This window comes from Bacillus sp. FSL R5-0560, from assembly GCF_037966305.1.
In the GTDB taxonomy this organism is placed as follows: Bacteria; Bacillota; Bacilli; order Bacillales; family Bacillaceae; genus Bacillus; species Bacillus mojavensis.
Genome location: NZ_CP150195.1, coordinates 2526981 through 2640408, shown reverse-complemented (window position 1 = coordinate 2640408; position 113428 = coordinate 2526981). Strand labels below are relative to the sequence as shown.

130 protein-coding genes, 1 tRNA gene, 1 pseudogene and 1 riboswitch (2 of these 133 only partly in view) are annotated in these 113428 nt (G+C 43.4%); of the genes and pseudogenes, 108 read left to right on the top strand and 24 right to left on the bottom strand.

The features are described from left to right. The 17 genes from pgpH to NST56_RS13945 all read left to right on the top strand — a co-directional run. Nucleotides 1-306 carry the 3' portion of a cyclic-di-AMP phosphodiesterase PgpH gene (gene pgpH, locus NST56_RS14025; RefSeq protein ID WP_081720840.1) on the top strand. 1830 nt of this gene lie to the left of the window's left edge, so 306 of the gene's 2136 nt are visible here — the last part of the coding sequence; its start codon lies off the left edge, out of view; it ends in the stop codon at nt 304-306. Then, entirely contained in the window at nt 307-780 is a 474-nt protein-coding gene (gene ybeY, locus NST56_RS14020; protein ID WP_268445844.1) for an rRNA maturation RNase YbeY, read from the top strand. After that, nucleotides 761-1132 carry a diacylglycerol kinase family protein gene (locus NST56_RS14015; RefSeq protein ID WP_229146823.1) on the top strand — a complete coding sequence of 124 codons (372 nt, stop codon included), beginning with the start codon at nt 761-763 and terminating at the stop codon, nt 1130-1132. The genes ybeY and NST56_RS14015 overlap by 20 nt, the downstream gene beginning before the upstream one ends. A 120-nt stretch (nt 1133-1252) precedes the next feature. Further along, nucleotides 1253-1663 (top strand): cytidine deaminase, encoded by a 411-nt coding sequence (locus NST56_RS14010; RefSeq protein ID WP_010334980.1) that lies wholly within the window; start codon nt 1253-1255, stop codon nt 1661-1663. Continuing rightward, complete coding sequence (gene era / locus NST56_RS14005; RefSeq protein WP_010334979.1) at nt 1644-2549, top strand: GTPase Era; 906 nt, start codon at nt 1644-1646, stop codon at nt 2547-2549. The genes NST56_RS14010 and era overlap by 20 nt, the downstream gene beginning before the upstream one ends. A 143-nt stretch (nt 2550-2692) precedes the next feature. Further along, the gene (locus NST56_RS14000; RefSeq protein WP_024122087.1) at nt 2693-2836 is read left to right on the top strand and encodes a YqzL family protein; all 144 of its coding nucleotides are present in this window, start codon (nt 2693-2695) and stop codon (nt 2834-2836) included. Between the two features lie 36 nt (nt 2837-2872). After that, nucleotides 2873-3640: a DNA repair protein RecO gene (gene recO, locus NST56_RS13995; protein ID WP_010334977.1), complete on the top strand. Its 768-nt coding sequence runs from the start codon at nt 2873-2875 to the stop codon at nt 3638-3640. Between the two features lie 296 nt (nt 3641-3936). Beyond that, nucleotides 3937-4824 (top strand): glycine--tRNA ligase subunit alpha, encoded by an 888-nt coding sequence (gene glyQ / locus NST56_RS13990; RefSeq protein ID WP_010334976.1) that lies wholly within the window; start codon nt 3937-3939, stop codon nt 4822-4824. Beyond that, nucleotides 4817-6856: a glycine--tRNA ligase subunit beta gene (gene glyS, locus NST56_RS13985; RefSeq protein WP_268445848.1), complete on the top strand. Its 2040-nt coding sequence runs from the start codon at nt 4817-4819 to the stop codon at nt 6854-6856. Before glyQ ends, glyS begins: the two co-directional genes overlap by 8 nt. 134 nt (nt 6857-6990) lie before the next feature. After that, a complete protein-coding gene (gene ccpN / locus NST56_RS13980; RefSeq protein ID WP_024122084.1) occupies nt 6991-7629 on the top strand; it encodes a transcriptional regulator CcpN in 639 nt (212 codons plus the stop codon). A 25-nt stretch (nt 7630-7654) separates the two neighbouring features. Continuing rightward, complete coding sequence (locus NST56_RS13975) at nt 7655-8467, top strand: pyruvate, water dikinase regulatory protein (RefSeq protein ID WP_003237056.1); 813 nt, start codon at nt 7655-7657, stop codon at nt 8465-8467. Nucleotides 8468-8720: 253 nt separating this feature from the next. Further along, nucleotides 8721-9215 (top strand): YaiI/YqxD family protein, encoded by a 495-nt coding sequence (locus NST56_RS13970; RefSeq protein WP_029441368.1) that lies wholly within the window; start codon nt 8721-8723, stop codon nt 9213-9215. Between the two features lie 33 nt (nt 9216-9248). Beyond that, nucleotides 9249-11060 (top strand): DNA primase, encoded by a 1812-nt coding sequence (dnaG, locus tag NST56_RS13965; protein WP_339177222.1) that lies wholly within the window; start codon nt 9249-9251, stop codon nt 11058-11060. A 199-nt stretch (nt 11061-11259) separates the two neighbouring features. After that, a complete protein-coding gene (gene rpoD / locus NST56_RS13960; RefSeq protein ID WP_003226225.1) occupies nt 11260-12375 on the top strand; it encodes an RNA polymerase sigma factor RpoD in 1116 nt (371 codons plus the stop codon). 327 nt (nt 12376-12702) lie between these two features. Beyond that, nucleotides 12703-13065, top strand: a complete 363-nt coding sequence (cccA, locus tag NST56_RS13955; protein ID WP_010334972.1) for a cytochrome c550 — start codon at nt 12703-12705, stop codon at nt 13063-13065. Between the two features lie 241 nt (nt 13066-13306). Next, nucleotides 13307-13975 carry a tRNA (adenine(22)-N(1))-methyltransferase TrmK gene (trmK, locus tag NST56_RS13950; protein ID WP_244956503.1) on the top strand — a complete coding sequence of 223 codons (669 nt, stop codon included), beginning with the start codon at nt 13307-13309 and terminating at the stop codon, nt 13973-13975. After that, a complete protein-coding gene (locus NST56_RS13945; RefSeq protein ID WP_268504975.1) occupies nt 13968-15089 on the top strand; it encodes a Nif3-like dinuclear metal center hexameric protein in 1122 nt (373 codons plus the stop codon). Before trmK ends, NST56_RS13945 begins: the two co-directional genes overlap by 8 nt. A 22-nt stretch (nt 15090-15111) precedes the next feature. Here NST56_RS13945 and NST56_RS13940 read toward each other — a convergent pair whose 3' ends face one another. Both NST56_RS13940 and vrrA read right to left on the bottom strand, forming a co-directional pair. Continuing rightward, nucleotides 15112-16056 carry a 4-hydroxy-3-methylbut-2-enyl diphosphate reductase gene (locus tag NST56_RS13940; RefSeq protein WP_010334969.1) on the bottom strand — a complete coding sequence of 315 codons (945 nt, stop codon included), beginning with the start codon at nt 16054-16056 and terminating at the stop codon, nt 15112-15114. Between the two features lie 123 nt (nt 16057-16179). Beyond that, on the bottom strand, nt 16180-16887 hold the full coding sequence (gene vrrA / locus NST56_RS13935; protein ID WP_168748257.1) for a VrrA/YqfQ family protein: 708 nt from the start codon (nt 16885-16887) through the stop codon (nt 16180-16182). A gap of 168 nt (nt 16888-17055) precedes the next feature. Here vrrA and cshB point away from each other — a divergent pair, with 168 nt between their 5' ends. Next, entirely contained in the window at nt 17056-18372 is a 1317-nt protein-coding gene (cshB, locus tag NST56_RS13930; protein WP_010334967.1) for a DEAD-box ATP-dependent RNA helicase CshB, read from the top strand. 9 nt (nt 18373-18381) lie between these two features. Next, nucleotides 18382-19275 (top strand): deoxyribonuclease IV, encoded by an 894-nt coding sequence (locus tag NST56_RS13925; RefSeq protein ID WP_024122077.1) that lies wholly within the window; start codon nt 18382-18384, stop codon nt 19273-19275. A gap of 31 nt (nt 19276-19306) precedes the next feature. Here the strand turns inward: NST56_RS13925 and NST56_RS13920 are convergent, their stop codons facing one another. Then, a complete protein-coding gene (locus tag NST56_RS13920) occupies nt 19307-19561 on the bottom strand; it encodes a DUF2624 domain-containing protein (protein WP_168748255.1) in 255 nt (84 codons plus the stop codon). Between the two features lie 116 nt (nt 19562-19677). Between NST56_RS13920 and NST56_RS13915 the strand changes: the two genes are divergently transcribed. Both NST56_RS13915 and NST56_RS13910 read left to right on the top strand, forming a co-directional pair. Further along, entirely contained in the window at nt 19678-20559 is an 882-nt protein-coding gene (locus NST56_RS13915) for a YitT family protein (protein WP_010334965.1), read from the top strand. 141 nt (nt 20560-20700) lie between these two features. Then, on the top strand, nt 20701-21138 hold the full coding sequence (locus NST56_RS13910) for a Fur family transcriptional regulator (RefSeq protein WP_010334964.1): 438 nt from the start codon (nt 20701-20703) through the stop codon (nt 21136-21138). Nucleotides 21139-21181: 43 nt separating this feature from the next. Here NST56_RS13910 and NST56_RS13905 read toward each other — a convergent pair whose 3' ends face one another. After that, nucleotides 21182-21763, bottom strand: a complete 582-nt coding sequence (locus NST56_RS13905) for a nucleotidase (RefSeq protein WP_010334963.1) — start codon at nt 21761-21763, stop codon at nt 21182-21184. A gap of 131 nt (nt 21764-21894) precedes the next feature. On the opposite strand from NST56_RS13905, the gene NST56_RS13900 reads away from it, so the two are divergent. Beyond that, a complete protein-coding gene (locus NST56_RS13900) occupies nt 21895-22284 on the top strand; it encodes a DUF308 domain-containing protein (RefSeq protein WP_081720839.1) in 390 nt (129 codons plus the stop codon). A 25-nt stretch (nt 22285-22309) separates the two neighbouring features. On the opposite strand, the gene ispG is transcribed toward NST56_RS13900, so the two are convergent. The 3 genes from ispG to NST56_RS13885 form a co-directional block, all read right to left on the bottom strand. Next, nucleotides 22310-23428: a flavodoxin-dependent (E)-4-hydroxy-3-methylbut-2-enyl-diphosphate synthase gene (ispG, locus tag NST56_RS13895; protein WP_229147570.1), complete on the bottom strand. Its 1119-nt coding sequence runs from the start codon at nt 23426-23428 to the stop codon at nt 22310-22312. Between the two features lie 133 nt (nt 23429-23561). Further along, complete coding sequence (locus NST56_RS13890) at nt 23562-23861, bottom strand: LysM domain-containing protein (protein WP_168748252.1); 300 nt, start codon at nt 23859-23861, stop codon at nt 23562-23564. 97 nt (nt 23862-23958) lie between these two features. Next, nucleotides 23959-24720: a DUF1189 domain-containing protein gene (locus NST56_RS13885; protein WP_168748251.1), complete on the bottom strand. Its 762-nt coding sequence runs from the start codon at nt 24718-24720 to the stop codon at nt 23959-23961. Between the two features lie 129 nt (nt 24721-24849). On the opposite strand from NST56_RS13885, the gene NST56_RS13880 reads away from it, so the two are divergent. The 9 genes from NST56_RS13880 (at nt 24850) to pstB (NST56_RS13840) (ending at nt 34342) form a co-directional block, all read left to right on the top strand. Further along, nucleotides 24850-25332: a DUF456 domain-containing protein gene (locus tag NST56_RS13880; protein ID WP_010334953.1), complete on the top strand. Its 483-nt coding sequence runs from the start codon at nt 24850-24852 to the stop codon at nt 25330-25332. A 177-nt stretch (nt 25333-25509) separates the two neighbouring features. Further along, nucleotides 25510-26118, top strand: coding sequence for a superoxide dismutase SodA (sodA, locus tag NST56_RS13875; RefSeq protein ID WP_010334952.1), 609 nt, complete (start codon nt 25510-25512; stop codon nt 26116-26118). A 107-nt stretch (nt 26119-26225) separates the two neighbouring features. Continuing rightward, complete coding sequence (locus NST56_RS13870) at nt 26226-27518, top strand: MFS transporter (protein WP_010334951.1); 1293 nt, start codon at nt 26226-26228, stop codon at nt 27516-27518. A 112-nt stretch (nt 27519-27630) separates the two neighbouring features. Next, nucleotides 27631-29781, top strand: coding sequence for a penicillin-binding protein 2A (gene pbpA / locus NST56_RS13865; RefSeq protein ID WP_168748250.1), 2151 nt, complete (start codon nt 27631-27633; stop codon nt 29779-29781). 153 nt (nt 29782-29934) lie between these two features. Beyond that, nucleotides 29935-30837 carry a phosphate ABC transporter substrate-binding protein gene (locus NST56_RS13860; protein WP_010334949.1) on the top strand — a complete coding sequence of 301 codons (903 nt, stop codon included), beginning with the start codon at nt 29935-29937 and terminating at the stop codon, nt 30835-30837. Nucleotides 30838-30905: 68 nt separating this feature from the next. Next, nucleotides 30906-31835, top strand: a complete 930-nt coding sequence (pstC, locus tag NST56_RS13855; protein WP_010334948.1) for a phosphate ABC transporter permease subunit PstC — start codon at nt 30906-30908, stop codon at nt 31833-31835. After that, on the top strand, nt 31835-32719 hold the full coding sequence (gene pstA / locus NST56_RS13850) for a phosphate ABC transporter permease PstA (protein WP_339177197.1): 885 nt from the start codon (nt 31835-31837) through the stop codon (nt 32717-32719). Before pstC ends, pstA begins: the two co-directional genes overlap by 1 nt. 20 nt (nt 32720-32739) lie before the next feature. Continuing rightward, a complete protein-coding gene (gene pstB, locus NST56_RS13845) occupies nt 32740-33549 on the top strand; it encodes a phosphate ABC transporter ATP-binding protein PstB (protein ID WP_026014743.1) in 810 nt (269 codons plus the stop codon). 10 nt (nt 33550-33559) lie between these two features. Next, entirely contained in the window at nt 33560-34342 is a 783-nt protein-coding gene (gene pstB, locus NST56_RS13840) for a phosphate ABC transporter ATP-binding protein PstB (RefSeq protein WP_229146846.1), read from the top strand. Between the two features lie 31 nt (nt 34343-34373). Here pstB (NST56_RS13840) and NST56_RS13835 read toward each other — a convergent pair whose 3' ends face one another. Further along, nucleotides 34374-34838, bottom strand: a complete 465-nt coding sequence (locus NST56_RS13835) for an endolytic transglycosylase MltG (protein WP_010334944.1) — start codon at nt 34836-34838, stop codon at nt 34374-34376. After that, nucleotides 34835-35188, bottom strand: a complete 354-nt coding sequence (locus NST56_RS13830; protein ID WP_010334943.1) for a hypothetical protein — start codon at nt 35186-35188, stop codon at nt 34835-34837. Before NST56_RS13830 ends, NST56_RS13835 begins: the two co-directional genes overlap by 4 nt. Before the next feature lie 179 nt (nt 35189-35367). Between NST56_RS13830 and NST56_RS13825 the strand changes: the two genes are divergently transcribed. The 12 genes from NST56_RS13825 to NST56_RS13770 all read left to right on the top strand — a co-directional run bounded on the left by NST56_RS13825 (nt 35368) and on the right by NST56_RS13770 (nt 45657). Continuing rightward, the gene (locus NST56_RS13825; protein WP_244956460.1) at nt 35368-35838 is read left to right on the top strand and encodes a hypothetical protein; all 471 of its coding nucleotides are present in this window, start codon (nt 35368-35370) and stop codon (nt 35836-35838) included. Beyond that, nucleotides 35835-36911 (top strand): glycosyltransferase family 4 protein, encoded by a 1077-nt coding sequence (locus NST56_RS13820; protein WP_168748246.1) that lies wholly within the window; start codon nt 35835-35837, stop codon nt 36909-36911. The genes NST56_RS13825 and NST56_RS13820 overlap by 4 nt, the downstream gene beginning before the upstream one ends. A 93-nt stretch (nt 36912-37004) precedes the next feature. Further along, nucleotides 37005-37154, top strand: coding sequence for a 50S ribosomal protein L33 (rpmG, locus tag NST56_RS13815; protein ID WP_003153056.1), 150 nt, complete (start codon nt 37005-37007; stop codon nt 37152-37154). 82 nt (nt 37155-37236) lie between these two features. Beyond that, nucleotides 37237-37800 (top strand): 5-formyltetrahydrofolate cyclo-ligase, encoded by a 564-nt coding sequence (locus tag NST56_RS13810; protein WP_168748245.1) that lies wholly within the window; start codon nt 37237-37239, stop codon nt 37798-37800. Between the two features lie 62 nt (nt 37801-37862). Beyond that, nucleotides 37863-38036 (top strand): hypothetical protein, encoded by a 174-nt coding sequence (locus NST56_RS13805; RefSeq protein ID WP_032731265.1) that lies wholly within the window; start codon nt 37863-37865, stop codon nt 38034-38036. Nucleotides 38037-38124: 88 nt separating this feature from the next. Next, nucleotides 38125-39645 carry a rhomboid protease YqgP gene (yqgP, locus tag NST56_RS13800; RefSeq protein ID WP_339177180.1) on the top strand — a complete coding sequence of 507 codons (1521 nt, stop codon included), beginning with the start codon at nt 38125-38127 and terminating at the stop codon, nt 39643-39645. 130 nt (nt 39646-39775) lie between these two features. Continuing rightward, nucleotides 39776-39985: a YqgQ family protein gene (locus tag NST56_RS13795; RefSeq protein WP_024122057.1), complete on the top strand. Its 210-nt coding sequence runs from the start codon at nt 39776-39778 to the stop codon at nt 39983-39985. 17 nt (nt 39986-40002) lie between these two features. Beyond that, complete coding sequence (glcK, locus tag NST56_RS13790) at nt 40003-40968, top strand: glucose kinase GlcK (protein WP_268451127.1); 966 nt, start codon at nt 40003-40005, stop codon at nt 40966-40968. Nucleotides 40969-41084: 116 nt separating this feature from the next. Next, the gene (locus NST56_RS13785) at nt 41085-43001 is read left to right on the top strand and encodes an LTA synthase family protein (RefSeq protein ID WP_010334938.1); all 1917 of its coding nucleotides are present in this window, start codon (nt 41085-41087) and stop codon (nt 42999-43001) included. 81 nt (nt 43002-43082) lie between these two features. Next, nucleotides 43083-44213, top strand: coding sequence for a M14 family metallocarboxypeptidase (locus NST56_RS13780; protein WP_339182231.1), 1131 nt, complete (start codon nt 43083-43085; stop codon nt 44211-44213). A 67-nt stretch (nt 44214-44280) separates the two neighbouring features. Then, the gene (locus tag NST56_RS13775) at nt 44281-45339 is read left to right on the top strand and encodes a hypothetical protein (RefSeq protein WP_339177176.1); all 1059 of its coding nucleotides are present in this window, start codon (nt 44281-44283) and stop codon (nt 45337-45339) included. Nucleotides 45340-45342: 3 nt separating this feature from the next. After that, the gene (locus tag NST56_RS13770) at nt 45343-45657 is read left to right on the top strand and encodes an MTH1187 family thiamine-binding protein (protein ID WP_010334936.1); all 315 of its coding nucleotides are present in this window, start codon (nt 45343-45345) and stop codon (nt 45655-45657) included. A gap of 32 nt (nt 45658-45689) precedes the next feature. On the opposite strand, the gene NST56_RS13765 is transcribed toward NST56_RS13770, so the two are convergent. Next, the gene (locus NST56_RS13765; RefSeq protein ID WP_010334935.1) at nt 45690-45863 is read right to left on the bottom strand and encodes a DUF2759 domain-containing protein; all 174 of its coding nucleotides are present in this window, start codon (nt 45861-45863) and stop codon (nt 45690-45692) included. Between the two features lie 156 nt (nt 45864-46019). Here NST56_RS13765 and NST56_RS13760 point away from each other — a divergent pair, with 156 nt between their 5' ends. Continuing rightward, nucleotides 46020-46655 carry an MBL fold metallo-hydrolase gene (locus tag NST56_RS13760; protein ID WP_229146855.1) on the top strand — a complete coding sequence of 212 codons (636 nt, stop codon included), beginning with the start codon at nt 46020-46022 and terminating at the stop codon, nt 46653-46655. Nucleotides 46656-46694: 39 nt separating this feature from the next. Here NST56_RS13760 and NST56_RS13755 read toward each other — a convergent pair whose 3' ends face one another. Continuing rightward, nucleotides 46695-46940 carry a DUF2626 domain-containing protein gene (locus tag NST56_RS13755; protein ID WP_339177170.1) on the bottom strand — a complete coding sequence of 82 codons (246 nt, stop codon included), beginning with the start codon at nt 46938-46940 and terminating at the stop codon, nt 46695-46697. Nucleotides 46941-47172: 232 nt separating this feature from the next. On the opposite strand from NST56_RS13755, the gene mgsR reads away from it, so the two are divergent. Continuing rightward, on the top strand, nt 47173-47553 hold the full coding sequence (mgsR, locus tag NST56_RS13750) for a transcriptional regulator MgsR (RefSeq protein WP_026014741.1): 381 nt from the start codon (nt 47173-47175) through the stop codon (nt 47551-47553). A gap of 65 nt (nt 47554-47618) precedes the next feature. On the opposite strand, the gene NST56_RS13745 is transcribed toward mgsR, so the two are convergent. Continuing rightward, nucleotides 47619-47689 (bottom strand) — tRNA-Gln (locus NST56_RS13745). A gap of 96 nt (nt 47690-47785) precedes the next feature. On the opposite strand from NST56_RS13745, the gene NST56_RS13740 reads away from it, so the two are divergent. Next, nucleotides 47786-48625: an STAS domain-containing protein gene (locus NST56_RS13740; RefSeq protein ID WP_268451132.1), complete on the top strand. Its 840-nt coding sequence runs from the start codon at nt 47786-47788 to the stop codon at nt 48623-48625. Nucleotides 48626-48704: 79 nt separating this feature from the next. Here the strand turns inward: NST56_RS13740 and NST56_RS13735 are convergent. After that, a pseudogene (locus NST56_RS13735) lies at nt 48705-50034 on the bottom strand (hemolysin family protein). A 143-nt stretch (nt 50035-50177) separates the two neighbouring features. On the opposite strand from NST56_RS13735, the gene NST56_RS13730 reads away from it, so the two are divergent. The 10 genes from NST56_RS13730 (at nt 50178) to NST56_RS13685 (ending at nt 56066) form a co-directional block, all read left to right on the top strand. Then, nucleotides 50178-51128, top strand: coding sequence for a magnesium transporter CorA family protein (locus NST56_RS13730; protein WP_010334929.1), 951 nt, complete (start codon nt 50178-50180; stop codon nt 51126-51128). A gap of 223 nt (nt 51129-51351) precedes the next feature. Then, a complete protein-coding gene (locus tag NST56_RS13725; RefSeq protein WP_339177165.1) occupies nt 51352-51522 on the top strand; it encodes a hypothetical protein in 171 nt (56 codons plus the stop codon). Between the two features lie 352 nt (nt 51523-51874). Beyond that, complete coding sequence (gene comGA / locus NST56_RS13720) at nt 51875-52945, top strand: competence protein ComGA (protein ID WP_168748237.1); 1071 nt, start codon at nt 51875-51877, stop codon at nt 52943-52945. After that, complete coding sequence (comGB, locus tag NST56_RS13715) at nt 52932-53969, top strand: competence type IV pilus assembly protein ComGB (RefSeq protein WP_326191101.1); 1038 nt, start codon at nt 52932-52934, stop codon at nt 53967-53969. The genes comGA and comGB overlap by 14 nt, the downstream gene beginning before the upstream one ends. Nucleotides 53970-53982: 13 nt before the next feature. After that, complete coding sequence (gene comGC / locus NST56_RS13710) at nt 53983-54279, top strand: competence type IV pilus major pilin ComGC (RefSeq protein WP_168748235.1); 297 nt, start codon at nt 53983-53985, stop codon at nt 54277-54279. Then, nucleotides 54269-54700, top strand: coding sequence for a competence type IV pilus minor pilin ComGD (gene comGD, locus NST56_RS13705; RefSeq protein WP_168748234.1), 432 nt, complete (start codon nt 54269-54271; stop codon nt 54698-54700). Before comGC ends, comGD begins: the two co-directional genes overlap by 11 nt. Beyond that, nucleotides 54684-55031: a competence type IV pilus minor pilin ComGE gene (gene comGE, locus NST56_RS13700; RefSeq protein ID WP_168748233.1), complete on the top strand. Its 348-nt coding sequence runs from the start codon at nt 54684-54686 to the stop codon at nt 55029-55031. The genes comGD and comGE overlap by 17 nt, the downstream gene beginning before the upstream one ends. 25 nt (nt 55032-55056) lie before the next feature. After that, on the top strand, nt 55057-55440 hold the full coding sequence (comGF, locus tag NST56_RS13695) for a competence type IV pilus minor pilin ComGF (protein WP_339177156.1): 384 nt from the start codon (nt 55057-55059) through the stop codon (nt 55438-55440). Continuing rightward, complete coding sequence (gene comGG, locus NST56_RS13690) at nt 55441-55815, top strand: competence type IV pilus minor pilin ComGG (protein WP_339177153.1); 375 nt, start codon at nt 55441-55443, stop codon at nt 55813-55815. A 71-nt stretch (nt 55816-55886) separates the two neighbouring features. Continuing rightward, on the top strand, nt 55887-56066 hold the full coding sequence (locus NST56_RS13685; protein ID WP_003236949.1) for a YqzE family protein: 180 nt from the start codon (nt 55887-55889) through the stop codon (nt 56064-56066). Nucleotides 56067-56108: 42 nt separating this feature from the next. Here NST56_RS13685 and NST56_RS13680 read toward each other — a convergent pair whose 3' ends face one another. Then, nucleotides 56109-56432, bottom strand: coding sequence for a YqzG/YhdC family protein (locus NST56_RS13680; RefSeq protein ID WP_168748230.1), 324 nt, complete (start codon nt 56430-56432; stop codon nt 56109-56111). 276 nt (nt 56433-56708) lie between these two features. Here NST56_RS13680 and tapA point away from each other — a divergent pair, with 276 nt between their 5' ends. The 3 genes from tapA (at nt 56709) to tasA (ending at nt 58876) form a co-directional block, all read left to right on the top strand. Beyond that, nucleotides 56709-57470 (top strand): amyloid fiber anchoring/assembly protein TapA, encoded by a 762-nt coding sequence (gene tapA / locus NST56_RS13675; protein WP_339177150.1) that lies wholly within the window; start codon nt 56709-56711, stop codon nt 57468-57470. Further along, nucleotides 57442-58026 carry a signal peptidase I gene (locus tag NST56_RS13670; RefSeq protein ID WP_339177148.1) on the top strand — a complete coding sequence of 195 codons (585 nt, stop codon included), beginning with the start codon at nt 57442-57444 and terminating at the stop codon, nt 58024-58026. Before tapA ends, NST56_RS13670 begins: the two co-directional genes overlap by 29 nt. Nucleotides 58027-58090: 64 nt before the next feature. Beyond that, a complete protein-coding gene (gene tasA / locus NST56_RS13665) occupies nt 58091-58876 on the top strand; it encodes a biofilm matrix protein TasA (RefSeq protein WP_168748227.1) in 786 nt (261 codons plus the stop codon). 87 nt (nt 58877-58963) lie between these two features. On the opposite strand, the gene sinR is transcribed toward tasA, so the two are convergent. From sinR to NST56_RS13645, 4 genes are all read right to left on the bottom strand, one after another. Beyond that, a complete protein-coding gene (gene sinR / locus NST56_RS13660) occupies nt 58964-59299 on the bottom strand; it encodes a transcriptional regulator SinR (protein WP_003226345.1) in 336 nt (111 codons plus the stop codon). Between the two features lie 33 nt (nt 59300-59332). Further along, entirely contained in the window at nt 59333-59506 is a 174-nt protein-coding gene (locus NST56_RS13655) for an anti-repressor SinI family protein (protein WP_010334916.1), read from the bottom strand. 179 nt (nt 59507-59685) lie between these two features. Beyond that, nucleotides 59686-60480 (bottom strand): YqhG family protein, encoded by a 795-nt coding sequence (locus tag NST56_RS13650; protein WP_339177142.1) that lies wholly within the window; start codon nt 60478-60480, stop codon nt 59686-59688. 20 nt (nt 60481-60500) lie between these two features. Beyond that, a complete protein-coding gene (locus NST56_RS13645) occupies nt 60501-62174 on the bottom strand; it encodes an SNF2-related protein (RefSeq protein WP_168748225.1) in 1674 nt (557 codons plus the stop codon). 168 nt (nt 62175-62342) lie between these two features. After that, a riboswitch (glycine riboswitch) is annotated at nt 62343-62444 on the top strand. 173 nt (nt 62445-62617) lie between these two features. Between NST56_RS13645 and gcvT the strand changes: the two genes are divergently transcribed. From gcvT to gcvPB, 3 genes are read left to right on the top strand one after another with little or no spacing between them, the layout of a single operon-like run. Then, on the top strand, nt 62618-63706 hold the full coding sequence (gcvT, locus tag NST56_RS13640; RefSeq protein WP_339177138.1) for a glycine cleavage system aminomethyltransferase GcvT: 1089 nt from the start codon (nt 62618-62620) through the stop codon (nt 63704-63706). Between the two features lie 27 nt (nt 63707-63733). Then, entirely contained in the window at nt 63734-65080 is a 1347-nt protein-coding gene (gene gcvPA, locus NST56_RS13635; protein ID WP_268504995.1) for an aminomethyl-transferring glycine dehydrogenase subunit GcvPA, read from the top strand. Then, nucleotides 65073-66554, top strand: a complete 1482-nt coding sequence (gene gcvPB / locus NST56_RS13630; RefSeq protein ID WP_339177135.1) for an aminomethyl-transferring glycine dehydrogenase subunit GcvPB — start codon at nt 65073-65075, stop codon at nt 66552-66554. The genes gcvPA and gcvPB overlap by 8 nt, the downstream gene beginning before the upstream one ends. 32 nt (nt 66555-66586) lie before the next feature. Here gcvPB and NST56_RS13625 read toward each other — a convergent pair whose 3' ends face one another. Further along, nucleotides 66587-66967, bottom strand: a complete 381-nt coding sequence (locus tag NST56_RS13625; RefSeq protein ID WP_010334910.1) for a rhodanese-like domain-containing protein — start codon at nt 66965-66967, stop codon at nt 66587-66589. Between the two features lie 188 nt (nt 66968-67155). On the opposite strand from NST56_RS13625, the gene lipM reads away from it, so the two are divergent. The 3 genes from lipM (at nt 67156) to NST56_RS13610 (ending at nt 69523) form a co-directional block, all read left to right on the top strand. Then, nucleotides 67156-67992, top strand: a complete 837-nt coding sequence (gene lipM / locus NST56_RS13620) for an octanoyltransferase LipM (RefSeq protein ID WP_168748221.1) — start codon at nt 67156-67158, stop codon at nt 67990-67992. A 100-nt stretch (nt 67993-68092) separates the two neighbouring features. Continuing rightward, nucleotides 68093-68521, top strand: coding sequence for a transcriptional regulator MntR (mntR, locus tag NST56_RS13615; protein WP_010334908.1), 429 nt, complete (start codon nt 68093-68095; stop codon nt 68519-68521). Between the two features lie 126 nt (nt 68522-68647). After that, on the top strand, nt 68648-69523 hold the full coding sequence (locus NST56_RS13610; RefSeq protein WP_326191110.1) for a patatin-like phospholipase family protein: 876 nt from the start codon (nt 68648-68650) through the stop codon (nt 69521-69523). Here NST56_RS13610 and NST56_RS13605 read toward each other — a convergent pair. Together NST56_RS13605 and NST56_RS13600 are read right to left on the bottom strand one after the other, a co-directional pair. Beyond that, on the bottom strand, nt 69520-69915 hold the full coding sequence (locus NST56_RS13605; protein ID WP_010334906.1) for an SA1362 family protein: 396 nt from the start codon (nt 69913-69915) through the stop codon (nt 69520-69522). The two genes, NST56_RS13610 and NST56_RS13605, sit on opposite strands and share 4 nt — an antisense overlap. A gap of 39 nt (nt 69916-69954) precedes the next feature. Continuing rightward, a complete protein-coding gene (locus NST56_RS13600; RefSeq protein ID WP_339177126.1) occupies nt 69955-70908 on the bottom strand; it encodes a DUF1385 domain-containing protein in 954 nt (317 codons plus the stop codon). Between the two features lie 230 nt (nt 70909-71138). Here NST56_RS13600 and NST56_RS13595 point away from each other — a divergent pair, with 230 nt between their 5' ends. The 27 genes from NST56_RS13595 to spo0A all read left to right on the top strand — a co-directional run bounded on the left by NST56_RS13595 (nt 71139) and on the right by spo0A (nt 94102). Continuing rightward, the gene (locus NST56_RS13595; protein WP_339177124.1) at nt 71139-71672 is read left to right on the top strand and encodes a YqhR family membrane protein; all 534 of its coding nucleotides are present in this window, start codon (nt 71139-71141) and stop codon (nt 71670-71672) included. Between the two features lie 87 nt (nt 71673-71759). Continuing rightward, nucleotides 71760-72200 carry a type II 3-dehydroquinate dehydratase gene (gene aroQ / locus NST56_RS13590; protein WP_010334903.1) on the top strand — a complete coding sequence of 147 codons (441 nt, stop codon included), beginning with the start codon at nt 71760-71762 and terminating at the stop codon, nt 72198-72200. Between the two features lie 2 nt (nt 72201-72202). Beyond that, nucleotides 72203-73264: an aminopeptidase PapA gene (gene papA, locus NST56_RS13585; RefSeq protein ID WP_339177121.1), complete on the top strand. Its 1062-nt coding sequence runs from the start codon at nt 72203-72205 to the stop codon at nt 73262-73264. Nucleotides 73265-73288: 24 nt separating this feature from the next. Continuing rightward, on the top strand, nt 73289-73846 hold the full coding sequence (efp, locus tag NST56_RS13580; RefSeq protein ID WP_024122022.1) for an elongation factor P: 558 nt from the start codon (nt 73289-73291) through the stop codon (nt 73844-73846). 143 nt (nt 73847-73989) lie between these two features. Continuing rightward, complete coding sequence (locus NST56_RS13575; RefSeq protein ID WP_010334901.1) at nt 73990-74271, top strand: YqhV family protein; 282 nt, start codon at nt 73990-73992, stop codon at nt 74269-74271. A 75-nt stretch (nt 74272-74346) separates the two neighbouring features. Beyond that, nucleotides 74347-75270, top strand: coding sequence for a stage III sporulation protein AA (spoIIIAA, locus tag NST56_RS13570; RefSeq protein WP_010334900.1), 924 nt, complete (start codon nt 74347-74349; stop codon nt 75268-75270). After that, a complete protein-coding gene (spoIIIAB, locus tag NST56_RS13565) occupies nt 75264-75779 on the top strand; it encodes a stage III sporulation protein SpoIIIAB (protein ID WP_010334899.1) in 516 nt (171 codons plus the stop codon). The genes spoIIIAA and spoIIIAB overlap by 7 nt, the downstream gene beginning before the upstream one ends. 22 nt (nt 75780-75801) lie before the next feature. After that, a complete protein-coding gene (spoIIIAC, locus tag NST56_RS13560) occupies nt 75802-76008 on the top strand; it encodes a stage III sporulation protein AC (protein WP_003153142.1) in 207 nt (68 codons plus the stop codon). 6 nt (nt 76009-76014) lie between these two features. Continuing rightward, the gene (gene spoIIIAD / locus NST56_RS13555) at nt 76015-76416 is read left to right on the top strand and encodes a stage III sporulation protein AD (RefSeq protein WP_010334898.1); all 402 of its coding nucleotides are present in this window, start codon (nt 76015-76017) and stop codon (nt 76414-76416) included. Between the two features lie 18 nt (nt 76417-76434). Next, the gene (gene spoIIIAE / locus NST56_RS13550; protein WP_010334897.1) at nt 76435-77634 is read left to right on the top strand and encodes a stage III sporulation protein AE; all 1200 of its coding nucleotides are present in this window, start codon (nt 76435-76437) and stop codon (nt 77632-77634) included. Between the two features lie 13 nt (nt 77635-77647). Continuing rightward, complete coding sequence (spoIIIAF, locus tag NST56_RS13545; RefSeq protein WP_010334896.1) at nt 77648-78268, top strand: stage III sporulation protein AF; 621 nt, start codon at nt 77648-77650, stop codon at nt 78266-78268. Next, nucleotides 78261-78950 (top strand): stage III sporulation protein AG, encoded by a 690-nt coding sequence (gene spoIIIAG, locus NST56_RS13540; RefSeq protein ID WP_010334895.1) that lies wholly within the window; start codon nt 78261-78263, stop codon nt 78948-78950. The genes spoIIIAF and spoIIIAG overlap by 8 nt, the downstream gene beginning before the upstream one ends. Further along, nucleotides 78951-79601 (top strand): stage III sporulation ratchet engulfment protein SpoIIIAH, encoded by a 651-nt coding sequence (spoIIIAH, locus tag NST56_RS13535; protein ID WP_268449561.1) that lies wholly within the window; start codon nt 78951-78953, stop codon nt 79599-79601. It abuts the gene before it with no gap. A gap of 151 nt (nt 79602-79752) precedes the next feature. Further along, nucleotides 79753-80220, top strand: a complete 468-nt coding sequence (accB, locus tag NST56_RS13530) for an acetyl-CoA carboxylase biotin carboxyl carrier protein (RefSeq protein WP_339177116.1) — start codon at nt 79753-79755, stop codon at nt 80218-80220. Nucleotides 80221-80231: 11 nt separating this feature from the next. Further along, nucleotides 80232-81584 carry an acetyl-CoA carboxylase biotin carboxylase subunit gene (gene accC / locus NST56_RS13525; RefSeq protein ID WP_010334892.1) on the top strand — a complete coding sequence of 451 codons (1353 nt, stop codon included), beginning with the start codon at nt 80232-80234 and terminating at the stop codon, nt 81582-81584. 20 nt (nt 81585-81604) lie between these two features. After that, nucleotides 81605-82012, top strand: a complete 408-nt coding sequence (yqhY, locus tag NST56_RS13520; protein WP_010334891.1) for a fatty acid biosynthesis protein YqhY — start codon at nt 81605-81607, stop codon at nt 82010-82012. Nucleotides 82013-82277: 265 nt separating this feature from the next. Further along, complete coding sequence (gene nusB, locus NST56_RS13515; RefSeq protein WP_010334890.1) at nt 82278-82673, top strand: transcription antitermination factor NusB; 396 nt, start codon at nt 82278-82280, stop codon at nt 82671-82673. 11 nt (nt 82674-82684) lie between these two features. Beyond that, the gene (folD, locus tag NST56_RS13510; RefSeq protein WP_010334889.1) at nt 82685-83536 is read left to right on the top strand and encodes a bifunctional methylenetetrahydrofolate dehydrogenase/methenyltetrahydrofolate cyclohydrolase FolD; all 852 of its coding nucleotides are present in this window, start codon (nt 82685-82687) and stop codon (nt 83534-83536) included. 138 nt (nt 83537-83674) lie between these two features. Beyond that, on the top strand, nt 83675-85018 hold the full coding sequence (gene xseA, locus NST56_RS13505; RefSeq protein ID WP_286058327.1) for an exodeoxyribonuclease VII large subunit: 1344 nt from the start codon (nt 83675-83677) through the stop codon (nt 85016-85018). After that, nucleotides 85018-85272, top strand: a complete 255-nt coding sequence (locus NST56_RS13500) for an exodeoxyribonuclease VII small subunit (RefSeq protein WP_010334887.1) — start codon at nt 85018-85020, stop codon at nt 85270-85272. The genes xseA and NST56_RS13500 overlap by 1 nt, the downstream gene beginning before the upstream one ends. After that, nucleotides 85262-86152 (top strand): polyprenyl synthetase family protein, encoded by an 891-nt coding sequence (locus NST56_RS13495; protein WP_010334886.1) that lies wholly within the window; start codon nt 85262-85264, stop codon nt 86150-86152. Before NST56_RS13500 ends, NST56_RS13495 begins: the two co-directional genes overlap by 11 nt. A 178-nt stretch (nt 86153-86330) precedes the next feature. Next, nucleotides 86331-88232: a 1-deoxy-D-xylulose-5-phosphate synthase gene (dxs, locus tag NST56_RS13490; protein WP_010334885.1), complete on the top strand. Its 1902-nt coding sequence runs from the start codon at nt 86331-86333 to the stop codon at nt 88230-88232. After that, nucleotides 88229-89074 (top strand): TlyA family RNA methyltransferase, encoded by an 846-nt coding sequence (locus NST56_RS13485; RefSeq protein ID WP_339177108.1) that lies wholly within the window; start codon nt 88229-88231, stop codon nt 89072-89074. Before dxs ends, NST56_RS13485 begins: the two co-directional genes overlap by 4 nt. A gap of 96 nt (nt 89075-89170) precedes the next feature. Beyond that, nucleotides 89171-89620, top strand: a complete 450-nt coding sequence (gene argR / locus NST56_RS13480) for an arginine repressor ArgR (RefSeq protein ID WP_010334883.1) — start codon at nt 89171-89173, stop codon at nt 89618-89620. A gap of 35 nt (nt 89621-89655) precedes the next feature. Next, nucleotides 89656-91386 (top strand): DNA repair protein RecN, encoded by a 1731-nt coding sequence (gene recN, locus NST56_RS13475; RefSeq protein ID WP_339177104.1) that lies wholly within the window; start codon nt 89656-89658, stop codon nt 91384-91386. A 359-nt stretch (nt 91387-91745) separates the two neighbouring features. Further along, nucleotides 91746-93023, top strand: coding sequence for a SpoIVB peptidase (gene spoIVB, locus NST56_RS13470; protein ID WP_268505001.1), 1278 nt, complete (start codon nt 91746-91748; stop codon nt 93021-93023). A 275-nt stretch (nt 93024-93298) separates the two neighbouring features. Next, entirely contained in the window at nt 93299-94102 is an 804-nt protein-coding gene (gene spo0A, locus NST56_RS13465) for a sporulation transcription factor Spo0A (RefSeq protein WP_168748210.1), read from the top strand. Between the two features lie 566 nt (nt 94103-94668). Here the strand turns inward: spo0A and NST56_RS13460 are convergent. Both NST56_RS13460 and NST56_RS13455 read right to left on the bottom strand, forming a co-directional pair. After that, entirely contained in the window at nt 94669-95787 is a 1119-nt protein-coding gene (locus tag NST56_RS13460; RefSeq protein WP_339177100.1) for an NADH-dependent flavin oxidoreductase, read from the bottom strand. Between the two features lie 72 nt (nt 95788-95859). Continuing rightward, on the bottom strand, nt 95860-95994 hold the full coding sequence (locus NST56_RS13455) for a hypothetical protein (protein ID WP_168748207.1): 135 nt from the start codon (nt 95992-95994) through the stop codon (nt 95860-95862). 327 nt (nt 95995-96321) lie between these two features. On the opposite strand from NST56_RS13455, the gene NST56_RS13450 reads away from it, so the two are divergent. The 9 genes from NST56_RS13450 (at nt 96322) to prpB (ending at nt 104965) form a co-directional block, all read left to right on the top strand. Continuing rightward, nucleotides 96322-96615, top strand: a complete 294-nt coding sequence (locus NST56_RS13450; protein WP_339177096.1) for a hypothetical protein — start codon at nt 96322-96324, stop codon at nt 96613-96615. A 22-nt stretch (nt 96616-96637) separates the two neighbouring features. Then, nucleotides 96638-97258, top strand: a complete 621-nt coding sequence (locus tag NST56_RS13445; RefSeq protein WP_268449550.1) for an N-acetylmuramoyl-L-alanine amidase — start codon at nt 96638-96640, stop codon at nt 97256-97258. A gap of 89 nt (nt 97259-97347) precedes the next feature. Beyond that, a complete protein-coding gene (locus NST56_RS13440) occupies nt 97348-98091 on the top strand; it encodes a glycerophosphodiester phosphodiesterase (protein ID WP_168748205.1) in 744 nt (247 codons plus the stop codon). Nucleotides 98092-98213: 122 nt separating this feature from the next. Continuing rightward, a complete protein-coding gene (locus NST56_RS13435) occupies nt 98214-99395 on the top strand; it encodes an acetyl-CoA C-acetyltransferase (protein ID WP_268505004.1) in 1182 nt (393 codons plus the stop codon). Between the two features lie 24 nt (nt 99396-99419). Next, nucleotides 99420-100286, top strand: coding sequence for a 3-hydroxybutyryl-CoA dehydrogenase (locus NST56_RS13430; protein ID WP_339177086.1), 867 nt, complete (start codon nt 99420-99422; stop codon nt 100284-100286). Between the two features lie 28 nt (nt 100287-100314). After that, the gene (locus NST56_RS13425; protein WP_010334872.1) at nt 100315-101454 is read left to right on the top strand and encodes an acyl-CoA dehydrogenase; all 1140 of its coding nucleotides are present in this window, start codon (nt 100315-100317) and stop codon (nt 101452-101454) included. Between the two features lie 31 nt (nt 101455-101485). Next, on the top strand, nt 101486-102610 hold the full coding sequence (gene mmgD, locus NST56_RS13420; protein WP_339177083.1) for a citrate synthase: 1125 nt from the start codon (nt 101486-101488) through the stop codon (nt 102608-102610). Nucleotides 102611-102624: 14 nt separating this feature from the next. Next, nucleotides 102625-104043, top strand: a complete 1419-nt coding sequence (locus NST56_RS13415; protein WP_026014738.1) for a bifunctional 2-methylcitrate dehydratase/aconitate hydratase — start codon at nt 102625-102627, stop codon at nt 104041-104043. 16 nt (nt 104044-104059) lie between these two features. Continuing rightward, nucleotides 104060-104965 (top strand): methylisocitrate lyase, encoded by a 906-nt coding sequence (gene prpB, locus NST56_RS13410; protein WP_339177080.1) that lies wholly within the window; start codon nt 104060-104062, stop codon nt 104963-104965. Between the two features lie 35 nt (nt 104966-105000). Here prpB and NST56_RS13405 read toward each other — a convergent pair whose 3' ends face one another. Then, the gene (locus NST56_RS13405) at nt 105001-105243 is read right to left on the bottom strand and encodes a DUF2627 domain-containing protein (RefSeq protein ID WP_010334868.1); all 243 of its coding nucleotides are present in this window, start codon (nt 105241-105243) and stop codon (nt 105001-105003) included. A gap of 151 nt (nt 105244-105394) precedes the next feature. Here NST56_RS13405 and NST56_RS13400 point away from each other — a divergent pair, with 151 nt between their 5' ends. The 7 genes from NST56_RS13400 to bfmBAB all read left to right on the top strand — a co-directional run. Beyond that, nucleotides 105395-107473, top strand: a complete 2079-nt coding sequence (locus NST56_RS13400) for a sigma-54-dependent Fis family transcriptional regulator (protein ID WP_229146919.1) — start codon at nt 105395-105397, stop codon at nt 107471-107473. 124 nt (nt 107474-107597) lie between these two features. Further along, complete coding sequence (gene yqiS, locus NST56_RS13395) at nt 107598-108497, top strand: phosphate butyryltransferase (RefSeq protein WP_010334866.1); 900 nt, start codon at nt 107598-107600, stop codon at nt 108495-108497. An 11-nt stretch (nt 108498-108508) separates the two neighbouring features. Continuing rightward, a complete protein-coding gene (bcd, locus tag NST56_RS13390) occupies nt 108509-109603 on the top strand; it encodes a branched-chain amino acid dehydrogenase (protein ID WP_024121987.1) in 1095 nt (364 codons plus the stop codon). Between the two features lie 23 nt (nt 109604-109626). Then, entirely contained in the window at nt 109627-110712 is a 1086-nt protein-coding gene (buk, locus tag NST56_RS13385; RefSeq protein WP_010334864.1) for a butyrate kinase, read from the top strand. Between the two features lie 15 nt (nt 110713-110727). Next, on the top strand, nt 110728-112152 hold the full coding sequence (lpdA, locus tag NST56_RS13380) for a dihydrolipoyl dehydrogenase (protein WP_168748195.1): 1425 nt from the start codon (nt 110728-110730) through the stop codon (nt 112150-112152). Between the two features lie 21 nt (nt 112153-112173). Then, the gene (bfmBAA, locus tag NST56_RS13375; RefSeq protein WP_339177075.1) at nt 112174-113166 is read left to right on the top strand and encodes a 3-methyl-2-oxobutanoate dehydrogenase subunit alpha; all 993 of its coding nucleotides are present in this window, start codon (nt 112174-112176) and stop codon (nt 113164-113166) included. A gap of 13 nt (nt 113167-113179) precedes the next feature. Beyond that, nucleotides 113180-113428 carry the start of a 3-methyl-2-oxobutanoate dehydrogenase subunit beta gene (gene bfmBAB, locus NST56_RS13370; protein WP_286058341.1) on the top strand. The gene runs 735 nt beyond the window's last position, so only the first 249 of its 984 coding nucleotides appear in the window; its start codon is at nt 113180-113182; the stop codon falls past the right edge of the window.

The following is a 113428-nucleotide window of genomic DNA, read 5'->3' as shown; positions in this document are numbered from 1 at the left end:
GGCGATCAGATTACAGAGGAAGAATTCCGTTACCCGGGGCCGAAGCCGCAGTCAAAAGAAGCCGCGATTATATCAGTGGCAGACAGTGTCGAAGCCGCTGTCAGATCGATGCATAATCCAAATCCTGAACGAATTGAAAAGCTTGTCCGGGGCATTATATCCGATAAGCTTCAGGACGGACAGTTTAGTGAATGCGATTTGACATTTAAAGAGCTTGATACAATCGCAAAAACGCTTTGTGCAACATTAAAAGGAATTTTCCACTCCCGGATTGAATATCCGGAGGCTACTAAGAAGGTGAAATAGATGAGTTTACTGATTGATATCGTAGATGAAACCGGAAGTGTCTCTGACGAGATGCTTAAAGAAGTAGAAAATCTGCTTCAATTTGCCGCTGAGCGCGAAGGAGTTCAGGATCAGGCTGAGGTTTCTGTCACGATCGTTACCAATGAAGACATTCAGCAGATCAATAAAGAGTATCGGGGAAAGGATACGCCGACAGACGTCATTTCATTTGCTCTTGAAGAAGAGGGAGAAGATGAAGTTGAAATTGTCGGTGCTGAGATGCCGCCGGTTTTAGGTGACATTATCATCAGTGCAGATCGTACAAGAGAGCAGGCCGAAGAATATAACCATTCTTTCAAGAGAGAGCTTGGCTTTCTAGCGGTACATGGATTCCTGCATCTTTTAGGATATGACCATATGACGAAAGAGGAAGAAGAGGAGATGTTTACTAAGCAAAAGGATTTGCTGGACGCCTATGGACTCAAGAGATCATAGAAATGAGCTGAAGCGATTCCTAATGAGCTTCGTGCACGCAGGGCGGGGCATATGGAAAACGGCGCGGACGGAGCGGAATTTTCAATTTCATGCCGCGGCTGCCTGCGCCGTTATCATTTGCGGTTTCCTCGTTAATCTCAGCTTGACAGAGTGGGCTATTATTTTTCTTTTGATCGGCGGAATGCTTTCGCTAGAGCTTTTAAATACAGCTATTGAACACACGGTTGATTTAGTAACAGATAAACATCACCCGCTTGCGAAGGCGGCTAAGGACGCTGCTGCCGGGGCTGTTTGCGTTTTTGCCGTGATTTCGTGTATTATTGGTTTACTTATTTTTTTGCCAAAGCTGTAATGGCTGAAAATTCTTACATTTATTTTACATTTTTAGAAATGGGCGTGAAAAAAGGAGCGCTATTATGTAAAATATAAAGTGATAGCGGTACCATTATAGGTAAGAGAGGAACATGTACACATGAACAGACAGGAATTGATAACAGAAGCTTTAAAAGCGCGTGACATGGCATATGCACCGTATTCCAAGTTTAAAGTAGGAGCCGCTCTTCTTACCAAAGATGGAAAAGTGTACAGAGGCTGCAATATAGAGAATGCGGCATACAGCATGTGCAACTGCGCTGAGCGTACCGCTTTGTTTAAAGCTGTTTCTGAAGGCGATACTGAGTTTCAGATGCTGGCAGTAGCTGCTGACACCCCGGGACCAGTATCACCGTGCGGAGCCTGCAGACAGGTGATTTCTGAGCTCTGCACAAAGGACGTTGTTGTCGTGCTGACCAATTTACAAGGACAAATAAAAGAAATGACTGCAGAAGAATTATTGCCAGGCGCATTTTCATCGGAGGATTTACATGACGAACGAAAGCTTTAAATCAGGATTTGTATCCATTATCGGAAGACCAAATGTAGGTAAGTCTACTTTTTTGAACAGAGTGATCGGCCAAAAAATCGCCATCATGAGTGATAAACCCCAAACAACGAGAAATAAGGTGCAAGGGGTTTTAACGACAGGCACATCGCAAACAATTTTTATTGACACACCAGGAATTCATAAGCCTAAGCATAAGCTTGGGGACTTTATGATGAAAGTGGCGCAAAATACATTGAAAGAAGTCGATTTGATCTTATTTATGATCAATGCTGAGGAAGGTTACGGCAAGGGCGACGAGTTCATTATTGAGAAATTGCAGAATACCTCGACACCTGTTTTCTTAATCGTAAACAAAATTGACAAAATCCATCCTGATCAATTGCTTCTGCTAATTGACGAATACCGCGGGCGATATCCTTTTAAGGAAATTGTTCCGATCTCTGCATTAGAGGGAAATAATATTGAAACCTTGCTGGCGCAGATTGAAGCCTATTTGCCTGAAGGGCCGCAGTTTTATCCAAGTGATCAGGTGACCGATCATCCGGAGCGCTTTATTATTTCTGAGTTGATCAGGGAAAAGGTGCTGCATCTGACAAGGGAAGAAATCCCGCACAGCATTGCGGTAAGCATCGAATCGATTAAAGGACAGGACAACGGATCCGTGCACGTGGCGGCAACAATTGTAGTCGAACGTGATTCTCAAAAAGGCATTGTCATCGGTAAAAAAGGCAGCCTGCTGAAAGAAGTCGGAAAAAGAGCGAGAGCGGATATTGAGGCCCTCTTAGGTTCTCGCGTCTATCTTGAATTATGGGTAAAAGTGCAGAAAGACTGGCGTAACAAAATGTCCCAGCTTCGCGACTTCGGCTTTAAAGAGGATGAATATTAATCTCTTGCTGTGTCATTATCTCACATGAACAGGGATAACTTAGCAAATTTTGTTTAACATGAAATGGAGGACATCTGGTCAAGATAAAGGTAAGAATTTGGAGTTTAGGTAAGCTAGTTTAACTACAGAAAGGTGGGTTTCTTGTGTTGAATTTTACCTGGAACGTATTTTCTCAAACAGGAAATGTTGATACGTATCTTCTTTTTAAAGAACTGGAAAAAGAGAACATGGAAAGACCCGAAGAACTAGAAGATGAGCTAGCCCGATTTGATTTTCCAATTTTATAGACCTCTTGACCGCTCCTGTTTTAGGAAGGTGCGGAAATGCTGACAAAATGTGAAGGAATCGTTCTTCGTACCAATGATTACGGAGAGACGAATAAAATAGTTACTTTACTGACAAGAGAACACGGAAAAATAGGTGTTATGGCCAGAGGAGCCAAAAAACCGAACAGCCGTTTATCAGCAGTCAGCCAGCCCTTTTTATATGGTTCATTTTTAATGCAGAAAACAACAGGCCTCGGAACCCTTCAGCAGGGTGAAATGATTCTCAGCATGAGAGGCATCAGAGAGGATTTGTTTTTAACTGCATATGCAGCTTTTATTGCCGAGCTCGTTGACAAAGGCACAGAAGAAAAAAAACCAAATCCCTATTTGTTTGAATTTATTTTAGAATCCTTTAAACAGCTTGATGAAGGAACAGACCCGGATGTTATTACCTTCATTGTTCAAATGAAGATGCTTGCTGTGATGGGACTGTATCCTGAGCTTAATCACTGTGTGCATTGTAAAAGCCAGGATGGGACATTCCATTTTTCTGTTCGCGATAACGGTTTTATTTGCCACCGCTGCTTTGACAAAGACCCTTACAAGGTGCCGATTAAACCGCAAACGGCAAGGCTATTGAGATTGTTTTATTACTTTGATCTTTCAAGGATTGGCAATGTATCCTTAAAGCAGGAAACGAAAGATGAAGTAAAGCAAGTTATTGACTTGTACTACGAAGAATATTCAGGAGTTTATCTGAAATCGAAGCGCTTTTTAGATCAAATGGAGAGCATGAAACATCTTATGGGTGAAAACAAAAGTTGACATCTGGCCCATCTTTTTATATGATCATTTATTATAAAATATGTTGCAGTGAGAGAAAGAAGTACTTGCGTATACCTCATAAAAGCGACCTTAGGACGGTGTAAGCTAAGGATGAGCACGCAACGAAAGGCATTCTTGAGCAATTTTAAAAAAGAGGCTGGGATTTGGTTCTCAGCAACTAGGGTGGAACCGCGGGAGAACTCTCGTCCCTATGTTTGCGGCTGGCAAGCATAGAGACGGGAGTTTTTTGGTTGCTGCCGCAGCAATTTTATGAAAGAAAAGTGGAGGTGCTTGAAATGAATATTCAAGACATGATTCTAACCCTGCAGAAGCATTGGTCCAATGAAGGCTGTGTGCTCATGCAGGCATACGATGTAGAAAAAGGGGCCGGCACGATGAGCCCGTATACATTTTTGCGCAGTATCGGTCCTGAGCCGTGGAAAGTGGCTTACGTTGAGCCGTCAAGACGCCCAGCTGATGGCCGATATGGAGAAAACCCGAACAGACTTTATCAGCATCATCAATTTCAGGTCATCATTAAACCGTCACCTGATAACATTCAAGAGCTGTATTTAGACTCTTTGCGCGCTCTCGGAATTGATCCGCTTGAGCATGACATCCGTTTCGTTGAAGATAACTGGGAAAATCCGTCTTTAGGCTGTGCGGGTCTTGGCTGGGAAGTATGGCTTGACGGAATGGAAATTACACAATTCACGTATTTCCAGCAGGTTGGAGGACTCGAGTGTAAGCCTGTTTCCGTTGAGATTACATACGGAATTGAGCGTCTGGCATCTTATATTCAGGATAAAGAAAATGTATTTGATCTTGAGTGGACGTCAGGGTTTACCGTGAAAGATTTATTCATGATGGCTGAGTACGAGCATTCCGTTTATACATTTGAAACATCTGATGTTGATATGCTGTTCCAATTATTCAGCACGTATGAAAAAGAAGCGATCAAGCAAATGGATAACGGTCTTGTGCATCCTGCATATGACTACGTGCTTAAATGCTCGCACACATTCAACCTTCTTGATGCCAAAGGGGCAATCTCTGTTACAGAGCGGACAGGCTATATCGGAAGAGTGCGGAATTTAGCAAGAAAAGTCGCAAAAACCTATTATGAGGAACGAGAAAAACTAGGGTTCCCAATGCTTAAAGGGGAGGGTTCTTCTCATGAGTAAACAGGATTTACTTTTAGAGATCGGATTAGAGGAAATGCCGGCGCGCTTTTTGAATGAAAGCATGGTTCAGCTTGGCGAAAAGCTGACAGGCTGGCTTGCAGAAAAAAATATCGCACACGGTGAAGTGAAGCTTTTTAATACACCGAGACGCCTTGCTGTTTTCGTAAAGGGTGTAGCAGAAAAGCAGGATGATATAAAAGAAGAAGCAAAAGGGCCTGCAAAAAAAATCGCTCTTGATGCTGACGGCAACTGGACAAAAGCGGCGATTGGGTTTTCAAAAGGGCAAGGTGCCAGCGTGGAAGACTTGTACATGAAAGAAATAAAAGGCACAGAATATGTTTTTGTGCAAAAATTCCAAGCAGGCCAAGAAACCAAAACACTTCTGCCTGAACTGAACAGCTTAATTACAAGCCTTCATTTCCCGAAAAACATGAGATGGGGAAATGAAGATCTGCGTTATATCCGTCCGATTAAATGGATTGTCGCTTTATTTGGCCAGGATGTCATTCCGTTTGCAATCACAAATGTGGAGTCAGGCCGGACGACACAGGGGCACCGTTTCCTGGGGCATGAAGTGTCTATTGAATCGCCTTCAAGTTATGAAGAACAGCTGAAAGAGCAGCATGTGATTGCTGATCCAAATGTTCGCAAACAGATGATTCAATCGCAGCTGGAAGCAATGGCCGAAGAAAACAAATGGAGTATTCCGGTTGACGAAGACCTCCTTGATGAAGTCAATCATTTAGTAGAGTATCCGACGGCTCTTTACGGCTCATTTGAATCTGAGTTTCTGTCCATTCCTGAGGAAGTGCTTGTAACGACAATGAAAGAGCATCAGCGCTATTTCCCTGTTAAAGACAAGAACGGAGATTTGCTTCCTTACTTTATCACAGTCCGTAACGGAAACAGCCACGCGATCGAAAATGTCGCGCGAGGCAATGAGAAAGTGCTGCGTGCACGTTTATCCGATGCTTCCTTCTTCTACAAGGAAGATCAGAAGCTGAACATTGATGAAAATGTGAAGAAGCTTGAAAACATTGTGTTCCATGAAGAGCTTGGCTCTCTCGCTGATAAGGTAAGAAGAGTAACAGCGATCGCAGAGAAGCTTGCTGTCCGTCTTCAAGCTGATGAAGATACATTAAAACACGTGAAACGTGCTGCTGAAATTTCTAAGTTCGACCTTGTGACACATATGATATATGAGTTCCCTGAGCTTCAAGGAATTATGGGTGAAAAGTATGCGAGAATGCTTGGCGAACATGATGCTGTAGCTGCGGCTGTCAACGAACACTATATGCCTAGATCCGCAGGCGGAGAAACACCTTCCACTTTCACTGGGGCAGTCGTGGCAATGGCGGATAAGCTGGATACAATCGCATCCTTCTTCTCTATTGGTGTCATTCCGACTGGTTCACAGGATCCTTACGGCTTGCGCCGCCAAGCGAGCGGTATTGTTGCGATTCTGCTTGACCGGAACTGGGGCATTTCGTTTGAAGAGCTGTTGACTTTCGTACAAACGGAAAAAGAAACCGAACTGTTAGATTTCTTCACTCAGCGTCTAAAATACGTCTTAAATGCGGAGCAGATCAGACATGATGTAATAGATGCCGTGCTGGAAAGCTCTGAGCTTGAGCCGTATTCAGCGCTCCACAAAGCGCAAGTGCTGGAACAAAAACTGGGTGCCCCGGGCTTTAAAGAAACAGCTGAAGCTTTAGGCCGAGTGATCTCTATCAGCAAAAAAGGAGTTCGCGGGGATATTCAGCCTGAATTGTTCGAAAATGAATACGAAGCGAAGCTGTACGAAGCTTATCAAACTGCTAAACAAAATCTGCAGGAAAGCTTCAGCAAAAAAGATTATGAGGCGGCACTTTCTTCACTTGCAGCCTTGAAGGAACCGATCGATGCTTATTTCGACCATACGATGGTTATTGCTGATAACGAGGCATTAAAGGCAAACCGATTAGCGCAAATGGTAAATTTGGCGGATCAGATCAAGTCCTTTGCTAATATGAATGCCCTTATTGTAAAATAAAGAGAGAAAAGGCGGTTGCTGTGTGATCGGTAATCGTCTTTTCCCCATTTAAACGTTTTTTTGTTTGATTACAGAGCATTTACGTTATAATATGGTTTATTATTCTCTTTACATAGATATGAAGTGAAAAGGTGGTGAGTACGATCGAACTAAATAAACGGCAAGAACATATTTTGCAGATTGTAAAAGAAAACGGACCGATTACAGGGGAGCATATTGCCGAACAGCTGAATTTAACGAGAGCAACACTGCGTCCTGATTTAGCCATACTCACCATGTCAGGTTTCCTTGAGGCGCGCCCGAGAGTCGGTTATTTCTATACTGGAAAAACCGGTACGCAGCTGCTGGCAGATAAACTGAAAAAGCTTCAGGTGAAAGACTTTCAATCTATCCCCGTCGTTATTCACGAAAACGTTTCTGTATATGATGCGATTTGCACCATGTTTTTAGAAGATGTAGGTACTCTGTTTGTAGTGGACCGTGATGCTGTTTTAGTCGGAGTGCTTTCACGAAAGGATTTACTACGAGCCAGCATCGGCCAGCAGGAGCTTACTTCTGTCCCTGTGCACATTATTATGACTAGAATGCCGAATATTACAGTGTGCAGACGCGAGGATTATGTGATGGACATTGCAAAGCACTTAATTGAAAAACAAATCGATGCGCTGCCTGTCATCAAAGATACCGATAAAGGATATGAAGTGATCGGCAGAGTGACGAAAACGAATATGACCAAAATACTTGTCAGTTTATCAGAAAATGAAATCCTATAAGAGCGCAGACTAACGGGGGGATAATATGAATAACCGCATCATCTATGTCGTATCGGATTCCGTCGGTGAAACGGCTGAATTGGTAGTCAAAGCTGCATTAAGCCAATTTAACGGATCAGCAGACGATACACATGTAAGAAGAATTCCTTATGTTGAAGACATTGGCACTATCAATGAAGTGATTTCGCTTGCAAAAGCAGATGGAGGCATTATCTGTTTTACACTTGTGGTGCCGGAAATAAGAGAATATTTGATTGCCGAAGCGGAAAAAGCAAATGTCTTATATTATGATATTATCGGCCCGTTAATTGATAAAATGGAAACAGCCTACGGTTTAACGGCGAAGTATGAACCGGGACGGGTCCGCCAGCTTGATGAAGATTATTTCAAAAAGGTCGAAGCTATTGAGTTTGCTGTTAAATACGATGATGGGCGTGACCCACGAGGCATTTTAAAAGCTGATATCGTTTTGATCGGTGTATCGAGAACCTCTAAAACACCGTTATCGCAATATCTTGCCCACAAGCGGCTGAAGGTTGCCAATGTCCCGATTGTTCCGGAGGTTGACCCGCCGGAAGAGCTTTTTAATGTTGACCCGAAAAAATGCATCGGCCTGAAGATCAGTCCGGATAAACTGAATCATATCAGAAAAGAACGGTTAAAATCACTTGGCCTCAATGACAAGGCCATTTATGCAAATATCAACAGAATAAAAGAGGAATTGGAATATTTCGAAAAGATCGTGGATCGAATCGGCTGCCAGGTTGTAGATGTTTCAAATAAAGCAGTAGAAGAAACAGCAAATATTATCCATCATCTCAAAACGAAAAACATGTAACTCAGGACGCTCTATCCTGGGTTTTTGACTTTGCCAAAAGGGAATAATGAAAAACAATAGCATCTTTGTGAAGTTTGTATTATAATAAAAAATTGTGATAAAATGATTAATTTTAGGTTTAAGGTTCGTGTGATACGAATAAACTATTATGGGTAAGATGTCAAGAATTTCTCCCGGAAATTTTTCGACAAATTCAAATACACCCGCATTTTTGCAGGGTGTGCGATTTTGCTTGCTTTTATGCAGGAGTTTAATGGAGGGATGGAGAATTACTCTTCTTAATGAAAAAGAAAAGACGATTTTTGTCGATGCTGATGCTTGTCCTGTAAAAGACGAAATTTTACAAACAGCATCCGATTATGAAGTTCAAGTTCTTTTTGTCGCTTCATTTGAACATTACCAGCTTTCCAGAAGTCAGGAAGAAAAATGGAAGTATGTTGATCCTCATAAAGAAGCTGCTGATTTATATATCGCAAATCATGTAAAACCGGGAGATGTCGTGGTGACGCAGGATATTGGTTTAGCGTCCCTGCTTCTGAACAGGAACGTCACTGTCATGTCGGAGAGAGGACGTCTTTACAAGGAAGATACGATTGATTTTGCCCTTGAAGGCCGTCATGTTTCCGGCAAACAAAGGAGAAAAGGCATATATGCCAAAGGGCCTAAAAAATTGAATCATGAAGATCGAGAACGATTTGTTATGCTGCTGCAAAAAATCCTGTCGAACGATGAAGGGATTTTGCACTAAAACATCGAATAATGTACGACGGAGTGTTATAAGATGGGAAATCGGATACCAGATGAAATTGTAGACAAGGTGCAAAAGTCGGCAGATATCGTTGAAGTCATAGGTGATTATGTTCAATTAAAGAAGCAAGGCCGAAACTACTTTGGACTCTGTCCTTTTCATGGAGAAAGCACACCTTCGTTTTCCGTATCGCCAGACAAACAGATTTTTCATTGCTTCGGCTGCGGAGCGGGTGGCAATGTCTTCTCCTTTTTGAGGCAGATGGAGGGTTATTCGTTTGCTGAATCGGTTTCCCACCTTGCGGACAAATACCACATTGATTTTCCAGATGATATAACGGTTCACACCGCAGTCCGGCCAGAATCCTCCGGAGAACAAAAAATGGCGGAGGCTCATGAGCTTCTGAAGAAATTTTACCATCATTTGTTAATAAATACAAAGGAAGGCCAGGATGCGCTGGATTATTTGCTTGCAAGAGGGTTTACGAAAGAGCTGATTGATGAATTTCAGATTGGCTATGCACTTGATTCTTGGGACTTCATAACGAAATTTCTCGCCAAGAGAGGCTTCAGTGAAACTCAAATGGAAAAAGCGGGGCTGCTCATTAGACGCGAAGACGGAAGCGGATATTTTGACCGTTTCAGAAACCGGATCATGTTTCCGATCCATGACCATCATGGAGCTGTTGTGGCTTTCTCAGGCCGAGCGCTTGGCAGCCAGCAGCCAAAATATATGAACAGCCCGGAAACGCCGCTTTTTCATAAAAGCAAGCTGCTTTATCATTTTCACAAGGCCCGCCTTCATATCAGAAAGCAGGAAAGAGCTGTCTTATTCGAGGGATTCGCCGATGTCATATCAGCGGTAAACTCAGGCGTAAAAGAGAGTGTAGCGACGATGGGAACGTCTCTGACAGATGATCATGTAAAGATTCTGAGAAGAAACGTGGAGGAGATCATTCTTTGCTATGACTCTGATAAAGCCGGATATGAAGCCACCTTGAAAGCTGCAGAGCTTCTTCAGAAAAAAGATTGTAAAGTCAGAGTCGCTATGATCCCTGACGGATTGGACCCTGACGATTACATTAAACAGTACGGCGGAGAAAAATTCAAAAACGACATTGTCGATGCAAGCGTTACGGTGATGGCGTTTAAAATGCAATATTTCCGGAAAGGAAAGAACCTGTCCGATGAAGGCGATCGATTAGCCTACATTAAAGAAGTGCTTAAAGAAATCAGCGCGCTGTCAGGATCACTTGAACAGGAAGTCTACGTGAAACAGCTTGCTTCCGAATTTTCGATTTCCCAGGAGTCATTAACTGAGCAGCTGACTGTATTCGGCAGGCAATACAAACCTGCTGACAGCAGCGGTGAAACGAAAACAAGAAGAGCGCATTTGACAACTAAGGCAAGGCAAAAACGGCTGCGCCCGGCGTATGAAAATGCAGAAAGGCTTTTACTGGCGCATATGCTTCGTGACAGGGGCGTCATAAAAAAAGTCATTGACCGGGTCGGGTTTGAATTTAATATTGATGAACACCGCGCTTTGGCCGCCTATCTGTACGCTTTATATGAAGAGGGTGCCGAGCTGACGCCTCAGCATCTTATGGCCAGGGTGACGGATGATCATATAAGCCAGGTATTGTCTGATATTTTAATGCTTCAGATTAATCAAGAACTCAGCGAGGCCGAGTTATCAGATTATGTGAAAAAAGTGTTGAATCACAGAAAATGGTCAATGATAAAAGAAAAAGAGGCGGAAAGAGCCGAAGCCGAAAGGCAAAAAGATTTTTTGAGAGCCGCATCTCTGGCTCAAGAAATCGTTACATTGAACCGATCTTTAAAATAACAGGGACAACTGATGAGGAGCTTTTATTGGCAATGATTCCTTGCGGAGGAGCAAATAGATCGCTTGACCTCATCATGAATTGTCATTTCATTATTCGCACATTGTTAAAGGCAGTTCACATAGAAAACGCCTGAATGGACCGAATAAGAATCATACCGCTTTTAGAATTCGTTGCAAGCTTTGGAAGGAGGGATCCATAATGGCTGATAAACAAACCCACGAAACAGAATTAACATTCGACCAAGTGAAAGAACAATTAACTGAGTCTGGTAAAAAACGTGGCGTTTTGACATATGAAGAAATTGCTGAGCGTATGTCCAGCTTTGAGATTGAGTCAGACCAAATGGATGAGTATTATGAATTTTTAGGTGAACAAGGTGTTGAATTAATTAGTGAGAATGAAGAAACAGAAGATCCTAATATTCAGCAGCTTGCCAAAGCCGAAGAAGAATTTGACCTTAATGACCTAAGTGTACCGCCTGGTGTCAAAATCAACGACCCAGTACGTATGTATTTAAAGGAAATCGGCCGGGTTAACCTTCTTTCTGCAAAGGAAGAAATCGCCTATGCGCAAAAAATTGAAGAAGGTGATGAAGAATCCAAACGCAGATTGGCCGAAGCGAACCTGCGGCTTGTTGTCAGCATCGCCAAACGGTACGTCGGACGCGGAATGCTGTTCCTTGATCTGATTCAAGAAGGTAACATGGGTCTGATGAAAGCCGTTGAGAAATTTGATTATCGTAAGGGTTATAAATTCAGTACGTATGCTACGTGGTGGATCAGACAGGCGATTACACGCGCCATTGCCGATCAGGCGAGAACGATCCGGATCCCCGTTCATATGGTTGAAACCATTAATAAATTAATCCGCGTACAGCGTCAGCTATTGCAAGACTTAGGCAGAGAGCCAACACCTGAAGAAATTGCGGAAGACATGGATCTAACACCTGAAAAAGTACGTGAAATCTTAAAAATAGCACAAGAGCCAGTGTCTCTTGAAACACCGATCGGTGAAGAGGATGATTCCCATCTTGGTGATTTCATCGAAGATCAAGAGGCTACTTCACCTTCAGATCATGCGGCATACGAGCTATTGAAAGAGCAGCTTGAAGACGTGCTTGATACGTTAACAGATCGTGAAGAAAATGTATTGCGGCTTCGATTCGGTCTTGATGACGGACGTACAAGAACATTGGAAGAGGTCGGCAAGGTATTTGGAGTTACGAGAGAGCGTATTCGACAAATCGAAGCGAAAGCGCTGCGGAAACTAAGACATCCTAGCAGAAGTAAACGTTTGAAAGATTTTCTAGAATAAGATGGAACGGGTCTTGCAGATCCGTTCTTCTTTTTTAAAAAGATATATGGATAATATGTCTTTATTTTACTGAAAAATGATGTCATTTGCAAATGAACATTGCGATGAAAAATTTCAATATACCAATCCATATTTTCTATTGTAAGCGTATACAATACATTATACAATAGAATAAAAGGAATGTTAGAGAAATAGGCATGTTTTGATTTAATTTTGTATAAAGTGTGAATAAAAAACTTTTGTATGCCAATCCATTTACTTTTTGTAAAAATAAGTTAGAATTAGAAGTGTTTACATAGGGGGAAGGATCATAAAGGGGGAAGGGAAATGAAATGGAATCCGCTTATTCCATTTTTACTGATCGCTGTTTTAGGTATTGGTCTGACTTTCTTTTTATCAGTAAAGGGGCTTGATGACTCTCGCGAGATTGCGAGCGGAGGAGAAAGCAAGTCTGCTGAAAAAGATGATGCAAACGCTTCACCGGAAGACATTTACAAGGCAAATTGTATTACCTGTCATGGGGAAAATTATGAAGGAGTTTCTGGTCCGAGTTTAAAAGGTGTAGGGGATAAGAAGGATGTCGCTGAAATCAAAACAAAGATTGAAAAGGGCGGTAATGGAATGCCTTCCGGTCTTGTTCCGGCTGATAAGCTTGATGACATGGCAGAATGGGTGTCTAAAATTAAATAAAGGATGTATCTTTCTCCTTATACGTTCTCAGGCCGCCGAGATGTTCTCGACAGCCTTTTATTTTTGTCCTATTCCATACTGATTTTGTTCCTGCAAAGAAATAAACTGAAAATCATTCGCTCAGCTTGGATTCCGGGCTGATTTTTTATATGATAGAAAAGGAAAAAATGATTGAGAAAAGTTGTGATGACAAGTGAACGAATTAAAATTATCAAAACGATTACAAACAGTAGCGGAGTACATACCGGATGGAGCGGTAGTAGCGGATATTGGTTCTGACCATGCTTACCTTCCTTGTTATGCGGTGCTGAATCATAAAGCGAGCAAAGCTATTGCTGGAGAAATAACAGACGGTCCATTCTTGTCTGCCAAACGGCAGGTCGACAAATCGGGTTTAAGCGCACACATAACGGTAAGACAAGGAGACGGCCTTGAAGTGCTTCAGAAAGGTGAGGCTGACGCCATAACAATTGCCGGAATGGGCGGGTCACTGATCGCTCATATTTTAGAAGCAGGCAAAGAAAAACTGACAGGTAAAGAACGGCTTATTTTACAGCCGAATATTCATGCCGTTCATATTAGAGAATGGCTGTATAAAGAAGGGTACGCACTTATTGATGAAGTGATTCTTGAGGAGGACGGGAAGTGCTATGAGGTGCTTGTCGCCGAAACGGGAGACAGAGATGCAGCTTATGCAGGAATTTCTTTGCCGGCAGGAATGCTCGTAGGCCCATTTTTGGCAAAAGAAAAGAATGCTGTATTTTTGAAAAAATGGACACAAGAGCTCCAGCATACTCAAAACATATATGAACAGATCAGCCGTGCTGCGACATCTGAAGATAACAAAAAGAAATTGAACGAACTAACCGATCGAATGGAGCTATTAAAGGAGGTTATCGATCATGGCTAAAACGGTAAACGGACAGCAAGTCATTCAGCTGTTTGAACAATTTTCTCCAAAAGCCTATGCAGTTGAGGGTGATAAAATCGGTCTGCAAATCGGCAGTTTAAATAAACCAGTTAAAAATGTGATGGTTACGCTGGATGTATTGGAAAGCGTCGTCGATGAAGCGATTGAAAAGGATGTTGATTTAATCATTGCACACCATCCTCCTATTTTCCGGCCGCTAAAGCATATTTCAACTGATCAGCCCGGCGGAAGGCTGATTGAAAAGTGTTTGAAGCATGACATCGCCGTGTATGCGGCTCATACTAACCTAGATGTTGCGGACGGCGGTGTAAACGATTTGCTTGCTGAGGCCTTGGAGCTGAGTGGAACTGAAGTATTGGTGCCTACTTATACTGACCCTCTCAAAAAACTCGTCGTATACGTGCCGAAAGAATATGAAGAACAGGTCAGAGGCGCTCTGGGAAATGCGGGGGCAGGCCATATCGGTGAGTACAGCCATTGTGCGTTTTCATCTGAGGGCATTGGCAGCTTTAAGCCATTGGACGGAGCACAGCCTTTTATCGGAGAGGTTGGAGAGCTTGAGCTCGTACATGAAGTCAGACTGGAGACTGTGTTTCCTCAAAGCATAGAAAAAGCCGTTATAAACGCAATGATAAAAAGCCATCCGTATGAAGAAGTCGCTTATGATATTTATCCTGTCGAGCAGTCATCAGCCGAAAAAGGGCTAGGCCGTGTCGGAACACTTAAAAATGAAATGACGCTTCAGGAATTTGCTTTGTTTGTAAAAGACAAGCTTCAAGTGAACGGCGTCAGAATGGTGGGACAGGCTGACAGCATGGTGAAGAAAGTAGCTGTTCTCGGAGGAGACGGGAACAAGTATATCCATCAGGCAAAACGGAAAGGCGCAGATGTTTACGTCACGGGTGATCTATATTTCCATGTTGCCCATGATGCGATGATGCTTGGTCTGAATGTTATTGATCCAGGCCATTACGCTGAAAAAATCATGAAAGAAGGCGTTGTAAAAAAACTGACGTCAATGTGTAAGGATAAAAAAGCAGACGTCAATATCTTTATTTCCGAAACGGATACAAATCCATTTACTTTTCTATAAAAAAACTGAGGCTGTGAGGGCCTCAGTTTTTTGCTTTCACTTTTGGAAGGATTTTTTTGAGCGGAACATTGTGTTCGATTGTCCAAGTTGATGGGTCTTCATGATCGAACTGTTCTAAAAAGCGAATCACTTCTTTGGTGATCGGCGTCGGTGTTGAAGCTCCGGCAGTAACGGCGACGGTATTTACGCCTTTAAGCCATTCCAGTTTTAATTCGCTGAGATCGCCGATTCGGTACGCTTTTGTCCCGGCTATTTCCTCAGACACTTGGGCGAGCCGGTTTGAATTATTGCTTTTTGGGTCGCCGACAACGATCGTTAGGTCCGCTTTTTTCGCCTGCTCCGATACAGCCTCCTGCCGCACCTGAGTAGCCAGGCAAATCTCTTGGTGATATTCAACGTGAGGATATTTTTCCTTCACGAGCTCCATAATATCGTGAACATCCCATTGAGACATTGTCGTTTGGTTTGTTACGATCAATTTTTCAGCTTGGATATCGAGATTTTTGACATCTTCCGGTGTTTCAACCAAGTGAACGATATCAGGCGCTACGCCAACCGCTCCTTCCGGCTCCGGATGGCCTTTTTTGCCGACATAGATCACGTGGTATCCTTTTTCTTTCATTTCTAAGATTAAGTTGTGGGTTTTCGTAACATCCGGACATGTAGCGTCTATAGCGACTAATCCTTTTTCTTCAGCGATTCTTCTAACCTCGGGAGAAACGCCGTGCGCTGTGAAAATGACAGTTCCTTTTTCAACCTGCTTCAGGATGTCCAGTCGATTAGCGCCGTCCAATGTATAAATGCCATCTTCCTCAAACGCATCAGTGACGTGTTTATTATGAACAATCATCCCGAGTATATAAATGGGTCTTGGCAAGCTTTTATCCAGTGCCGCGTTTTTAGCGATTACCATAGCGTCAACAACACCATAGCAATAACCGCGCGGCGAAATTTTAATTACGTCCATTTTCGGTTGTCCTCCAATACAGAAGTGAGTAAAGGCAATATAAAAAGCCGTAATCAAACGGCTCTAATCTTGCAATCTTCTGATCTCCATTATAGCCAATCTCACTCCAGATATCAAAGAATGTTAAATATATAATCTCGGCTTAGAACTGCCGGATGTTTTTTTCGAGGAAGGAGAGGGCGTTTCCTTTTTCTGTGAAACAGATGTTTTTGATTTTTGTTCCTTTAAGTCCGGTGCTGCTGTTTTTTTTGCAGATGATGGTCTGCTTGCTTTTGATTTTTCTTTTTCACCAGATTCGTTTGACGCAGCTTTCTTTTCTGTTTCTGTATTATCTTCTGATTCTGTCTTCGTTTCTTCTTCAGTGCCCTCTGTATCATCGTTTTTGCTTAATTGACTGTAAAGCTTTATCATTGCCGGCAGGTTGCGGACTAAGGGTCCGTACTGCTGAATCATAGGGGTGACTTGCTGCGCCATGCCGAGCACTTTTTGCACATTGCCGAGCATACTGGATAACGATGCCGGATTGGCGAGATTTTGAATGCCCTGCAGACCTGCTCCTCCGCCTGCGGCTGCTCCGGGCGCCCCTGTGCCTCCTGTGCCGGGTAAAAATTTGGACAGCATCCCTTTTAAGCCTGTGCCCGCCCCATTTCTTGCTCCGGCGTTTGGCTGTGGAAGAAATTGCTGCCCTGATTGCTGGAAACTTTGCTGAGGCGGACCAAATGAAGGTCTTCGCATTTCAGGCGCTGTTCTTCCCATCATGCGCTGGTTTTGCATAGGGCGGGGCGGACCGGGCTGCGGATAGTTTCTCATTGGCTGCTGCTGTGAAAACATACTTGTACCTCCTTTCAGCTCTCTCTGCTATTACAATATGCATGGGTTTCGGTATTTGCTTTCCTTATCTGAATAAAACAAACGCCTTCCAAACGTGGTGTTTTTAAGGGAAATCGGGTATAATGTGATGATGGACACATAATGTGCCGCTTTAAGGAGCTGGGAAAAATGAAAGAAACTAAATTTGATGTGTATGAATTGAAACCGTTTATTATAGATGCAGTACATCGCCTTGGTTTTTATGAACCGACTGATATTCAAAAAAGGCTGATTCCTGCTGTATTAAAAAAAGAAAGCGTCATCGGACAGTCTCAGACTGGAACCGGAAAGACTCACGCTTACTTACTTCCTTTGTTAAATAAAATTGATCCTGCTAAGGATGTCGTTCAGGTGGTTATTACGGCTCCGACGCGCGAGCTTGCCAACCAGATTCATCAGGAAGCGCTGAAAATCACTCAGGGTGCTGAAGGTGATTCGATCCGTTCCAAATGTTTTATCGGAGGCACAGATAAGCAGAAAGCCATTGATAAACTGAAAACGCAGCCGCATCTGGTCGTCGGAACGCCGGGACGGATTGCGGATTTAATCAAAGAACAGGCATTAAGTGTTCATAAAGCTGAGTCTCTTGTTATTGATGAAGCGGATTTAATGCTGGATATGGGCTTCCTTGCAGACGTTGATTACATTGGTTCACGTATGCCAGAGGATCTGCAGATGCTTGTGTTCTCTGCAACGATTCCGGAAAAGCTGAAACCGTTTTTGAAAAAATACATGGAAAACCCGAAATACGCCCACGTGGAGCCTAAACAGGTCACTGCTGCGAAAATTGAGCATATTCTTATTCCTTCAAAGCACCGTGATAAGGACAAGCTTCTTTTTGATATCATGTCTAATCTGACCCCTTACTTAGGCATTGTGTTTGCTAATACGAAAAACAATGCCGACCATATCGCCAAATATTTGATGGACAAAGGGATGAAAATCGGACTTCTGCACGGCGGCTTAACGCCTCGTGAGCGTAAAAAAGTCATGAAGCAGATTAATGATTTGGAATTCACTTATGTAATTGCAACTGACCTCGCCGCAAGAGGCATTGATATTAAAGGTGTCAGCCATGTCATCAACTATGAGCTGCCGGATGATCTTGATTTTTATGTTCACCGTGTGGGCAGAACAGCGCGCGCGGGTTCTTCAGGACAGGCCATGACAATTTATGAGCTTTCTGATGAGGATGCATTGGTGAAGCTTGAGAAAATGGGCATTGAGTTTGATTACCTGGAGATTGAAAAAGGCGAATGGAAAAAAGGCGATGACCGCCAGCGCCGCCAAAAGCGTAAAAAGACGCCGAACGAAGCAGATGAAATCGCCCATCGTCTCGTGAAAAAGCCGAAGAAGGTTAAGCCCGGATATAAAAAGAAAATGAGCTACGAGATGGAGAAAATTAAGAAAAAACAGCGAAGAAATCAATCTAAAAAAAGAAAGTAGGGGAACCGGTTGTTGAGAATAGGTTCACACGTCTCTATGAGCGGAAAACATATGCTTCTGGCTGCGAGTCAGGAAGCAGTCTCTTACGGGGCGAACACGTTTATGATTTATACAGGCGCGCCGCAAAATACGCGCCGAAAAAAAATTGAAGACTTAAATATAGAAGCCGGCCGCGCTCACATGCAGGAAAACGGCATCGACGAGATTATCGTACACGCGCCTTATATTATTAATATTGGCAATACGGTCAATCCGGCTACTTTTGAGCTTGGTGTTGATTTTCTCCGCTCTGAAATTGAGCGGACAGCTGCTATCGGCGCAAAGCAAATCGTCCTTCACCCGGGTGCTCATGTTGGCGCGGGAGCCGAGGAAGGCATTAAGAAAATTATTGAAGGCTTAAATGAAGTCATTGATCCGAATCAAAATGTGCAGATTGCATTAGAAACAATGGCAGGCAAAGGGTCTGAATGCGGCAGAAGCTTTGAAGAGCTTGCGCAAATTATTGATGGCGTTACACACAATGAGCATTTGTCTGTATGCTTTGACACATGCCATACACATGATGCCGGCTACAATATTGTCGAAGATTTTGACGGAGTGCTGAATGAGTTCGATAAAATTGTTGGTATTGACAGAATCAAAGTGCTCCATATCAATGACAGCAAAAATATTAAAGGCGCGAGAAAAGACCGTCATGAAAATATTGGCTTCGGGGAAATTGGATTTGACGCATTGCAATATGTCGTTCATCATGAGCAGCTAAAAGACATTCCGAAAATCCTTGAAACGCCGTATGTCGGTGAAGATAAAAAGAACAAAAAACCGCCGTACCGTTTTGAGATTCAAATGCTGAAAGAAAAGCAATTTGACAACACATTACTCGAAAAGATTTTACAGCAATAAAAAAGCGGGGGATTGAATCCCCCGCTTTTTTTCAGCTTGAGAATTGCTTGAAAAGTTCATGAACGGTTTGGGCTGTTTCTTTTGAAGTAATGGATTCTACTTGTTTCAGCAGCCGTGTACGTTCCTGCTCATTAAAAATATTCACATTTTTCCCGTATAACAGGTTTGCTACTTCAATTGCTTGCGGTTTTGTCAGACTGATTCCGTATTGCTTGGAGTACTTCAATAAATCTTCAGCAGTGGCTTGATTGAGCCTCTGCAAAATAATTCTTTGAAATAATATCATCGAACATTCCACCTCTCAGACATAATGTATGGGCAAATCAATAAAATGTGTCAGCATTTCATGGTAAAATAGAGTCATAGTCTATTTAAAATAGTTATTGCAGGAAAGGAGATTTTATGACCCCAACAAAACAACACAAAAGAGAATCATTTACCCACTTTATATTCAGGGTCATCATGATTCTGATCGGAGCTGCGTCTGCGGCGGTGAGTATTGAATTATTTTTAGTCCCCAATGATTTTATTGATGGCGGCATTATCGGTGTATCACTTATTTTAGACCACCTCTTTATGTCAAACCCCTTTCTGAATTTCGCTGTTTTTGTTGTCATCTTAAACATTCCTTTTATGATCTTCGGATATAAATATATCGGTAAGACCTTCCTCGTCTCTACTGTTATCGGGATCGTCGGCCTTGCCTTAATCGAATCCTCGCTTCACCACGTAGAAGCCATTACGACACAGCCTATTCTGGCTACAGTATTCGGAGGTCTATTGCTCGGCTTTGGCGTGGGTCTGGTGATTCGTAACGGAGGTTCAATGGACGGCACAGAAATTCTCGGTATACTCTTAACGAAAAAATTGCCGTTTTCAGTTGGTGAATTTGTGATGCTTATCAATGTATTTATCTTTATTTGGGCCGGTTTTGTGTTCGGTCCCGAGCAAGCTATGTATTCTTTCATGACTTACTACATTGCCATGAAAACCATTGATGCGGTCATCCAAGGGCTTGATGAAACAAAAGCTGTGATTATTGTCTCGGACCAGTATGATGAGATTTCCGACGCAATATTACACCGTCTCGGACGCGGAACAACGAAGCTGAAGGGAAAAGGCGGCTATACAGACGAGGAAAAAGATGTGATTTATGCAGTTGTCACAAGGCTGGAAGTGACTAAGCTCAAATCCATTGTGTTTGAAGTCGATGATAATGCCTTTATTACAATTATGAATACTCATGAAACAAGGGGCGGCAAATTCAAAACCGCAATCCACTAGGCTTTCATTTACTTTTATTCATTTTATGGGTATAATTTTATCAGTAGTTAAGAAAATGGCTTGCTGGTCAGACAGCTGCCATTTTCTTTTTGATATTTAAGATACGTTCGTTCTTAAGCAAAGCGAAAAGGGGGGCCCTTCATGAACGTACAAGAAGCGCTGAACTTACTGAAAGAAAACGGATATAAATATACAAGCAAACGGGAAGATATGCTTCAGCTTTTTGCTGATTCGGACAGGTATCTGACCGCTAAAAATGTACTTTCTGCACTAAATGATGATTATCCCGGGTTAAGCTTTGATACGATTTACAGAAACCTATCTTTGTATGAAGAGCTAGGTATTTTGGAAACGACTGAACTTTCCGGTGAAAAGCTGTTCCGATTTAAATGCTCATTTACTCATCATCACCATCACTTTATTTGCCTGGCTTGCGGCAAAACAAAGGAGATTGAGTCTTGTCCGATGGATAAGCTCTATGATGACTTAGATGGCTATCAGATCAGCGGGCATAAATTTGAGATTTACGGGACATGCCCAAGCTGTGAACAGGAAAAGCAAGATCAACCCTCTGCATGAGAGTGAAAGGATAGAGAAAAAGGAGCCTGATCAGGCTCCTTTTTTAATTTTTCACACGTATGAAAGAATGTTTATTTTCATTTATCCATTGAACCGCTTCGAGCCAGTTGTTAACTCTAATGATGTTTGAATCAATCGGAAGCTGGTTATAAGGCGAATTGAATAAAATCACCGGTATACCAGCTTCTTTTGCAATCATCATTGCGTTTCCATGATGATCCTCAAAAAACAAGTCGATGTCATGTTTTTTGACCGCTTCGACTTTATGATGCCCGCCCACAAGCTCTATGTGGTCATAATGGATGTTTTGTCTGTCAAACCATTCGTACGTAATATCGCTTAAATGAGTCCTTCTCGCCGTAATATAAATCAGCCGGTGCTCCTCTTTGAGGAGGTCAAGGGACTGTTTTGCATGCTGCGCAAGAAGTGCTTCTTTATATATCGTCGCTTCATTTTGATTCATCCAATCCCAAAATTCGTCCTGTGTAATACGTAACAGTTTTGTTAAATCATAATCCGTCATATCGTTTAATGAAATGGAAAGATTAAACGAGCGGTTTAAATAAGGGACGAATGTATCCTGAGCCGTGATTGTGCCGTCAATATCTATTCCTAAACGTAACATGCCCACACTCCTTCAGTTTCATCCTTTCAAGTGTAACATAAACAATTAGCATTACCAGAAAAGTTTAGCAAACATGAATCGGGAAAAATGGATCAAACTATAAAAGCTCCTTTATAAAACAGAAGGGGGAATTGAAGGTGGCAAACGATTACGAAAAACGTGATAACAACAGTTACTATGTAGATCATGGTTCTGAAGGAACAAATATTACCCGCGACAATGATGGTTTTTTTGAGGAAACAGCTGCTGAAATTGCAGAGCCTTTCCGTGCTTCTGACCGAAGCGATGACCAAGGGAATGACCGCAGCGGCAGCAATGTCAATGAAGGACGGGGAATAGGGTATATCGCTTTAGCCTTGTCCATTATTTCATTGTTTGTTCTTCCTGTTTTGTTGGGAGCTGCCGGTATTATTGTCGGCTATATCGCAAGAAGAAGAGGAGCCCAAAGCCTGGGCGCATGGGCTATGGGGATTGGTGTTGTCTCATTAGTGCTTGGAATATTTATTATTCCATTTTTCTAATACAAAAAAGCTTGACGGGTTCCCGTCAAGCTTTTTGTGTTTCTTCATTTAAGTTCGCTTTTTCAGCCTCAAGCTTTGCGTAGTGTTCTTCAGCAAGTATGTCGATTTCTTTTTTCAGTTCTTCAACCATTGTTTCTTCTGGAACCTTACGGACAATTTTTCCTTTTCGGAACAGAAGGCCTTCGCCGCGTGCTCCAGCAATGCCGATATCAGCTTCTCTCGCTTCACCCGGGCCGTTTACCGCACATCCGAGAACGGCGACTTTAATCGGCGCTTTCACTTTAGAAATATATTCTTCCACCTCGTTGGCGATGCTGATCAAATCAATCTCGATACGGCCGCAAGTCGGGCATGAGATGAGAGTTGCAGCGTTAGAGGCCAAACCAAAGGATTTCAATAGCTCTCTCGCTACTTTAACCTCTTCTACTGGGTCTGCACTTAATGAGATACGCAGGGTGTTACCGATGCCCTTGCTTAAAATCGCGCCAAGTCCTGCTGCGCTTTTTACTGTACCGGCAAACAGCGTACCTGACTCGGTGATGCCGAGGTGAAGCGGGTAATCAAATGCTTTTGACGCTTTTTCATAAGCTTCGATGGCAAGGTTTACGTCAGAAGCCTTCATGCTGACGATAATATCGTGAAAATCAAGATCTTCAAGAATCTTAATGTGATGAAGAGCACTTTCTACCATGCCGTCTGCTGTCGGATATCCGTATTTTTCTAAAATCCGTTTTTCCAATGAACCTGCGTTTACACCGATTCGGATCGGAATCCCTTTTTCTTTTGCCGCTTTAACGACCGCTTCGACTTTTTCACGGCGCCCGATGTTGCCTGGGTTGATTCGTATTTTATCTGCGCCGCCTTCAATGGCTTTTAACGCAAGTTTATAATCAAAATGAATGTCAACGACGAGCGGAATGGAAATCCGTTTTTTAATATCCGCAATGGCGTTTGCCGCCCGTTCATCCGGACAAGCCACCCGCACGATTTGGCATCCGGCTTCAGCCAGCCGGTTAATTTCCGCAACCGTTGCTTCTACATCATGTGTTTTGGTTGTTGTCATGCTTTGGATAACGACTTCATTGTTACCGCCTATTGTTAAAGGTCCCACTTTAACGGGACGCGTTTTTGTACGATGGGTGATTTCACTCACTTGTCAATCGCTCCTTAATTGTAGTTGCCGCTTCTAGAATAAACCTAGTATGGTGTATGTCAATGTATTTTACAAATTATATTGTAACAGTGTATTCGCCGAACTGACAAGAAATTAACGTTAATTATGGGTAGACCGGGAATTTGTATGCTGTTCCTGCTTGAATCGTATTGGCTTTTACATTTGGATTAAGCGTTTCAAAATCCTTTACAATATCGTCAGGGGAACTTGCAGACCCGACAATTGACATGACCGTGTCACCCGGTTTTACCGTTACCGTTTTATATGCTGTTTCCTGCATAGTTGTTTTTGCCGATGCTTTATAAACAGGGAGGTTTTGAACAGGGATCGTTCCAATTTTAAGATCATAAAAAAGGATAAAAAGGATAAAGAGAATGCCGAATACAAAAGTGAGACGTTTCATTGACTTTGCCTCCCGCATACAACATTTTTATAACATTGTATGCTTGTCCGTTATCATTCATGACAAAAGAAAAGAGACTGCAAAGGCAGTCTCCGAATTAAGCAGCAGCTTTTTTGGACGGGAGCTCTTTTAAAACGAGAAACAGGATGACAAAGTTAACAAACCAGTTGACTAAAAATTCACTTGGCACCGTTGTTTCTAACGCACGCATAATCGTAAAAAATATCGTTGAAAGGGTGATGGAGTAAGCAGAAAGCTTCCATAGCTGCTGGTAGGACAGCTGCTTTTGCTGAGCGTTCTTTATGATTAGCCCGATAAGCGCCAAGAAAGATACCTCAATAAATTTTCCCGCCGCTGTCACGAGAAAAATGAGTACTGAAAGAACAGTCACAATCATCGCTTTATTTTGGTTTAACCCTGCAGTGATATCTTTTTTTGTTAAATCTGACGGCATCATTGAGTAAGCCATCTCTTGGGCCTGTCCGTCAATGGCCAAAACAAACTTATCCTGAAGTATACCTATTGCGTTTTGCTTTGCTTCGATTTGTTCTGTGCCATATGCATCCGTCGGATCAAACACGATGACAAAGCCGTTTGCCTTTGATTCTGTGGCTTTTTTTTCATCTGTTTGAAGTTTGCCGTTTGAAATTGTGAAATCAGGGAAATCTTTGTTTAAAACGGATTTAAAGCCGTTCATAGATTGGACGGTCCCTGAGCTTACATAATAAGCAGTGGGGATCGCAAAAAGGACAGAGAGCAAAAATACATAAAGAATCGCTTTTCCGATTCCTTGAAATCTTGTTTTTGCAATATCCCGTGGAGAGTATGTACTTTTGATGAAAAGCTGAAATACATTCACTGTCTTCACTTCCTAGCTATACAATATATGTTGCTTATTGTATCGCTGCCTGCGTTTGAATACAAGGAAGACCTGCATTGGCAGAAGTGTAAGATCAGAGATGTAAGCATATTGAGGAGGATGGATACTATGGATATTTTGTATTGGCTGTTGATCGCGGCACTATTTATCATTGCTTTTATCGGGCTTGTGTACCCTGTTATTCCAAGTGTTGTATTTATTGTAGCCGGTTTTGTATTATACGGATTTTTGTTTTCTTTCAGTCCGTATTCCTATATGTTCTGGCTGGTTGAAGCTGTATTCGCCGCAGTATTATTCGCTGCAGATTATGTTTCCAACCTGCTTGGTGTAAAAAGGTTCGGCGGAAGCAAAGCTGCTATTTGGGGAAGTACGATCGGTTTGTTAATCGGACCATTTGTGATTCCGGTTGCAGGAATCATACTAGGGCCGTTTATCGGGGCTGTTTGTGCAGAGCTTATCGTACATCAAAAAGATGTAAAATCAGCGTTTAAAATTGGGCTAGGCTCATTGATCGGCTTTTTAACGGGTGTCATTGCAAAGGGAATTATTCAGCTTCTAATGATCGGATATTTTTTATGGACTGTTCTTTAAAGATGCCATTCAGGAGGTTTAAGGTGACAAAGTAACGGTTAAAGTGAAATATGTCTGCTGAAATAGCCAAATTGTGAGCTTTTTCATTGATTACATGGCGTTCTTTTGTTACATTGAATGAAGAAAGGCTCGCTGTAAAGCGGCATTTCAGTACATATATATTAAGGAGGAATTATCATGGCTTACGAACTTCCAGAACTACCTTATGCGTACGATGCTTTAGAACCGCATATCGACAAGGAAACTATGAATATTCACCATACGAAGCACCATAACACATACGTTACAAATTTAAACAAAGCGGTTGAAGGAAACACTGCTCTTGCAAACAAATCAGTTGAAGAGCTTGTTGCAGATTTAGATTCTGTTCCTGAAAACATCCGCACAGCAGTCCGCAACAATGGCGGCGGACATGCGAACCACAAATTATTCTGGACACTTTTATCTCCAAACGGCGGTGGCGAGCCAACTGGCGAGCTTGCTGAAGAGATCAACAGTGTATTTGGAAGCTTTGACAAATTCAAAGAACAATTCGCTGCAGCAGCAGCTGGACGTTTCGGTTCAGGCTGGGCATGGCTTGTTGTAAACAACGGCAAACTTGAAATCACAAGCACGCCAAACCAAGATTCTCCGCTTTCTGAAGGCAAAACGCCTATCCTAGGTCTTGATGTTTGGGAGCATGCTTACTACCTGAACTACCAAAACCGCCGTCCTGATTACATTTCAGCTTTCTGGAATGTGGTAAACTGGGACGAAGTTGCTCGTCTTTACAGCGAAGCAAAATAATAACGCAAAACAAGGTCCTCATAAAAGGGCCTTGTTTTTTTATGTCTTCTCTTTACATATCTCCGTTTCAGTGAGACAGACTAAGGGGTAGTAAAGGGGAGTCAGTAATGAGCAAACTAAAAAAGGTAATTGGCGATGTAGATGTAAATAAAGGATTACTCCTTCTGCTGACCGTTGGCGGTCTTTACTCGTTAGGAATTGCGCTGTCCAATACATTTGTGAATGTGTATCTCTGGAAGCAGTCAGGAAAATTTATTGACTTGGCGATATACAACTTATCGATTGTGACGATGCAGCCGATAACATTTTATTTAGCTGGCCGGTTAGCCAAAAAAATAGACAGGGTTTTCATTCTCAGATTCGGAGTGATTTTTTTAGCAGCATTTTATTTAAGTGTGCTGCTGGCTGGGGAAACGGCTGCATCACGTCTTGTTCTCATCGGAGCGGTGCTCGGAGTAGGCTATGGATTTTACTGGCTCGCGTTTAATGTGCTCACCTTTGAAATAACAGAGCCTGATACGCGGGATTTTTTCAACGGCTTTATGGGCATCCTGTCCTCATCCGCAGGAATGATTGGTCCGATTGTTGCAGGATTTGTCATCTCAAGACTTGAAAATAATACGGGTTACACTGTCATTTTCAGTCTCTCCCTCAGTTTATTTGCACTGGCTGTCGTGATGAGCTTCTTCCTAAAACGGAGAGAATCAAAGGGCCATTTTATGCTGAGTAAGGTATTTGGAGAACGCCACACGAATATGAATTGGCGGCGGATTACAAATGCGCATTTTTTTCAGGGCTTGAGAGAAGGGATTTTCGTCTTTCTAATCAGTGTTTTTGTGTTTATTGAGACAAACAGCGAACTGGCTCTCGGAACCTTTGGTCTCGTCAACTCAGCTGTTTCCTTTTTTGCCTATTATTTTGCATCAAGGCTGATCAAGAAAAAGGCCCGTAAAAAATCAATTTTGCTTGGCGGCCTTATTCTGTATGGTGCGCTGTTTTTAATACTCTTTCATATGAGTTTTACGACATTATTGACGTACGGTGTGTTTATAGCGATCGGCTATCCTCTTTTGCTCGTGCCTTATGTATCGCTTACATATGATGTCATAGGCCGGGCCAGGCATGCCAGAAAAGCGAGAATTGAATATATCGTGCTGAGAGAACTTTTTCTAAACGCCGGCAGAATTGTTTCGATTTTATGCTTTCTCCTTATCGTGGCCCTTTTAAAAGAAGATATAGGTATACCATTGTCGCTTGCCATCTTGGGCATCGGACATCCGCTGATTTATTACTTTGTCAAGGATATTCGTTTTAAAGAGAAAGATGAGGAAAATGAAACTATGGAAGAAGACGGCCAGGGCCGGGTGACTGAACCGAACCTTTTAAAGGGCCAAAGATAATTTTTTGGCAAAAAGGGGTTATCTGTAGAAAAAAGTCGAAAAAACCTTTAAAATGAAAAATGGCACTCTTACTTGAGTGTCTTTTCTTTCTGTAAATAGAAAAGGTGATGTTATGAGGAGAAATAAACAAAAAAAGCAAAATCATAAAGAGAAAAAGAAGTCGCTTCCGATCCGGCTGAATATTTTATTTTTGGCCGCTTTTGTCATTTTCACCTGGATTATTGTGGAGCTTGGCATTAAGCAGATCGTTCAAGGCGATGATTACAAAAATCAAGCCAATCAGCAGGAACAAAGTGAAGTCAGCTCGGCGGTGCCGCGCGGGAAAATCTATGATCGAAATTTCAATGCCATTGTGACAAATAAGGCTTTAAATGCGATTACATACACGAGATCTAAATCTACAACGCAAGAACAGCGTTTGAAAATCGCAAAGAAGCTGGCGGATATGATTAAAGTCGATACAAAAAAAGTAACAGAACGGGATAAAAAAGATTATTGGATTTTGACAAGACCAAAAGAAGCGAAAAAGCTGATTACTTCTAAGGAAAGACAGCAGGTAGAAAATAAAAAATTATCAGATGATGATTTATATCAGCTCCAGCTGAAACGGATTACCGATAAGCAGCTGAATGAATTGACTGATAAAGACATGCAGATTCTCGCCATTAAAAGACAGATGGACTCCGGATATGCGTTAACACCGCAATACATCAAAAATGAAGATGTATCAGCGAAAGAAATGGCAGTTGTGAGTGAACATTTAGATGAACTGCCGGGTGTTGATGTCACGTCAGACTGGGAACGTGAATATCCGTACAAAAATCTTCTTCGCTCAGTGCTCGGAAGTGTTTCCAGCTCTGATGAAGGATTACCGTCAAATCTGCTCGACCATTATTTATCGCTTGGCTACAGTAGAAACGACAGGGTTGGAAAAAGTTATCTGGAATATCAATACGAAAGCCTTTTGCAGGGCCAAAAAGCTAAGGTGGAAAATATCACAGATTCAAACGGCAATGTAACGGGAACGAAGACCGTTTCTGAAGGGAAAGCCGGTAAAGATCTCGTGCTTACGATTGACATTGACCTGCAAAAATCAGTTGAAAAAATTATCGAAAAAAATCTCAAATCTGCTAAAGCAAGACCAAGTACTGAATTGTTAGACCGGGCATTTGTCGTCATGATGGACCCGAGAAACGGTGAAGTGCTGACGATGGCGGGTAAGCAGATTAAAACAGAAAATGGAAAATATAAAATTGACGATTACGCACTGGGAAATATGACGTCATCTTATGCTATGGGGTCAGCTGTCAAAGGCGCAACTGTACTGACAGGTCTTCAAACTGGTGCCATCAATCTGAATACAGTCTTTCAGGATGAACCATTATATATTGGTCAGGATAAAAACGGCAAAAAATCGTGGACTACTTTAGGACCTGTTAATATTCAAAGAGCCTTAGAGCAGTCTTCAAACGTATTCATGTTTAAAACTGCAATCGCACTTGGAAAAGGTGAATATAAACCGCATCAAGCTTTACCAATTGATACGACGGCTTTTGATACATTCCGGAATTATTTCAGTCAATTTGGACTTGGTGTCAAAACTGGGATTGACCTTCCAAATGAAATGACAGGCTATAAAGGAACAAGCAGATTGACGGGATTCTTGCTAGATTACGCTATCGGCCAATATGATACGTATACACCGCTCGAACTGGCACAATATGTATCAACAATCGCAAATGGTGGATACCGCTTGAAACCTCAGCTTGTAAAAGAAGTAAGGGAACCTGACGCTGAAAAAGGAATCGGGGCAGTTGTACAATCTGTTCAGCCTGAAGTGCTGAATAAAGTTGATATGAAAGGCGAGTACATTAAAGAAGTTCAAGCCGGGTTTAGACGAGTCGCCACTAAAGGAACGGCGGCAAGTCAATTTGCTTCAGCATCTTATAAGCCTGCTGCTAAAACAGGAACAGCGCAATCGTTCTATGACGGACCAAATAAATCAAAAACAGGTGAAGGTACTTATAATACGACACTTGTTGCTTATGCGCCTGCTGATAACCCTGAGGTTGCCATCTCTGTTGTAGTTCCTTGGGCTTATGTAGATTACAGCGCTAAATATACCATTACCAACGAAATCGGCAGAGAAGTATTGGATAAATATTTTGAGCTGAAATCGAAGCAGGACAAAGAAGATACTCAGCAAAAGAATAAAGACAAAATCGAAGAAAAAGCAGAAAACACCTCGTCTTCTGCTAACTAAACAGAAACGTCCACATCATGTGGGCGTTTTTTTATACAAAAAAATGCACGGATTTACAAAACCTTAACATTCGATTTAAACCTATTTTACATAGAACCTTTACTCTAAACGTGTAGGACAAATTACACATTATACGCAGGGGGAATTCAGGAAATGAAAAAAAACAAATTGGTGCTTATGCTTCTAATGGCTGCTTTTATGATGGTTGCAGCTGCATGCGGAAACGCAGGAGATAGTGAAAAATCAAATAGCGGCTCTGCAAAAGGAGAAGAAAAGGCATCAGGTTCTTTAACCATTTCTGGTTCATCGGCCATGCAGCCATTAGTACTTGCAGCTGCAGAAAAATTTATGGAAGAAAACCCTGATGCTGATATACAGGTACAAGCAGGGGGTTCTGGAACAGGGCTTTCTCAGGTCTCTGAAGGGGCTGTGCAAATCGGAAATTCAGATGTTTTTGCTGAAGAAAAAGAAGGCATCGACGCAAAAGCGCTTGTCGATCATCAAGTTGCAGTAGTCGGTATGGCAGCGGCTGTAAACCCTGATACAGGTGTAAAAGATATCTCAAAAGATGAATTGAAAAAAATCTTCACTGGCAAAATCAAAAACTGGAAAGAGCTTGGCGGCAAGGACCAAAAAATTACGCTTGTAAACCGTCCTGATTCTTCAGGTACACGTGCGACATTTGTAAAATACGCGCTTGACGGAGAAGAACCGGCAGAAGGCATTACTGAGGATTCTTCCAACACTGTGAAAAAAATCATTGCTGACACTCCGGGAGCGATTGGATATCTTGCATTCTCATATTTAACAGATGACAAAGTAACAGCTTTATCCATTGACGGAGTGAAGCCAGAAGCGAAAAACGTTACAACTGGCGAGTATCCGATCTGGGCTTATCAGCATTCTTATACAAAAGGCGAAGCGAAAGATCTAGCGAAAGAATTTCTTGATTATCTAAAAAGTGAAGACATTCAAAAAAGTATTGTAACTGACCAAGGGTACATTCCGGTTACTGACATGAAAGTGACTCGCGATGCCAAAGGGAAGCAAAGCTGATCTAAATAAAAAGAGGAGTGCGGAGACTTCCGTTTCTCCTCTTAACACATTCATAGGAGTGTAAAACGATGATAAACAATAGAGAAAATATGTCTGTGAGCGAACGTTTAATCAGCTCAAGGCAAAACCGGCAATTGGATGAAATTCGGGGAAGAATGATCGTGACAGCCTGCGCGCTTATAATGATAGCGGCATCTGTGGCAATCACCATTTTCCTCGGTATTAAGGGGCTGCAATCTTTTCTAGTAAATGGTGTAAGCCCAATTGAATTCTTAACCAGTCTGAATTGGAACCCTACAGATTCTGATCCGAAATACGGAGTGCTGCCATTTATCTTTGGCTCATTTGCAGTAACGATTCTCTCCGCTCTCATTGCTGCCCCACTCGGTATAGCAGGTGCGATCTTTATGACGGAAATTGCGCCGAATTGGGGAAAGAAAGTGCTGCAGCCGGTGATCGAATTATTGGTCGGCATCCCATCTGTTGTTTATGGATTCATAGGTCTTACAGTTTTGGTGCCTTTTATTGCTCAGTTCAAAACGAGCGGAACAGGACACAGTTTATTGGCGGGAACGATTGTACTTTCCATTATGATTCTGCCGACGATCACATCTATCTCAGCTGATGCGATGGCATCACTTCCGAAAAGCTTAAGAGAAGGTTCTTACGCTCTCGGTGCGACAAGATGGCAGACCATTAGAAAAGTACTCATCCCTGCAGCTTTTCCGACATTAATGACTGCCGTTGTCCTAGGTATGGCGCGTGCGTTTGGTGAAGCTCTGGCTGTTCAAATGGTGATTGGAAATACAAGAGTTTTGCCTGAAAGTCTGCTTGACACCGCAGGAACATTGACAACCATTATTACGCTGAATATGGGCCATACCACATACGGAAGCGTTGAAAATAATACGCTGTGGTCAATGGGACTTGTGTTGCTGGTGATGTCATTCTTGTTCATCCTGCTTATTCGCTACTTGTCATCTAGGAGGAAAGTGTAATGAACCGCAAATTAACTAATAAACTGGCGACTGGAATGTTCGGTTTATGCGCAGCCATTATGGCCGCGATTCTAGTCGGTTTGTTTTCCTATATTATTATTAACGGTGTTTCTCAGCTCAGCTTAGACTTTATTACGACAAAATCCAGCGCCATCGCCGCAGGAGGCGGAATACGAGACCAGCTGTTTAACTCCTTCTATATTTTGTTTATCACGATGCTGATTACCATCCCGCTCGGAGTGGGCGGCGGCGTGTTCATGGCGGAATACGCGCCTAACAACAAAGTGACAGATTTTATCAGAACATGTATTGAGGTCCTTTCATCTCTTCCGTCCATTGTCATTGGAATGTTCGGATTACTGATGTTTGTTAACCTGACAGGCTGGGGATATACGATCATAGGCGGGGCGTTGGCATTAACAGTATTTAACCTTCCAGTTATGGTACGTGTGACAGAAGACGCGGTCCGTTCAGTCCCTACAGATTTGAAGGAAGCATCGCTCGCTCTAGGTGTTTCTCGCTGGCATACCGTAAAAACCGTATTAATACCAAGCGCAATCCCTTCCATCATCACAGGTGCCATTTTAGCGTCAGGGAGGGTGTTCGGAGAAGCAGCGGCTTTATTATTTACAGCAGGACTTACAACGCCGCGCCTCAATTTTGCAGAGTGGAATCCGTTTTCTGAAACATCGCCGCTTAATATTTTCCGACCCGCTGAAACACTTGCGGTCCACATTTGGAACGTAAATACGCAAGGGATGATTCCGGATGCTGAAGCGATTGCCAACGGCGGTTCTGCAGTGCTGGTGATTTCAGTTCTTGTCTTCAATCTCGCGGCGAGATGGCTTGGAACAATAATCTATAAAAAGCTTACGGCAAATTAGACCGGAAAGAGGCGAAAACAATGTCTGAACAAATGGTAAAAGAAAAGCCTGAGAGAGTGGGAATGATTCCTCAGCAGCAAAATGTGCTCGAGGTGAAGGATCTGTCTATTTTCTACGGAAACAAACAGGCTGTTCGTGATGTGAATATGGAGATTGAAAAAAATGCGGTAACCGCTTTGATCGGGCCGTCAGGATGCGGCAAATCTACTTTTTTAAGAAATATTAACCGAATGAATGACTTAATTCCTTCTGCAAGAAGCGATGGTGAAATTTTGTATGAAGGATTAAATATACTGGGAAGCAATATAAACGTTGTCAGCTTAAGAAGAGAAATTGGCATGGTCTTCCAAAAGCCGAATCCATTTCCGAAATCGATCTACCATAATATCACGCATGCATTAAAATATGCCGGTGAGCGGAACAAAGCAGTGCTAGACGACATCGTGGAAGAAAGCTTAACAAAAGCGGCGCTCTGGGATGAAGTAAAGGACCGTTTGCATTCATCCGCGCTTTCGTTATCAGGCGGTCAGCAGCAGCGTTTATGTATTGCCAGAACGCTTGCAATGAAGCCGGCCGTTCTTCTTCTTGATGAACCTGCTTCAGCGCTTGATCCGATTTCAAATGCGAAAATAGAAGAATTGATTACGGAATTGAAAAGCGAATACTCAATTATCATTGTCACTCATAATATGCAGCAGGCTCTGCGGGTGTCTGACCGGACGGCTTTCTTTTTAAACGGCGAAATCGTTGAATACGGACAGACCGAACAAATTTTTACAAGTCCGAAGCAGCAAAAAACAGAGGATTACATTAACGGGAAATTCGGATAGGAGGGCGGCAATGAGTATTGCTACCGAAGCTGTAAAGAAACAGGAAGTTTATCAAGTCAACGGAATGAATTTATGGTATGGAGAAAACCATGCCTTAAAAAATATCAATTTGAGCATTAATCAAAACGAAGTTACGGCGATTATCGGGCCGTCAGGATGCGGCAAATCAACATTTATTAAAACATTGAATTTAATGATTCAAATGACGCCGAATGTAAAGCTTGCAGGTGAGCTGAACTATAAGGGCAGCAACATTTTAAAAGATAAAGTCGATATAGTAGATTTGAGAAAAAACATCGGCATGGTATTTCAGAAAGGAAACCCGTTTCCGCAATCAATTTTTGATAATGTCGCTTACGGACCGAGAGTCCACGGCATCAAAAATAAAAAGAAGCTGCAAGACATTGTAGAAAAGTCATTAAAAGACGTGGCGCTGTGGGATGAGGTGAAGGATCGTTTGCATTCATCTGCACTCTCATTATCAGGCGGTCAGCAGCAGCGTCTCTGTATCGCCAGGGCTCTTGCGACAAACCCTGATATTTTGCTGATGGATGAGCCGACATCTGCGTTAGATCCAATTTCGACGAGAAAAATTGAAGAGCTCATTCTTCAGCTGAAAAATAAATACACCATCGTTATCGTGACGCACAACATGCAGCAGGCAGCGAGGGTTTCTGATCAAACTGCATTTTTCTACATGGGTGAGCTTGTTGAATGCGACAATACAAATAAAATGTTCTCTCAGCCGAGAGATCAAAGAACACTCGATTATATTACAGGGAAATTCGGATAAAAAAAACAGGCTGTTAACATAGCCTGTTTTTTTATCGTGTTAATGTTTTAACGATTTTTTTGAAGCTCATATCTGATTTTACTTTAAATTCACCGGCACGGATCTCCTTGTGATACCCCGCGTCTATCACGTAGTCATTAAAGTCTTCAGCTGAAGCAATAATGCCTTCTTTTTCAAGAATAGCTGATACATCTGCGGTGCTCATGCCGTCTTTAATGATAAGCTTGTACGTTTTTACTTTGCCTGTTTTCGAGTCTGAGCTGCTGTCATCGCTCAGAGATTTCTCTTTTGAGTCGAGAAGCTTTTGATATTCATCACGGTTAACAGAAACCATTTTTTTAGAATCGAGATAATTGTTTACGTCTTGCTCGGTTACTGTTTTTTGTTCTTTTACAGCAGCTGCTTGATCTTCATCTGTCAGATAAAAAACACTTGCGAGAACGGCTGTCGCTAATATGATACCGCCGGCAAATGCCTGAATGCCTCGTTTTGTCATACGAGCACCTTCTCATTATCTTTTATAATCGTATTCACGTCTTCTACTGATACATGCTCAGCTTTAGCAATTGCTTCAGCTGACATGCCATTATTATATTTAGAAAGTATTTGCTTGGCGATCTTTTGATTGATGCCGCTGTTCTTTGCTTTGCGGATCACAAGGTTTGTTTCAAGTAATTCTTCCTCAAGCACCGTCATTTTCTTTTTGAGCTTATAAATTTCCTGCATAGCAGAAAGCTGCAATGTTTCAAGCTCCTGCTCGACATCTTTCATCGGATCTCGTTGAGAATATGAGAATGCAATTAGCGCTATACTGACGATAAACAACGCAATAATAGCAATTTCCACGTTTCATCACCTTCTATTCTTTTTTTATCCTTCTTTTTTATACCATAAAACAAGTGGATTCTAAAGGAATTCGCGAAAAAAACGAGTTTTTGTCGAGAAATCTTTCTTTTCTTCCTTTATGTGTAATGGTTTAATAGGATCACCGAGCCAATGGAAGGAAAGGAGATTGTGAGAAGCCTATGGACCAACACTCATTTCCTTATAACATTCGAAGTGGGATTCCTTTTTTTAGGGACGTATTCGACATGAATATCCAAAACTCTCACACATTGACAGTCCGATGGAATCTGTCAGTTGAGACGATGAAACTGGCAGAAACCGTACTTTTCGAAAAAACGCCCGACATGATAAAAGAAATTCGTATTTTTATGAAAAGAAACGGTATAGAAGCTGTCAGGACGAAACGCATAAAACGGGATAAAGGGAAATGGCTCATTGTTCAGGTGCCTGGTCATGCTTTGTATCGTGCTGAATACAGAATACTGAATTCAATGAATGTTTCTCTCAAACTAGCTGAAACAGAGGACACCTTACTTGCAGAAAACGGTGTCAGCGACATAAACAGTTTTCGCAATGCAGAAGCACATACCAGGTGGGAGGAGCAATTTTCTGCTTACACCTGCTATCGCAGTGAGGGAAGAGAGAAATGAACATCCTTATGCTTTCATTCGAACATCCTTATAAACCGAAAAGCGGGCTTGGTGTTCATTTAAGCCGTCTTATATCCTATTTAAATCCGCATATCAACATAACAGTCTGCGCTCCAAGCAGGAAGCTATGTTCCTATGCGAATGTTGAAGACTTTATAGCTGATGTCAATGTTAGAATGGTTCAGCAAGTGTTGTCATGCAATAAACGCTTTGATCTGATTCATGCCCATGATGACATGACGGCCCCTGCCGCTCATTATTTGAAAAAGCAGCTCAGCATTCCGCTTGCTGCAACGATCCACGGGCTTGAAAGCGGAAGGAAGCAGGTGTGCAAAGAAATGCCTCATCCGTACAGGCTGCTGACGGAGCGGCTCCTCATCGACATTTCCGATGAATTGATTGTGTTAAGCACTTTTATGAAGAGATCGATTAGTAAGGCGTATCCGTTTCGTGAAAAAATAACCGTCATCCCAAGCCCTCTGTCACTGGAGGCGAAAATAGGTCTAGCTGAAAGGTTGATACATAAAAGATACTTGTTTTCGTTTGGAAGGTTTGTTCCGGAAAAAGGGTTTTCACAGCTGTTGAAGGTATTTTCTATTCTGAACAAATGCCGGCCTGACCTTCAGTTGGTGCTAGCCGGACAAGGGCCGTTATTGGCATCCTATAAGAAACTGGCTGAGCAGTTGAGCATAAAGGAAAGTGTAATGTTTTATCCTTTTTTAAATAGAAGAGAAATCGTGACGTTTCTGTCTCAATGTGAAATGGCTGTTTTCCCAAGCTTTTATGAACCCTTTGGGCTCGCTGCACAAGAAAGCATGGAACAAGGCGTGCTGACAGCCGTACCGCAGTCGGGCGGTTTTTGTGACTTTGCCGTTCATAACAAAACTGCAATTGCAGCTGATTTTTCGCAAGAACGGGGAGCGGCGGATAGGCTTCACAACGTATTAATAGATGAAGAAAACGCCTGCCGGATAAAAGAAGCGGGCCGAGAACGGGTGATGAAACTGCATCATCCACAGATCATCACAGCATCCTATTTACAGCTTTATCAGCGTCTATCCAATAATTCATGATTTCATTGAAAAACATCCTAGCATTCCGTCCATTATAGTGGTATTATATATAAGTCTGAATAAGTAAATGATATTTAGTTTGGAGGGAAAACAATGCGCGTTAATATTACTTTGGCTTGCACAGAATGTGGTGAGCGTAACTATATTTCTAAAAAGAACAAACGCAACAATCCAGACCGCGTTGAATTTAAAAAATATTGCCCACGTGATAAAAAATCTACGTTACACCGTGAAACAAAATAACAGCATAGCTGTTTGAGGTGTAAGAAAAAAGCCAGAGCTTTGAAAAAGGTTCTGGCTTTTTTCTATTCCGAGGGGGATAAAAATGAAATCACAATTAAGAAAAAAGACAATGGAAAATGTATCAGCGATAACAAGTAAAGAATGGTCTAAGAAAACTGCGTGTATCAACGAGCGTTTATTTTCTCTCCCAGAATGGCAGAATGCCCGCACCATAGCCGTCACCATTTCAAGAGGGCTGGAGGTACCGACACGGCCGATCATCGAAAAAGCCTGGGGGGAAGGGAAAGAAGTTTGTATTCCAAAGTGTGATCCTGATACGAAAAGGATGCAGTTCCGCACATTTCAAGCGGATGATCAGCTTGAAACGGTTTACGCCGGACTTCAGGAGCCGATCATTGAGAAAACGCATGAAGTGTACCAATCACAGATTGATTTGATAATCGTGCCTGGCGTATGTTTTGATCCTGACGGCTATAGGATTGGCTTTGGCGGCGGTTATTATGATCGTTATTTAAGTGATTATAAAGGAAACACAGTCTCTTTGCTTTTAGAATGCCAGCTGTATGATCACGTGCCGCATCTGTCACATGATATCCCGGTTCAAATGCTGGTTACTGAGGGTCGAATCATTTCTTGTTTTTCATAGCTCGTCCCTTCATCAAGAATAAATCAGAAAGAATAACAAACCCTAATGGCAGGAGGGATATAATGAAAAAATTTATGATCTATGCCATTTGCGCTGTTTCTGCCGTGATGTTTTACCAAAACCGTTACCGTCTCATGAATACCGTACTCAGCCAGCCTGGGATCAGACGGTCCTTTATTCATCTTTTTTTAAAAATTCCATTTATCCGCAATAAGTTTATACAGCAAGCTTTTTAAAAATCCCGTTTTCACGGGATTTTTTGCTTTTAGTAGGCGTCAAGAGCACCAGCTGTTATAATGAAAAAAAACCATTGGAGCGGTAAACATGTATTTGTTGGAGTATACATATTGGAATGTCGCGGCGCATTTAGTAAGGAGAGGGTATGGCGTCATACAATCGGGTGAATCTGATGAAATATGGCTGGAAGCACCGGACAAATCCTCTCATGATCTGGTTCGCCTCTTTAAACAGAATATTGATTTTCGCCAAGAAATTGCAAGGGACATAGAAGTGCAGGCGGAGCGAATAGAGCATGTCAGGAAGTCTATCGGCAAGCGGCATTTGAAGCTGCTGAATGTGCTGATCTCAGCGGAAGCACCTGTCGATGACTGGCAGGAAATCGCCGACAAGCCTTTTGAAAAAGGACAGGTATCCGTTGAAACTGCACTTGTGACTGGTACGTCACTTCATGAAGATCTGCAAGCCATTTTTCCATCATTTGAAGCTGTTGAATGGACAGAAGACCGAGACTCATTGGAACACGCCCAAATGGCAAAAGAACGCTTTTTTTCACTAGTGCAGAAACAAGAAGAACAGCGGAAAAAAGAAGCGGCGTTTTTCCAGAACGGAAAGCCGATCTTTACATATTTGTTCATCGCGCTGCAGCTCGTGATGTTTTTCCTGCTCGAAATAAACGGCGGAAGCACCAATACGGAGACGCTTGTTGCTTTCGGCGCTAAGGAAAACGGCCTGATTGCAGACGGAGAATGGTGGCGCCTGCTGACGCCGATTGTGCTTCACATCGGCCTTGCGCATTTAGCCTTTAACACGCTGGCTTTATGGTCGGTCGGAACCGCTGTTGAGCGCATGTATGGATCAGGAAGATTCTTGCTGATTTATTTGGCGGCGGGTATCACAGGATCGATCGCCAGCTTCGTGTTCAGTCCTTATCCTTCAGCCGGTGCTTCAGGCGCCATATTCGGCTGCTTAGGCGCATTGCTGTATGTAGCTGTGTCAAATCGAAAAATGTTTCTAAAAACAATAGGCACAAATATTATTGTTATTATCCTGATAAACCTGGGTTTTGGCTTTGCGGTTTCGCATATTGATAATTCAGGGCATATTGGCGGCTTGGTCGGCGGTTTTCTTGCTGCGGCAGCACTTGGTTTGCCAAAAACAAAAGCCTTGGGCAAAAAATTGGTGTCAGCGATTCTGCTGGTTGCCCTGGCCGGCGGGTTTCTCTATTACGGATTGCATTCACCGTCCCATCAGGAGACAGCGCTGATCCGGCAGGCAAATGAGCTTTATCAGGAAGGAAAATATAAAGAAGTAACCGAACTGCTGAACGGTGAAGCTGAGCAGAAAGACGCTTCAGCTGATCTTCTGAAAATCCTGGCCGTTTCTGATATTCAAATCGGCGAATATGATCAGGCGATTTCTCTTTTAGAAAGAGCTGTGCAAAAAGAGCCTAAAAACCATACGTCCTATTACTATTTAGCATTGCTGTATGCGGAAAAAAATGAACTTGGTCAAGCTGACAAGGCAATCAGGACCGCTGTAAAGCTGGAGCCGAAGGAAGAGCATTACAAAAAACTGCAGCAGGAAATTGAAAATAAACAAGAATAAATGACTAGATGAGAAAGCGTTGAATTTGCCAAGGAATGAATTCCGGGTATTTTTGTCAGCGTTTTCTTCTTGACTGGCGGGTTCTTTATGACTACGCTATTGATAGTTAAGATCAAGAATGGTGAGGAATATGAATACATTTTATGATGTACAGCAGCTATTAAAAACATTTGGACACATTGTTTACTTTGGTGACAGGGAGCTTGAAATTGAGTTTATGCTCGATGAATTAAAGGAACTATATATAAATCATATGATTGAGAAGGAGCAGTGGGCTAAAGCCGCAGCTGTCCTTCATAAAGAGCTGGAACAAACAAAGAAACGAAAGAGATTTACGTAAAGGTTAAGGTGATAAAAATGGACGAGATATGGTTTGCGGGCATTGATCTTGGAGGAACGACGATAAAACTCGCATTTATTAATCAATATGGAGAGATTCAGCATAAATGGGAAGTGCCGACCGATAAGTCCGGTGATACCATTACCGTGACAATAGCAAAAGCGATTGACAGCAAGCTGGATGAGCTTCATAAACCAAAGCACATCGTCAAATATATAGGAATGGGCGCACCAGGGCCAGTAGATATGGCAACTGGGGTCGTTTATGAAACAGTGAATCTTGGCTGGAAAAACTATGCTTTAAAAAATCATCTGGAAACGGAAACAGGCATCCCTGCGGTTATAGAAAATGATGCGAATATTGCCGCGCTCGGAGAAATGTGGAAGGGGGCGGGTGACGGCGCAAAAGACGTCATTCTCGTTACGCTAGGTACAGGAGTTGGCGGCGGTATTATTGTGAATGGGGAGATTGTGCACGGAATAAATGGCGCTGGCGGAGAAATCGGCCATATTTGCAGCATCCCTGAAGGCGGGGCGCCGTGCAACTGCGGTAAAACAGGCTGTATTGAAACCATCGCGTCGGCAACTGGCATTGTTAGAATTGCAAAAGAGAAAATTGCAGAAGCTAAAAAGCCGACACAATTAAAAGCATCTGAGCATTTAACGGCTCGAGATGTATTTGAAGCTGCAAATGAAAATGATGAATTAGCTCTCGAAGTTGTCGATTATGTAGCAAAGCATCTCGGCCTGGTGCTTGGCAATCTGGCCAGCTCGCTTAATCCGTCAAAAATTGTTCTCGGCGGCGGCGTTTCAAAAGCCGGAGAATTGCTGAGATCCAAAGTCGAAAAAACATTCCGTATATGTGCCTTTCCGCGCGCTGCGGAAGCGGCTGATATATCTATTGCGGCGCTTGGAAATGATGCGGGCGTTATCGGAGGAGCTTGGATCGCTAAGAATGAATGGCTGAAACACCAAAATTGTTAAATTTGTGAAAATGAAATTGATTTTTTGTTATGTTCAGGTTAAGATTTAATTTGATGTGTTAATGAGAATGTTGAGAATAGACTGATTTTTTTGAGCGTGCTGCATAGGAGGTTGAAATGCGAAAAACGTTTTTTTCGATGATTTCATTTATGCTGATTGCCATTTTAATGATGTGGCTGAAAACGTATGTTGTTTACAAAACCAGTTTTCATATTAAAATTGACAATCTTACGCAGGAATTTATTCTGTTTATCAACCCATTGAGCTTTTTGCTGCTTATTTTTGGCTTCAGCCTGTTTTTAAAGGGAAGAAACAGAAATCGTTACATTATTGCCATGAGTTGTATTGTCACGTTTGTTTTGCTGGCGAATATGGTTTTTTATCGTTTTTACAATGATTTCCTAACGATTCCGGTTCTTTTTCAAACGAGCAATATGGGTGATCTGGGAAGCAGCATCGGAACGCTTCTTGAGCCGACAGACCTCCTTTTGGCTGTAGATATCGTGATTTTAATATGGCTTCATATGCGTCAAAAAGCCTTTCAATCAGACATCCCCTCCACGAAAAATGAACGGGCGGCATATTTTTTGTTTGTGGCTTCCGTTTATTTCTTCAACTTAGGTCTGTCTGAGGCAGAACGGCCGCAGCTATTGACACGCTCATTTGACAGAGAAATGCTCGTTAAAAATATCAGCCTGTTTAATTTTCATATTTATGACGGAGTACTTCAGTCGAAGCAATCCGCACAAAGAGCGCTGGCTGACAGCAACAGCCTGACGGAAATCGAAAACTATGTCACAGCCAATGCGAAAGATGCCAATAAGAACTTATTTGGCGCCGCAAAAGGCAGAAACGTCATACTTGTATCTCTAGAGTCGACGCAAAGCTTTGTGATCAATGAAAAGGTGAACGGAAAAGAAATCACCCCGTTTTTGAATGATTTTATAAAAGAAAGCTATCACTTTAGTAATGTTTACCACCAAACCGGGCAGGGGAAAACCTCTGATTCTGAATTTATCGTGGACAATTCGCTTTATCCGCTTGGACGAGGCGCTGTGTTCTTTACAAATGCGGGCAATCAATACATGGCCGCGCCTGAGATTCTCAAAAATAACGGATATTATTCAGCGGTGCTCCATGCCAATAATAAAAGCTTTTGGAATCGCGATTTAATGTACGATTCATTTGGATATGATTCATTTTTTGATATTGAATCGTATGATGTTACTGACGATAATTCAGTCGGCTGGGGGCTGAAGGATAAAGAATTTTTTGAACAGTCTTCAGAGCTGATGAAAAACCTGCCTCAGCCGTTTTACTCTAGGCTGATTACACTCACGAACCACTTTCCGTTTGATCTTGATGAAGAGGACAAATTGATTGAGGAATATGATTCAAGCAGCCAAACGTTAAACAAGTATTTCCCGACTGTGCGTTATCAGGATGAGGCGCTGAAACGGTTTATCGAAAAGCTGAAGGAAGATGGGTTATATGATAACTCCATTATTGTTTTATACGGTGACCATTACGGGATATCGGAAAACCATAATGAAGCGATGGGGCAATTCTTAGGGAAAGAAATTACACCATTTGAAGAAGTGCAGCTCCAAAAAGTGCCGTTTGTCGTTCATATTCCTGGAATTACAGACAAGAAGCCGAAAACGATTGACAAGGTAGGCGGACAAATCGATATCCGGCCGACGCTGATGAATCTGTTAGGTATTGATACAAAGAATCTCATTCAATTCGGCAACGATCTGCTTTCTGACGATAAACTGGACTTTACAGTGCTGCGTGATGGAAGCTTTATCACAGACCAAATCGTGTATACTGACGGTCTATGTTATGACAAAGCGACAGGAAAGCCTTTGAAAGAGGCAAAGCAATGTGAAACATTTGCAGATAAAGCGAAGCAGGAGCTTTCACTTTCCGATGAAATCATTTACGGAGATTTGTTGCGATTTTATGATCAGGAAAGGCTGGACAATTCGTCAAAAAGAAAAGAAAAACAAATTCTTGATCAGGCTTCATGATCACAAAGTCTCCCGTATCAAAAAACGCGGGAGGCTTTCTTTTTTAAAAAACGCCGTCATATAGTAACAAAAAGGGGGATGATGATGGCGTTTATTACGATAAAACCTGAGATTAAACACAATTTGGCTTTAGTGGCAAGAGAACTGAAGATAGATGAGACATTGCTTAGAAATGCCAATCAAACAGCACAAAAACATCAATTGTACTGTCCTGGTTATAAGATTGAAGAAGGCAATGATAAGGAGCTTCAATCCATTCAGGAAGTAAAGCGCTTTTTACACCCGCTGCAGCTGCAGCCTGCTGACAACTGGCTGGAGCAGGAAAAAATCTATGACTTTCTTGCTGTCGAAGAGGAAATAAAAAAAATAGTCAATGTGTTTCCGTTTGTTTCATGCCGGGAAATCGGACGTTCCGTTTTGGGCAGGCCGATCTGGGAGCTTACAGTTGGGGGCGAGCATACCTCCAAAAAAGTTCACATGAATGCATCGTTTCATGCGAATGAGTGGATTACCACGTCTGTACTGCTGAAATGGCTGAAGGAATATTGCCTCTCTTTATGTCATAATACTAATTTTTTTGGCTTTACTCCTTTGGAGTTGTTCAGCCGAACCTCTCTGTCTCTTGTTCCTCTTGTGAATCCGGATGGTGTTGATCTTGTCTTACACGGGTCAGCGGGCATGGGAGACAGGAGAGATGAACTTGAAAGACTAAACTGCCATCGTCCGGATTTTAATGAATGGAAGGCAAATATTAACGGCGTTGATTTAAATAAACAATTCCCGTCTTTATGGGAAATTGAAAAATACCGCAAACCGAAAATGCCCAGCTACCGAGATTTTCCTGGAACTTCTCCGCTCACGGAGCCGGAATCCATTGCGATGCAGCAGCTGATAACGGCGGATCCGCCTGACAGGCTGCTGGCCCTTCACACTCAGGGAGAAGAAATCTATTGGGGATATAAAGGCCTTGAGCCCGAAGAATCGGCTTCTGTAATAAAGGATTTTGAGACGATAAGCGGAAACATTTATAAAGGAGTCAAGGATATTGACAGCTATGCGGGATTCCGTGACTGGTTTATTCATCACTATTTTAAAGAAGGTTATACGGTGGAACTCGGAAAAGGTCAAAATCCCTTGCCGTTTGAGCAGTTTACACAGATTTATCAGGCGACAAGCGGGATCTTATGGAGGTCGTTATTTTTTCTTGACTAACTGAAACTTTTTCTTTTTCGTGCCGTATCAAATATGGGACAATAAATATGATCGGAGGGGGAGGCTGATGAGATCAGTTTGTTTGATTCTGCTGTCAGCATTGTTAGTTTGTTTATCGGCATGCGAACCGTCTCATCAGCAGCAAAAACAGGCAGCGACGGCAAAAAGTGAGGAAAAAGAGATTGTTCCGCTGCCAGCAGGAAAAGCGGACGGAGCGGAAGGCTGGCTCAATAACAACACAATTCTGTATACAGCCTCAAATCCGACAAAAACAGAGCTTCTTGCATATCAAATCTTTAATGGCAAAACGGAAAAGCTCTATCAGACGGATGGTCAAATCGTTGATGTTCAAATCAATCCCAAAGAACAGATGATTCTGCTGCAGATCACGCATAGCCAACAGACAGCAGTAGTTTTGCTGAATCAGAAAGGGGAGACGCTGTACCAGAAAGAATACGAAACGTATGAGCTGGAGGCAGCATGGAATCAGTATGATCCGTATCAAATGATGGTTACGGTATTCACTGAAAACTGGAACTTCAATACATATTACGTGGATGCAAAAAAAGACAAGTCTGCTTTAAGTCCAATACAGGTTCCGTTTGTCCATTGGACCTCAAAAAACACATTTGACTATCTAAAAGAGGGAAGAAACGATAAAGAAGGCCCTTTGTATACGTATGATATTGCTTCTGAAAAGGAGAAAAAGCTGGAGGAGGGTGTCCTTTACTTTGATTCTTTTCATGATATGAGCTTTACCGTCAAAGCAGGTTCCGGAGAGAACGGCTTGTATGAGTTTACATCACCGCAATCGAATGGTGAAGCAGTTACAGCGGAATGGCCGCTCCAAACCCAATATACAAGCCTGGCTCCGATGGAGTATGATTATGATGAGGCTGGCGGACTGTTTTATACGTTTAAAGAAAGCGGGGATGCATATAAGCTGTCAGCGATTGATATGAAATCGGGAAAGGTGCAGGATCTTTTTACTTTGCCTGAAATGGAGCCCATACAAGTATCCCCGAACGGAAAATATGCGTTGTACGGGTTTCATTTTGAGCGCATGATATCATTGAAATCACATGAAATAAAGCCAATCATCATTGATAAAAAGGAGATGGAATAATTAATGGCTATCGCAGATGTAACCATTATCCCAATCGGAACAGAAACACCTAGTGTAAGCGCCTATGTGGCGGATGTGCAGAAAATTTTAGAGGGCTATAAAGCCGAAGGGAAAATCAAATATCAGCTGACACCGATGAACACATTGATTGAAGGCGAGCTCAGCGACCTTTTCACTGTGATTCAGGCGATTCACGAAGCGCCGTTTCAAAAAGGGCTTCACAGAGTGGCGACCAATATTCGCATCGATGACAGACGGGACAAAAAAACGACGCTTGAAAGTAAAATAGAAAGCGTGAATAAACATTTACAGCAATAAAAAATAAACCTGTATCCCACTGGATACAGGTTTTAATGTGCAGTAGGATAACCGCTGTTTATCACCGTCATCACTGTAAACCAGCCAAACACACACAAGGTGGCTCCGGCTAATAAAAATCCAAGTATATTTTTGTTTTTCACAGAACGCAAGACTCCCCATAAAGCGAAAAGAGCGACAAGGCCGAAAATCACGACAAGTAACATTACGCAGCCCCCTTTACATTGAAAAACCTGCAATTCTTTCCATTTTTATTCTACCCGTTTTCAGTGTGTTTGTCGATAGCGTTTTCATAGCGATTGTTTGAATCTTTTTTCAAAAACCTTCATAATAGGAGCATAAAAAGGAAAGAGGTGAGAAAAGTGAAATGGAGAAGAATGCCTGTAGGGCCGATTCAAGCGAATGCATATTTTTTAATCAGTGATGATCAATGCCTGATTTTTGATCCGGGCGGCGAAGGAGATAAAATCAATCAATACATAAAAGAAAAAGGATTAACGCCTTTAGCCATTTTACTGACACACGCCCATTTTGACCATATTGGGGCGCTGGATAACGTGAGAGACAGATGGGATATTCCTGTCTATCTGCATCAAAATGAAAAGAATTGGCTTACAGATGCCTCATTGAACGGCTCAGGAATGCTGAGAGGGATAGAAGTGACAGCTAAGCCGGCAGATCATTTAATTGAAGGGGACGGTGAGCTGAATATCGGGCCTTTCCATCTGGAGACGCTATTTACACCGGGACATTCCCCAGGAAGCGTTTCATACTACGTGAAGGATGCCGACCTGGTGATTTCCGGTGATGTCCTGTTTCAAGGCGGGATAGGCCGTACAGATTTACATGGAGGCGACCAAGAAACGCTGCTTACGTCTATCCATGAAAAATTGCTTACGCTGCCTGAGCACACGTTGGTGTTAAGCGGACATGGCCCTGAAACTGACGTGCAGACTGAGCAGGATCAAAATCCGTTTTTAAATGGATTTTCATTATAGAAAAAGAGACAAACCGGTGAGGTTTGTCTCTTTTTGCATTTAATGTCCTCCGCCGCCTGGTACTATAATAAAAATGGAATAGTATGTGAAGCCGGCAAAGAAGATGGTTAAATAAGCGCCAAAGATATAAATGTACATCCGTTCTGTTAAATTTAAATACGATAGAAACACAAATAAGATCGTCTGTCCAAAAAATAAAAGGGAAGCATCTTTCATATCACCTAAATAAAACATGACTGCAAATATTCCCGTCCAAAATCCTAACACCCGGAACATGCGATTCATTTTTTATCCCCTCCCGAGAGTCCCTCTGACTGTTATTATAATAGATCACGGACAAAAATGTAAACATTTTCATTATTAATATGAAAAATGGTATTTAACCCTTTGATTGCGTTTTCTATTATATGTACGGTTTTTTAGAAATAACCGAAAAAAAGTTCAATAAATGGTTTAAAGAAAAATTGATACGGGTAGTTATTCTACAAAGAGATGGTTAACTGGAGGAGGAAAAAACATAATGGAACAATTAACATTTTACTCATACCCAAGCTGCACGTCATGCCGAAAAACAAAACATTGGCTCAAAGCGCACCAGATTGAATTTAACGAACGTCACTTATTCAGAGAAACTCCAACGATGGATGAATTAAAGTATATTTTATCTTTAACGACAGAAGGAATTGACGAAATTTTAGCAACAAGAAGCCAAACCTTCAAAAATTTAAATTTAAACATTGAAGATATGACTGTAAACGAAGTGCTTGAACTTTTAATTGAGAAACCGAAGCTTTTGCGCCGCCCGATTCTCGTGGACAACAGGAAGCTTGTTATCGGATACAATCCGGGAGAACTGTTAAAGCTATCGAAGAAGAAAACGGTTCATCAATCTGCATGATGAAAAACCGAAGATCCGCTGATTTGCTTGAATCAGCTTATCTTCGGTTTTTCACGGTTCAGAAACTGGGCTAGCTGGATTCGAACCAACGATCACGGAGTCAAAGTCCATTGCCTTACCGCTTGGCTATAGCCCACTGTATGTAAAAATAGTATGTGTAACGTGAGACAAGTTATACAAATCAATCATAAATTTTTTGAAAGATAAACATCACAGGAGGTAACCGATTGAAATGAAAGCTCTAGATCAGTATTTAACAGAGCACAAAGAAGATATTACACTTCAATGGCTGGAAACATGCACGTTAAAAGGAACTTTACTGTATTCTGCTAAAGATCAGCAAAAATTAGAACAAAAGTTAAAAGAGCAGCATGAATCGTTGGTAGCGATTGTAGCAAAATCCATTAGAAAAGAAGATGTGAAGGATGAGCTTAAGCAATGGTCACTTCAATGTGCCCGAGACCGTGCTGTTCATGAGGTGACTGTGACGGAAAGTGTCGGTCAGTTTAACGCGTTTAGACACATTATGTGGCAATGGATTCAGGACTTCAGTGAAGCTGCTTCTTCCCAACAAATCGGCATTCAGGATGTATGTGAGTGGAGCAAGATTTTGAATCAAACGATTGATGAGATTATCGAAGTATTTACAGAAGAATATCACCAGGTCACGGTGATCCAATTAAATGCGCAAAAAGAAATGATCAATGAATTGAGCGCACCGATTATGCCGATTTCTAAAGAGATTGGAATTCTTCCCCTTGTCGGTGAAATTGACACGTACAGAGCGAGAACCATTTTGGAATCCGTTTTGGCCCAATGCTCGGCGTTAAAGATTTCATATTTATTTTTAGATATATCCGGTGTTCCCATCGTTGATACGATGGTTGCCTTTCAAATCTTTAAAGTGATTGACAGCACTAAACTGCTGGGCATTGAGACGATTATTTCAGGAATCAGGCCTGAAATCGCCCAGACTGTTGTGAAGCTCGGATTAGATTTTTCGAAGGTGAAAACAGAGCAAAGTCTTGCTAAAGCTTTAGCCAACAAAGGATTTAAGATACAAGAATCTTAAGATGTTTCTTGCTTGATGTGTTTTTTTGAAGCGCGTTCAACACGCAAGAGAAGCAACAGCTGAACAGCCTGTGCTAGGGCTATTCAGCTTTTTTTACTTCGATAAACAAAATATGGTGACTGTCAATTTCTTTAACCTTGAATGAGTAGCCATCATATTCAATGACACTTTCGGGCTCGGAGTCTATGTTCTGTGTGAGAAACCAGCCTCCGAGCGTATCAACTTCAGCATCTGATAAATCAGTTCCAAGCAGGTTATTTACGTCACTGATTAATAATTTCGCATTTAATAAATAATGATCTTTTCCCAGTTCACGAACATGAGGCACTTCATCTGAATCGAATTCATCACGTATTTCTCCTACAATTTCTTCGATAATATCCTCGACGGTGATCAAACCTGAAGTTCCGCCATATTCATCAATGAGAATCGCCATATGGGTGCGTTCCTTTTGCATTTTGATGAGTAATTTGTAAATCGGAATGGTCTCAATGACATGAATGACAGGCTGTATGAAGGGTTCAATTTTGTGCTTCTGAAAAGAAAAGTCTTTCGTCAGCAATGAAAACAGCACTTCTTTCATATTGATCACACCGATGACGTTATCTTTATCTTCCTTAACAATCGGGTACCGGGTATATTTGGTCTGCTTAACCGTTTCCCGCATGCTTGGGATTGAGTCATCCTCAATAGACAAACTGACCATTTCGTTTCGCGGCACCATAATTTCCTTTGCCATTCGTTTATCAAATGTAAATATATTATTCATATATTTTAATTCGCTTTTTCTGATTTCTCCGCTTTTATAGCTTTCGGTCAACAGTACTCTAAGCTCTTCCTCCGTATAAGCCAGTTCATGCTCTGATGCCGGCTTCAGCCCAAAAAGCCCCGTGATTAATCGGGCAGACTGGTTAAGGAGCCAAATGAACGGAAACATGATTTTATAAAACCAGATTAATGGTTTCGCGAGCATCAGCGTAATGCTTTCTGCTTTTTGAATCGCGAAGCTCTTCGGTGCCAGCTCCCCAATGACGACATTTAAATACGTTACCACTAAAAAGGCGATAATAAGAGAAAGAAGATGGGTAAGCGACTCGTTTAAGCCTGCTTTATGAAAGAGCGGACGAAGCAGAGTCTGTACGGTCGGTTCACCCAGCCAGCCGAGTCCTAAAGCTGCGACAGTGATGCCCAGCTGGCAGGCTGATAAATATTCGTCAAGATGAGTGACCACATGTTTTGCCGCTTTAGCCCCTTTTCTTCCTTTTGCGACAAGCTGATCAATTCTGGATCGTCTTACTTTTACGATCGAGAATTCTACGGCGACAAAAAATCCCGTCAACAAAATTAAAAACGCGACTGCTAATAAATTGATAAATTCCAAAATAAACTGCCTTCTCCAAGGAAGGCATGCACCTCCCTTTCCGATGTCTTTCTACATTCCATACCACCGGGAATAGCTCACAAAACATGTGATAAAGTGCCTAAATGGTTTAGGAATGCTTTTCATTGGGCAATTAAAGAACAAAAGAATAAAAGTCTGGAGGATCGTAACATGAAGGTACATACAGGTGAAGATTGGTTTTGGTACCAAATGGGGCCTCAGGAAAGAGATAAGGCAAGAGATCTGATCCATTTTTCTCATTGGCCGCAATGTGAAAAATGGTTTGAAAATAATCATCATATTAACTTTTTGCGCGTGGATACAACAGAAGCGGAGAATGAAGCGGTATTCGGCTCGATCGTATATGATCAAGGGCTGAACGAAGAAAAGGATCACACCGTATTTCACTTTTATATCACACGGCAATATTTTTTCACCATCAATTTTGATTTTTCTATATTAGAAGGGATTAAGGGGAAACAAGTTGTCCAGCAAATGAAAAGAGCGAACAATGCCATAGAGGGGTTCTTAATACTTCTAGGGGAATTAATGAATGCTTATTTAATCGGTGTCGACAAATTTGAAGTGAGATTGAGAGAGCTTAGGTGGCAAATCAAGGATGATAACAGCAAAAGTATTTTAAACCGCGTTCATTTACTGCGCCATGAGCTGATGATTTGGAAAAACTTGATCTTAAGCGCCAAAAAACTTGAGATGGCGTTAAAAGAAACCTTCTTGCCTCAAAATGAAGGGAAAAAGGATTATCAGCGCACGCATCTGAAAATTGACAGAGGTTTCACATACATCAGTGAATTTGAGGGGGAGCTTAACAACCTTTTACATTCAGAAGAGGTCATTACTTCTCATAGGGGAAATGAAATCGTAAAAGCCCTTACTATTTTCACGACGCTTTTTACGCCGATTACAGCACTTGGCGCCCTTTGGGGAATGAACTTTTCGGTGATGCCGGAGCTGAATTGGAAATACGGATATCTTTTTTCACTATTTTTAATTTTCAGTTCAACAATTCTGATTTACCTGTATCTGAAGAAAAAAGGCTGGACGGGAGATATGCTGCAAGAAAGGAAGAGAAAAAATTCACGAAAAAGGCACAGGCAGTAGGTATTTCATTTTTTGTGCATGGTGAATAAATAGCACTCGGTAAAGGAGCTTTGACTGCTGAACTGACCGCAGCAGTCACTGACCTAGCCAAAAAGATGAATGACTCCAATGTCGGTCTTATTCCAATAGTGGAATCTGCAGACTTCAAGGCTCGTTTCTAATCGGGACATTGTCACCAAAACATTAGCTGAAGATCAAATAGAAGCGCCAAGCTAGTGACATCATGAGCACAGAAGTCGTTGCCGGTCATCTGGATAGGTCTGACGATGGAGCGAGTCAGCTTATGGCAGAGCATCAAATCCCCCGTTTACCGATTCTTGAAAATGAACGTTTAACGGGTATTGTTGCGTTAGGCGACCCTTCCGTTAAGAAAGACACAGACCAGAAAGCCTAAGCATTAAGTGACATTTTTAAATCAGCATAACAAACAGTCGGGAAGAGGTAGCTGCCTCTTCCTTTTTATTTTGTATACGATAAACTGATCCGCCGTTTTTAGTAAGCGTCAAACTCCGATTTTATCATTTCCTCTTTAGATGCCAGAGCCGGACTGCGTACACCTGTCCATTAATCTCTTTTCATATCCTTATTAAAATCGAAAATCATGTGTTACATAAAGCTGAATTTCTATTTTGATAGGGATAAATGATTTTTTTAGGTTGTAAATAGATCAGAAAATCACATTTTCTTTGTTTGATTACTATGTCTTCTTTTTTCTACAATACGCTTTGAAAGGAGAGGGAATCAAATTGGATTCGATAGAAAACATAAGTAGAACCTTAATAGAAGAGGCATATAAGACGAAGGCCTCTGACATTCACATTGTGCCAAGGGAACGGGACGCGATCATCCATTTTCGGGTTGACAATGCATTGCTGAAAAAGCGAAACATGAAAAAAGAAGAGTGTGTAAGGCTCATTTCTCATTTTAAGTTTCTCTCAGCTATGGACATTGGGGAGAGAAGAAAGCCGCAAAGTGGATCGCTTACTCTAAAATTAAAAGAGGGTGACGTTCACTTAAGGATGTCAACGCTCCCGACAATTAACGAAGAAAGCCTCGTCATCAGAGTGATGCCTCAGTATAATATCCCTTCGATTGACAAACTGTCTTTATTCCCACAGACAGGAGCCACCTTGCTTTCATTTTTAAAACACTCCCACGGCATGCTGATTTTTACCGGACCAACAGGCTCTGGGAAAACAACAACGTTATATTCTCTGATCCAATATGCAAAAAAACATTTTAATCGAAACATTGTCACACTTGAAGATCCAGTGGAAACGAGGGATGAAGATGTTCTTCAGGTGCAGGTGAATGAAAAAGCCGGGGTCACATATTCCACAGGGCTGAAGGCTATTTTGCGCCATGACCCCGATATGATCATTTTAGGTGAGATTAGAGATGCTGAAACAGCCCAAATCGCGGTGCGGGCAGCGATGACTGGTCATTTAGTGCTGACGAGCCTTCATACGAGAGATGCCAAGGGCGCGATTTACAGGCTGCTTGAATTTGGCATTAATATGAATGAAATCGAGCAAACGGTTATTGCGATAGCGGCTCAGCGTTTAGTTGATTTGGCTTGCCCGTATTGTGAAAACGGATGTTCTTCAGTGTATTGCCGACTGTCACGAAACATAAGGAGAGCAAGCGTATACGAGCTGCTATACGGGAAAAACCTTCAGCAGTGTATTCAGGAAGCGAAAGGGGACAATGCAAATTACCAATATCAAACGTTGCGTCAAATTATAAGAAAAGGGATTGCGCTCGGCTATTTAACGACAAATAACTATGACCGGTGGGTTTATCATGAAACAGATTAGAAAAGTTTGGCCGTTAAAGGATCAAGCCTATTTACTGAAAAGGCTGGGGGAAATGACAGCGGGCGGATACAGTCTTTTAGACGGGTTGCGCCTAATGCAGCTGCAAATGAATAAAAGGCAGCTGGCGGACTTGGCTGCCGCAATAAGACGATTGAGAGAAGGGGAATCATTTTACTCTGTATTAAAGAGCTTGTCATTTCATAAAGAAGCCATTGGTATTTGTTATTTTGCTGAAACACATGGAGAATTGCCGGCTTCCATGATTCAGAGCGGAGAGCTGCTGGAACGAAAAACAGCGCAGGCAGAGCATATTAAAAGGGTGCTGAGATATCCTCTTTTTCTCATCTTTACCGTTGGTGTCATGCTCTATATGCTGCAAAACATCATCATCCCTCAGTTTTCCGGTATTTATCAATCGATGAATGTAGAAACTTCACGCACAACAGGCATCATTTTTGCGTTTTTTCAGCACCTTGATGCCGTCTTCATATTAATGGCCATTTTGGCCGCAGGGATAGGTCTTTATTATTGGTTTGTGTTTAAGAAAAAATCCCCTGACCGCCAAATGCACATTTGCGTAAGTATTCCTCTGTTTGGAAAGCTGGTCAGGCTGTTTAACAGCTACTTTTTTTCTTTACAGCTGAGCAGTCTTCTGGCATCAGGACTTTCTATTTATGACAGTTTGAAAGCATTTAGACATCAAACGTTTCTTCCTTTCTACCGCCACGAAGCTGAACAAATGATTGAACAGTTAAAAGCCGGTGAAACCATTGAAACTGCTTTAGACAAACACCCTTTTTACGAAAGTGATTTTTCAAAAGTAATATCTCATGGCCAGCTAAGCGGCCGTTTGGACCGGGAACTCTTCACGTACAGTCAGTTTATATTGCAGCGGCTTGAGGACAAGTCACAAAAATGGACAGGCATTCTTCAGCCCATTATTTATGGATTTGTGGCAGCGATGATTTTAATTGTGTATTTATCGATGCTCCTGCCTATGTATCAGATGATGAATCAAATGTGAAAGGAAGAGGCTGATGAATGAGAAAGGGTTTACACTTGTGGAGATGCTAATCGTGCTCTTTATTATTTCTATTTTGCTATTGATCACCATACCGAATGTAACAAAACATAATCAAACCATTCAGAAAAAAGGCTGTGAAGGCCTGCAAAACATGATGAAGGCGCAGGTAACAGCATATGAACTCGATCATGACGGGAAGACACCAAGCCTCGGCGATTTACAGGCAGAAGGCTATGTAAAAAAGGATGCGGTTTGTCCAAATGGAAAGCAAATTATCATTACCGGCGGGGAGGTTAAGGTTGAACATTAAATTAAAAGGAGAAGCTGGCTTCACCCTTTTAGAAAGCCTGCTTGTTTTAAGTCTCGCCTCTATTATGCTGATTGCGGTGTTTACCACGCTTCCTCCTGTTTATGAAAATACAGCTTTACGGCAGACAGTATCACAGTTGAAAAACGATATTTTACTTGCGCAGCAGACTGCAATTTCCAATCATCAAAGAACAAAAATTCTTTTTCAAGAGAAAAAATATCAAGTAATCATAGGTGACACTGTTATAGACCGTATTTATGATAATGGTCTTTTAGCAGAATCACTGACTTTAAAAGACCGATTGGAATTTAATGAGAAAGGGCACCCGAATATAGGCGGAAAAATACGTATAAAAGGGCATGCCGCCTATGACATAACAGTTTATTTAGGGAGCGGAAGAGTCAATGTGGAGAGAAAATAAAGGCTTTTCTACAATTGAAACAATGTCTGCCCTTAGCATATGGCTGTTTATGCTTCTGACAATTGTGCCGATGTGGGATAAGCTGATAGCTGATGAACATATAGCGGACTCCAGAGAAATTGGTTATCAGCTTGTTAATGAAAGCATAGGCCAATATATGCTGACAGGGGCAGGAAATTCATCAAAGACTGTTTCAATGAACAATAACAAATACTCGATGACATGGGAGGAGGAGGGAGAATATCAAAACGTATGTATCTCATCAGACGCCTATAAAGACAAGCCATTTTGCCTCAGCATTTTGCGGACAGACTGGCTATACGCTTCTTAATGTACTATTTTCGCTTTCTGCTTATTTGCTCATATCAGGATCGTTAGCGATGTTCTTTCATCTATTTTTGGCACGTCAACAGGAGAATGAGGGCTTCATGCAGCGAGAATGGATCATTTCGGTAGAGCAGATCATGAATGAGTGCAAGCAGTCGCAGACTGTGCAGACAGCTGAGCATGGCAGCGTCTTAATCTGCAGAAATCTGTCTGGGCAAGAGGTCCGTTTTGAAATCTACCATTCAATGATCAGGAAAAGAGTAGACGGGAAAGGGCATGTTCCGATTCTTGGCCATATTAAAACAATGAAAGCAGAGGTTAGAAAAGGGATGCTTTGGCTGAAAGTCAAGAGTGAGAATGATAAAGAGTATCTAACCGCTGTTCCGGTATATACGTCATTAGGTGGTGGGTGAATGCACTGCTCAAAAGGTTTTATCTATCCAGCCGTTCTTTTTACATTTGCCCTTGTGCTGCTGGTTGTGAATTTCACCGCCTCTCAATTTGTTTCCCGCCATATGTTTGAGAAGGAAACAAAAGAGTATTATACAGGAGAAAATCTGCTGCAAAATGGTGCGCTTCTATCCATCAGGCATATTCTTGAGCACAGACAAGGCCAAAAGGGTTCACAGCAGCTTCCATATGGACAGGTTTCTTATGACATTCACGAAACAACCATAAAAGAACAGCAAGAAATCACCCTCAAAGCCATCACAGAGTCGGGAACAGAAAAAAGCGCCAAGCTGCTGTTCGATCAAAATCAGAAAAAACTGCTGAGCTGGACAGAATAAACCAGGGGGATGTGTATAAAAAAAGTCGTGTGAGCCAACACTTCATAATAACTGAATGATGAGGTGATCACGTGAAAACGAATGATTATGTCAAATATATGACTCAGCAATTTGTAAAATATATAGACACTCCGAAAGATGAGCGAAAAGAACGAAAAGAGGTTCGAAAAGAAACAAAAACGCCGGCTTCTCAGCATTGGTTTGGAATTTTACCTTATGGTTTTAGGCTATGGCTGAAAAGAAAAAAATAAATTGCACCAATATAACGAACAAGGTCCTTCACATGGAGGACCTTATTGATATTCTTCTAAAATTGCAATTTTATTCACCTTTTGACTATAAGGATCGAATGAAATTGTGACAAACACGCCGAATTCCTTTGAGCCTTCTCTCAGGGTTAAATGATATTGCTTCACAGCTTCGTCTTTCCTTTTGCGGTCCCAAACTTTTTGTTTAACCAGTACCTGTGCGAGCGGGTACCTTTTTTTTGCTTCTTTTACAGCAAGCTCTTCCCATTTTGACATGTGGCGGGCGGTTACAAGCGGCCCTTCTTCTGCTTGAGCGGCAGCGGTGCTGAAACCTAGAAGAGACAGACAAATTACACATTGTTTGATCATAAGCCGTCACCCTTTCTTTGTTGTTTATTATTGCCAAATGTTAACCTGATATGCGTTTAATTTCTCACATAACAATCCTAAAAAATTCAAAAAACTTAAAAATGTGAGCAATATTGAGTAAGGCTATGCAATATGATGAAAACATTCTCTTAAACGAACGAAATGGCGGATTTTGGTGTTTTTCAATCCATCAATCGTTGATTATACTCAATTTGTGCAGTTCTTAAAAGAGAACGACTGTCACATCTAGTTACAGTGTTTTACAGGAGGTAAGGTATGTTTCGATTGTTCCGCAATCAGCATAAGGCTAAGACGAAACTGAGATTGCTGCTTGTTTTTCAGCTTTCAGCGATATTCAGTCTGACAGCCGCGATATGCTTACAATTTTCCGGAGATACAAGCGCTGCTTTTCATGATATTGAAAACTTGGATGTCTCGCTTCAAACGTGTGAGAACTTTCAACATACAGATAAAAACTGTCATTATGATAAACGGTGGGACCAAAGTGATTTACACGTGGTGAATCAAACAGATACAAAAGGTACTGTCTGTTCACCTGTCAGTCTATTTGCCGAGCTGGAAAACAGAGGCGAGAAACTTAAGAAATCGAAATGGAAGTGGGAGCTTCATAAACTGGCAAACACCAGCAAACCGCTAAAAGACGGGAACGTAATAGATAAAGGATACGTTTCCAACCAAATAGGCGAATCACTTTACAACATTGAAACAAAGAAAAAAGTGAAACCCGGCATTTATGCGTTTAAAGTATATAAACCGGCCGGCTATCCGGCGGACGGCAGCAGGTCTGAGTGGTCGGAACCAATGACAATTGGGAAGTGTGACGAAAAACCGACGGCACCGAAAAAAGAAGGTCAGCAGGCTGCGAAAACTAAGCACAATCAAGCAGAAAGTGACAGAAAAGAAGAAGCAGATAAAGAAAAAACAGCTGACAAAGACGTAACTGAAGACAAAGAAAATCAACAAGTTCAGAAGGAAAGCGGGGAAGAGGATGAAAAAAGCATTAAAGCTGATCAGTAATATCCTTTACGTTATCATCTTTACTCTGATTATTGTGCTAACGCTTGTTGTGATATCAACACGTTCATCCGGGGGAGAGCCGGCAGTATTCGGATACACGCTGAAATCAGTACTGTCTGGCTCAATGGACCCTGAATTTAAAACGGGCTCATTAATTCTCGTGAAAGAAATCACAGATGTGAAAAAGCTCCAAAAGGGAGACGTAATCACATTTATGCAGGATGCAGACACTGCGGTAACCCATAGAATTATTGATATTACAAAGCAAGGCAATCATTTGTTATTCCAAACAAAAGGAGATAATAATGCTGCAGCTGATTCTGCGCCTGTGTCGGATGAGAATGTCCGCGCGCAATATACAGGTTTTCAGCTTCCTTATGCCGGCTACATGCTTCATTTTGCCAGTCAGCCGATCGGCACTGCTATTTTACTGATTGTTCCAGGCGTTATGCTGCTGATCTACTCCTTTGTGACAATCAGCAGTGCAATCAGAGAGATTGAAAGAAAGACGAAAGCCTTGGAAACAGAGACAAAGGACAATACGATGTCCACTTAACATCAGTTGTAAACCTGGCAACAGGTTTCGATAATATAATCATTCAATAAAAGGGGAGTTTGCCATGGGTATGAAAAAGAAATTAAGTTTAGGAGTTGCATCAGCAGCACTAGGATTAGCATTAGTAGGAGGAGGAACATGGGCAGCATTTAACGATATTAAATCAACAGATGCTACTTTTGCATCTGGTACGCTTGACTTAGCAGCTAAAGAAAATTCAGCAAGTGTCAACTTATCAAATCTAAAGCCGGGAGACAAATTGACGAAAGATTTCCAATTTGAAAATAACGGCTCACTTGCGATCAAAGAGGTATTAATGGCCCTGAATTATGGGGAATTTAAAGCAAACGGCGGAAGTAATACATCTCCAGAAGATTTTCTCAGCCAGTTTGAGGTTACATTATTGACAGTCGGCAAAGAGGGAGGCAACGGCTATCCGAAAAACATCATTTTGGATGATGCCAACCTCAAAGACTTATATTTAATGTCCTCTAAGAATGATGCTACGGCGACTGAAAAAATTAAAAAACAAATTGATCCTAAATTCTTAAACGCAAGCGGAAAAGTCAATATAGCGACAATTGACGGTAAAACCGCTCCTGAATATGATGGTGTTCCAAAAACACCAACCGATTTTGACCAGGTTAAAATGGAAATTCAATTTAAAGACGATAAAACAAAAGATGAAAAGGGACAAATGGTTCAAAATAAATATCAAGGCAACTCTTTACAGCTTCAATTCTCATTCGAAGCTACACAGTGGAATGGCTTGACAATCAAAAAGGAACATACTGATAAAGACGGTTACATTAAAGAAAATGAAAAAGCGCATAGCGAGGATAAACATTAATAGAAAAAAGAGGTGGCTCAGTACATGCGTACTGAGCCATTCCTTATGTTCATTGACAAAAGAGGAGTAAGTGCCTCTGCTCAGACACTACTCCTCTTTTTGAGATTTTCTCCATTTTTGATAATCTAAAAATTCACGAAATTGTTTTTTCGATACCCCAGATGTCATTGCATCGCGAACCAATTTCTCCCATTCACTATCTAATTGACCATCGTATTCGGTTTCATGTTTTTCATCGAGCAAAGTATGAACCGAGACGTCCAGAACAGCGGAGACTTTTTCGAGAAATTGAATGGAGGGGTTCGTTTGTAGATTTCGTTCTATTGAGCTTAAATAAGACTTCGCTACCCCAGCTTTTTCTGCTAGTTCTGATAGTGAGTAGCCTTTTTCTTTACGGTATTGTTTAATACGCTGGCCAATCAATGTCATCACCTTCCTTGTGATATTATAGCACATTCAGAAAGGATTTACGGTATGACTTCTGGCTGCCGGACCAGGATAAGCAGACTTTTTGTTTAAAAGTAAATATTTGCGTATTTCCTCAGGGCTGATATTTGCTTCTCTGGCTTCCATCATTAATTCAACCCATTCTTGATCCAATTCGAAGTGCTCTTGTTTTGCATTTTTCATGCAGTTTCTCCTCCTAAAATACTTGTTTATGTATTTCAGCCAGTCCGGCCATGATGTACGCCTTCTGTGATCTCTGGAAGTCATTTGCCAATTGTATAGCCAGAATTTTTTTCCAATATACCTTTATTATAATAGCATTTTCCCAAAAAAAACGAGAACGATGTCGAATATGAAAAAAGTTAGCTCGAAATATTATTTTGCAGAAAAAATAATCCGCCATTCTCGATCTGAACTGATATCTTTGGTTGATACAAGGCTTTTAACGCCTGTTTTTCAAGGTAGTACTCTTCTGGTTTTTCTTCTGTATGCTCATAAAACTGATCAAGCAATTTCATATCGTTTTGCCACCTGTTTACCGCCTGCTCTGCCCAGTCTGACGGTTCTTGCATAGCGGCCTGGGTAATATAGCTCTCCATCCGCTTAAGACCGCTTTCAGGTTTAATCATAGGCGATATGGTGAAACAATAGTCACATATTTGTGATGTCAATGAAAGCTGTATGAGCTTGCTTTGAAAATCTTCAATCATGGTTCCAGAGACAAGGTGAAGACCTAGTGACAATAGCTTATCCTTTTTCATGTCGGACTGGTATGAAATCATGACATTTATACCAAGCCAAGGCTGAAGCGGAATTTTCGCTCCGGCTGATTCAATTTTCTCATACATTCTGGTAAATCTCCCATTTTGTTTAACAGCTTTAAATATTTGAAATAGACGTGGCGCCCCGAAATAAATAAATTCGCCATCTAGGTCTTTTGGAGCAGACTCTTTATCTGTAATGAACGTTATTTTCATCGGATTCGGGTCGCCTCCGGTCTTCTCGCGCCAGTGCCAGTAAAAAGGCCGATTCATGATCTGTTTGTCCATTTCAACGGTAAGCTGCACCGTCATGTAACCGGGGCCTTGGTCGATGATCGGACAGCTGTTTGCCTGGAAAAAACGAAGCAGAAATTGATGAACCTCTTGCTGTCTCACTTGTAAAACCTCCTTTTCGGCTAAGATCCTCTTTTTTCAGCGGGCTGCTGTTTTTTATATGACAAAAATGAGGTTAAGTTGTCCATTTTAATTTTCATTTCTTCTTCGGTTGCCGAATGGTACAAAATATCATGCAGGTGCTCTTCAAAATTGTTGACTTGAATTTTTGTTAAAATGTCATCAAGCTCGCCGACCACTTTTTCAAATAAATGAATTTTTTCATATAAAAGCTTTAAAATATGCTCTTCCACTGTATGTTTGGTAGCCATGTTATAAATATGAACATCACGCTCCTGCCCGAGCCTGTGGATTCTTCCGATTCTTTGTTCAAGCCGCATCGGATTCCATGGCAGATCATAGTTAATCATGTGATTGCAAAACTGCAGGTTGATCCCTTCGCCGCCTGCTTCAGTTGCAATCAGCACTTGAATCTTCCCGCGGAAAAGATCCTTCATCCAGTCTTTTTTTCCGCGTTTAAATCCGCCTCTGAACGGCACAGAGCTGATGCCGTGTTGCTGAAGAAACCACTGCAGATAAATTTGAGTGGCACGGTATTCTGTAAAAATAATGACTTTATCGTCTATCTTTTTAATCAGATCAACGACTTGATTGGCTTTCGAATTTTGCGTCACTTGATTGATGCGGTCCATTAATATAGAAATGGTGTGTTCATCAATGGCTGGTGCCTGTTTTTCTTTTTGGTCGAGCATTTTTTTCAGTGTCATGTACACAGCTTCCCTGCTTGAACAGCATTCTCTTTGGAGTGTCATAATGGAGAACATGCTGGCCGGTTTGTGAATGCTTTCTTTCAGACGGGAAATTTCATCGTAAAGCGCCTGCTCTGATGGAGAAAATTCAATCGGCACTGTTTCGACGCGGCGCTGCTTCCAATTCAGCCCGGTGTCATGTCGCCTGTTGCGAATCATGACTTTATTCACTAGGTCTTTTAAATGATCATGCGCTTCTAAGCTGGATTTCTTTTTAGAAAACATTTCTTGAAAGTGATTCTGATTGCCTAAATGACCAGGCTTTAATAAGGAAACCAAATTGAAAATTTCTTCAACACGGTTTTGGATTGGCGTCGCGGTCAGCAGGAGGCAGTATTTTTTTACAAGATTCCGGACAAATTCATAGTTCTTGGTTTTACTATTTTTCAGCTTGTGGGCCTCATCAATAATGACGAGATCATAAGGGATTGACAGCACAATTTCCCGGTGGGGCGAGCGCTTTGCAGTATCGATGGAGGACACGACGATATCGCACTGCTCCCACACATAGCTTTTCTTTTGCTCAACAGCCGGGATTAAAAATTTTTCCTGAAGCTCATTTACCCACTGCGAAACAAGAGAAGCTGGCACAAGGATCAGAATTTTTTTGGCTAACCCGCGAATCATATATTCTTTTAGAATCAGTCCAGCCTCAACAGTTTTGCCGAGCCCCACTTCATCTGCTAAAATTGCTTTTCCGTTCATTTTTTCAACGACCTTCTGCGCAACCTCAAGCTGATGGGGAAGCGGCGTAAAGGAAGGGAGATATAATGGGGCCCGCAAGCCTTCAAATTCAGGAATTGCCAATGTTTCCTGAATTTCTGATGAAAGCTTGTATAGCTCCCAGTTTGACCACGGACCGTCGTTATTCAGTCTATCGGCAAATTCTTCAGGCCATTTTGTATCATATGTTATTTCTGCATTCATTGCTGTGAAACCGCCTTTCATATTCTTCAATTTTTAAAATGTACAATATAAGAAAAATCCGCCCAAATTGCTGTTGCCCCGCATATAGTGATGATGGTAGGATATGAGTATGTATTTGATGTAAGATATTGCTATAGTATGTCCATAACAGCATGAAAATATGAGCGAATGACAGCAAGGGGAGAGACCTGACCGAGAAAATCGGGATACAGGCGCCGAAGGAGCAAGCTGCGGAGTGAATCTCTCAGGCAAAAGAACTCTTGCTCGACGCAACTCTGGAGAGTGTTTGTGTGAAATGCGCAAGCCACCAAAGGGGACGTCTTTGCTATTGCAAAGTAAACTTTCAGGTGCCAGGACAGAGAACCTTCATTTAATATGAGGTGTTTCTCTGTCCTTTTTTGTATGTGCTTTTAGCTGCGCCGTTGAAAAAGGGGAGGAATTTGATGCTGAAAAGAACGCCGTTATTTGAATTGTATAAGGAATATGGAGGGAAGACGATTGATTTTGGAGGCTGGGAGCTTCCCGTTCAATTTTCTTCTATCAAAAAAGAACACGAGGCTGTCCGAACAGCAGCCGGGCTGTTTGATGTTTCTCATATGGGTGAAGTCGAAATCAAGGGGAATGACAGTCTGTCTTTTTTACAAAAGCTGATGACAAATGATGTATCCGCGTTAAAAACCGGCCGTGCGCAATATACCGCGATGTGCTACCCGGATGGCGGCACCGTTGATGATTTACTCATCTATCAAAAATCTGAAAACCGCTATTTGCTTGTCATAAATGCTTCTAATATAGATAAAGATCTTGCTTGGCTCAAAGAACACGCAGCAGGAGATGTCCAGATTGACAATTTGTCAGATCAGATCGCGCTTCTGGCCGTGCAGGGTCCGAAAGCAGAAACAATCTTGAAACATATGACAGCTGCAGATGTGTCTGCTTTAAAACCATTTGCATTTATTGATGAAACTGATATCAGCGGTTGCAAAGCACTCATTTCACGCACCGGCTATACGGGTGAAGACGGGTTTGAAATTTACTGCCGCGCTGATGACGCCGTCCGAATTTGGAAACAAATCATTGAAGCAGGTGAAGAACACGGGCTTGTGCCATGCGGTCTAGGCGCACGTGATACACTCAGATTTGAAGCGAAGCTCCCGCTCTATGGCCAGGAGCTGACTCGGGACATCACGCCGGTTGAAGCAGGTATAGGCTTTGCCGTAAAACACAAAAAAGAGTCTGATTTTTTTGGTAAGTCTGTATTGAGTGAACAGAAAGAAAATGGAGCGGAACGAAAGCTCGTGGGTCTTGAAATGATTGAAAAAGGAATACCGAGACACGGATATGAAGTGTTTCAAAGCGGCAAGTCCGTCGGAAAGGTAACCACAGGCACCCAGTCACCGACATTGGGGAAAAACGTCGGCCTTGCCTTGGTGGATGCTGAAGCGAGTGAGATCGGAACTGTTGTAGAAGTGGAGATTCGCAAAAAATTAGTAAAAGCAAAGGTAGTTAAAACACCTTTTTATAAACGCTAAAATTTTTCTTTGGAGAGGGGTCAACACATGAAGCACCGCTATTTGCCCGCGACAGAAAAGGATAAACAGGAAATGCTTGATGCCATCGGCGCAAACACGATCGATGATTTATTCGCTGATATACCGGAGAACGTCAGATTTAAAAAAGAGTATCAAATCAAAAAGGCAAAATCAGAAACGGAATTAACAAAAGAACTGACAAAGCTGGCGTCTAAAAACCGTGATACCGTTCAATACGCATCTTTCTTAGGCGCCGGTGTATATGATCATTATCAGCCAATTATTGTGGATCATGTCATTTCAAGGTCTGAGTTTTATACAGCATATACGCCATATCAGCCGGAAATTTCTCAAGGGGAGCTTCAGGCAATTTTCGAGTTTCAAACGATGATTTGTGAATTAACAGGCATGGATATCAGCAACTCTTCTATGTATGATGGCGGAACAGCCTTGGCGGAAGCTGCGATGCTTGCCTCCGGCCATACGAAAAAGAAAAAAATCGTGGTGTCCACAACCGTGCACCCTGAATCGAGAGAAGTGCTGAAAACCTATGCAAAAGGACAATATATTGAAGTTGTTGAAGTCCCTGCTGCCAATGGAGTGACTAATCTTGATGCTTTACGCGAAACTGTTTGTGACGATACGGCAGCAGTCATTGTGCAGTACCCAAACTTTTTTGGGCGGGTTGAGCCGTTGAAGGATATTGAGCCGATCGCTCATCAGGGGAAATCCATGTTTATTGTCTCAGCCAATCCGCTTGCATTGGGACTTCTGACCCCGCCGGGCGCTTTTCAGGCTGATATTGTGGTTGGCGACGCACAGCCATTTGGGATTCCTTCAGCATACGGCGGACCCCATTGTGGATTTTTTGCCGTCACGAAAAAATTAATGAGAAAGGTGCCGGGCCGCCTCGTCGGACAAACGGAGGATGAAAACGGAAAAAGAGGTTTTGTGCTTACCTTGCAAGCCAGAGAGCAGCATATTCGCAGGGATAAGGCGACCTCAAACATCTGCTCGAACCAGGCATTAAACGCACTGGCCGCTTCCGTCGCCATGACGGCTCTCGGGAAAAACGGCGTAAAAGAAATCGCCCGCCAAAATCTCTTCAAAGCCAATTATGCTAAGCAAGAAGCGAAAAAAGCGGGGCTCACCGTAATGTTTGATGGGCCGATGTTTAACGAATTCGTCATCAAACTTGATGAACCTGTGAAATCGGTAAACCAAAGATTGCTGACAAATGGGATCATCGGCGGCTACGATTTGGGTCTGACGTATCCGGAGCTTGACCGCCATATGCTTATTGCCGTAACAGAGCTGAGAACAAAAGAAGAAATTGACGCACTCATTCAGGAATTGGGGGATCGCCATGAATAATCAGGATCAGGCACTTATTTTTGAGCTTTCAAGAGAAGGCCGTGTCGGCTACAGTCTGCAGGAGCTTGACGTACCGGAAATGGAAGTGGAGGACCTCTTGTCAGACAGCTATATCCGTGATGAGGACGCAGAGCTGCCGGAGGTTTCTGAGCTGGATATTATGCGGCATTACACAGCGTTGTCCAGACGGAACCACGGGGTTGATTCGGGCTTTTATCCGCTCGGTTCCTGTACAATGAAATACAATCCGAAATTGAATGAGAAAATCGCGCGGATTCCCGGTTTTGCCGCGATTCATCCTCTTCAGGACGAAGACACAGTGCAAGGCGCTTTGGAGCTTTTATATGACTTAAGCAAGCACCTCGAAGAAATTACGGGAATGGATGAGGTCACGCTTCAGCCCGCGGCGGGTGCGCATGGCGAATGGACGGGACTGATGATGATCCGCGCTTATCATGAGGCGCGCGGAGATATGAAACGGACAAAGGTCATTGTTCCCGATTCAGCTCATGGGACAAATCCTGCTTCTGCAACAGTTGCCGGTTTTGAAACGGTTACGGTGAAATCGAATGAAAACGGACTTGTTGATTTAGAGGATTTAAAAAGAGCGGTGAATGAAGAAACCGCAGCTCTTATGCTGACGAATCCGAATACACTCGGATTATTTGAGGAGCAGATCACTGAGATGGCGGAAATCGTTCACCAAGCCGGAGGAAAGCTGTATTATGACGGTGCTAATTTAAATGCCGTGTTAAGTAAAGCGAGACCCGGTGATATGGGATTTGATGTGGTGCATCTTAATTTGCATAAAACCTTCACAGGGCCTCACGGCGGAGGCGGTCCGGGTTCAGGTCCGGTTGGCGTAAAAGAAGATCTGATTCCTTATCTGCCAAAACCCGTTTTAATCAAAAAAGATGGCCGGTTTACTTTTGATTATGACCGCCCTCATGCGATCGGCCGTGTTAAGCCTTACTACGGCAACTTCGGCATCAATGTCAGAGCGTATACGTATATCCGTTCTATGGGCCCAGACGGGTTAAAGGCCGTTACTGAAAACGCGGTGCTGAACGCCAACTATATGATGAGAAAGCTTGCCCCTTATTACGATCTGCCGTTTGACCGCCATTGTAAGCACGAATTTGTTTTGTCAGGGAAACGCCAGAAAAAGCTTGGGGTGCGCACGCTGGATATTGCAAAACGGCTGCTCGATTTTGGGTATCATCCGCCTACGATTTATTTCCCGCTTAATGTTGAGGAATGCATCATGATTGAGCCGACAGAGACAGAATCCAAGGAAACGCTGGATGCGTTTATTGATGCTATGATCCAAATTGCGAAAGAAGCAGAGGAAACTCCGGAGCTCGTACAGGAGGCACCGCATACAACAATCGTCAAAAGAATGGATGAAACGAAAGCAGCCAGGCAGCCTGTACTCAAATATGAGAAAAACGTAAGCAGTGAACTTGTAAATTAAAAAACAGCTGTCTGATATCAGACAGCTGTTTTTTAATTTTTGGCTTTAATTTTTCCGCCCCATTTTTTAAAGCCGCCCTTAAGATTATAAATCTCAGTGCAGCCGTTTTTGCGCAGGGTTTGTGCCGCGCGTCCGCTGCGGACACTGTTCTGGCAGTACAGATAGACAGGCTTGTCCGGACGGATTTCATTTTTTCTCTGTTTCAGCTGAGAAAGCGGGATGTTACGGGCGCCTAAAATATGTCCGCCATCAAATTCATTCGGTTCACGAACGTCGATAAGCTGCGCTTTGCGGTAACCTGCGCGGAATTCTTCTTCCGTAAGTGTTTTCATAATTCGCTGCTGATAGACATATGAAGCAATCATATAGACGATAAACGCAGCAAAAATAATTAAAACGATCATATTAGACAATGTAATTCTACTCCTTTAACGTATAAAATCAAAACCCTGCTTCTTTAAACAAGGCATAGAGACGTTTTCGACAAATACTATTATAGTAAAGCACGGCGCGATTGTCATCCATAATGGAATTAAAATATTTTCATTTTCCCGGCAGTTTGTTAAACTGATTCTATTAAAACGGTAAGGAAGGTCTCAAAATGGAAAAAGAAACTTGGCGGTTTATAGACTCAGGAAATGCAAGCCCGGCTTTCAATATGGCGCTTGATGAAGCGCTTTTATATTGGCACAGTGAGAAGAAAATTCCTCCGGTCATCCGTTTTTACGGCTGGAATCCGGCGACACTTTCTGTGGGATATTTTCAAAATATTAAAAAGGAAATCAATTTTGAAGCAGTACATAAGTATAATCTAGGATTTGTCAGACGCCCGACCGGAGGAAGAGGGGTGCTCCACGATCAGGAATTGACATACAGTGTAATCGTTTCTGAGGATCATCCGGAAATGCCGGCGACTGTAACCGAGGCATATCGGGTTATTTCAGAAGGCATACTTCAAGGCTTTAGAAATCTTGGTCTGGACGCTTATTTTGCCATTCCGAGAACCGAAAAAGAAAAAGAAAGCTTAAAGAACCCGCGGTCATCCGTTTGTTTTGATGCGCCGTCCTGGTATGAGCTCGTTGTCGAGGGACGTAAGGTGGCGGGAAGCGCGCAAACGAGACAAAAAGGCGTCATCCTTCAGCACGGATCCATTCTGCTTGATTTGGATGAGGATAAGCTGTTCGATCTATTTTTGTATCCGAGTGAAAGAGTCAGAGAGCGGATGCAGCGCAATTTTAAAAATAAAGCGGTTGCGATTAATGAACTCACCGATCACCCGGTGACGATGGACGATGCACGCAAGGCTTTTAAATCCGGATTTGAAAAAGGATTGAATATTCACTTGGAGCCATACGAACTATCTCAGGAAGAACTTGATTTTGTTCAGAACTTGGCAGAAACAAAATATGCTTCTGATGAATGGAATTATAAGCGGTAAAAAGGGCTTTTGGGCCTGCAGAGCATCCTTGTTTTTTCAAGTTCATTAGTGTAAACTTGTAATGATTTATAAAGTTAAGGTGCTTTTTGGGAGGGTTTCGATGACGACACCAAGTATGGAAGATTACATTGAACAGATTTATATGCTGATTGAAGAAAAAGGATATGCAAGGGTTTCTGATATCGCGGAAGCATTGGCAGTCCATCCCTCCTCTGTAACAAAAATGGTTCAAAAACTAGATAAAGACGAATATTTAATTTATGAAAAATATCGCGGTCTCGTGCTAACGTCTAAAGGAAAGAAAATAGGCAAACGGCTAGTATACAGACATGAATTGCTTGAGCAGTTTTTAAGAATCATTGGTGTTGATGAAGAGAAAATATATAACGATGTTGAAGGAATTGAGCATCATTTAAGCTGGAACAGCATTGATCGCATCGGTGATCTTGTTCAATATTTTGAAGAAGACGATGCGCGTAAAAAAGAGCTAAAATCAATTCAAAAGAAAACAGAACATCATAATCAGTAAAAAGGCGGGTCTCAAAGGAGGCCGCCTTTTTTTGATGAAATGCGCCCTGCTTCATTCATTGGTCTATTTCTTCGTGTTTTTTCTTAAAATGATAGTAAACCATCGGATGGAGGGGGAGGGTATGGGATGTATATTGACGGTGTGTTTTCTGGCGGAGGGGTAAAAGGCGTGGCGCTTGCCGGCGCGTATGAAGCGCTTGAAGAAAAAGGATTCCGCTTTGCACGGCTTGCCGGCACAAGCGCCGGCGCCGTTATTGCCGCTTTTATTGCATCAGGTTATTCAAGTAAGGAAATTCACACTTTGATTGAAGAAGCGGACGGAGAGAGCCTGCTGGACCAGCGATACTCATTTCTCCCCTTAAAAATGCTTCAATGGGTGTCCATTTATTGGCGTCTGGGCTTGTTTAAAGGAGACATGTTAGAAAAGTGGATTGCTGACCTTTTAAGAGTGAAAGGCGTGCGGGTTTTTGGCGATTTGAAAAAAGGCTCTTTGCGTCTCATCGCTTCGGATCTGACTAACGGCACAATGATCGTGCTGCCCGACGACTTGGTCCGCTACGGGTTAAATCCGGATATGTTTCCGGTTGCCAGAGCGGTAAGAATGAGCTGCAGCATTCCCTATTTTTTTGAACCAATAAAATTAAAAACAGATACAGGAATCGCCACAGTTGTGGATGGGGGCGTTTTAAGCAATTTTCCCATATGGCTGTTTTCCAAAGAAAGAAAACGACCTGTCATCGGGGTGACGCTAGCGCCGAATGAAAGGGAACGGCCGAAAAAAAATATCCGAAACGCTTTTGAACTGTTTGGCGCTCTGTTTGAAACGATGAAGGATGCGCATGACGCAAGGCATATCGCGTCACGCTATGAGCAAAATATCATTTTTCTTCCCGTTGACAACGTGATGGCGACCGAATTTCATTTAACACAACAAAAAAAACTAGCCCTGATTGAGCTAGGTAAAAGTCGGACAGAGCAGTTTTTAAAGCAGTGGACCTATTAAAAAAGCGCTCTGTTTTTCTTTTTATTTTTTTTCCCTTCTATGACAGTCAGCTGCGTCTGGCTTTTTTTCTTGAGAATCATCGGCTTAGGCTTGCTGGCGCTTGGAACGCTTCGCAGGTGGCTCACCCGTCCCTTATGCCCGGCGCGGTGCTTTGCTTTTTGTTCTTTCAGCCGGCGCCGCGATTGTTTGGCCGCTTTTTTAAAAGCCGCTCCTTCACTGCCAGTATTTCGATTCATTACATATTTCACAATAAAATAAATAATGATACCTGCCAGGATGACGGTTATCGCCATTTTGGCCATTTCTCCGGGATTGGTTACCAGCACATAGAGAAAACCGAACGCTCCCAGCGCAATTAATACAGCAATAATAGGTTGTACACGATGATTCATAACTGTCCACCTCCGAAAGTAATAGCAGGGCAACGGATATTAGATGACGTTGTGAGAAGGCTGCTTTTTTTGTTCAGATCTTTCTTCGAGTCTGAGAAGCTCGTTAAAGCTTTCGATTGCAACTTCAACTTGGTCATCCTTAGGTTCTTTAGTCGTTAACAGCTGAAGCCAGAGGCCCGGGTATCCGAGACATTTCAAACCGGGAATATCACGCACTTTATTTGTCAGCTGCAGAACTTCAAAGGAAATCCCAAGGACAACCGGTATGAGCGCGACACGATCTATAACACGCAACCAAAGCGGATCTGTCGGAACAAGCATGTATACAAACATACCGACAATAATGGTAAATAAAATAAAGCTGGACCCGCAGCGGTAATGAAGCCGTGATTGATTTTGAACGTTCTCTACAGTAATTGGCAAATTCTGTTCATAACAGTTTATGACCTTATGTTCGGCTCCATGATATTGAAACACTCTTTTAATCAGCGGTGTCATGGATAAAAAATAAATATAACCGAGCAGCAAAATCAATTTGAACAGACTTTCAACTGCGATTTGCGCTGTATCCGATGGAAAAACCGGTCTTGTCAGTTCAGCTAAGAAAACAGGAACCAATGTAAATACGAATTTACTGAACAAAAAGGATAAGACGCCGATCACTGCGAGGCTGAGATACATTGACAGTCCCGAGGATTTTTTTTCTTCCTTAAGCGTTTCGTCCTCAGACGGATCAAGTCCGTAGCGTTCACTCGAAAAATTCAAATGCTTTGTGCCGTTAGCGCTCGCTTCAATAATAGCTGCGATCCCTCTTATAAATGGTATTTTTTTTACCATGTTCAGCTTCGGATTGTGTTTCCGGGGAAGCTTGAAGAAATCAATGCTTCCGTCTGTTCTTCTGATGGCCGTAACGTAATGGTGTTTTCCGCCAAACATAACGCCTTCCACAACCGCCTGCCCGCCGTAAGCGGGCGGGATTTTATGTTTTGACATATTCATCAACCTGCCTATTTCTTTAGGATTGCTAACCATTTCCTTTCACTCTATTGTACAGGAAACAGCGCTAAACCTCTAGATTGACAGGCTCAAAATTTACCAGCGCCTAGCTTTTTCTACATGCAGTATACCCGTTATTTTCAAATTTTACTCGCTTCTGTCAAAATGTGTGAGCTTTTTTATTGACATTTCATTTTTTGGGCACACTTTAATAAGGAGGTGCCGTAATGACAAGTGAAAAAAATACAGATCAAAACGAACAATCAATAGAGGATCAGGGGCCGCCTGTGCCAATGGGCGGCAGGGTAGCGGCGACGGGTTTTTGCGGGGGCGTATTATGGAGTTTCGTCGGTTATATCGCCTACTTATTTCATTTTTCCGAAATCAGCCCCAATATGATATTGCAGCCTTTCGTGCTCGGAGAGTGGAAAAAACATGGTTTAGGAACGATTATCAGCATCATTGTGATTGGCATCATTTCGATTGGCGGGGCGTTTCTTTATTATCTTCTCTTGAAACACCTGAAAACGATGTGGCCTGGTATTTTATACGGCTTGCTGCTTTGGCTGCTCGTGTTTTTTGTGTTTAACCCGATTTTCCAGGATGTGCGTGCCGTAACTGAATTGAAATCAGATACGATTATTACAACGATTTGCATCTATCTGCTTTACGGGCTGTTTGTCGGCTATTCCATTTCATTTGAATACAATGAGCTGAACTCGGAAAAGCTGGCACGTGCGCTGGGAACACAGAGAGAATAGTGTATTATCCTTTTCTGTTATGATAAAATGTTCACGAGAAGTGAACATTTTTTACATGAGAAACCCTAGCGAAAAGGAGAGAGCCGTGTGCCTCATTTTTTGATTTTGAACGGCCCGAATGTCAATCGGCTGGGGAAGCGTGAGCCGGATGTATTTGGGCGTCACACCCTGACAGATATTGAAACAGATCTTTTTCAATTTGCTGAAGCCTTACATATTCAGCTTACTTTCTTCCAGTCTAATCATGAAGGCGATTTGATAGACGCCATACACGAGGCTGAGGAACAATATGACGGAATTGTTTTGAACCCGGGCGCGCTGAGCCATTACAGCTATGCAATCAGGGATGCTGTTTCAAGCATCAGTCTTCCTGTGGTAGAGGTGCATTTATCAAACTTATACGCCAGAGAAGAATTCAGGCATCAGTCAGTGATCGCTCCTGTTGCGAAAGGGCAGATTGTCGGCCTTGGATCTGAAGGCTACAAGCTTGCTGTTCGCTATTTATTAAGCCAGCAAGGGGGAGAATAAAGATGAAACTTGAGAAATTAAGAAACTTGTTCGAACAGCTGGGGATAGACGGAATGCTGATTACAAGCAGCATCAATTTACGCTATATGACCGGTTTTACAGGGTCAGCGGGCTTAGCTGTCATATCCGGGGACAGGGCTGCGTTTATTACGGATTTCCGTTATACGGAGCAGGCGAAGGTTCAGGTAAAGGGCTTTGAAATCATCGAGCACGGCGGCAGCCTGATTCAAACAACTGCCGACACAATTGAAAAATTCGGCATCAAACGCCTCGGTTTTGAACAAAACAGTATGACCTACGGTACATACGCGTCATATAACGCGGTTATCAGTGAGGCTGAATTAGTGCCTTTGGCTGAATCCGTTGAAAAGTTGCGCTTGATTAAGTCTAATGAAGAGATTAAGATATTAGAGGAAGCTGCGAAGATTGCAGATGATGCTTTCAGCCATATCTTGACGTTTATGAAACCCGGCATTTCTGAAATAGCTGTTGCCAATGAATTGGAATTTTATATGAGAAGCCAAGGAGCGGACAGCTCTTCTTTTGATATGATTGTCGCCTCAGGCCTTCGGTCAAGCCTTCCCCATGGGGTGGCGAGTGACAAACTGATTGAAAGCGGGGATCTTGTTACGCTGGATTTTGGCGCTTACTATAAAGGATATTGTTCTGACATTACCCGTACGGTCGCTGTAGGCCAGCCAAGTGATCAATTGAAAGAAATTTATCAGGTCGTATTTGATGCTCAGGCACGTGGCGTCGAACATATTAAGCCGGGCATGACTGGCAAAGAGGCTGACGCCCTGACAAGGGATCATATCGCTGCAAAAGGCTACGGTGAGTACTTCGGCCATTCAACCGGGCATGGGCTCGGCATGGAAGTTCATGAGTCGCCGGGGCTGTCCGTCAGATCTTCAGCTATCCTTGAACCGGGCATGGTGGTTACAGTAGAGCCGGGCATTTACATACCAGAAACAGGCGGTGTCCGAATTGAAGATGACATCGTGATTACAGAAAACGGCAACCGGACAATTACCCATTCCCCAAAAGAACTCATTATTTTGTGATTGGAATATAGGAGGACATTAAACATGATTTCAGTAAACGATTTCCGTACAGGATTAACAATTGAAGTGGATGGCGGCATTTGGCGCGTTGTTGACTTCCAGCACGTAAAACCGGGTAAAGGCGCGGCATTTGTCCGTTCTAAACTTCGCAACCTGCGTACCGGCGCGATTCAGGAAAAAACATTCCGTGCTGGTGAAAAAGTGGCAAAAGCGCAAATCGAAACAAAAACAATGCAATACTTATATGCGAACGGAGACCAGCACGTATTCATGGATACAAGTTCTTATGAACAGCTTGAATTGAGTGAAACTCAAATTGAAGAAGAATTAAAATATCTGCTTGAAAATATGTCTGTACACATCATGATGTACCAAGATGAAACACTCGGTATCGAACTACCGAACACGGTTGAGCTGAAAGTGGTAGAGACTGAACCTGGTATTAAAGGTGATACGGCATCAGGCGGTACAAAACCTGCGAAAACCGAAACTGGTCTTGTTGTAAACGTGCCGTTCTTTGTCAATGAAGGCGACACACTTGTAGTCAACACATCAGATGGTTCTTACGTTTCAAGAGCGTAAGGAGAAAAAAGAGGCCTGTTCCCAATTGGGAGCAGGCTTTTTTTGTACGCAAAAACAGAATCTTTCTTTTATACGAAAATGGCAAGACTACTTCCGCAAGCTAGAGCATATCATATAAAAAAATGGGAGGTTGGGAGAGTGCTATGAAATTTTTTCTTGGAAATATCAATTCTACTGTTTTGACGATGGCCGGATTGCGAGTTTTATCCTCCATGATTGAGCTGACGGCCGCGATTGTGATGCTTGTGACAAATGATGTCCGCAAAGCAGTTGTGGTCAACAGCATTCTTGCTATTGTCGGTCCGCTGATTTTTATCATTACCATGACTGTGGGAATCTACCAAATTGCCGGGCAGCTGTCATATGCAAAGCTGATCTTGATTTTTACGGGTGTCGTATTGATTTTAGCGGGTGTCCATAAATAAAGAGAGGCTTGTCATAAAGTCTGCCTCACATCATACATTTTAAAGAAGCCGATCGGTAGAAAGGAGGAGACTCTGTTGAATGAAATTGCTGACGTTCTCCCTGAATCCATGAAAAACGCCCTTTCTGAAATACCGGAACATCAATGGCTGGAAATCGAAGAAATCAGAATTCGGGTTAACCGCCCTGTTGAACTGATACGAAAAGGACAACCTCTTTTTTTGTCCTATGCGGGAACGGCCGAGGATGCCCATCTGATCCTCAGCCGGCTGAGCAATTATAGTATGTATACGCTCGAAGAAGAGCTGAAGAAAGGGTATGTTACCATTAGGGGCGGTCACAGAGTCGGACTTGCAGGCAGAGTCATTACAGAAAACGGAGGAGTGAAGGGTCTCCGTGACATTGCGTCTTTTAATATACGAATTGCCCGGCAAAAGCTCGGAATTGCAGAGCCGCTGCTTACTTATCTGCATCAAAACGGCTGGTTGAATACATTGATTATCGGTCCGCCGCAAACCGGTAAAACAACCCTGCTTCGGGATCTTGCCAGACTTGCGAGCAGCGGCAAGAACCGCATTGCGCCCGTAAAGACTGGCATCGTCGATGAACGCTCAGAAATTGCCGGGTGCCTGCGCGGCATTCCGCAGCATCAATTCGGACAGAGAATTGACGTGTTAGATGCCTGTCCGAAGGCAGAGGGGCTGATGATGATGATCCGGTCCATGAGTCCCGAGGTGATAATTGTCGATGAAATCGGAAGAGCGGAGGATACAGACGCACTTCTCGAGGCGCTGCATGCCGGTGTCTCGGTCATCGTATCCGCGCATGGCTGGAGTATTTCTGATCTAATGAAGCGGCCTTCATTAAAGCGTCTGTGGGAAGAAAAAGCCTTTGACCGCTATTTGGAATTATCCAGAACGAAGGGGCCGGGCACGATAAGCCGTATTTATGACAAAGACGGAAACGTGCTTTCGGGAACGAGGGACGTGAAGACATGCTGAAGCTGTTAGGCGCTGTATTCATAGTAGCTGCGACAACATGGACAGGTTTCGAGACGGCGAAAATTTATACAGAACGGCCGAGGCAAATCCGTCAGCTGCGTGCGGCGCTCCAATCCCTTGAGGCAGAAATCATGTACGGCCATACACCGCTTCATACTGCTTCGCAGCAGATCGCAAAACAGCTTGCGCAGCCTGTTTCGGCTCTATTTCTCAGTTTTAGCGAACAGCTGGAAAAAGGCAGTGATTCCGCTAAAACGGCATGGGAGCAAAGCTTAAAGAAAGTGTGGGACAACATGTCACTGAAAAAAGCTGAATATGAAGTGCTGAAACAATTCGGCGAGACGCTTGGGATTCACGATCGAATCTCACAGCAAAAACATATCAAGCTGGCACTTACACACTTAGAGGCATCGGAAGCGGATGCTGAGCAGGCACAAGCGAAAAATGAAAAGATGATAAAAAGTTTAGGGTTTTTAGCGGGCTTGTTACTCATTCTTCTATTGATGTAAACGTGAGGGGAGCAAAAATAAAATGGGAGTAGACGTGAATGTCATTTTTCAAATCGCCGGAGTGGGAATCGTGGTCGCGTTTTTACACACGATTTTGGATCAGATGGGAAAAAAAGAGTACGCCCAGTGGGTGACGCTGTTAGGTTTTATCTATATTTTATTTATGGTCGCCACCATTGTGGATGACCTCTTTAAAAAGATAAAAGCTGTGTTTTTATTTCAAGGATAGGGGGGCTTGCAGATTGACATTGTTCAAATTGTAGGTTTAGGGCTGATCGCCACCTTCCTTTCTTTGATCGTGAAAGAACAAAAGCCGACATTTGCCTTTTTAATTATCGTATTTGCCGGATGTGTTATTTTTCTTTATCTGGTAGATCAAATCTACGACATTATCAGAATGATTGAAAAAATAGCCGTCAACGCCAATGTCAACATGGTATATGTTGAAACGATTTTAAAGATTATCGGAATCGCCTATATTGCTGAATTCGGGGCGCAGCTCACCAAGGATGCCGGTCAAGGAGCCATTGCCTCGAAAATAGAATTGGCGGGAAAAATTCTGATTCTCGTTATGGCTGTTCCTATTTTAACCGTGATTATTGAAACGATTCTCGGACTTATACCTTCCATGTCATAACCGAAAGGAGGCGGCAGATTGAAGCGTTTTCAATGGGCGTTGGTTCTTGCGGTGCTGCTCGTATTAGGCTGCGCAGAAACTGTACAAGCTGCAGACGATTCGGTCCAAACAGAAGAACATACCGAAACGCCGAAGCAATTGGCTGAAAAAACGGCAGAGTCGCTTGAAACAGACAAGATCGGTGAATTTTGGAATGACATAATGACGGAGTACGGCGGCCTGCTGCCGGAAAGTCAAAAAGGAAGTTTGCTTGAGTTTATAAACGGCGATAAATCCTTTTCACCGCAAGAATGGCTGAAGGCTCTCTTTTCTTATTTGTTTCATGAAGTGCTTGCCAATGGAAAGCTTCTAGGCACGTTGATTTTGCTGACGATTTTCTGCGTCATTCTTCAACTGCTGCAAAATGCATTTCAGCAAAGCACAGTCAGCAAGGTTGCCTACGCAATTGTCTATATGGTGCTGATTATCCTCGCGCTGAACAGCTTTCATGTAGCGATCAATTATGCGACAGAGGCGATTCAGACGATGACCAGTTTTATTTTGGCTCTCATTCCTCTCCTGCTGGCGCTTTTGGCTTCCTCTGGAGGAGCTGTATCTGCGGCCTTCTTTCATCCTGTTATACTCTTTCTTATGAATACGAGCGGTCTGCTGATTCAAAACATCGTCATGCCGCTGATTTTCTTATCAGCGATTCTGAGCATTGTCAGTACAATGACAGAACAGTACAAAGTAACTCAGTTGGCCAACCTTCTCAGGAATATCGCCATCGGAGCGCTGGCAGTCTTTCTCACTGTGTTTCTCGGCGTCATTTCTGTGCAGGGGGCCTCGGCGGCAGTGACAGACGGCATTACGCTCAGGACGGCTAAGTTTATTACCGGCAACTTCATCCCTGTTCTTGGAAGAATGTTTACTGACGCAACGGATACAGTGATCAGCGCTTCCTTATTGCTGAAAAATACGGTAGGAATTCTAGGTGTCGCCATTTTGATTTGTATTGCGGCTTTCCCGGCAATCAAAGTGCTTTCTCTCGCTTTTATTTACAAGCTGGCAGCCGCGATTCTTCAGCCGCTCGGCGGCGGTCCGGTCATTACCTGTCTCGATGTCATCAGCAAAAGCGTCATTTATATTTTTGCGGCTCTCGCCATTGTGTCTCTCATGTTTTTTTTAAGCCTTACCGTCATTATTACAGCCGGAAACCTCACGATGATGATGAAGTAAAGGAGGCTGACGGATGAGTTTTCTAACTGAATGGCTTACCAGCATCGTCTTATTTATCCTATTTGCAATCGTCATTGATATGCTGCTGCCGAGCTCCAGCATGCAAAAGTACGCAAAAATGGTCATCAGCCTGCTGCTGATCGTCGTCATGCTTACTCCAATTTTTAAGCTTTTCAAAACAGACCCCGAAGTCATCTTTGAATACCTCACAAAAAACGGGCAATCGGAATCTGCCGAAATAAAAAATCAGATCAATTCAAAAAAAATAGAAATACAAGCTTCCCAGCGCGCATATATTTTAGAAGAAATGGCTGTCCAACTAAAAAAGAAAGCGGAGGAGATGTTCAGTCATGACGAATATAAAGTAGACCAAATCAAGATCACGGCAGGAGAAAAAGTAGATTCAGAAGAGGATATCAAAACAATTAGCGTGTATATGGCCCCGTCTTCTGAAAAAACGGTCCAAACGGTCGCGCCGGTCGACATTAATACGGATCATGCATACGTCACAAAAGATACAGCGGAACAAAAAGAAGCTAAACAGATTCAGGGAAAGCTTGCAGACATCTGGGAAATCGGCAGTGAGAAAATTACGGTTCATATGGAAGGCGGGGAGAGGATCGGCAATGAATAAAAACGGATTATGGAACGTATTGAAAAAGCAGTTTCTTCCGGGGCAATCGAAGGACGGCGAAAAACCGAAGCTGACCAAATATCATTACTTTCTGTTCGTTTTTGTTCTCGGCGTCTCCTTTATGCTTGTCAGCCAGCTCTTTTCTTCACCGGAGAAAACGGAAAACGCCCAGACCATAACAGCACCGGCATCAGCTGATTCGGCGGACAGCAAAGAGAAAACAGCTGAAGTGTTTAAGGCCTCAAAATCTGATGATCCTAAAAACTCTATTGGCGATTATGAAAAAGAATATGAAAATCAGCTGAAGGAAATTCTTGAAACCATTATCGGCGTGGAGGATGTCTCGGTTGTGGTTAATGTGGACGCAACGTCACTGAAGGTGTATGAAAAAAACAAATCAAGCAAAAATACAACAACTGAAGAAACAGACAAAGAAGGCGGAACTAGAAGCGTGACGGATCAAACATCAGAGGAAGAAATCGTTATGATCAGGAATGGGGATAAAGAAACACCTGTTGTCGTTCAAACGAAAAAACCGGATATACGCGGTGTACTCGTTGTTGCTCAAGGAGTGGACAACGTTCAAATAAAACAAACCATTATTGAAGCGGTGACACGGGTCCTGGATGTTCCAAGCCACCGGGTTGCGGTTGCCCCTAAAAAAATAAAGGAGGATTCATAAATGCTCAAAAAACAAACTGTTTGGCTGTTAACAATGCTCAGTCTTGTTGTGGTGTTAAGTGTTTATTATATCATGTCGCCTGAAAGTAAAAACGCGGTGCAGATGCAAAGTGAAAAAAGCCCGTCAGACAGCGGTGAAGTAGCAACTGAAAAAACACCTGCCAAGGAAGACGTAAAGGAGAAAAACGGTACTGAAACAGAAAAAGAAGACGGAACTAAGGGTACGAAAGATTCTTCTTCAGACAAAGAAACTTCCGCTGAAGCGAGTGAAAAAGGAACGGTTGTGACCGAAACCGCCGACGATGATCTTTTCACAACATACCGCCTTGATTTGGAAGATGCCAGAAGCAAAGAACGGGAAGAACTGAATGCGATCGTATCCAGCGACGATGCAACAGCAAAGGAAAAGAGCGAAGCATATGATAAAATGACAGCCCTCAGTGAAGCGGAAGGAACAGAAAAACAGCTTGAAACACTAATTAAAACACAAGGCTATGAAGATGCCCTCGTAAATGCGGAAGGAGACAAAATCAACATCACGGTCAAATCTGACAAACACTCTAAATCTAAAGCTACAGCCATCATAGACCTTGTTGCCAAAGAAATTAAAACGATGAAAGACGTTGCGGTCACATTTGAGCCTTCCAAATAGTTAATGAACAACCGCCCGCCGAAACGCGGGCTTTTTGCATGCCAGTCATATTAGAGTTGAATTCAAAAGTCCGCTCCTGTAAGATAAACATAGTATGTACTTTTAGTAGTAACCTATAAAAAAGAAATTTCATACATAGGAGTGCGATTGAATGTTAAATATTAAAGAAATCCACGAACTGATTAAAACAATTGACGAATCTTCAATTGATGAATTCGTATATGAAAATGAAGGTGTTTCCCTAAAACTGAAAAAACACGAAGCGGGCACTGTTCAAGTGATGCACCAAGCGCCGGCAGCACCTGTACAAGCAGCAGCACCGCAAGCGCAGCAAGCAGCGCCGGCACCTGCACAAGAGGCGCCGAAACAAGATGAAAACCTGCACCAAATCAAATCACCGATGGTGGGAACATTTTATGCTTCTTCATCACCGGAAGCCGGTCCTTATGTAACAGCAGGCTCTAAAGTAAATGAAAACACTGTTGTCTGCATTGTAGAAGCAATGAAGCTATTTAACGAAATCGAAGCGGAAGTAAAAGGCGAAATCGTTGAAGTGTTAGTTGAAAACGGCCAGCTGGTTGAGTATGGACAACCTCTATTTCTTGTAAAAGCAGAGTAAGGAGACTTAACATGATAAAAAAGCTATTGATCGCCAACAGAGGAGAAATTGCTGTCAGAATCATCAGAGCCTGTAAAGAGCTCGGTATTGAGACTGTCGCCGTTTATTCAGAAGCTGATAAAGATGCCCTGCATGTACAAATGGCTGATGAGGCTTTTTGTATCGGACCGAAAGCATCAAAAGACAGCTATCTAAACGTTACAAATATCGTAAGTGTCGCCAAGCTGACCGGTACAGACGCTATTCACCCGGGTTACGGATTTCTAGCGGAAAACGCCGACTTCGCGGAATTATGTGAAGAAGTGAATGTCACGTTTGTTGGACCTAGCGCTGAGGCCATTTCAAAAATGGGAACTAAAGACGTTGCGCGAGAGACGATGAAACAGGCGGGCGTGCCGATTGTTCCAGGTTCACAAGGAATTATAGAAAATGTAGAAGAAGCGGTTTCGCTAGCTAATGAAATTGGGTATCCTGTAATTATAAAAGCCACCGCAGGCGGAGGCGGAAAAGGAATCAGGGTTGCGCGCACCGAAGAGGAACTGATTAACGGCATTAAGATTACTCAGCAGGAAGCTGCAACTGCATTTGGAAATCCTGGTGTTTACATCGAAAAATACATAGAGGATTTTCGTCATGTTGAGATCCAAGTGCTTGCCGATAATTATGGAAATACCATTCATTTGGGCGAACGTGACTGCTCGATTCAAAGACGCCTTCAAAAGCTTTTGGAAGAATCACCATCTCCTGCGCTTGATTCAGAAATCAGAGAGCAGATGGGTGAAGCGGCGGTTAAGGCTGCAAAAGCAGTTGGCTACACAGGCGCGGGAACAGTTGAATTTATTTATGACTACAGAGAACAGCGCTACTACTTCATGGAAATGAACACAAGAATTCAAGTAGAGCACCCAGTTACAGAAATGGTGACAGGAACAGACCTGATTAAGGAACAAATCAGAGTCGCATCAGGAATGGAACTCAGCCTCAAGCAAGAAGATGTTGTATTTGAAGGCTGGGCCATCGAATGCCGAATTAATGCGGAAAACCCAAGCAAAAACTTCATGCCGTCACCTGGTGAAATTAAAATGTATCTGCCGCCGGGCGGTTTAGGTGTCCGTGTAGATTCAGCCGCGTATCCGGGCTATACCATCCCTCCGTACTACGACAGCATGATTGCGAAAGTAATCACATACGGAAAAACGAGAGATGAAGCGGTTGCCCGCATGAAGCGCGCGCTAAGCGAATTCGTCATCGAAGGCATAGAAACAACAATCCCGTTCCACATCAAACTGCTTGAACACGAAACATTTGTTAGCGGAGAGTTTAATACGAAATTTTTAGAAACATATGATGTAATGGGCTCATAATTTTTACGGAGGTGAATTGAATGAAAGACAACAGCTTGCTTAAGATGGATCATGAAGACACGCATTTAGGTAAGGTTGAGATCGCGCCGGAAGTCATTGAGGTGATTGCCGGTATTGCGGCTTCTGAAGTTGACGGCGTTGCTGAAATGCGCGGAAACTTTGCGACAGGCGTCGTCGAGCGCTTCGGCAAAGTAAACCATGGCAAAGGTGTAAAAGTCGACTTGGCGGATGACGGAATTACGATTGATGTCTACTGTGTTGTCGCATTCGGCGTTTCTATTCCGAAAGTCGCAGCGGCCGTTCAGGAAAACATTCGTCAAACCTTATTAAATATGACGTCTCTTTCAATTAACGAGATCAATATTCACATCGTCGGCATTCAATTTGACACAAAAGCCCAGGAAGTCGAAATCGACGAAGAAATGTAAAATGGCTTAATAGGAAACCAAGGGGAGGGCGGCCCTTTGGTTTTTTTACACGTTACCCTTTATTTCAAAGCATGAAGAAAGCCGGCTCAAGTCAGCCGAGTTTCTTCATGATCGTGAAATCCGAATGATCATATAAAGGTTTGTAAAAATATTCGGTAATAGGGTCAAAAAACCTTGATTTCAATATGCGGATACGAAAAAAATATGTTATGATCTCTTTATGGCTTAACGACAAGCAGATAAAGAGGATCAAAGGAGAAAGAAAATGAAAAGAAGAACAGCAAGAGAAAAAGCTTTGCAGGCACTATTTCAAATTGATGTCAGCGATATTGCAGTGAATGAAGCCATTGAACACGCATTAGATGAAGAAAAGACAGATCCTTTCTTTGAACAGCTTGTACACGGGGTATTGGAACACCAGATTCAGCTGGATGAAATGATTTCGAAACATCTGGTGAATTGGAAGCTTGATCGGATTGCCAATGTTGACCGTGCGATTTTGCGTCTGGCAGCATACGAAATGGCATATGCCGAAGACATTCCGGTAAATGTCTCCATGAACGAAGCGATTGAGCTGGCGAAACGGTTTGGTGATGACAAAGCGACAAAATTTGTAAACGGGGTTCTTTCTAACATTAAATCTGATATTGAACAATCATAGGAGGAAAGAAAATGACTGCAACAATCATCGACGGAAAAGAAACGGCAAAAGAAAAACGCGAACAATTGGCAAAAGAGGTAGAAGAGCTTAAAAAGCAAGGCGTCACTCCCGGCCTGGCGGTTATTCTGATTGGAGATGACCCAGCTTCTCATTCTTACGTGCGGGGAAAGAAAAAAGCGGCAGAAACAATGGGCATGAATTTTAAGCTTGATCAATTCGACAGCAGCCTCACAGAAGCTGAACTGCTTTCGATTATTGACAAATACAATGAAGACCCTGAGTTTCACGGAATTCTCGTTCAGCTTCCGCTTCCAGACCATATTTCTGAAAAAGCGGTGATTGAACGTATTTCTCCTGATAAGGATGTAGACGGTTTTCATCCGTTAAATGTAGGGAAAATGCTATTAGGTGAAGATACATTTCTTCCTTGCACGCCGCACGGAATTGTTGAGCTTTTGAAGAAAACCAATATTGACCTTTCCGGTAAAGAGGTTGTTGTAGTCGGCCGAAGCAATATTGTCGGTAAACCTGTCGGCCAGCTTTTATTAAATGAAAACGCGACAGTGACATACTGTCATTCAAGAACAAAAGATATATCTGAACATACGAAAAAAGCGGACATCCTGGTGGTGGCGGTCGGTAAAGCCAACTTTATCACTGCTGACCAGATAAAAGAAGGCGCCATCGTAATTGACGTCGGCGTTAACCGTTTGGAAAGCGGAAAGCTTTGCGGAGACGTAGAGTTTGAAGGAGCGAAGGAAAAAGCATCCTTTATTACACCTGTTCCAGGCGGAGTCGGTCCTATGACCATCACGATGCTTGCGCATAATACTGTTAAATCTGCGAAACGTACGTTATTATAGATCTTTGGAGATATTCAGAGATGGAACAAAGCACTGCCTCTGGATAATGAGCACGATACCCGCTTCTTCAGGCTCCTTAAGCCAGGGCGGGTTTTCTTTAGTTATGGTGCAGGAATGCTTACGAGAGGAGTTTGAGACATGGGTGAAACAGCGTATGTTACTGTCTCAGCGCTGACAAAGTATATAAAACGAAAATTCGATGTAGATCCTCACCTTGAAAATATTTGGATTAAAGGCGAATTATCGAATGTAAAAATACACACGAGAGGCCATATTTATTTCACATTAAAAGATGAAAACGCCCGGATGCAGTCGGTCATGTTCGCCAGACAGAGCGAGCGTCTTCCTTTTAAACCGGAAAATGGGATGAAAGTGCTGGTGAGAGGCGGAATTTCCGTATACGAACCGAGCGGAAACTATCAATTATATGCAAAAGAAATGCAGCCTGACGGGGTCGGAGCGCTTTATTTAGCGTATGAAGAATTAAAAAAGAAGCTAGCCGGAGAAGGTTTATTTGACGAACGCTACAAAAAACAAATCCCCGCATTTCCAGCCACAATCGGGGTTGTGACATCACCCACAGGTGCTGCTGTCAGAGATGTCATTACAACTCTAAAAAGAAGATATCCCCTTGTAAAAGTCATTGTACTTCCAGCGCTCGTTCAGGGCGAACATGCGAGCAGATCCATCGTTAGGCGCATTGAAGAGGCGAATGAAAAACAGATGTGCGACGTATTAATTGTCGGAAGAGGCGGCGGATCAATTGAAGAACTGTGGGCGTTTAACGAAGAAATCGTAGCGCGTGCGATCTTTGCTTCCAACATACCGATCATATCAGCTGTCGGCCATGAGACGGATTTTACCATCAGTGATTTTGTTGCGGATATCAGAGCGGCGACACCTACAGGGGCAGCTGAGATTGCAGTGCCGCATACCACTGATTTAATGGAACGGACGAAAACGGCGGAAGTCAGGATGTCAAGAGCGATGCAGCAGCATCTCAACCAAAAAAAAGAACGGGTTCAAACACTTCAATCCTCATATGCATTTCGCTTTCCTAAGCGGCTGTTTGAGCAAAAAGAGCAGCAGTTTGACCTTGCTTACCAGCAGTTTCAAGCTCAGCTTACCGCTCTTTTGGACCGGAAAAGCAGACAGCTTGAGCGCGAAACTTACAGATTAGAGGCGCTGCATCCCCATGAACAGCTGAAGCAGGCCAGAAAACGGTATGAGGATCAAACGAATCAGCTTAAAAAAAATATGAATATCCAAATGAAGCAGCTGCATTCTCAGTTTCAAACCGTTCTGGGCAAGCTGAATGCGTTAAGTCCCCTTCAAATTATGGAAAGAGGATACAGCTTGGCTTATAAGGAAGATGAACTCATAAAAAGCGTCAGTCAGGTAGAAGAGAAAGACCAGCTGGAGGTAAAGCTGAAGGATGGCGTGCTGACCTGTGAAGTATTAAATAAGAGAGGGGAAGAATAATGACAGACATGAAAAAAAATGAAAACATGACGTTTGAAGAAGCGATGAAAGGCTTAGAAAGCATTGTATCAAAGCTTGAAGAAGGCGATGTGCCTCTGGAGCAAGCAATTAACTACTTTCAAGAAGGAATGGCCCTTTCAAAAATGTGCCATGAAAAGCTTCAAAAAGTAGAGAAGCAAATGGACTTCATTTTAAAAGAAGACGGCGAACTGGCACCTTTTAGTGTTCAGGAGGAAGACGAAGGTGACAAATAAATTAGCTAGTTTTCTGGCGGAGCGTAAAAAAGCGGTTGAAGAACAGCTCTTTGTATATACAGAAAACCTTAATATCCCGGATTCATTAAAGAAATCTATGCTGTATTCCCTTGAGGCCGGAGGAAAGCGGCTGCGGCCTCTCATCGTGCTGGCGGTTTTGAATGCATACGGAAAAAGTGAAAAAGACGGTATCCCAGTCGGGTGCGCTGTTGAAATGATTCACACGTATTCCTTAATTCATGATGATCTGCCTTGCATGGACGATGATGATCTGCGCCGCGGAAAACCGACAAACCATAAAGTATTTGGTGAAGCCACGGCTGTTTTAGCGGGAGACGGGCTGCTTACGGAAAGCTTTAAGCTGATTACGTCCCATGTGTCAGACGAGGTATCTGCTGAGAAGCGACTTCGTCTTGTGAATGAACTGATTTCAGCGGCGGGAACCGAGGGCATGGTCGGGGGGCAGATCGCCGATATGGAAGCAGAAAATCGTCAGGTCACGCTTGAAGAACTTGAATCCATTCATGAACGGAAAACAGCCAAACTGCTCGGTTTTGGCGTCATCGCCGGCGCTATTTTGGCGGATGCACCTGAGGAAGAAATTGAAACATTGCGCGCCTTCAGCAGCCACATTGGAATCGGTTTTCAAATCAGAGACGACATTTTAGATGTAGAAGGCAGTGAAGAGAAAATCGGCAAACGTGTCGGCTCGGATACAACGAACGAAAAATCAACGTATCCGTCACTTCTGTCACTGGAAGGGGCCAAAAAGAAATTGGACGGTCACATAGAAGAAGCAAAGCGCTTGATTGGCGGTCTCTCCCTTCAAAAAGACCTTTTGTATGAGCTTTGTGATTTAATTGCGGCAAGAGACCACTAAAACGATCCTTATTTGAAGCGGCTGCACGACATATGGTAAAATGTAAGCAGTTTCGATGAAAAAACAAAAGGAAGAGCGCGTTTGTCTTTTTTTATGCCTGAGAAATGATCTGAGTTCAGCTCGGCATTTAAGACATATATCAATGCAGAAATTCATGCTGAAAGTGAGTTGATCCGCTTTGGATCTTTTATCAATACAGGACCCGTCGTTTTTAAAAAACATGTCCATTGATGAATTAGAGAAATTAAGTGATGAAATCCGTCAGTTTCTGATTACGACTTTATCGGCTTCTGGCGGACACATTGGCCCTAATTTGGGTGTTGTTGAGCTTACCGTTGCATTGCATAAGGAATTTAACAGCCCGAAAGACAAGTTTTTGTGGGATGTAGGTCATCAGTCTTACGTCCATAAGCTGCTGACGGGCCGGGGAAGAGAATTTGAGACCCTTCGACAATATAAAGGGCTTTGCGGATTCCCGAAGCGGAGCGAAAGCGAACATGACGTATGGGAAACCGGGCATAGCTCAACTTCCTTGTCAGGTGCGATGGGAATGGCGGCCGCTCGCGATATTAAAGGAACGGATGAGTTTATCATTCCGATTATCGGTGACGGTGCGCTGACCGGCGGAATGGCGCTTGAAGCGCTGAACCATATCGGTGATGAGAAAAAAGACATGATTGTTATCCTCAACGATAATGAAATGAGTATCGCTCCGAACGTCGGTGCAATTCATTCTATGCTCGGACGTCTGCGAACAGCCGGGAAATACCAATGGGTGAAAGATGAGCTTGAATACCTGTTTAAGAAGATTCCGGCTGTTGGGGGCAAGCTTGCCGCCACGGCAGAACGTGTCAAAGATAGCCTGAAGTATATGCTTGTCTCAGGCATGTTTTTCGAGGAACTCGGATTTACTTATTTAGGCCCTGTGGACGGACATTCTTATCATGAGCTGATTGAGAATCTTCAATACGCTAAAAAAACCAAAGGCCCTGTCCTGCTGCATGTGATCACCAAAAAAGGAAAAGGGTACAAACCTGCTGAAACCGATACGACCGGTACGTGGCATGGAACCGGCCCATATAAAATTAATACAGGTGACTTTGTAAAACCAAAAGCCGCAGCGCCTGCATGGAGCAGCCTTGTCAGCGGCACAGTACAGCGAATGGCACGTGAGGACGGGCGAATCGTGGCGATAACACCGGCAATGCCTGTGGGTTCGAAGCTTGAAGGCTTTGCGCAGGAATTTCCTGACCGAATGTTCGACGTCGGCATTGCAGAGCAGCATGCGGCTACAATGGCAGCCGCTATGGCATTACAAGGCATGAAGCCGTTTCTGGCTATCTATTCAACCTTCCTGCAGCGTGCATATGACCAGGTTGTTCATGACATCTGCCGTCAAAACGCCAATGTGTTTATCGGAATCGACCGCGCCGGATTAGTCGGTGCAGACGGAGAGACGCATCAAGGCGTATTTGATATCGCGTTTATGCGCCACATTCCAAATGTGGTCTTAATGATGCCAAAGGATGAAAATGAAGGGCAGCATATGGTTCATACAGCGCTGAGCTATGACGGCGGTCCGATCGCCATGCGTTTTCCGCGCGGAAACGGCCTCGGCGTCAAAATGGATGAACAGCTTAAAACGATTCCAATCGGCACGTGGGAGGTGCTGCGTCCGGGTAACGACGCGGTCATCTTAACATTTGGAACAACAATTGAAATGGCGCTTGAAGCTGCTGAAGAGCTGCAAAAAGAAGGCCTTTCCGTACGCGTCGTCAACGCGCGATTCATTAAGCCGATTGATGAAAAGATGATGAAGGACATACTAAATGAAGGATTGCCGATTCTAACGATTGAAGAAGCGGTCTTAGAAGGCGGATTTGGAAGCGCGGTTTTAGAATTCGCTCATGACCAGGGGATGTACCATACGCCGATCGACAGAATGGGCATACCGGATCGATTTATAGAACATGGAAGCGTAACGGCGCTTCTTGAAGAAATCGGATTAACGAAACAGCAGGTGGCAGACCGAATTCGATTGCTGGCACCGCCCAAGACACATAAAGGAATTGGATCATGACGGCTAAGAAAGAACGATTAGATGTATTACTAGTGGAAAGAGGGCTTGCGGAAACGCGGGAAAAAGCGAAACGGGCCATTATGGCAGGAATCGTGTATTCGAATGAAAACCGCTTGGACAAGCCTGGTGAAAAAATTGACCGCGAGCTTCCGTTGACCATCAAAGGAAACCCGCTGAAATATGTGAGCAGAGGCGGCTTAAAGCTTGAAAAAGCATTGAAAGAATTTCCTGTCTCTGTTCAGGAGAAAATTATGATTGATATCGGTTCCTCCACCGGCGGCTTTACGGACTGTGCTCTGCAAAACGGCGCAAAACAGTCGTACGCGGTGGATGTGGGCTACAACCAGCTTGCATGGAAGCTAAGACAGGACGAACGCGTCGTTGTGATGGAACGCACGAATTTTCGTTATGCGACTCCGGCAGACTTCACAAAGGGCATGCCGGAGTTTGCTACGATTGATGTATCCTTTATTTCACTTCGGCTGATCCTGCCTGTTTTAAAAACATTGCTTGTACCAGGCAGCGATTGTATTGCGCTTGTCAAGCCTCAGTTTGAAGCAGGCCGGGAATCCGTCGGCAAAAAAGGCATTGTCAGAGATCCGAAGGTGCATGAAGATGTCCTGCGGTGTATGGTCAGTTTTTCGGCTAGCGAGGGCTATCTCTGCAAAGGCCTGTCATTTTCTCCAATTACGGGAGGAGACGGAAATATTGAATTTCTCCTTCACTTGCAGTGGCCGGGTGAAGGTCAAGAAGGCGCAGGCTTGCCTGAAGAGGAAATCAGCCGCATAGTGGAAGAAGCACATAGGACGTTAAAAGAAAAAAAAGCAGATGTACCGGAATAATAGGGCGCTATTATTCCTTTTTTCTGCATTCATGTACTTTTTACGGAGAATCATATACCATATAAGAACAGATAAGCTGGAAATAGAGGTGCTTACATGAACAAAGGCCAGAGGCATATCAAAATCAGAGAAATCATTACAAGCAATGAAATCGAAACCCAAGATGAATTGGTTGACATGCTGAAGCAGGATGGATACAAGGTCACACAAGCCACGGTTTCACGCGATATTAAAGAGCTTCACCTTGTGAAGGTGCCGACAAATAATGGCTCATATAAATACAGCCTACCGGCGGACCAGCGTTTCAATCCGCTGTCTAAGCTGAAACGGTCACTGATGGATGCTTTTGTGAAAATAGATTCAGCAAGCCATATGATTGTGCTGAAAACCATGCCAGGCAATGCCCAGGCAATCGGAGCGCTGATGGACAATCTGGACTGGGACGAAATTATGGGGACCATTTGCGGAGATGACACCATCTTAATTATTTGCCGGACTCCTGAAGATACCGACGGCGTAAAAAGCAGGCTCCTAGAGCTGCTGTAAAGGAAATCTAACAAAGATAAGAGGTGTAATGCTGTTTGTTAGCTGAATTATCGATTAAAAACTTTGCCATTATTGAGGAACTGACGGTTTCTTTTGAACGCGGGCTTACGGTTTTAACAGGAGAAACCGGAGCCGGCAAATCCATCATCATAGATGCCATTTCACTTTTAGTCGGTGGCCGCGGCTCATCTGAATTTGTCAGGTATGGAGAAACAAAAGCCGAGCTTGAAGGGCTGTTTCAGTTAGACAGCGGCCATCCCGTTTTTGACGTTTGTGCTGAACAGGGGATTGACGTTTCAGATGAAATGATCGTCATGAGAAGGGATATCAGCACGAACGGAAAAAGCGTATGCCGGGTAAATGGCAAACTTGTAACGATTGCGTCGCTAAGAGAAATCGGCAGGCTTTTATTAGATATTCACGGGCAGCACGATAACCAGCTGTTAATGGAGGACGAAAATCATCTTCAGCTATTGGACAAGTTTGCGGGAGCCGAAGTGGAAAGCGCACTTCAAGCATATCAGGAAGGTTATCAGCGCTACATGAAGCTGCTTAAAAAGTTGAAGCAGCTTTCTGAAAGTGAGCAGGAAATGGCGCACCGGCTTGATCTGATTCAATTTCAGCTGGAAGAAATTGAATCAGCAAAACTCGAACTGAACGAAGATGAGCAGTTGCAAGAAGAGCGTCAGCAAATTTCAAATTTTGAGAAAATATTTGAATCACTGCAAAATGCTTATAATGCGCTGCGCAGCGAGCAGGGCGGTCTGGACTGGGTCGGAATGGCGTCGTCTCAGCTTGAAGATTTATCCGATATTAACGAACCGCTGCAAAAACTGTCTGAGAGTGTTTCGAACTCCTACTATCTTTTGGAGGACGCTACATTTCAGATGAGAAATATGCTGGATGAGCTTGAATATGACCCGGAACGATTGAATTTTATTGAGGCGCGTCTTAATGAGATTAAGCAGCTAAAGCGGAAATACGGGGCAACAGTTGAGGATATTTTAGAATATGCTTCTAAAATTGAAGAAGAGATTGATCAAATTGAAAACAGAGACAGCCATCTTCAGAGCCTGAAGCAGGAGCTCGATTCGGTTGGTAAAGATGTTGCAGTAGAAGCGGCAAACGTTTCCCGAATCCGAAAATCATGGGCGAAAAAGCTGGCTGAGGAAATCCATCGTGAACTGAAAAGCTTATATATGGAAAAGTCGACTTTTGATACGGAGTTTAAGGTTAGAACAGCAACCCGCGGTGAGGAAGCGCCGGTTGTAAACGGGCAGCCTGTTCAGCTCACTGAACAAGGGATTGATCTGGTGAAGTTTTTGATTTCTACCAATACGGGGGAGCCGCTGAAATCTCTTTCTAAAGTTGCTTCCGGTGGAGAGCTGTCAAGGGTCATGCTTGCCATTAAAAGCATTTTCTCCTCACAGCAGGACGTTACCTCGATTATATTTGACGAGGTAGATACAGGCGTAAGCGGCAGGGTCGCTCAGGCTATTGCTGAAAAGATTCACAAAGTATCAATGGGATCACAAGTGCTTTGCATTACGCACCTGCCTCAGGTGGCAGCCATGGCCGATACCCATCTTTACATTGCGAAAGAATTAAAAGACGGAAGAACGACGACGCGTGTAAAGCCGCTGACTAAACAAGAGAAGGTGGCGGAAATCGGGCGCATGATAGCAGGAGTCGAAGTCACAGACTTAACAAAACGCCATGCGAAAGAGCTGTTAAAACAAGCGGATCAAGTCAAAACAACTGGATAAGCTGCGCAATATGCGCAGCAGCTTCAGCGTGCTGACAAACCCTCGCAATCGTTGTCAAGTCTAAGCGACGGTGCTCACGAATGACAGCACCCGCCCTTTCTAGACTTCAAGGGTTTTCAATCACGCTGAAAGGATGACAAAAGTTTAAAACTTTATTCGATTTTAAACTTTTGTCAACAGTCTAAAGCTGCGCATATGCGCAGCTTATTTTTTTGTATACTCATCCATTCATTCATCAGTATATCCAATGTTTTTCTTTATATGACAGTTATAAATAAGGGCTGAGAAGGCAAAAGTAATGATGTAGCAGCAATTCATAAAGAAGGTGTGGGGTAGGAGCGAGGAGAGTGAAGTAGTGAATGCCGGATAACATTAGAAAAGCAATAGGTTTAATTCTCCTTGTTTCGTTATTAAGTGTAGGTTTGTGCAAACCATTAAAAGAGTATTTACTGATTCCAACGCAAATGAGAGTATTTGAAACCCAAACACAAGCGATTGAAACGAGTTTATCTGTAAACGCCCAGGAAAAATCATCAGAAGCGTTTACAGTTGAGAAAGACCCGCATGAAATCAAAGTCACAGGCAAAAAATCAGGCCAGTCAGAATTAGTATATGATCTTGCCGGATTTCCAATCAAAAAAACAAAAGTGCAAGTTCTACCGGATTTAAAAGTCATACCGGGCGGCCAATCGATCGGTGTCAAACTTCATTCCGTGGGAGTGCTTGTCGTCGGATTTCATCAAATTAACACAAGCGAAGGGAAAAAATCCCCTGGTGAATCGGCAGGTATTACAGCAGGCGACATTATTATTGAGATGAATGGACAGAAAATTGAAAAAATGAATGATGTTGCCCCGTTTATTCAAAATGCGGGAAAAACCGGAGAGTCTCTTGATTTGCTGATCAAACGTGATAAACAGAAGATCAAAACAAAGCTGATTCCTCAAAAGGATGAAGCTGAAGGCAAATACCGAATCGGTTTATATATCAGGGATTCTGCCGCAGGCATCGGCACAATGACCTTTTATGAGCCGAAAACAAAAAAATACGGAGCGCTTGGCCACGTGATCTCCGATATGGATACGAAAAAACCAATTGTCGTGGAAGATGGAGAAATCGTCAAATCGACTGTAACATCAATTGAAAAAGGGACAGGCGGAAATCCTGGAGAAAAACTGGCGCGATTTTCCTCTGAACGCAAAACGATCGGGGACATTAACAGAAACAGCCCATTTGGAATCTTCGGCACGCTGCATCAGCCGATTAAAAACAAAATCTCAGACAAGGCGCTGCCGGTTGCCTTTTCAAATGAAGTGAAAAAAGGGCCTGCTGAAATCTTAACGGTCATTGATGATGATAAGGTAGAAAAATTTGATATCGAAATCGTCAGCACGACACCTCAAAAGTTTCCGGCTACAAAAGGAATGGTCTTAAAAATTACCGATCCAAGACTGCTGAAGGAAACAGGCGGCATTGTACAAGGCATGAGCGGAAGTCCAATCATTCAAAATGGAAAGGTCGTCGGCGCCGTTACCCATGTGTTTGTCAACGACCCGACAAGCGGCTACGGTGTGCATATTGAATGGATGCTGTCTGAAGCAGGAATCGATATTTACGGAAAAGAAAAAGCAAGCTAACTGCCGGAATTCCGGCAGTTTTTTTGCTTTTCTCCCTCTTCACTTCTCATCATACATACGTTAAAATGAACAAAAGAAGATTTTTCGACAAATTCACGTTTCCTTATTTGTCAAATTTCATTTTTAGTCGAAAAACAGAGAAAAACATAGAATAACGAAGATATGCCACTATTATTGTTAGTTATGATTTTTTTTAGAGGGTATATAGCGGTTTTGTCGAATGTAAACATGTAGCAAGGTGGAATCCTGTTAACTACATTTGGGGAGGAAGAAACGTGGAGAAAATTAAAGTTTGTGTTGCTGACGATAATCGAGAGCTGGTAAGCCTGTTGAGTGAATATATAGAAGGACAGGAAGACATGGAAGTCATCGGAGTTGCTTATAACGGACAGGAATGTCTGTCGCTATTTAAAGAAAAAGATCCTGATGTGCTCGTCTTGGACATTATTATGCCGCATTTGGACGGACTTGCTGTTTTAGAGCGACTGAGAGAATCAGAGCTGAAAAAACAGCCAAACGTCATCATGCTGACAGCCTTCGGACAGGAAGATGTCACGAAAAAGGCCGTCGATTTGGGAGCGTCCTACTTTATTCTCAAACCGTTTGATATGGAAAACCTTGTCGGCCATATTCGCCAGGTCAGCGGAAATGCCAGCAGTGTGACGCATCGCGCGCCGTCATCACAAAGCAGCATTATACGCAGCAGCCAGCCTGAACCAAAAAGGAAAAATCTCGACGCGAGCATCACAAGCATTATCCATGAAATCGGCGTCCCTGCACATATTAAAGGCTATCTCTATCTGCGTGAAGCGATCTCAATGGTGTATAACGACATCGAACTGCTCGGCAGTATTACAAAAGTCCTCTATCCGGACATCGCCAAAAAATTCAATACAACCGCTAGCCGTGTAGAGAGAGCGATCCGCCACGCAATTGAAGTGGCATGGAGCAGAGGGAATATTGATTCCATATCCTCATTGTTCGGTTATACAGTCAGCATGACGAAGGCAAAACCTACAAATTCAGAGTTCATTGCAATGGTTGCGGATAAGCTGAGATTAGAACATAAGGCTTCTTAAGCATGATCAGCAAAAGCACTTAAATCAAACGTCTTTTATTTATTGGTTTCCACTGATAAATAGGAGGCGTTTTATTTTTGGATAAATCTGTTATAATAAATGCGGAAGATTGATGACTATTTGGTTTATACGCTTGGAGTGATCAAAAATGCGTGAACCGTACGGGCTGCTAATCGCTATATTTATTCTTTCGCTTTGTGTCAATTCAAACATCGTTGTGGAGTCACACAAAATAGGCATGCTGATTGACTTCATTTCATTTGCTGCAATGGTCGTATGTATATTCGTTGGTTGGACCATGAGAAACAGAAAGGTAAAAACGGATTGAAACCCTTTACGCTGGATGTTCGTAGGATAAAGAGCAATTAAAGTATATAGGAGACATACGCAGAAAAAAACAGAAAACGTGACGGACTGCTGTTCGATTTTCTAACCGAAGGAATTGGTCAGCTTCTCATTTTGCAGTTTGAATATTTGCACAAATTATTCGATTGACGAAAAGGACCCTTTCCTAAGGGTCTTTTTTTATAAAAAAGACTGCCGAATATTCCGGCAGTCACATCAAATTAATCTTTATAAGGAACCCATCCACGTGTGTTCACAATCGCTTGCCATAGCGGCTCAGGCAAGTGATATTTTTCTTTGTCTGTGCCTTTTATCACAGTTTCAATTTGTTTTTCGCGTCCTTCTTTTACTTTTACAGCCCAATCAGGATCCACTAAAATTTCACGCCCCATCGCCACCAGCGGGATATCGTTTTCAAGCACAGCAAGCGCGTCATCAGCAGAATGGATGGAACCAACAGCAATCAGCGACACCTTGTGTCCGACACGTTCATTCAATAAGTCCATACGTGTACGTGTTGGGTCTGCGCCGCGGCGCGCTTTGGAGTTGACGTCCATCAATGAAATATGGAGGTAATCCAGTTCTTTTTCTACTAAGGCATCAACAAGCGTGAAGGTTTCTGTCATTGTCAGTCCCGGTGTATCTGGCTCTTCCGGAGACAGACGGTAGCCGACTAAAAATGCACCCTTCGCGTGATCAGCAATTGCTTGTTTCACCTCATCCACAATAGCAAGCGGGAAGGCTAATCGTTTCTCGTCGCTTCCTCCCCAGCGGTCTGTGCGCTGATTTGTTTTTGGAGAATAAAACTGCTGAATCAAGTAGCCGTTTGCACCGTGAATTTCGACACCGTCAAATCCGGCTTCAATGGCACGTCTTGTCGCTTCTCCAAAAGCCTTCACAATGTTTTGAACCTCTGCCTCTGTCAATGCACGGGCAATTTGTTTACCGTTATCAAACACGTCACTTGGCGCAACAACATCCTGATTCGGAACAAGCTCAGGAGGACATTCAATTCCGCCGTGATGAATTTGCACAATCGCTTTTGACCCTTGTGCTTGAATGGCTTGCGCTAATCTTTTTAGCCCGGCAATATTTGAGTCGTCATGGATGGCTGGCTGTCCGGGAAATGCTTTTCCATCAGGCGTGACGTTTGCGCATGCTGTAATCACCATTCCCATTTCTTTTGAACGGGGGATGATGTAGTCCAGCTCCGCTTCAGAAATCGTGCCGTCCTCGTTGGAAGAATAATGGGTCATTGGAGCAACCGCGATCCGGTTGTCAATCGTAACGCCGCTTCGAAATGTAAATGGTTCAAAGAGCGGTTTGTACTTTGGATTCATAAAATCATCTTCTTTCGTTTGGATTCGCACATATTCTAGCCTATATGTAAAATTTGATGCAATCAATCTGCTTCACCGGCTGAATATCTTGAGTGCCGAATGTGGTTTTCTGCGCTCTTTTTCGGGGCTCTTGTAGCCGTCTTTGATTTGATGGCGAATGGAGCAAGTGATGACCTCCGCGGCTAGCATCAAAACGAATTTTTTCATGAGCTTTATCTTCTTTCTGTAAAGTAAATATTCTTTAAAAGCTTACGCCTGTCCAACCCTTCCGTCAAACCATCTGCTCACTCTATTCATCAATTTTTTTAAAATGAATAAAAAGTTGCTTCTTTCCTCTAATTTTTTCTAAAATGCAGCTCTTTTAGAGACATCTTCATAGACAGATCCGCTTGCTTTCTTTCTAACAACAGGAAATCAGCAGGTCAGATAGCCCTTTTGAAAATAATGGAAACGTCGTGCCGGCTTTCGTGCCAGCTTTACAAATCCGACATTCTGGTCAAAGATAAAAGCCAAACATCAGGAAGAGGTGATCATGTGAAACAAACTGGTCTATTTCTGTTAACTGTGCTGCTGCTTTCCGGATGCAGTATTGCAAGCGCAGATGATTCAGTCCCAAAGTTTACAGAAGAGGGAAAATACATTGGTTCGGCTGATCCTCATACAATTGCCGTCTCCCTTAACGGAGAAGAAACCATGATACAAGTTCCAAGGGACAAACGCGACGATTGTGAGGACCTGCCAGATCACACAAATGTCCAGGTGAAATATACAAAAAAAGAAAACGGAACCTTACAGCTGGAAGATATTCAGCTGCAAAAGAACTCGTAATGACAGACCGGAGGGAGAAACGTTGAAAATGTTATGGAGGAGTTTAGCGATATGCGGATTGGCTTTTATGCTCGCGCCCTGTGCACAAGCGGCAGAGCCGATAGCAGGGAAAACGGTATATATTGATGCCGGTCATGGTGGCAAAGACAGCGGGGCAGTCGGAAACGGGCTGTTAGAGAAAAATATTAATTTGGCTGTCTCCGGTCATGTTGTGGACAAGCTGAAAGCGGAAGGAGCAATTCCTGTCGCTACAAGGATGGATGATCATTTTCTGACCTTGGAGGAAAGAGTGGCAAAAGCAAGTGCAAACCATGCTGATCTTTTTGTCAGTATTCATGTGAATTCGGGCGTTTCCTCTGCTTCAGGCACGGAAACGTACTTTCAGTCTGATTATGAAGCGGAAAACAGTCAGCGGCTGGCATCAGATATTCAGTCAGAGCTGGTATCATCCTTGCAAACAAGAGACAGGGGTGTGAAAGAATCAGATTTTTATGTCATTACATATTCAAAAATGCCGAGCGTGCTGGCTGAGCTTGGATTTATAACAAACAGCTCTGATGCGGACAAGCTTGGGAGTGAAGAATATCAAAAAAAAGCTGCTGACGCGATTGTCGCCGGAATTGACTCTTATTACGCACAGTAGTCAGAGTACAAAAACACTTCATTCTAGAGTGACAAGGCCTAAATCAGTATAATAGAGAAAACGGGCAACTTTAGGCTTGAGGTGAAACAATGACAAAGATTTTTGCCCATCGGGGGGCATCAGGTCATTATCCCGAAAATACAATGATTGCATTTGAAAAAGGGATTGAAAACGGAGCGGATGGAATCGAGCTAGATGTTCAGCTGACAAAAGACGGACATATTGTTGTTATTCATGATGAAAGGCTTGACCGGACGACATCCTTAAAAGGTTTCGTAAAGGACACGAGGTACGATGTTTTGAAAACCGCTGATGCGGCTGCCGGTCATCAACAAACAGTCGGCGATGTAAGGGTGCCGCTGCTTGAAGACGTGCTCTCGTGGGCGGAAAAAAAGGATTTTCTGATTAACATTGAATTGAAAAATAGCGTGATCCGCTATGAAGGAATGGAAGAAAAAGTGCTTGAGACAGTAAAGCGATTTAAAATAGAAGAAAGAACGATTCTGTCCGCATTTAACCATGAAAGCTTAGCGTTATGCGGCCGGCTGGCACCCCATATTGAACGGGCGGTGCTGACCTCAGATGTGCTATATCAGGCTGATCAATATGTAAAATCCATTCCGGCAGCCGGCTACCACCCAAAGCTGCATAGCCCGGCGGTAACGGATGAAGTGCTGCAGCAAATGCGAAATAGCTCGATTAAGGTAAGGCCTTATACAGTCAATCGGCCAGACGATATGGAGCATTTGATGAAAATGAGAGCAGACGGCATTTTCACAGATTTTCCTGAGCGGGCTGCTGCCATCGCTAAGAAATTGAATAGAACAAATTAGTTTTCAAGAAGGCTGCCGGTGCAGCCTTCTTTTTCATTCATTCATACCTGTTTCAAAGCATACATTCATAGAAGACACCCAGAAATGTAAGCGCTGTCTATCTTTTGATTTGAGGTGAAACCATGAGGAAAACAGTCATTGTAAGTGCCGCAAGAACCCCGTTTGGCAAATTTGGAGGTGCGTTAAAAGAAGTAAAAGCTGCTGAACTCGGGGGCGCTGCTATGAAAGAGGCGTTAAAGCGTGCCGGAGTCTCTGGAGATCAGGCGGAAGGCGCCATCATGGGTATGGTTGTCCAAGCCGGTGCGGGCCAGATACCTTCCCGGCAAGCTGCCCGTATAGCCGGACTGCCTTGGAGTGTGCCATCGGAAACACTAAATAAAGTTTGCGCCTCTGGCCTTCGCGCTGTCACTCTATGTGACCAAATGATTCGGGCGCGTGATGCGGACATTCTTGTTGCCGGAGGCATGGAGAGCATGAGCAATATTCCGTATGCTGTTCCCGCTGGCCGCTGGGGGGCACGGATGGGTAACGGGGAGCTGAGGGATTTAATGGTTTACGACGGATTAATGTGCGCTTTTGATGAAGTGCACATGGCCGTTCACGGAAATACGGCGGCCAAGGAATATGGCATTTCACGTAAAGAGCAGGATGAATGGGCCCTTCGAAGTCATAAGCGGTCGGCTGCTGCGGTCGATGAAGGAAAGTTTGATGATGAAATTGTTCCTGTCAGCTGGCTTGGCCGGAAAGGAAAAACAAACATTGTTGACAAAGATGAAGCGATTCGCCGCGATACTACTCTCGATCAGCTTGCGAAACTTTCTCCGATTTATTCGAGTGACGGATCCATTACAGCCGGCAATGCGCCGGGAGTCAACGACGGAGCGGGAGCATTTGTATTAATGTCTGAGGAAAAAGCCGCTGAACTTGGAAAGCGTCCTCTTGCAACCATTCTTGGTTTTTCAACAGCCGGAATGCAAGCGCATGAGCTTGCGGCGGCCCCGGGATACGCAATAAACAAGCTGCTGAAAAAGACCGGCTTTACATTACAGGATATTGACCTTTTTGAAGTCAATGAAGCATTTGCTTCTGTTGTATTAACATGTGAAAAAATCGTTGGGTTTGATCTTGAACAAGTAAACGTCAATGGCGGAGCAATTGCACTGGGCCACCCGATCGGTGCTAGCGGTGCGAGAATTTTGATGACACTTGTGTACGAATTAAAGCGCCGGGGAGGTGGACTGGGGATTGCTGCTATTTGCAGCGGAGCGGCTCAGGGAGACGCTGTCTTGGTTCAAGTTCATTAAACATTGACGGAGAAGGGGATTTGAATGGAAATCAAACATATCATGGTAGCCGGCGCCGGACAAATGGGAAGCGGAATTGCCCAAACAGCGGCTGAAGCCGGCTTTTATGTGCGGCTGTATGATTTGAATCCTGAGGCAGCGGAAACGGGGTTTCAGCACATAAAAAAGCATTTGACCCGCGATGCTGAAAAAGGAAGAAAGACGGAAGCAGAAGTGAAGGCTGTTATCAGCCGTATTTCTCTTTCCCCGGCGCTGGAGGAGGCGCAGCATGCGGATGTTGTGATTGAAGCAATTGCAGAAAGCATGACGGCAAAAACTAAATTGTTCAAAAACCTTGATCTTATTTGCCCGGCTCATACGCTTTTGGCCAGCAATACATCCTCCTTGCCGATAACAGAAATTGCAGCTGTCACAAACCGACCTGAACATGTCATTGGCATGCATTTTATGAACCCCGTTCCTGTGATGAAACTGGTTGAAGTCATTCGCGGGCTGGCGACATCAGATAAAACTGCGTTAGCCATTATTGCATTAGCGGAAAAAATGGGGAAAACGCCGGTCGAAGTCAATGATTTTCCCGGATTTGTCTCCAACCGTGTGCTTTTGCCAATGATCAATGAAGCCATCTATTGCCTTTATGAGGGGGTAGCTGAGCCAGACGCAATAGACCAGGTTATGAAACTTGGTATGAATCACCCGATGGGACCCCTTAAGTTAGCTGATTTTATCGGGCTGGATACATGTTTGTCGATTATGGAAGTCCTTCACTCCGGGCTTGGTGATTCCAAGTACCGCCCTTGCCCGCTGCTTCGTAAGTACGTCAAAGCAGGGTGGCTCGGCAAAAAGAGCGGACGCGGTTTTTATCATTACGGCGAGGAGAAGAATACCTGAAGTCAATTCCAACCCGGGGGTGGCCAAGTTGCATTTAACCCAAGAGCAAGTCATGATGCGAAAGATGGTGCGTGATTTTGCCCGAAAAGAAATTGCTCCTGCTGCGGAGGTCATGGAGAAAACAGATGAATTTCCATTTCAGCTAATGAAGAAAATGGGTGAACACGGCTTGATGGGAATACCAGTGCCGGAACAATATGGCGGCGCTGGAGCGGACGTTGTTTCTTATATTTTGGCCATTCATGAGATTTCTAAAATCAGCGCGGCGGTCGGTGTCATTCTTTCGGTTCATTCCTCAGTGGGCACAAATCCGATTTTGTACTTCGGAAACGAAGAGCAAAAAGTGAAGTATATACCGAAACTCGCCTCAGGAAACTATTTGGGTGCATTTGCGCTGACTGAGCCTTACTCTGGATCGGATGCCGGGAGCCTTCGCACCACAGCAATCAAAAAGAACGGCAAATATATTTTAAACGGATCGAAAATCTTCATAACGAACGGGGGTGCCGCTGACCTCTATATTACGTTTGCTTTAACTGCCCCAGGCCAAAACAGGAACGGGATTTCGGCTTTTATCGTTGAAAAGAACACACCTGGTTTTACAGTCGGCAAAAAAGAAAGAAAGCTGGGGCTTCACGGTTCCAACACAACAGAGCTGATATTTGAAAATGCGGAAGTGCCGGAAGAGAACTTACTGGGCCAAGAGGGGGATGGATTTAAAATCGCAATGGCGAACCTGAATGTGGGGCGCATCGGCATTGCAGCACAAGCGCTGGGAATCGCAGAGGCTGCCCTGGAATATGCGGTTGCTTATGCGAAACAGCGTGTCCAATTCAACAGGCCTATCGCAGCCAATCAAGGCATATCGTTTAAGCTCGCCGATATGGCGACAAGAGCAGAGGCTGCAAGGCACCTTGTCTATCATGCGGCAGATCTCCATACCCGCGGTCTGGCCTGCGGAAAGGAAGCGTCCATGGCTAAACAATTTGCTTCTGATTCAGCAGTGAAAGCTGCACTTGAGGCAGTCCAGATATATGGAGGATATGGTTATATGAAGGATTATCCGGTCGAACGGCTGCTTAGGGACGCAAAGGTAACACAAATTTATGAAGGCACAAATGAAATTCAAAGACTCATTATTTCCAAGCACCTGCTTGGCACAATCTGACAGATAATAACGCAAAGCGGAGGTTGAGGATATGGATGGTAAACAGCATTTTTCTCCAGGTCTTGACGGGGTCGTCGCAGCAGAAACGAATATTTCTTATCTTGACACACAGTATAGTCAGATATTGATTCGAGGCTATGATTTAATAGATCTTTCAAAAACCAAAAGCTATCTTGAACTGGTGCATCTATTGCTGGAGGGGAGGCTGCCGGCTGACAATGAAACGGAAACGGTCAAAGGGAAGGTCAACAGCGCTTCAAACCTGCCGGCTGACATTGTCCGTCTGCTTGAGCTGCTGCCTGAACATACTCATCCGATGGATAGTCTGCGAACCGGGGTGTCAGCTCTTGCCGGCTACGACAGCCAAATTGACGATCGATCGCCTTCTGCAAACAAGGAGCGCGCCTATCAGCTTTTAGGAAAAATGCCTGCTCTCACAGCAAGCAGCTATAGAATGATAAATAAAGGAAAATCGGTACCCCCGCTTCAGCACCTATCCTACAGCGCGAATTTCTTATACATGATGACGGGAAAAATACCATCCGCATTGGAAGAGCGGATCTTTGACCGTTCACTTATCCTGTACAGCGAGCATGAGATGCCAAATTCAACCTTTACAGCCAGGGTGATCGCCTCAACACAATCGGATCTTTATGGCGCATTGACAGGAGCTGTAGCATCTTTGAAGGGAAATCTACATGGCGGCGCAAACGAAGCGGTCATGTATATGCTCTTAGAGGCAAAAACAACGCCTGATTTTGAACAAATCCTGTTATCAAAACTGAGAAAAAAAGAAAAAATTATGGGCTTCGGCCACCGGGTGTACATGAAAAAAATGGACCCGAGAGCGCTTATGATGAAAGAAGCGCTTCAGCAACTATGCGATCAAGCCGGCGATCATCGCTTATATGAAATGTGTGAAGCGGGGGAGCAGCTGATGGAGCGGGAAAAAGGGCTTTATCCGAATTTGGATTATTATGCCGCCCCGGTGTATTGGATGCTTGGCATACCAATTCCATTGTATACGCCTGTTTTTTTCAGTGCGAGAACGGCAGGCTTGTGCGCACATGTGATGGAACAGCATTCCAATAACCGCTTGTTCCGCCCTCGTGTCCGCTATACCGGCCCCCGATATGAGAACAAATCAAAATCATGAAAGGAATTGGTCGAATGCTGAAAACGGATCATGTCATGGAAGAAATAACAGACTATGTGCTTGAGAAAGAGATTACGAGTTCAGAAGCGTTTACAACGGCAGGTCACGTTTTGCTTGATACACTCGGCTGCGGGATTTTAGCGCTCCGCTATCCCGAATGCACCAAGCTGCTCGGCCCGATTGTCCCCGGAACCCTAGTGCCAAACGGAAGCAGAGTGCCGGGAACGTCATATGTTCTTGATCCTGTACGGGCAGCATTTAACATAGGGTGTATGATCCGCTGGCTTGATTACAACGATACGTGGCTTGCTGCGGAGTGGGGGCATCCGTCAGATAATTTGGGCGGCATTCTTGCGGCGGCTGATTATGTATCAAGAGTGAGGCTGTCTGAAGGAAAAGAGCCATTAACGGTCCGTGACATCCTTGAAGCGATGATTAAGGCTCACGAAATTCAAGGTGTGCTGGCGTTAGAAAACAGCTTAAACCGAGTCGGTCTTGATCATGTGTTGTTTGTCAAGGTGGCAACGACGGCTGTAGCCGCAAAGCTGCTGGGCGGCGGTAGGGAAGAAATCAATCATGCGCTTTCGAATGCTTGGATTGACAATGCAGCCTTGAGGACATACCGGCATGCACCTAATACAGGCTCGCGCAAATCGTGGGCCGCAGGAGATGCGACCAGCAGGGGCGTTCATCTCGCACTGATGGCGTTAAAAGGCGAAATGGGTTATCCGACAGCTTTGACCGCTCCGGGATGGGGCTTTCAAGACGTATTATTCAATAAGAAAGAGATCAAGCTTGCCCGCCCGCTTGACGCTTATGTCATGGAAAATGTGTTGTTCAAAGTCTCTTATCCTGCGGAATTCCACGCCCAGACAGCGGCAGAGTGTGCCGTCATTCTTCATCCGCAGGTCAAAGACCGTATCGATGAAATTGACCGTGTTGTCATCAGAACGCATGAATCAGCTATTCGCATCATTGATAAAAAAGGCCCTCTGCATAATCCGGCGGATCGCGATCATTGTCTGCAATACATCACAGCGATTGGTTTAATATTCGGTGATATCACTGCACAGCATTATGAGGCAGATACGGCAAGTGATCCAAGAATAGATAAGCTTCGAGAAAAAATGGAAGTAACTGAAAACAAAGCATATACTGAAGATTACCTCAAACCAGATAAACGCTCCATTTCAAATGCCGTTCAGATTCATTTTAAAGACGGAACGAGTACAGAGATGGTTGAATGTGAATTTCCGCTGGGGCATCGTTTTCGAAGAGAAGAGGCTGTGCCAAAATTGTTAGAAAAGTTTTCTGCGAATCTCAAAACCCATTTTTCTGAGAAACAGCAAAACCATATTTACAAGAACTGCACCAGTTATGAAACATTGCAAACCATGCGTGTAAACGATTTTGTCGATATGTTCTGTATGTAAAAGGAGGACTCGCATCATGTCTTGGATCGTCAATAAGCAATCGTCACAAGAAGAGCTTGCTGAACGCTTCCGCAAGCTGATGTGTGCGCCGGAAATATTGCAAATTCCCGGCGCTCATGACGGGATGGCCGCCTTGCTTGCGAAGGACGCCGGTTTTTCTGCCTTATACTTATCGGGTGCGGCTTATACGGCCAGCAGGGGGCTGCCTGATCTCGGAATTGTTACGTCGGCAGAAATGGCCGAACGGGCAAAAGATCTTGTCCGCGCAGCAGACCTGCCTTTGCTCGTTGATATCGATACGGGCTTTGGCGGGGTATTAAACGCTGCCCGCACTGCCCGCGAGATGTTGGAGGCAAGAGTGGCAGCTGTGCAAATAGAGGACCAGCAGCTTCCGAAAAAATGCGGACATTTGAATGGCAAACAGCTTGTCACGGCTCAGGAATTGGCGCAAAAAATAAAAGCCATCAAACAAGCGGCGCCATCACTTGTCATTGTCGCCCGTACAGATGCAAGGGCGCAGGAAGGACTTGCATCCGCCATAAAACGCGCTTCGGCTTACATTGAGGCGGGAGCGGACGCAATTTTCCCGGAAGCACTTCAAACGGAAAACGAATTTCGCGAGTTTGCTAAACAGATCCCTGTCCCGCTTCTTGCCAATATGACGGAGTTTGGGCAAACGCCCTATTATCATGCTGATGAATTTGCTGCTATGGGGTTTCAGATGGTGATCTATCCTGTCACCACGCTCAGAGCTGCGGCAAAGGCTTATGAACGGATGTTTAGCCTGATAAGGGAGCGCGGGTCGCAAAAAGAAGGGCTTGATGATATGCAGACGCGTAAGGAACTGTATGAAACGATTTCTTATTATGATTATGAAGCGCTGGACAAAACGATTGCCAAGACTGTCTTGCCTGATGAATAGTGCGAACAAAAAAGCCGGAGCACGCTCCGGCTTTTTTACATCTTTTGTTTTCTGAATCGCGGACTGACTTGATTGCGTTTTCTGTCTCTGTACAAGATGAACCCGGCCAGCACATACAGGCCGAAAACAAAAAAGATAAATCCTGATAAACCTTGGAGCCAAAGAGAAGAAAACGGCTTTACCGTATGGCCGAAAAGCATATCTCTCATCAGTTTAATGCCCATAGCAGAAATGGCGCCGGGGAGCACTAAAATCAAAAGCGCAAAAAGTCGGCTCATGTTCAGAAAACCCCTTTATTTTTCATTTCCTTTATTGTCCAGCGGAAAAAATATTTTGTCAAGAGAAGAAAACGTGGTAACATAGGGTTGTGCAAATTATTGCAACGGAAAAAACAGGTATGCAAATTTTTTCATACAAAGGGGTATCGGGATGCAGAAGGTACTGATTGTAGGTGCCGGTAAAAGGGGAACGGCGTTATTACAAATTCTCATTAAAACAGCCATCATAGACATTATTGCCGTGGTTGACAAAAACCCCGAAGCGCCGGGATTAAAAGAAGCAAAACATTATGGAATTGCCGTTTCATCAGATTGGAAACCATACATACAACAAAAGCCGGATATCGTCATTCATACAACGGGTGATCAAGCTGTACTTGACGAACTCCTTCAGGAAAAGCATGAGCAGACCATTGTTATGCCGGGAAAGATGGCTTATATTGTGTTTCAGCTCATGGAAGAAAAACAGCAGCTGATTCAAATGTTAAAAGAACAAACCTACAAACATGACCGGATCTTTAATTCCACTCATGACGGGATGATTTTTATTGATATCAATGAAGAGATCATTCTGTTTAATCATATGGCTGAAAAAATGGTGGGGAAAAAACGCGAGGAAGTCATTGGGCGCCCGATCAAAGAAGTCATCCCGAGCACTAAGATGCCTCGGATTTTAAAAACAAGAGAGCCTGAATACAATCAAAAGCAGCTTTTGGGTGAAAATTTGCAAATTGTAACAACCAGGCTGCCGATCATTGATGAAGGCGGACGTCTGCTCGGAGCACTCTGTGTATTTAAGGATATTACAGATGCGGTCGAGCTGGCGGAGGAAGTGACAAATCTAAAACAGGTGCGCACGATGCTGGAGGCGATTATACAATCCTCTGATGAGGCGATTTCTGTCGTTGATGAAAATGGCATTGGCCTGTTGATCAATAAAGCATACACAAAAATGACGGGACTTTCTGAAAAAGAAGTCATCGGCAAGCCGGCGAGCACTGATATTTCTGAAGGAGAAAGCATGCATTTAAAGGTGCTTGAGACAAGACGCCCAGTGCGCGGCGTCAGAATGAAGGTCGGCCCGAATGAAAAAGAGGTCATCGTCAATGTAGCGCCGGTGATTGTGGATGGCATTTTAAAAGGAAGTGTCGGCGTGATCCATGACGTGTCAGAAATTAAAATGCTGACCGCAGAGCTTAACAGGGCCAGACAGATTATCCGCACGCTCGAAGCGAAATATACCTTCGACGACATTATCGGCAAAAGTGAGCAAATGCTGGTTGCGCTTGAGCAGGCGAAGCTCGGAGCGAAAACGCCGGCAACGATTTTGCTGCGCGGAGAATCGGGCACTGGAAAAGAGCTGTTTGCCCATGCCATCCATAACGAAAGCGACAGGAAATACAATAAATTCATCCGCGTAAACTGCGCCGCTCTTTCAGAGAATCTTCTGGAATCGGAACTGTTTGGCTACGAGGAAGGCGCGTTTTCGGGAGCAAAGCGCGGCGGCAAGAAGGGCTTATTTGAAGAAGCCAATAACGGCAGTATTTTCTTAGACGAAATCGGCGAGCTGACGCAAAATATGCAGGCGAAGCTGCTGCGCGTTCTTCAAGAAAAAGAGATCGTCAGAGTGGGAGGCACGAAGGCAATCCCTGTTAATGTGAGAATTATTGCAGCCACAAATGTAAATATCGAAAAAGCAATGGCGGATGGAACGTTCCGTGAAGATCTGTATTACCGTATTAATCGTTATCCCATCTCTATTCCCCCATTGCGTCAGCGGATTGAAGACATTGAAGCACTCAGTGAAAGGCTCATTCAAAAAATTAACCGGGATTACGGCCGGAATGTAAAGGGACTGACGCAGCAGGCTTTGCGGGCATTGTCGGCTTACCATTGGCCTGGGAATGTCCGCGAGCTGGAAAATGTCCTTGGACGAGCCATGATTTTTCTGAAGCCGCACATGGAATGGATTGAAAAAGAGCATTTGCCTGTATTTGAAATAGAACAAAAAGAAAACAGTGCAGAACAGGGAGCCGGTTTTGATTTTCCTGACATCGAAGGCGAAAAGCTGTCTAAGGCCGTTGAAAAATTTGAGGCTCACTTGATTCAGCAAACGCTGGAAAAGCATCATTTTAACCGTACGAAAACAGCGAAAGCTCTCGGCGTCAGCATTCGAAATTTATATTACAAAATGGATAAATACGGCCTTGCAAATGAAGGCATGCAATAATTTGCAGAATAAGCGCAAACGTCTGCACGAATCTTTCTTCGCATCCATCATGACAGCATCGCACCGAGCTGGCATAGAACTTGCATAATAAAAAGCGGAGTCGAGACAAGAAAGGTGGTAACTGATGAAGCTGAAAGATTTGATCGGCAAAGCGTCGATGCACAAAAACAAGACCATTGCGGTTGCTCATGCTGAGGATGAGGAAGTGATCCGGGCTGTGAAACTGGCAGCCGAGCATTTGTCCGTCCGTTTTTTATTAGTGGGCGACAGCAAAAAACTGAACGACTTGACATCATCCATGCAAGGGCATCAAGTGGAAATCATTCATGCCAATACGCCGGAGGAATCAGCGAAGCTAGCGGTTCGCGCTGTTCATCTAAAAACAGCGGATGTCTTAATGAAAGGGAATGTGCCGACGTCTGTTTTGCTTAAAGCGGTATTAAACAAACAGGAAGGGCTGCGGAAATCCCGTGTCCTTTCTCATGTGGCCGTGTTTGATATTCCCGGTTTTGAGAGACTGATGTTTGTGACAGATTCGGCTATGAACATCGCCCCTTCGCTGGAGGAGCTTCAGCAGATTCTTCAAAATGCTGTTCATGTCGCGCGTGCAGTAGGGAACAATATGCCAAAAGCGGCTGCCCTTGCAGCGGTAGAAACGGTAAATCCGAAGATGGAAGCGACGGTCAATGCAGCTGCTCTCGCCCAAATGTACAAAAGAGGGCAGATTAAAGGGTGCATTGTAGATGGTCCGCTTGCCTTAGATAATGCAGTATCGCAAATCGCTGCGGCTCAGAAAAAGATTTCGGGAGACGTAGCGGGCAGCGCCGATATTCTTCTCGTTCCTTCGATTGAAGCGGGAAATATTTTATATAAATCACTGATTTATTTTGCAAAAGCACACGTGGCGGCTGTCATTACGGGAGCCAAAGCGCCGATTGCATTAACGAGCAGAGCGGATTCCGCTGAAAACAAACTGTATTCGATCGCGCTGGCATTATGCGCATCTGAAGAATACACACTTTAGGAGGAACTGATATGGAACTGTTTAAATATATGGAGCAATACGATTATGAGCAATTGGTTTTCTGCCAAGACGAACAATCAGGATTAAAAGCAATTATCGCAATTCATGATACGACGCTGGGACCTGCACTTGGCGGAACGAGAATGTGGACATATGAAAATGAAGAGGCTGCAATTGAGGACGCACTCAGACTTGCAAGAGGCATGACCTATAAAAACGCGGCGGCAGGCTTAAACCTGGGAGGCGGAAAAACGGTCATCATCGGCGATCCGCGCAAGGATAAAAATGAAGAAATGTTCCGCGCGTTTGGCCGCTATATTCAAGGGCTTAACGGCAGATATATTACGGCTGAGGATGTCGGCACAACGGTTGAGGATATGGATATCATTCATGATGAAACAGATTTTGTCACAGGTATTTCCCCTGCATTCGGCTCTTCAGGAAATCCGTCGCCTGTTACGGCTTACGGAGTGTATAAAGGCATGAAGGCTGCCGCTAAAGCTGCATTCGGCACAGACTCTCTTGAAGGAAAAACCATCGCTGTACAGGGTGTTGGCAACGTGGCTTACAATCTATGCCGCCACCTTCATGAAGAAGGAGCAAGCTTAATCGTTACGGATATCAACAAGCAATCAGTTGAACGTGCGGTACAAGATTTTGGTGCACGTGCAGTTGATCCAGAAGATATTTATTCACAAAACTGCGATATTTATGCGCCGTGTGCTCTTGGTGCAACCATCAATGACGATACTATTAAGCAGCTGAAAGCAAAAGTGATTGCAGGCGCGGCTAACAATCAGCTGAAAGAAACTCGCCACGGCGATCAAATTCACGAAATGGGCATTGTTTACGCACCGGACTACGTCATCAACGCGGGCGGCGTTATCAATGTGGCGGATGAGCTTTACGGCTATAATGCGGAACGTGCACTGAAAAAGGTTGAGGGCATTTACGCTAATATTGAACGGGTCCTTGACATTTCCCAGCGTGACGGCATTCCGACGTATTTAGCGGCTGACCGCTTGGCTGAAGAGCGAATTGAACGCAATCGCCGCTCAAGAAGCCAGTTTTTGCAAAACGGCCACCATATATTAAGCAGACGCTAAGAAATTGATCTGGAGGTTTTGAAATGCTACATGATGAAAAACGCATTCTCACCATTAATCCAGGCTCAACTTCGACGAAAATCGGTGTTTTTCATAATGAACGCAGTATTTTTGAAAAAACACTGAGACACAACATAGAAGAGCTGCAGCAGTTCGACCATATTATTGACCAGTATGAGTTTCGAAAAAAGCATATCCTCGAAACGCTTCATGAACAAGGCATTAATATCTCGAAATTTGATGCTGTCTGTGCCAGAGGCGGTCTTCTCCGCCCGATAGAAGGCGGGACATATGAAGTGAATGACGACATGATTGAGGACTTAAAAAGCGGTTATGCCGGACAGCATGCCTCCAATTTAGGAGGCATTATCGCAAGAGAAATTGCTGACGGTCTCAACATTCCATCTTATATTGTGGATCCTGTTGTAGTTGACGAAATGTCAGAGCTCGCTAAAATGTCAGGCATGCCTGAAATTGAACGGAAAAGCATTTTTCATGCTTTAAATCAAAAAGCTGTCGCCCGTAAGGCGGCAGCCTCTCTTGGCAAACGATATGAGCATATGAAAATGATTATTACTCACATGGGCGGCGGCATTACAATAGGGGTGCATGATCGGGGCCGGGTGGTGGATGTCAACAACGGCCTTCACGGAGAGGGGCCGTTCAGTCCTGAACGCGCAGGAACAGTGCCTGCGGGGGATCTCGTCAATTTATGCTTTTCAGGAAAATATACAAAAGAAGAAATGATGAAAAAACTGGTCGGAACCGGCGGGCTCTCCGGTTATCTCGGTACAAATGACGCTGTGAAAGTTGAACAAATGATTCAGGGGGGCGATGAAAAAGCCCGCTTAATTTTTGATGCCATGGCGTATCAGGTAGCGAAGGAAATCGGAGCAGCAAGCGCCGTATTAAAAGGCGAAGTCGAGGCCATTGTTCTGACAGGAGGTCTGGCTTACGGCAAAAGCTTTGTTTCCAGCATCAGCTCATACATAGATTGGATTTCGGACGTTTTAGTTTATCCGGGAGAAAACGAACTGCAATCTCTGGCCCAAGGGGCGCTCAGGGTATTGCAGGGCGAAGAGCAATCCAAACAATATCGCATTGAATAGACAGGAGTGAGTCAGATGGCAACTGAGTATGATGTAGTCATTCTGGGCGGCGGTACAGGCGGTTATGTCGCGGCGATCAGAGCGGCGCAGCTCGGCTTAAAAACAGCCGTTGTAGAAAAAGAAAAGCTTGGCGGAACATGCCTGCATAAAGGCTGTATTCCGAGTAAAGCGCTGCTTAGAAGCGCAGAAGTGTACCGGACAGCCCGTGAAGCCGATCAATTCGGAGTCGAAACGTCCGGCGTGTCCCTCAACTTTGAAAAGGTGCAGCACCGTAAGCAGGCGGTTGTTGATAAGCTTGCAGCGGGCGTGAATCATTTAATGAAAAAAGGAAAAATCGACGTGTACGACGGATATGGGCGCATCCTTGGACCGTCTATTTTCTCTCCGCTGCCGGGAACAATTTCTGTTGAACGGGGAAATGGCGAAGAAAATGACATGCTGATCCCGAAGCAGGTCATTATTGCTACAGGCTCAAGGCCGAGAATGCTGCCGGGTCTGGAAGCGGACGGAGAGTTTGTTTTAACCTCGGATGAAGCGCTCCAAATGGAGGAGCTTCCAAAATCGATGATCATCGTCGGCGGAGGAGTTATTGGAATCGAATGGGCATCCATGCTTCATGACTTTGGCGTAAATGTAACGGTTATCGAATATGCGGACCGGATATTGCCGACTGAAGACCAGGACATTTCAAAAGAAATGCAAAGCCTTCTTAAGAAAAAAGGAATTCAGTTTGTCACAGGAGCTAAAGTGCTGCCTGATACGTTGAAAAAATCATCAGGTGAAATCAGCATACAGGCGGAAAAAGACGGAGAAACCGTCACTTATACATCGGAAAAAATGCTTGTTTCCATTGGCAGACAGGCAAATATCGAAGGCATCGGTTTGGAAAACACCGATGTTGTCACTGAAAATGGCGTCATCTCTGTTAACGGCAGCTGCCAGACGAAAGAATCTCATATTTATGCGATCGGGGATGTCATCGGGGGCCTTCAGCTTGCCCACGTGGCGTCACATGAAGGAATTCTTGCAGTGGAGCATATCGCAGGCCTTAATCCGCACCCGCTTGACCCGGCACTTGTACCGAAGTGCATCTATTCCAGCCCGGAAGCAGCTAGTGTGGGTTTAACGGAAGAAGAGGCAAAGGCGAAGGGATTCGATGTCAAAATAGGAAAGTTCCCATTTATGGCGATCGGAAAAGCACTTGTGTACGGGGAAAGCGATGGCTTCGTAAAAATCATAGCTGATCGTGCCACAGATGATATTCTCGGGGTGCATATGATAGGCCCGCATGTCACCGACATGATATCAGAGGCAGGTCTTGCAAAAGTGCTGGATGCGACGCCGTGGGAGGTCGGGCAAACGATCCACCCGCACCCGACGCTGTCTGAAGCGATTGGAGAAGCAGCGCTTGCTGCAGATGGCAAAGCCATTCATTTTTAAAAGCATAAAGGAGGCGCTTGAATGAGTACAAACCGACATCAAGCATTAGGGCTGACTGATCAGGAAGCCGTTGATATGTATAGAACCATGCTGTTAGCAAGAAAAATCGATGAAAGAATGTGGCTGTTAAACCGCTCTGGTAAAATCCCGTTTGTTATCTCTTGTCAAGGACAGGAAGCAGCACAAGTAGGAGCAGCTTTCGCCCTTGACCGTGAAACGGATTATGTGCTGCCTTACTATAGAGACATGGGTGTCGTGCTCGCGTTTGGCATGACCGCGAAGGACTTAATGATGTCCGGGTTTGCCAAAGCAGCAGATCCAAACTCAGGTGGCCGCCAAATGCCGGGGCATTTCGGTCAAAAGGAAAACCGGATCGTGACGGGGTCTTCTCCGGTAACAACGCAAGTGCCGCATGCGGTCGGCATTGCGCTGGCTGGACGCATGGAGAAAAAAGACATTGCGGCTTTTGTCACATTTGGAGAAGGATCTTCAAACCAAGGCGATTTCCATGAAGGGGCAAACTTTGCCGCTGTTCATAAGCTTCCGGTTATTTTTATGTGCGAAAACAACAAATACGCGATTTCGGTCCCTTACGATAAGCAAGTGGCCTGTGAAAATATTTCAGATCGTGCCGTAGGCTATGGAATGCCTGGTGTAACGGTGAATGGAAACGATCCGCTCGAAGTTTATCAAGCGGTGAAAGAAGCGCGTGAACGGGCGCGCAGAGGAGAAGGCCCTACCTTAATTGAGACGATTTCTTACCGCCTGACACCGCATTCCAGCGATGACGACGACAGCAGCTACAGAGGCCGCGAAGAAGTAGAGGAAGCGAAAAAAAGTGATCCCCTATTTACTTATCAAGCTTACTTACAGGAAATAGGCCTGCTGACCGAAGAGATAGAACAAATCATGCTGGACGAAATCATGGCAATCATAAACGAGGCGACAGATGAAGCGGAGAACGCTCCTTATGCAGCTCCTGAGTCAGCGCTCGATTATGTGTATGCGAAGTAGGGAGGAAGTACAAATGTCAGTAATGTCATATATTGATGCGATCAATTTGGCGATGAAAGAAGAAATGGAACGAGATTCACGTGTCTTCGTTCTTGGGGAAGATGTAGGAAAAAAAGGCGGTGTATTTAAAGCCACTGCCGGCCTGTACGAACAATTTGGAGAAGAGCGTGTCATGGATACGCCGCTTGCTGAATCAGCGATCGCCGGAGTCGGTATCGGAGCGGCTATGTACGGCATGAGGCCGATTGCTGAAATGCAGTTT

Excerpts from the sequence above, each read along its gene's own strand:
- ybeY (WP_268445844.1), top strand. The coding sequence starts at position 307 with ATGAGTTTACTGATTGATATCGTAGATGAAACCGGAAGTGTCTCTGAC.
- NST56_RS14015 (WP_229146823.1), top strand. The coding sequence starts at position 761 with ATGGACTCAAGAGATCATAGAAATGAGCTGAAGCGATTCCTAATGAGC.
- NST56_RS14010 (WP_010334980.1), top strand. The coding sequence starts at position 1,253 with ATGAACAGACAGGAATTGATAACAGAAGCTTTAAAAGCGCGTGACATG.
- era (WP_010334979.1), top strand. The coding sequence starts at position 1,644 with ATGACGAACGAAAGCTTTAAATCAGGATTTGTATCCATTATCGGAAGA.
- recO (WP_010334977.1), top strand. The coding sequence starts at position 2,873 with ATGCTGACAAAATGTGAAGGAATCGTTCTTCGTACCAATGATTACGGA.
- glyQ (WP_010334976.1), top strand. The coding sequence starts at position 3,937 with ATGAATATTCAAGACATGATTCTAACCCTGCAGAAGCATTGGTCCAAT.
- glyS (WP_268445848.1), top strand. The coding sequence starts at position 4,817 with ATGAGTAAACAGGATTTACTTTTAGAGATCGGATTAGAGGAAATGCCG.
- NST56_RS13975 (WP_003237056.1), top strand. The coding sequence starts at position 7,655 with ATGAATAACCGCATCATCTATGTCGTATCGGATTCCGTCGGTGAAACG.
- NST56_RS13970 (WP_029441368.1), top strand. The coding sequence starts at position 8,721 with ATGGAGGGATGGAGAATTACTCTTCTTAATGAAAAAGAAAAGACGATT.
- dnaG (WP_339177222.1), top strand. The coding sequence starts at position 9,249 with ATGGGAAATCGGATACCAGATGAAATTGTAGACAAGGTGCAAAAGTCG.
- rpoD (WP_003226225.1), top strand. The coding sequence starts at position 11,260 with ATGGCTGATAAACAAACCCACGAAACAGAATTAACATTCGACCAAGTG.
- cccA (WP_010334972.1), top strand. The coding sequence starts at position 12,703 with ATGAAATGGAATCCGCTTATTCCATTTTTACTGATCGCTGTTTTAGGT.
- NST56_RS13945 (WP_268504975.1), top strand. The coding sequence starts at position 13,968 with ATGGCTAAAACGGTAAACGGACAGCAAGTCATTCAGCTGTTTGAACAA.
- NST56_RS13940 (WP_010334969.1), bottom strand. The coding sequence starts at position 16,056 with ATGGACGTAATTAAAATTTCGCCGCGCGGTTATTGCTATGGTGTTGTT.
- vrrA (WP_168748257.1), bottom strand. The coding sequence starts at position 16,887 with ATGTTTTCACAGCAGCAGCCAATGAGAAACTATCCGCAGCCCGGTCCG.
- cshB (WP_010334967.1), top strand. The coding sequence starts at position 17,056 with ATGAAAGAAACTAAATTTGATGTGTATGAATTGAAACCGTTTATTATA.
- NST56_RS13920 (WP_168748255.1), bottom strand. The coding sequence starts at position 19,561 with ATGATATTATTTCAAAGAATTATTTTGCAGAGGCTCAATCAAGCCACT.
- NST56_RS13915 (WP_010334965.1), top strand. The coding sequence starts at position 19,678 with ATGACCCCAACAAAACAACACAAAAGAGAATCATTTACCCACTTTATA.
- NST56_RS13910 (WP_010334964.1), top strand. The coding sequence starts at position 20,701 with ATGAACGTACAAGAAGCGCTGAACTTACTGAAAGAAAACGGATATAAA.
- NST56_RS13905 (WP_010334963.1), bottom strand. The coding sequence starts at position 21,763 with ATGTTACGTTTAGGAATAGATATTGACGGCACAATCACGGCTCAGGAT.
- NST56_RS13890 (WP_168748252.1), bottom strand. The coding sequence starts at position 23,861 with ATGAAACGTCTCACTTTTGTATTCGGCATTCTCTTTATCCTTTTTATC.
- NST56_RS13880 (WP_010334953.1), top strand. The coding sequence starts at position 24,850 with ATGGATATTTTGTATTGGCTGTTGATCGCGGCACTATTTATCATTGCT.
- sodA (WP_010334952.1), top strand. The coding sequence starts at position 25,510 with ATGGCTTACGAACTTCCAGAACTACCTTATGCGTACGATGCTTTAGAA.
- NST56_RS13870 (WP_010334951.1), top strand. The coding sequence starts at position 26,226 with ATGAGCAAACTAAAAAAGGTAATTGGCGATGTAGATGTAAATAAAGGA.
- pbpA (WP_168748250.1), top strand. The coding sequence starts at position 27,631 with ATGAGGAGAAATAAACAAAAAAAGCAAAATCATAAAGAGAAAAAGAAG.
- NST56_RS13860 (WP_010334949.1), top strand. The coding sequence starts at position 29,935 with ATGAAAAAAAACAAATTGGTGCTTATGCTTCTAATGGCTGCTTTTATG.
- pstC (WP_010334948.1), top strand. The coding sequence starts at position 30,906 with ATGATAAACAATAGAGAAAATATGTCTGTGAGCGAACGTTTAATCAGC.
- pstA (WP_339177197.1), top strand. The coding sequence starts at position 31,835 with ATGAACCGCAAATTAACTAATAAACTGGCGACTGGAATGTTCGGTTTA.
- pstB (WP_026014743.1), top strand. The coding sequence starts at position 32,740 with ATGTCTGAACAAATGGTAAAAGAAAAGCCTGAGAGAGTGGGAATGATT.
- pstB (WP_229146846.1), top strand. The coding sequence starts at position 33,560 with ATGAGTATTGCTACCGAAGCTGTAAAGAAACAGGAAGTTTATCAAGTC.
- NST56_RS13835 (WP_010334944.1), bottom strand. The coding sequence starts at position 34,838 with ATGACAAAACGAGGCATTCAGGCATTTGCCGGCGGTATCATATTAGCG.
- NST56_RS13825 (WP_244956460.1), top strand. The coding sequence starts at position 35,368 with ATGGACCAACACTCATTTCCTTATAACATTCGAAGTGGGATTCCTTTT.
- NST56_RS13820 (WP_168748246.1), top strand. The coding sequence starts at position 35,835 with ATGAACATCCTTATGCTTTCATTCGAACATCCTTATAAACCGAAAAGC.
- rpmG (WP_003153056.1), top strand. The coding sequence starts at position 37,005 with ATGCGCGTTAATATTACTTTGGCTTGCACAGAATGTGGTGAGCGTAAC.
- NST56_RS13810 (WP_168748245.1), top strand. The coding sequence starts at position 37,237 with ATGAAATCACAATTAAGAAAAAAGACAATGGAAAATGTATCAGCGATA.
- NST56_RS13805 (WP_032731265.1), top strand. The coding sequence starts at position 37,863 with ATGAAAAAATTTATGATCTATGCCATTTGCGCTGTTTCTGCCGTGATG.
- yqgP (WP_339177180.1), top strand. The coding sequence starts at position 38,125 with ATGTATTTGTTGGAGTATACATATTGGAATGTCGCGGCGCATTTAGTA.
- NST56_RS13795 (WP_024122057.1), top strand. The coding sequence starts at position 39,776 with ATGAATACATTTTATGATGTACAGCAGCTATTAAAAACATTTGGACAC.
- glcK (WP_268451127.1), top strand. The coding sequence starts at position 40,003 with ATGGACGAGATATGGTTTGCGGGCATTGATCTTGGAGGAACGACGATA.
- NST56_RS13785 (WP_010334938.1), top strand. The coding sequence starts at position 41,085 with ATGCGAAAAACGTTTTTTTCGATGATTTCATTTATGCTGATTGCCATT.
- NST56_RS13780 (WP_339182231.1), top strand. The coding sequence starts at position 43,083 with ATGATGGCGTTTATTACGATAAAACCTGAGATTAAACACAATTTGGCT.
- NST56_RS13775 (WP_339177176.1), top strand. The coding sequence starts at position 44,281 with ATGAGATCAGTTTGTTTGATTCTGCTGTCAGCATTGTTAGTTTGTTTA.
- NST56_RS13770 (WP_010334936.1), top strand. The coding sequence starts at position 45,343 with ATGGCTATCGCAGATGTAACCATTATCCCAATCGGAACAGAAACACCT.
- NST56_RS13765 (WP_010334935.1), bottom strand. The coding sequence starts at position 45,863 with ATGTTACTTGTCGTGATTTTCGGCCTTGTCGCTCTTTTCGCTTTATGG.
- NST56_RS13755 (WP_339177170.1), bottom strand. The coding sequence starts at position 46,940 with ATGAATCGCATGTTCCGGGTGTTAGGATTTTGGACGGGAATATTTGCA.
- NST56_RS13740 (WP_268451132.1), top strand. The coding sequence starts at position 47,786 with ATGAAAGCTCTAGATCAGTATTTAACAGAGCACAAAGAAGATATTACA.
- NST56_RS13730 (WP_010334929.1), top strand. The coding sequence starts at position 50,178 with ATGAAGGTACATACAGGTGAAGATTGGTTTTGGTACCAAATGGGGCCT.
- NST56_RS13725 (WP_339177165.1), top strand. The coding sequence starts at position 51,352 with ATGAGCACAGAAGTCGTTGCCGGTCATCTGGATAGGTCTGACGATGGA.
- comGB (WP_326191101.1), top strand. The coding sequence starts at position 52,932 with ATGAAACAGATTAGAAAAGTTTGGCCGTTAAAGGATCAAGCCTATTTA.
- comGC (WP_168748235.1), top strand. The coding sequence starts at position 53,983 with ATGAATGAGAAAGGGTTTACACTTGTGGAGATGCTAATCGTGCTCTTT.
- comGE (WP_168748233.1), top strand. The coding sequence starts at position 54,684 with ATGTGGAGAGAAAATAAAGGCTTTTCTACAATTGAAACAATGTCTGCC.
- comGG (WP_339177153.1), top strand. The coding sequence starts at position 55,441 with ATGCACTGCTCAAAAGGTTTTATCTATCCAGCCGTTCTTTTTACATTT.
- NST56_RS13680 (WP_168748230.1), bottom strand. The coding sequence starts at position 56,432 with ATGATCAAACAATGTGTAATTTGTCTGTCTCTTCTAGGTTTCAGCACC.
- tapA (WP_339177150.1), top strand. The coding sequence starts at position 56,709 with ATGTTTCGATTGTTCCGCAATCAGCATAAGGCTAAGACGAAACTGAGA.
- NST56_RS13670 (WP_339177148.1), top strand. The coding sequence starts at position 57,442 with ATGAAAAAAGCATTAAAGCTGATCAGTAATATCCTTTACGTTATCATC.
- tasA (WP_168748227.1), top strand. The coding sequence starts at position 58,091 with ATGGGTATGAAAAAGAAATTAAGTTTAGGAGTTGCATCAGCAGCACTA.
- NST56_RS13655 (WP_010334916.1), bottom strand. The coding sequence starts at position 59,506 with ATGAAAAATGCAAAACAAGAGCACTTCGAATTGGATCAAGAATGGGTT.
- NST56_RS13645 (WP_168748225.1), bottom strand. The coding sequence starts at position 62,174 with ATGAATGCAGAAATAACATATGATACAAAATGGCCTGAAGAATTTGCC.
- gcvT (WP_339177138.1), top strand. The coding sequence starts at position 62,618 with ATGCTGAAAAGAACGCCGTTATTTGAATTGTATAAGGAATATGGAGGG.
- gcvPA (WP_268504995.1), top strand. The coding sequence starts at position 63,734 with ATGAAGCACCGCTATTTGCCCGCGACAGAAAAGGATAAACAGGAAATG.
- gcvPB (WP_339177135.1), top strand. The coding sequence starts at position 65,073 with ATGAATAATCAGGATCAGGCACTTATTTTTGAGCTTTCAAGAGAAGGC.
- lipM (WP_168748221.1), top strand. The coding sequence starts at position 67,156 with ATGGAAAAAGAAACTTGGCGGTTTATAGACTCAGGAAATGCAAGCCCG.
- mntR (WP_010334908.1), top strand. The coding sequence starts at position 68,093 with ATGACGACACCAAGTATGGAAGATTACATTGAACAGATTTATATGCTG.
- NST56_RS13610 (WP_326191110.1), top strand. The coding sequence starts at position 68,648 with ATGTATATTGACGGTGTGTTTTCTGGCGGAGGGGTAAAAGGCGTGGCG.
- NST56_RS13605 (WP_010334906.1), bottom strand. The coding sequence starts at position 69,915 with ATGAATCATCGTGTACAACCTATTATTGCTGTATTAATTGCGCTGGGA.
- NST56_RS13600 (WP_339177126.1), bottom strand. The coding sequence starts at position 70,908 with ATGTCAAAACATAAAATCCCGCCCGCTTACGGCGGGCAGGCGGTTGTG.
- NST56_RS13595 (WP_339177124.1), top strand. The coding sequence starts at position 71,139 with ATGACAAGTGAAAAAAATACAGATCAAAACGAACAATCAATAGAGGAT.
- papA (WP_339177121.1), top strand. The coding sequence starts at position 72,203 with ATGAAACTTGAGAAATTAAGAAACTTGTTCGAACAGCTGGGGATAGAC.
- efp (WP_024122022.1), top strand. The coding sequence starts at position 73,289 with ATGATTTCAGTAAACGATTTCCGTACAGGATTAACAATTGAAGTGGAT.
- NST56_RS13575 (WP_010334901.1), top strand. The coding sequence starts at position 73,990 with ATGAAATTTTTTCTTGGAAATATCAATTCTACTGTTTTGACGATGGCC.
- spoIIIAB (WP_010334899.1), top strand. The coding sequence starts at position 75,264 with ATGCTGAAGCTGTTAGGCGCTGTATTCATAGTAGCTGCGACAACATGG.
- spoIIIAC (WP_003153142.1), top strand. The coding sequence starts at position 75,802 with ATGGGAGTAGACGTGAATGTCATTTTTCAAATCGCCGGAGTGGGAATC.
- spoIIIAF (WP_010334896.1), top strand. The coding sequence starts at position 77,648 with ATGAGTTTTCTAACTGAATGGCTTACCAGCATCGTCTTATTTATCCTA.
- spoIIIAG (WP_010334895.1), top strand. The coding sequence starts at position 78,261 with ATGAATAAAAACGGATTATGGAACGTATTGAAAAAGCAGTTTCTTCCG.
- spoIIIAH (WP_268449561.1), top strand. The coding sequence starts at position 78,951 with ATGCTCAAAAAACAAACTGTTTGGCTGTTAACAATGCTCAGTCTTGTT.
- accB (WP_339177116.1), top strand. The coding sequence starts at position 79,753 with ATGTTAAATATTAAAGAAATCCACGAACTGATTAAAACAATTGACGAA.
- accC (WP_010334892.1), top strand. The coding sequence starts at position 80,232 with ATGATAAAAAAGCTATTGATCGCCAACAGAGGAGAAATTGCTGTCAGA.
- yqhY (WP_010334891.1), top strand. The coding sequence starts at position 81,605 with ATGAAAGACAACAGCTTGCTTAAGATGGATCATGAAGACACGCATTTA.
- nusB (WP_010334890.1), top strand. The coding sequence starts at position 82,278 with ATGAAAAGAAGAACAGCAAGAGAAAAAGCTTTGCAGGCACTATTTCAA.
- folD (WP_010334889.1), top strand. The coding sequence starts at position 82,685 with ATGACTGCAACAATCATCGACGGAAAAGAAACGGCAAAAGAAAAACGC.
- xseA (WP_286058327.1), top strand. The coding sequence starts at position 83,675 with ATGGGTGAAACAGCGTATGTTACTGTCTCAGCGCTGACAAAGTATATA.
- NST56_RS13500 (WP_010334887.1), top strand. The coding sequence starts at position 85,018 with ATGACAGACATGAAAAAAAATGAAAACATGACGTTTGAAGAAGCGATG.
- NST56_RS13485 (WP_339177108.1), top strand. The coding sequence starts at position 88,229 with ATGACGGCTAAGAAAGAACGATTAGATGTATTACTAGTGGAAAGAGGG.
- argR (WP_010334883.1), top strand. The coding sequence starts at position 89,171 with ATGAACAAAGGCCAGAGGCATATCAAAATCAGAGAAATCATTACAAGC.
- spoIVB (WP_268505001.1), top strand. The coding sequence starts at position 91,746 with ATGCCGGATAACATTAGAAAAGCAATAGGTTTAATTCTCCTTGTTTCG.
- NST56_RS13460 (WP_339177100.1), bottom strand. The coding sequence starts at position 95,787 with ATGAATCCAAAGTACAAACCGCTCTTTGAACCATTTACATTTCGAAGC.
- NST56_RS13455 (WP_168748207.1), bottom strand. The coding sequence starts at position 95,994 with ATGAAAAAATTCGTTTTGATGCTAGCCGCGGAGGTCATCACTTGCTCC.
- NST56_RS13440 (WP_168748205.1), top strand. The coding sequence starts at position 97,348 with ATGACAAAGATTTTTGCCCATCGGGGGGCATCAGGTCATTATCCCGAA.
- NST56_RS13435 (WP_268505004.1), top strand. The coding sequence starts at position 98,214 with ATGAGGAAAACAGTCATTGTAAGTGCCGCAAGAACCCCGTTTGGCAAA.
- NST56_RS13430 (WP_339177086.1), top strand. The coding sequence starts at position 99,420 with ATGGAAATCAAACATATCATGGTAGCCGGCGCCGGACAAATGGGAAGC.
- mmgD (WP_339177083.1), top strand. The coding sequence starts at position 101,486 with ATGGATGGTAAACAGCATTTTTCTCCAGGTCTTGACGGGGTCGTCGCA.
- NST56_RS13415 (WP_026014738.1), top strand. The coding sequence starts at position 102,625 with ATGCTGAAAACGGATCATGTCATGGAAGAAATAACAGACTATGTGCTT.
- prpB (WP_339177080.1), top strand. The coding sequence starts at position 104,060 with ATGTCTTGGATCGTCAATAAGCAATCGTCACAAGAAGAGCTTGCTGAA.
- NST56_RS13405 (WP_010334868.1), bottom strand. The coding sequence starts at position 105,243 with ATGAGCCGACTTTTTGCGCTTTTGATTTTAGTGCTCCCCGGCGCCATT.
- NST56_RS13400 (WP_229146919.1), top strand. The coding sequence starts at position 105,395 with ATGCAGAAGGTACTGATTGTAGGTGCCGGTAAAAGGGGAACGGCGTTA.
- yqiS (WP_010334866.1), top strand. The coding sequence starts at position 107,598 with ATGAAGCTGAAAGATTTGATCGGCAAAGCGTCGATGCACAAAAACAAG.
- bcd (WP_024121987.1), top strand. The coding sequence starts at position 108,509 with ATGGAACTGTTTAAATATATGGAGCAATACGATTATGAGCAATTGGTT.
- buk (WP_010334864.1), top strand. The coding sequence starts at position 109,627 with ATGCTACATGATGAAAAACGCATTCTCACCATTAATCCAGGCTCAACT.
- lpdA (WP_168748195.1), top strand. The coding sequence starts at position 110,728 with ATGGCAACTGAGTATGATGTAGTCATTCTGGGCGGCGGTACAGGCGGT.
- bfmBAA (WP_339177075.1), top strand. The coding sequence starts at position 112,174 with ATGAGTACAAACCGACATCAAGCATTAGGGCTGACTGATCAGGAAGCC.